The following is a 115343-nucleotide window of genomic DNA, read 5'->3' on the forward strand; positions in this document are numbered from 1 at the left end:
CGCCTGCCAGCCCTGGGTCTTCAGGGAATGCCCGGCATAGCTGGCGTAACTCCGCCGGCCAGCCCGAAGATCCCGGTGAGGTGCCGCCCGTCACAGATCTGCAGGCTGGCCGCGCGCGTATCAAATTCGGTGCCATCGACAGGCGTAATCTCACCGATCGGGATCGGGGCGGCATTGACAGCCAGCCAGTGATCCGCCGCCACACTAAACCGGTGATCGCGGCGTGCTGGAGGCGCCGCATCACTTCGGGCCTCAGGATCAAAGCTCAGCGCATCGTCCGCGACCGGGATTTCGGCGCGGATCGAGAGCCGTCCCGGGAAGCCCGTAGGCTCTTCGACGAGATCCAGAGGGACTACCACATTTTCCGCATTCGGGTCATCGATATCCCGTATATGGTGGTGAATGCCGTCATTGCCGCCGTGCAGGAAATAGCCGCCTTTATTGGCGTCAACCCGGATCTCATACGCGTCAGGCGTGAACCGCGCTCCGCCAGACAAAGGCGCCGACGCAAAGCCTTTTGCCAGGATAAAGGGCCAGTGTCGGGAAGCCCGGCACCAGAGGATGTGCGACGCGCTCCATCTGCAGATCCTGCACCGTCGCCCCCATGGTCAGGAGCGTCGCCGAGAGCTTTGCCCCGCGCAGCCGCGCCGCTTTGACCGGACGGCCATCGGGAAGGTGGTCGAAAATCTCCGAACTCAATTCAGGACCACTCCCGGCACAGCCAGGTCTCTCACACCGGGGTGGACCAGCCAGGGCAGTCGCTGATGACCCAGGCGGTGGGCTTGGCGCGTCGATCCGGGTCGAGGCGGTGACGGGGTCGTCTTTGCTCTATCTGGATGCGGCCCTGGGTGAGCTGAAAGAGACCTCGCCCAGGGCCAATATCACCTTGGATGCGCTGCCATCCCGTGATCGCCCGATCCATCTGGCCGCAGGCGAGACGGGTTTCGTGCTGGCATGGATTCTGCCGGAATGCGACAGCCGCGATTGCGACATCCAGCCCTTGCAGCATGAGAAAGTGGTGTTGAAGGTGCGGCGCGGGCATCAACTTTCCCACGCGCTGCGCCGCTTTTGGCCTGTCAGAGCCCGTGAATGGGGTGAACAGCCCCTCGACACTGCTGACGCTGGCCTGTCTGGCGCAAAGCGATGCCATCGCGCCTTTGTCGGATGAGGTCGGCGGAACTGTTGATCCACCCGCCGCTCAATTCCGGTTTCCTTGTGCTGCCAACCGCCAGTGATATCCGCGTCTCGCGCTGTTATCTGCCTGAGCTCAGACGCCGCCCGCTGTCGCCACTCGCGCTGCATCTGCGCGAAAGTGTGCTGGCCGGCGGCGTCGCCGGAACGTTTCAGCCCTTGCCGGGCGGCAGGTAATCAAGACCCGGATCGATCTGCGCCGGGCGACCGGGCAGCGACAATGACGGCAAGCGCGGCGCGGTGCGGCTGATCACGCGACCCTCGCGCAGCACATAAAGCCGGGTCGGTTTCAGCCGGATCGCTTCGGTTACATCCGCCGCCTGAAGGATCACGAGATTGGCCTTGCATCCGGGGGCCAGCCCGTAGCCGTCAAGCCCCATCGTTTTCGCCGAATTGACCGTGACCGCGTCAAAGATCTGATGTTTCTCGGCAATCCCGCCCATCTGGCCGACATGCACCGCCATATGCGCGACCTCGAGCATGTCACCCGAGCCCATCGAATACCAGGGATCCATGCAGCAATCCTGACCCAGCGAGACATTGACACCTGCCGCCATCAGCTCGCGCACCCGCGTCATGCCGCGCCGTTTCGGGTAGCTGTCATGCCGGCCCTGGAGCATGATATTGATCAGCGGGTTCGGCGTCGCGGTCATCTGCGCCTCGGCGATCAGCGGGATCAGTTTCGAGACGTAGTAATTGTCCATCGAATGCATCGAGGTCAGATGCGAGCCATTCACCCGGCCCTGCAACCCAAAGCGGATGGTCAGGGCGGCCATGGTTTCGACATGGCGCGAAAGGGGGTCATCGGTCTCGTCGCAATGCACATCGACCGGCAGGCCGCGATCAGCCGCAATACGGAACTGGGCCTCGAGCGAGAGCCGCCCTTCCTCCATCGTGCGTTCGAAATGCGGGATGCCGCCGACGATGCCCACGCCCATATCCAGCGCGCGCTCCAGCGCTTTCACCCCTTCGGGAATGCGGTAATAGCCGTCCTGCGGGAAGGCCACGAGCTGAAGATCGATGTAATCCTTCACCCGATCCTGCACCTCAAGCATCGCCTCGGCGGTCACCAGGCGGGGGTCAGAGGTGTCGACATGGGTGCGGATGTGCAAAAGCCCCTGGGAAACCGCCAGATCGCAATAGCGCAGCGCACGTTCGATCAGCGCCTCGCGGGTCAGCGTCGGCCGGAGCTCGCCCCAGAGCGCGATCCCTTCAAGAAGCGTGCCAGAGGCATTCATCCGTGGCAGCCCCAGCGACAGCGTCGCATCCATATGGAAATGCGGGTCGCAAAAGGCGGGCGTGACCAGACGGCCGGCGGCGTCGATCACTTCTCCCGCCTCCCCGGCCCCGGCGGGAAGCTGCTTTTCCACCGCCGCGATCTTGCCGTTGCGGATGCCGATATCATAGCCGTCGCGGCCGTCGGGCAGATTGGCGCCCCGGATGATGGTGTCGAACATGGTCACTCCTTAACGCTCGCCGCGCCGATAGGGTTGCATCAATGCCTGTGGCACCCGCGCACGACGCGCCATCACCGCAAGCGCGAGGATCGACAGCACGAAGGGGACCATCAGGAAAAGCTGATAGGGCAGCGCGCCGCCCATAACGGTTTGCAGCCGCAGCTGGAAGGCGTCGAAAAACGCGAATAAGAGCGCGCCCGCCAGGGCCCTCCCTGGCCGCCAGGAGGCAAAGACCACCAGCGCGATGCAGATCCAGCCACGGCCCTGAACCATGGTCGGGATGAAACTGTCAAAGGCGGAAAGTGTGAGGAACGCGCCGCCCATCGCCATCAGTGCCGATCCGGCGATCACCGCGCCGTAGCGGATCACCATCGGGTTTATGCCCTGAGCCTCGGCGGCATGCGGGTTCTCGCCGGTCATGCGGATCGCAAGGCCGAGCGGCGTGCGGAAAAGGGTGAAGGCCAGGGCCAGCGCCAGGGCAATCGCGAGCCAGGTCGGCGCGGTCTGGGTAAAGACCGCCTGGCCGAAGAAGGGCAGATCAGACAGAACCGGAATATGCAGCGGCTGGAACGGGATGATCTTTGGCGGCGTGCCCTCGACCGGAACCAGCAGGCGAAAGAGGTAATAGCTGAAGGACGAGGCGAAGAGTGTGACGCCAAGCCCCGAGACATGCTGCGACAGCCCCAGCGTCACCGTCAGCGCGGCATGCAGCACCCCGAACACCATCCCCGACAAAGCCGCGACGAACAGCCCCGTCCAGAGATCGGCACCATTCCAGACGGCAAACCATCCGATCATCGCGCCGAAGGTCATGATCCCTTCGATACCGAGGTTCAGAACGCCGGCCCGTTCGCATAGCAGCGCGCCAAGCGTGGCGAAAATCAGCGGCGTGGCGATCCTGAGGACCGCCGCCCAAAGCCCCGCCGAGGCGAGGATATCGATAATATCGCTCATCTGCGGATCCTGTATTGGGTGAAGAAAATCGCAACCAGCATGGTCAGCAAGGACAGCGCCACCGTCACATCCGCGATGTAAGACGGCACCGCGAGCGAGCGGCTCATCGCATCGGCGCCGACAAACATCACTGCAGTGAACAAGGCGGCCAGCACCACGCCCAGCGGGTGCAGCCCTGCAAGCATCGCGACGACGATGCCGGAATAGCCATAGCCCGGCGACAGCTCGGTCGTGACATAAGAGGTGATGCCCATCACCTCAACTGCACCGGCAAGCCCGGCAAGCCCCCCAGACAGCATCGCGACCAGCACCAGTGTCCGCCCCAGCGGCACGCCCGCGAAAGCTGCGCCCGAGGGGTTCAGCCCCGCCGCCCTGGATTGCAGCCCGAAAGCGGTGCGTGACTGGAGGAAATGCACAATAAAGGCCAGCACCACCGCCACGAGAAGCCCAATATGGAGACGCGAGCGCGGGATGATCCGGGGCAGTTCTGCCTCAGGAGCGACCGGCACCGATTGCGGCCAGCCAAAGGCAAGCGGGTCTTTCAGCACCGTGTCGATCAGCATCGAGACAAACAGCACCGCGACGAAGTTCAGAAGCAGCGTCGTCACCACCTCATCCACCTGGAACCGCAGCCGGAGCCAGAGCGGGATCAGCAGGAGGATCATCCCCGCCAGCGCGCCGGTGATGAACAGAAGCGGGATCTGCACGACGCCCGGCAATCCGCCGAACAGATACGCGCTGGCAGCGGCCACGGCAATCGCACCGAGGTAAAGCTGCCCCTCTGCCCCGATATTCCACAGCCGGGCGCGAAAGGCGACGGCGGCGGCAAGCCCGGTCAGGATCAGCGGCGCCGTGCGCGCCAGCGTCTCTGTCACCGCCAGTTTCGAGCCGAATGCCCCGGTGATGATCTTGCCAAACGCGGTCAGAACCGGCGCCCCGGCAAGCGCAATCAGCCCGCCCGCTAGCGTCAGCGAGATCGCCACCGCGATCAGGGGCGTCAGCACCGCCAGCGCCGGCGGGATTTGTTCGCGCCGTTCAAACCGCATGTTCTGCCGCTCCCCATTCGCCGGCCATCATCAGCCCCAGTTGCCGCGCCGTGATCCCCTCGGGGCGGACCGGCGGCGACAGGCGGCCGCCGGTAATCGCCTGAATGCGGTCGGCAAGCGCCATGACCTCATCAAGATCTTCCGAAATCAAAAGCACCGCCGCCCCCGCTTTGCGCGCGGCAAGGATGCGCTCATGCACCGCCGCGACCGCGCCCTCGTCAAGGCCCCGTGCCGGTTGCGCGGCGATCAGGATTTTGGGGTGTTCGATCAGGTTCCGCCCGAGGATCAGCTTTTGCACATTGCCCCCCGACAGGAGGCGGATCCGGCTTGCAGGTGTGCCCCCGCGCACGTCAAAGCCTTCGATGATCCGGCGGGCGAAATCCATCCCCGCCTTGCGGTCCACAAGGCCGCGCCGGGTGAATTCCGGCAGCCGTTCCAGCACCGCATTTTCCCAGATCGCCATTTCGCCGATGACGCCATCATGATTGCGGTCTTCGGGAATGCGGCCGATCCCGGCCCCGACCACATCGCGCACCGAGAGATCGCCGACCGGCTGACCAAACAGCGTGATCTCACCGGCACTGCGCCGCGCAAGCCCGCCGATCAGCCGCGCCAGTGCCGCCTGGCCATTGCCCGAGACCCCGATGATCCCCAGCACCTCGCCTGCGCGCAGATGGAAATCGACCGATTTCAGCCGCGCGACGCCGCCCTCAAGCAGGGAGACCGCTTTTGCCTCCAGGACCATCGCGCCGGGATCGGCCGCCTCGCGCAGAGGCCGCTTCACCTCACGCCCGACCATCAGCCCGGCAAGTTCCGCCTTCGAGGTCTCGACCGCACGGCGCCCGGCCACCACACGCCCGCCGCGCAGCACCACGATCCGGTCAGCCGTCGCCATCACCTCGTCAAGCTTATGCGAGATGAAGATGATCGAAAGCCCCTTCCGCGCCATATCCTTGAGGTTTGCAAACATATGCTCGGCCTCGACATTGGTCAGAACCGCGGTCGGCTCATCCAGCACCAGGATCTTCGCATCATTGTAAAGCGCCTTGAGAATCTCGACCCGCTGCTGCTCGCCCACCGACAGATCGCCAAGCCGCGCATCGGGGTTGACCTTCAGCCCGAAACGCGCGGAGATCTCCATCAGCCGGGCCCGGCCCTTTGCCCTGTCCGACCAGGGGCGCCAGAGGCTCTCGGTGCCGGTCATCACATTTTCCAGCACGGAAAGGTTTGGGGCCAGCGAGAAATGCTGATGCACCATGCCGATGCCGGCGCGGATTGCAGCCCTGGGCCGCCCCGGCGGCAGCACCCGTCCCATCACCGAAATATGCCCGGAATCTGGGGTGTAATGGCCAAAGAGCATCGACATCAGTGTGGTCTTGCCCGCGCCATTCTCGCCCAGAAGCGCGATGATCTCGCCGCGCGCAAGGCTAAGAGAAATATTGTCATTCGCCAGTGTCGTGCCGAACCTTTTGCTGACCTGGGAAATGTCGAGAACGGTTTCACTCATGTCAGCCCCGCTACGGCAAAGGGATGGGTCCAGCGCTCTTCGACCTCAAGCCGGGCAGCGATGGACAAAAGCAGCCGCTCCTGCCCCATCGGCGCAATCAGCTGTACCGGCAGCGGCAGTCCTGCCGCATCGGCGCCGAAGGGCAGTGTGATCGCGGGCGCGCCAGAGATGTTCGCAAGGCTGGCCAGCGGTGCGAAACGCGCCATCCGGTCGAAATGCAGATCGGTGTCAGAATGATCGGTCGGAAAGGATCCGATGGGCCGCGGCGGCCCGGACAGCATCGGCGTCAGAAGCAGATCCACCCCGTCAAAGATCCGCCACAGGTCGCGCGCGACATAGACCATCTCGTTGAGGCTCGCCCAGAGTGTGCTTGCCGTCATTGCAAGCCCCCGCGCCACCACCGCCCGGGTCATCTGTTCGGCCTGGCTGAAATCCAGTCGCGCCGAGAGTTCCGCGAGATTGATCGAGACGATATCCGCAAAGATACGCCCGCTGCGGACGGCGAGGTCCATCACCGTCTCGCCCTCCAGCGGGCGGATGCGGTGGCCGTTGCGGGCCAGAACCCGCGCCGCCGCTTCGACCGCCTCTGCCCTCGCCTCATCGATGGGCCAGTCCGGGCCCATATCGGTGACAAGGCCGATGGTCAGCGGGCCTGATTTCGCCTCTTCCAGCAAGGGGCCGGCGAAAGGCCCATGGGCGCCGCCGATGGTCGCGGCGGCAAAGATCGCCTCCGCATCGCGGACCGAACGGCAGATCGCCAGCTCGCTTGCGATGCCGCCCAGATGATTGCCGAAACCCGGCCCTCCCGGCACCGATCCGCGCCCCGGTTTCAGCCCGACAAGACCGCAAGCCGCCGCGGGCACCCGGATCGAGCCGCCTGCATCAGTCGCATGTGCAATCGCCGCGATCCCGGCTGCAACCGCCGCCGCCGCCCCGCCCGATGACCCCCCAGGCGACAGGCCCGGGTCCAGCGGGTTCTTCGCCACAGGCCCGGCCGCCGGCTCTGACGCCAGCGAAAGGCCGAATTCCGGCACAGTTGTCAGGGCGAAAGGGCAAAGCCCCGCCGCCCGGAACCTTGCGGCCAGCTCGCTGTGCTCTCCCGGGCCCTCCCGCGAAAACATCGCCGATCCGGCACAGACCGGAAAGCCCGGAAACGGCGCGCCGAGATCCTTGACCACCAGCGGCACACCGCCAAAGGCCGCATAGCGCTGCGGCGCATTGCCGGGAAGCGCGTCAAACTCGCTCGCCAGCGCCCGCCCGCGCAGCTTGTTCAGATGCGCCAGCGCGCCAAGATCCGCGCATGCCTCTGCGCGCGCGAAAGAGGCTTCCATCGCCTCCGCCGCCGTCAGATGACCCCGGCGGATCGCCGAGGCCAAAGCTATCGCATCTGATCCCATCCGGGCTTACTTCGGCTCGTCAAAGTTTTGTGGCACGGTGAAACTGCCGGCTTTGATCTCGGCCCGAACCGCTTCCATCGCAGCCTCTGCCTCGGGGGATGCCACGCCGGTCACATAGGAGATATCGCTGCCGCCCTCTTTCATCAGGCCGAAGGCGGTATAATCCTTGCCGGTCGGATTGCCCGCCGCCACATCGGCCACAATCGCGTTCAGGATCGGACGGAAGCCCCAGAGCGCGTTGGCGAAAACTGTGTCGGGATACATCGGCGTATAGTCGATCAGCGAGCCGATGGCCTTGACGCCGCGTTCTTTGGCGGCATCCGCCGTGCCGATCCGTTCGCCAAAAAGGATGTCTGCGCCGGCATCGATCATCGCAAGCCCGGCCTCGCGGGCTTTCGGCGGGTCAAAGAAGGTGCCGATCCAGGCGACAAGATGTTTCGCCTCGGGGTTCACCGCCTTGACGCCTTCGGCGAAGGCATTGATCAGAAGGTTGATTTCCGGGATCGGGATGGCGCCGACAGACCCCACCACATTCGTCTGTGTCATCTTGCCTGCGAGCATGCCCGCGAGATAGGCGCCGTCATAATTCCAGGTGCCGAATGTGCCGAAATTATCCCCCTCCGGCCCGCCGGACGAGCCCATGGCAAAGGCGGTATCCGGGTAATCGGCAGCGACTTCGCGGCCCTGACGTTCCACCGGGAAGGTCTCGCCGATGATCAGCTGATTGCCGGCTTCGGCATATTCCCGCATCGCGCGCGGGTAGTCGGTGGCGGAAATCCCTTCCGAGAAAGTGTATTCGATGGTGCCATCAGCCGCCGCCTCCAGAAGCGCCTTATGCAGGACCGAATTCCAGGCGTTTTCCACCGGCGAGCCATGCACGCCCGCGACCCTGACCGGCGTTGCAGCATAGGCTGGCCGCAGCAAAGGCAGCGAGGACGCGCCGAGGATTACCCCAGATTGCAGAAGAAAGCGGCGTGAAAGACGAAGATCCCTGGTCATGATGGCCCCCTGTGGCTGATCCTGTTGCTTTGTCCAGTGGTGAGAGCCCCAGGCCCGCAAGTCAACGGTTTCGTCTATTGCCATGCGTCTCGTGCAAGAGACAGCCCCTCTGCCGCATAAATTTTTACCGCCCGGTCAGATTAGCTGTGTGTGCAGTCGCCCCCTCTTCATCGGGGCCCCGCCATTGGGACAGGCGGGAAACGGTACCGGGGTGAAGGCATGTGGTCCTGGATTGCCATATTGACGGGGGAAGGCGCTTACGCCCTCACCACCCCGGTTCGCGCCCGAAGGCCAAAGCCTTGCAGACACCAGATGGGCCGCGTAGCAATGTCGATCATCGTTTTTTCGGCCCGAACCATGCAGGCCCCAAGCCGTTCGGGGATCCTGAAAGCGCCCCCAGTGCGTCGGGCAATCGCCAGGGCGGCCGCATAGGCGATGAGAGACGCGGCCATGGGATTCTCAGGCGAGGTTGCGTGCGAGAGAGCTTGGCTGATCGGAGCGATGTCCGGCGCATCGCGCTCTATGGGCTCTGGCGTCAGACCGCCTGATGGAAGGGGAATGCGCCGCCCTCCTGTTCTATGGTCTCGCAATGCCGCCGCCCGAGCAGGAGCTTTTTGCTTCGTCAGGTTCAAAATCCGCCATATTCAACGATGCCAAAGAGGCTTTCTGCCCCCTGCGAGCTCTGCTGTCAGGCTTGCACCAGTTTGATATCCTGCCTGGAGCTGAGGTTCCCGGGCCTGCGGGCCGGGGGCCTGCGCGGCGCCGCAATCAGGTCTTCCAGCGACATTCCGGTCTTTGCCTCGGCCCGCAGGACAACCATTGCCGCAGCCTTTGCATCCTCGCCGGCATCATGATGGGCAAAATCAAGCGTCAGCGCCTTTTTCAGATGGCCAAGGCCATGTCCGCCATTGCCACAGAATTCCGGCCAGGCCCGGCGGGCGATCGTCACACTGTTCGCCCATCGCCAGCCAGGATCAGGAAGCCCCCCGGCGCGGCATGCGCCACTGATGGCCCTGCTGTCAAAAGTGCTGTGCTGAATGATGAGATGCGCCTGAAGAAGCGGTGAAATCAGCGGCAACACCTCGGGAAATCGCGGGGCGCCCATCACGTGGTCGGGTCCGATCCCGTGCAGTTGCACGTTGAACCCCGAAAACCGCTGCACCGGATCGACCAGAGTGCTGAACACGTTCACCGAGCCGTCATGTCCGACACAGGCGATGCCGATCTGGCAAATGCTCGCAGGATCCGAATTGGCCGTTTCGACATCCAGTGCGACAAACCGAAACGGGCCGGCCGGGACGATGATGGTGTGGTCAAGCATCAGAACTATCTCCATCCCCGTTCGAAATGAACGCCGCAATCCGGCTGTGTCGCGCTTTCGTTTCCGGGCTATGCGGTTTCTAAGGATGATCCCTGCGCCGTACCAGCCCCCCGCTCCGGTTCAGGACAGGGCGCGCTGCATCTGCCCCCCGAAAGCAGTCGCCGAAAGCGGCGTGACCCATAACCGGCGCAGGGTGCAGTTCCGCATCTTTCATGTTGCCTTCCATAAAGCCGGACCAGCCCGTGACGGCGCGCGCGAAGATGCAGCTTTCGCACCGGGATATGTCAAAACCAATAGCCATTGCGGGCCTGGAGCGCTAGGAATGGCCGTGATATGTAAACCGACATTTGCCCGGTCCTGGCTGTGCAGGACGGTGCAAATGGCCGCAGATCTCCGGAGCCCGAGATGAGCTATATCCCCGCCGCCGATCGCTATGACAACAACCGTGCGAAATACCGCTATACCGGCAAAAGCGGGCTGCAATTGCCGGCGCTTTCGCTGGGGCTCTGGCATAATTTTGGCGATACCACCCCGCTTGAGACACAGCGCGAAATCGTCTTCAGCGCCTTTGATCACGGCATCACCCATTTCGACCTCGCCAACAATTACGGCCCTCCCTATGGCGCGGCCGAGGTCAATTTCGGCCGTATCCTGCGCGAGGATCTTACCGCGCATCGCGATGAGCTGATCATCTCGACCAAGGCCGGCTGGGATATGTGGCCGGGGCCTTACGGTCAGGGCGGCGGCTCACGTAAATATGTGCTGTCCAGCCTGGATCAGAGCCTGAAACGGCTGGGCGTTGATTATGTCGACATCTTCTATTCGCACCGCTTTGACGCCAGAACGCCGCTGGAAGAAACGGCGGATGCGCTGGCGACGGCGGTGAAACAGGGTAAGGCGCTTTATGTCGGCGTCTCGTCTTATTCCGGTGCTAAAACCCGCGAGATGGCGGCGCTTCTGCGCGACCGCCAGGTGCCGCTTCTGATCAATCAGCCCTCTTACAACCTGTTCAACCGCTGGATTGAAAAGGATCTTCTCGACACCGTTGAAGAGACCGGCACCGGGATCATCGCCTTCACCGCGCTGGCGCAGGGGCTTTTGACCGGCAAGTATCTGAATGGCATTCCCGAAGACGCGCGGGTGAACCGGGCGGGCGGCGGCTCGCTGCGTCCCGAGCATCTGAGCGACGAAAACCTCGCCCGCGCCCGCGCGTTGAATGAAATCGCGAAACGGCGTGGCCAGAGCCTTGCGCAGCTGGCGCTGGCCTGGGTCCTGCGCGATCCGCGTGTGACCTCGACCCTGATCGGGGCCTCGACGGCGGCACAGGTTGCGGAAAATGTCGCGGCGCTGGACAACCTGGATTTCAGCCCGGAAGAGCTGGCGGAAATCGACCTCCATGCGGTCGATGGCGGCGTCAATCTCTGGGATAAGCCATCCCATGACCAGGAGATCTGAGCCCGCGCGCGCAGACTGATTCACCATTGGACGCTGCGAGGGAAACAACTCTCTCGCAGCGGGCCGGAGCAAAGAAGAAACCGCCCGCGCAGGCGCGCGGAAGAGAACGGGCCTGGCTTGCCCGACACCCGGATTACGGGCAAATTTTATCAGCAAATTATTGATATATCAATGTCTTGGCCATTTGCCCTTATCTGGCATCGGGTCCGGACCCTGCTGTGAAAAGGAACCGCCATGGGCTCTCTGACCGGTAACCAGATCGACTATACCCTGCATCCGCGTGTCAATTCCGATGACCCGGTGCCCGCCCGCCCGCGCCCGTCCGAGCCGGCATATGTGCTGAAAGACGAGGCCGATGCGATCCGCGTCGCGACAGAGCTGGCGGCAGAGCTGGCGAAGGATGCTGCGCTTCGCGACCGTGAGGGGCTTTTGCCGCTGCGCGAGCTGGATCTCTATTCGCAAAGTGGCATCTGGTCGATCATCGTGCCGAAGGAATATGGCGGACCAGGCCTGTCCTATGCCACGCTTGCGAAGGTGATCGCGATTGTCGCCTCGGGTGATCCGTCGGTGGCGCAGATTGCGCAGAACCATATCGCCATTCTCGGGCTGATCGACATTGACGCAACCGATGCCGAAAAACGCGAGATCTTTGGCTGGGCGTTGCAGGGGCTGCGCTTTGGCAATGCCTTCTCGGAATTCGGCGGCAAGACCGTGGTCGATTTCAAGACCCGCGTTACCTTCGAGGGCGATGAGGCCGTGGTGAATGGCGAGAAATTCTACACAACCGGCGCGCTCCTGTCGCATATCGTGCCAATTGTCTCGATCGGGGATGACGGCGCTTATCTCGTCTTTGCCGACCGCGGGACCGAAGGGCTGACGATCACCAATAACTGGTCAAGCTTTGGCCAGCGCACCACCGGCTCCGGTTCGGTCCGGCTGGAGAATGTGCGGGTCCCGAAGGCGCGCGCGGTCAAACTCCAGGATGTTTCGGTGGTGCCGACCGTGCAGGGGCCGATCTCGCAGATCATCCAGGCTGCGATTGATGCCGGTATCGCGCGCAATGCGATTGACGAGACGATCCGCTTTGTGACGACCCAAAGCCGGCCCTGGATCGACAGCGGTAAAGAGACTGCGGGCGAGGATCCCTATACGATTCAGGCCATTGGCACGCTGAAGATCCACCTTCACGCCGCCGATGCGCTGCTTGAGATTGCCGGGCGCGCCATCGACCGGGGCCTTGCCGATCCGTCTGAGGCCAATGTGACCGACGCGACCATCAAGACCGCCGAGGCCAAGGTGCTGACCACCCAGGTCGCAATTGACGCGACCAACAAGCTGTTTGAATTGGGCGGCACCCGCTCGACACTGGCGCAGCATGCGCTGGACCGGCATTGGCGCAATGCCCGTACCCATACGCTGCATGATCCGGTGCGCTGGAAATTCTACCATGTCGGCAACTACTACCTGAATGGCGTCAACCCGCCGCGCCATCCCTGGAACTGACCCATAAAACGCAAAGCGCCCCGGAATTCCGGGGCGCTTGCAGATCTCAGCTGCATTCAGGCAGGGACCGTAATCAGGCCGAAACCGGCGCCTGTGCCAGCTTTGCCGCAAGCCTTTCGGCCCAGGCGGTAACCTCGGGGACCCCCATAAGTTCGCCGACAGCGGCGCGGGCCAGCGGTCCGGCGATCAGAAGATCGCTTTGCGGCTGGCCTTTTCCATCAATCGCCTCCCCCTCCGTTGTCGCCGAAAGGCCAAGCCCAAGCGGATCGGTCGCAATCAGCCCCTGATGCGCAAGATCGGCGTAAAGCGGGTTGGTTGCCGTCACCGCCCCATGTGCCGGTCCCGTGGCAAGGATCACCCGATCCGCTGTGAAGCGCAGCGCGCCGCCCCGGCGCAGCCGCAGGCTGATACGCAGCCGCGCGCCGTCACGTTCGAGCCCGGTCACCCGGCCGGCCAGCGCGATCAGCTGGTTTGACTGCTCGGCCGCGAGCAGGCTTGCATGGGTCTGCGGCGCGATGCGGAAGCGGTGGATGTCCCATAGCCCGCGCAGATGGCGCAGGAGCCGGCGGCGCTCGGGCAAGGGCAGCGCGGCCCATATCTGCGGGCCCTGGCTCCGCAGACGGTCAAAGACCGGATGCCAGGTCAGCCCGGCCTCTGCCGCAATCGCCAGTTCGGCCCGGATACGGCGCAAGAGCGCCAGTGCCGTGCCCGGCGGATCAAGGGTGAAATCTGCGCTGCTCTCGTCCTGGACCGGCCCATGCGGCTGCGAACGGCGCCCCGAGCGCGATAAAAGCCGGATCCGCCCTTTGTGGTTGTGCCGCATCAGGCTTGCAACAATATCGGCGCCGGTCAGGCCCGAGCCGATGATCAGCAGCTCTTCCTCCGGGTCAATCCCGTCCAGCGCAGCGGGCAGATAGGGGTCGGCGATCAGCGCGGGCGTCCCGGCGAGGGCTTCAAGCCCGCGCGGCAGGCCGGGGCCGGGATGGGTTGCCGCGAGCACCAGCTCATCGGCCCGGATCACGCGGCCGTCCTCAAGCCCGATCTGCCAGAGACCAGCGGCGCGCGTTGCGCTGACGGCCCGGCTTTGCAGATGCACGATCCGGCCGGCATCGAGGAAGGGTTGCAGATGCGCCAGCACATAGGCACCAAACACCGCGCGCGGTGTGAAAATCGCCCCGTCCGGGCGCAGCGCATCCGCCGCGAAGGCAGGCGCCGCCCCCGATTGCAGCCAATGCGCATAGTGATCCGGCTCGGATGTGTCGAGCGTCATCCGGGTATGCGGCACGTTCAGCCGATGATCGGGGTCTGGTGTGGAATAGGCGAGCCCCCTGCCCGGCTCTGGCCTCGGATCGATCAGACTGATGCGCAGGGTCTTGTCACCGCTCAGCCGGGCGAGATGCCAGGCCAGCGCCGATCCGGAAAGCCCGGCCCCCACAATGGCAATATGCCGCCCGCCGGAGGGGATGATCGGGCGCTGTTCGGTCATATCGGGCCTCCTCTCAGCTGGCCGATGCACGCGTGCGGATGTCAAAGGCCCCGCCGGTCTGGGCGCTGCGTTCGGTCACGGCGCTCTTGCCCAGAAGCGGGAAAACCAGTTCGGCAAAGCGGATGGATTCCTCAAGATGGGGATAGCCAGAAAGCACAAATGTATCGACCCCAAGCGCCTGATATTCGCGCAGCCGGTCGACAATCTGCTGCGGGTTGCCGACCAGCGCAGTGCCAGCCCCGCCCCGCACAAGGCCAACCCCGGCCCAGAGGTTCGGCCCCACCACCAGCCGGTCGCGCCGCCCGCCATGCAGCGCCTGCATCCGGGCCTGGCCGTGGCTGTCCATCTTCGCCATATTGGCCTGGGACGCTGCGATATCGTCATCCGAGAGATGCGAGATCAGCCGGTCAGCATCCGCCCAGGCTTCCTCTTCCGTCTCGCGCGCGATCACATGCAGGCGCACGCCAAACCGGACCTGACGCCCGTGCTTTGCGGCCCGTGCCCGCACATCGGCGATCTTTTCCGCAACGGCTTCGGGTGGTTCGCCCCAGGTCAGATAAGCATCGACATGTTTCCCCGCGAGATCATGCGCCGCCGGCGAGGACCCTCCGAAATACAAAGGCGGATAGGGCCGCTGCACCGGAGGGTGGAAATTCCGGGCATTCTCGACGCTCAGATGCTTTCCCTTGAACGAGACCGGCGCATCGGTCGCAAGGATACGGCGCCAGACGGTCAGAAATTCATCCGCCGCCTCGTAACGCTCGTCATGTTTCAGAAAGACGCCATCCGCCGCGAGTTCGGTCGCATCGCCGCCGGGCACCACATTGAGCAAAAGCCGGCCACCAAGCGCCTGATCCAGCGTCGCCGCCTGCCGCGCCGAGGCCGTCGGCCCCATGATCGAGGTGCGCAAAGCGACCAGCAGTTTGATCTGCTTTGTCTCGGCAATCAGGCTTGCCGCGGTCACCCAGGGGTCCTGGCAGCTCGCGCCCGTGGGGATCAGCAGCCCGTCATAGCCCAGCCGGTCCGCCGTGATCGCGATCTGGCGGATATAGCCATTTTCGGGTGGGCGGCTGAAATCTGACGTGCCCAGATAGCGGGTATCGCCCGAGGTTGGCAGGAACCAGAAGATCTCAGGGCTGGCGGGAGGGTTGGCCTGACTGGGCGGGGTATCCTGGATCGGCTGGCTCATGTCGCGACTTCCTGGGCGATGTGGGGGCGGTGTGGGTATGGCCTGAGGGGGGCAACCCGTCAGATCTGAGGCTGATTTATAAGGGGGGCTGCGCCCCTCCGGCCATTCCAAAGGCCTTTTCTGCGCAGAAGGCAGCCCCTGTTGCCGCCCTCCGCCGGGGAAAACTATTCTCCTTCCGGGGAATGCCCTTCCCCTTTGCGGGGCAAAACCGGGGGCGAAGCCGCCTGGTGCCGCGAAAATCCGGCCCTGAGTCTCTGACCCGCCGTTTCATCGCAACCTTTTGAAAAGCATAAAACATCGCAAAAATAGACCCTTGTGGCAAAGAAAATCCACGCTGCATAAGGCGGCCCTGCCAGGAGATCCTTCTCTTTGAGGGGCGGGCTTTGGAATCGCCTCGGGCGGCCCTGACGCGGTAATCACGGCACAACATGTCGTGTTTAACCGGCAGCCCGGCATCCCCCCTGCCGAACCGACCGCCGATCAGATGAGAGACTGCAAGATGACCCGCCAGATCCGCTTCAACGCCTTTGACATGAACTGCGTCGGCCATCAGTCGCCTGGTCTCTGGGCGCATCCCACCGACCGGTCGGTGAAATACAAGGATCTCGACTACTGGCAGGATCTGGCCCGCACGCTGGAACGCGGCGTGTTCGACGGCATCTTCATCGCCGATGTGATTGGCTATTATGATGTCTATAAAGGGAATAATGAGGGTGCGATCCGGAATGGCGCCCAGATCCCGGTGAATGACCCGATCCAGCTTGCCGCGCCGATTGCGCTTGCGACCGAACATCTGGGGATCGGGATCACGGCCTCCACCTCCTTCGAGCACCCCTATACTTTTGCCCGCCGTATCGCGACGGCAGATCATCACTCAAAGGGCCGTGTCGGCTGGAACATCGTGACCTCCTATCTGGAGAGCGGCGCGAAAAACATCGGCCAGGGCGGGCTGAAAAAGCACGACAACCGCTATGAGGTGGCCTCGGAATATCTCGAGGTGATCTACAAGCTGCTGGAAGGCAGCTGGGAGGAAGGTGCGGTCGTCAAAGACGCCGAGGGCCGCGTTTTCGCCGATCCGGCAAAGGTTCATGAGATCGGCCATAAGGGCAAATATTTCGAAGTGCCGGGCTACGGCCTGACCGAGCCTTCGCCGCAACGCACGCCGCTGATCTACCAGGCCGGGGCCTCGGGGCCGGGCAAGGCCTTCGCGGCGGCCCATGCGGAATGCGTTTTCGTGGGCGCGCCGTCAAAGGCGCTTCTGAAGGCCTATGTCGCCGACATCCGCGCCCGCGCGGCAGCAGAGGGGCGCGACCCGAAGCAGATCTATGTCTATACGCTGATCACCATCATCACCGATGAGACTGAGGAAAAGGCCCGCGCCAAATTCGAGGATTACAGCAAATATATCTCATATGAGGGCTCGCTGGTGTTCATGTCGGGCTGGAGCGGCGTCGATTTCGGCGCCTATCAGCCCGGCGAAGTGATCCGCAAGGTGGAGACCAATGCGATCCATTCCATGCTCGATTCCTTTGGCGGCAAGGACAAGGTCTGGACCGTGGATGAGCTGGCGAAATATGGCGGCATCGGTGGCCAGGGGCCGGTCTTTGTCGGCTCTCCGGCGCAGATCGCGGATATCCTGCAGGACTGGGTGGCCGAGACGGATGTCGATGGTTTCAATATTGCCTATGCGGTAACGCCCGGCTCGTTTGAAGATGTCGTGGATCTGGTGGTGCCCGAGCTGCAAAAGCGCGGCGCTTATCCGACCGAATACAGGCCCGGAACCCTGCGCGAAAAGCTGTTCGGCGCCGGCCCCTATCTGCCGGTCAACCACCCGGCCGAACGCTACCGCGATATCGAGGCGGTGAAACTGGCCGAGGCCGCAGCCCGCAGTGCTGCAGAATGATACATCTCGAGGCAGTCACCAAGAGCTTTGCCTCAAAGCGCGGCGCGGCACCTGCGCTGCACGGTATCGACCTGTCGGTCGGTCGGGGCGAGATTTACGGCATCATCGGGGCATCAGGCGCCGGGAAATCGACGCTGGTGCGGCTGATCAACCTGCTTGAACGCCCTTCCTCGGGCGAGGTGGTGATCGATGGCGCACGGGTCACCGATGCAAAAGGAGGGGCGCTCCATGAGCTGCGCCGCTCAATCGGCATGGTGTTCCAGCATTTCAACCTGCTCAGCGGACGGACGGTGGCAAGGAATGTCGCTTATCCGCTGGAGCTGGCCGGGCGGCTGAGCCGGGCCGAGATCACGGCAAAGGTCGCGGCTCTGCTGGAGCGGGTCGGCCTGACAGATCACGCGCAGAAATACCCGCGCGAGCTTTCGGGGGGCCAGAAACAGCGCGTCGGCATTGCCCGCGCGCTGGCGAATGACCCGAAGGTGCTGCTCTGTGACGAGGCAACCAGTGCACTTGACCCGCAGACCACCGGCCAGGTGCTGGATCTGTTGCAGGAAATCAACCGCGAGCTTGGCGTCACCATCGTGATGATCACCCATGAGATGGAGGTGATCCGCCGCGCCTGTGATCGTGTGGCGGTGCTGGAAAAGGGCCGCGTGGTCGAAGAGGGCCCGGTCGCGGGTGTTTTCCTCCATCCTTCGCATCCCGTGACCCGCGCATTGGTGCGCGAGGCAGAAGGTGACAATGCCCTGCCCGCCACACAGGCGACGGGCCAGCTTTTGCGGCTGACCCTGACCGGGGCCACGGCGCATCAGCCAATCCTCGGGCGCATCGCCCGCGATTTCGGCAGCGATTTCGCCATTCTCGGCGGCCGTGTCGGCCATATCCGTGCGACGCCCTATGCGCAGTTCTCAGTGGCTTTGTCGGGCGGCAACGGCGTGGCGGCGGTGGCGGCACTGCGCGCCTCGGGCGTTACGGTCGAGCTGATCGGCGGCGGCCCGACGGCCGCGGAACGTGGCGGGGAACGTGAAAGGCATCTCCATGTGGTTTGACCGGATCAACTGGGCCGATATCGGCACCGCACTCAGCCAGACACTGACCATGGTCAGCATCTCGCTCTTGCTGACGATACTGATCGGGCTGCCGCTGGGTATCCTTCTGTTCGTCACCGGCAAGGGCCAGCCTTACGCCCGCCCCCTGGGCTATGGTGCGCTGTCTTTCATACTCAATATCATCCGCTCGGTGCCGTTCATCATCCTCCTGATCGTGCTGATGCCGGTCACCGTGCTGATCACCGGCACCTCGCTGGGCATTCGGGGCGTGATCTTTCCGCTGGTGGTCGGCACCTCGCCCTTCTTCGCACGCCTTGTGGAGACCGCGCTTCGTGAGGTGGATCGCGGCGTGATCGAGGCAAGCCTTGCGATGGGCGCCTCGCCTGCCCAGACCATCTTTCGCGCCGTCCTCCCCGAGGCCCTGCCCGGCCTGATCGCCGCCGTCACCGTCACCGCGATTGTGCTTGTCGACTACACCGCGATGTCGGGCGCCATCGGTGGCGGTGGGCTTGGTGATCTGGCGATCCGCTACGGCTATCACCGCTTCCAGACCGAGATCATGCTGGTCTGCGTCGTGGTCCTCATCTTGCTGGTGCAGTTGATCCAGGCCTCGGGGAACAGCCTCGTCACCCGTTTCACGCGCCGCTGAACCGCTTCATTCCAAAGGATAATTCTATGTCAAAACTGAAAACCCTGGCCTTTGCCGCCGCCGCTGCCTTCGGCCTTGCCGGCGCGGCCCAGGCGCAGGAAAAGCTGGTGATCGGTGCCACCGCCATTCCCCATGCCGAGATCCTCGAATTCGTGAAGCCCATCGTCGCGAAGGAGGGCATCGATCTCGATATCCGCGTCTTCACCGATTACATCCAGCCCAATGCGCAGCTGGTCTCGGGCGAGCTGGACGGCAATTATTACCAATATCGCCCCTTCCTCAACGAATGGAACCGCGAGCGCGGCGACAATCTGACAGTGATCGTGCCGGTCCATATCGAGCCTTACGTCGCCTATTCGACGAAGATCTCTTCGCTTGACGAGCTGAAAGACGGCGCAAAAGTTGCGATCCCGAATGACCCGGTGAATGGCGGGCGCGGGCTCTTGCTCCTGCAACAGCTGGGGCTGATCAAACTGGGGGAATTCAAGTCGCTGACCTCGCCGGAAGACCCGCTGCCGGGGCTGAAGGACATCACGGAAAACCCGAAAAACCTCGATATCGTCGAGCTGGAATCCGCGCTTTTGCCGCGCGCGCTCAACGAGGTCGATCTGGGGGCGCTGAACGGGAACTATGTTTTCGAAGCCGGTCTCGATATCGATAAGGCGCTGTTCATCGACAATGGCCAGGATGGTCATAACGTCTGGAGCGAATATCTCGTGACCCGCCCCGGTGATACCGAAGATCCGCGCATCAAAATCCTCGCCAAAGCGCTGAACAGCGACGAGACCCGCCAGTTCATCCTCGACCGCTACAAGGGCCAGATCTTCCCCGCCTTCTGATCTCTTCGCGTGTAAACCGACCCGAAAAGACGGGGCGCGTGACCTCCTCATCCCTGCGCGCCGTCCGTCTCCTGCCGGGTTTATCCTCTGGCAGGAGACACCTTCTCAGGCCTCCCCTTCCGGAGCCCCCGCTCAATCACCCCGCCGGAGCCTCACATGACCAACCCGCAAAAACCGCTGGATTTCCTGTGGTTCATCCCTTCCTCCGGCGATGGTGCCTATCTGGGCAGCGACCTGCGGGCGCGGCCCGGAGACCCGGATTACTTCCGCCAGATCGCGCGGGCGGCGGATGGCTTAGGCTATTCCGGCGTGCTGATCCCGACCTCGGTCGCCTGCGAGGAAAGCTTCATCCTTGCAGCCGATCTTGCCGCCCATACTGAACGGCTGAAATTCCTGGTCGCCGTGCGCCCGGGCACCGCCTCGCCCGCCTATTACGCGCGGCTCGCCTCAACGCTGGACCGGCTGTCGCGCGGGCGGCTTTTGCTCAACATTGTGGTTGGCGGCGCGCCGGCAGAGCTGGCAGGGGACGGCATCTTCCTGCCGCATGACGAACGCTACGGCCATGCGCGCGAGTTTTTCGACGTCTTCAACAGCCTGCTCGAAACCGGCGAGGCCCATCTCGACGGCAAACATATCAAAGCCCATCACGCGAAGCTGGGCCTGCCGCCCTTCCAGGAACCGCGCCCGCCTTTGTATTTCGGTGGGTCGTCAGATGCGGCGCATGATTTCGCCGGTGATTATGTCGAGAAATACCTGACCTGGGGCGAGCCCCCGGCCCAGGTGGCCGAGAAAGTCAAAGCGGTGCGCGCGGCGGCGGAGGAAAAGGGGCGCGAGGTCAGCTTTGGTATCCGTCTGCATTTCATCGTGCGTGAAACCGATGAGGAGGCCTGGGCCGCGGCCGACCGCCTGATCTCGCATCTCTCGGATGAAACCATCGCCAATGCCCAGGCCGTGCAGAAAAACCAGTCGGATTCTGTGGGTCAGGAACGGATGCGCCGCCTGCATGAGGGCCGCCGCGACCGGCTTGAGGTCTCACCGAACCTCTGGGCGGGTGTTGGTCTGGTGCGCTCGGGCGCAGGCACGGCGCTGGTCGGTTCGCCCGCCACGGTTGCCGCACGGCTGAGAGAGTATCAGGAAATCGGCATCGATACCGTGATCGCCTCGGGCTACCCGCATCTGGAAGAGGCCTATACGGTCGCGGAACTTCTGTTCCCGGAACTTGGCATCAGACCGGCAACCCCGCCGCTGCGCCCGTCTTTCGGCGCGCCCGCCGTCTTTGGCGGCGGTGGCCATGGCGGCAATGTGAAGGCAACCAAAGCATGACCCTTTCCGCCAGCTATCAGATCAACCCGCCCGCCGCCCATGTGATCCGGGACGATGCCGAAGCGATCCGGATCGCGCATGAGGTCGCGGCCTTCCTGCGCCCCGGCGCGGCAGAGCGCGACGCGACCCGCCATGTGCCGGCAGAAGTGGTCGACCATTTCTCGAATTCCGGCCTCTGGGGCATCCAGGTGCCCAGGGCCTATGGCGGGGCCGAAGTCTCTTACGCGACGCTGGCAGAAGTTATCGCGATCATTTCGGCGGCCGACCCCTCGCTGGGGCAGATCCCGCAAAACCATTACTGCCTGCTCGAAGACCTTCGACTGCAAGGGACCGAAGAGCAGAAGCGGCATTACTTCGGCCTGGTGCTGCAAGGTCACCGCTTCGCCAATGCGCTCTCCGAGACCGGCGGCAAAAACGTGGCCGATCTGCAGACCCGCCTTACCCGCGATGGTGAGGGCTATGTGATCGAGGGTCGCAAGGGCTATTGCACCGGCTCGCTTTACGCCCATTACCTCGGTGCGCTGGCACTGGATGATCAGGATCGCGCCCAGCTGGCCTTTGTTCCGCGCGAGACACCGGGCCTTGTGGTGGTCGATGACTGGGACAGTATCGGCCAGCGCACGACGTCCAGCGGCACGGTGCTGCTGGAACGGCTCCGGGTGCAGGATTTCAACCTGATCCCAAGTTACAAATCCTATGAGACCCCGACCCTTGCCGGCCCTTTCGCGCAGATCACCACTGCGGCGATTGATGCGGGCATTGCGCGCGCCGCGCTGGAGGACACCATCGCCTTTGTGCGCGAGCACGCCCGGCCCTGGATCGATGCCGGGGTCGGACAGGCCTCGGAAGACCCGCTGACCATCCTCAGGATTGGTGAGCTCGAGATCCGTCAATCCGCCGCCGAGGCATTGCTGGAACGCGCCGGAAGGGTGCTCGATGCCGCGAAACCGGCTCCGGATGAGGAGAATGTGGCCCTCGCCTCGGTCGCAGTGGCCAAAGCCAAGGTGCTGACCACCGAGGTAGCGATTGAGGCCACCAACCGGCTGTTCGAGCTGGGCGGCACCAGGTCGTCGCTGAGAAAACACGCCTTTGACCGTCACTGGCGCAATGCACGCGTCCATACGCTGCATGATCCGGTGCGCTGGAAATACCACCTCGTGGGCAACTGGGCACTGAATGGCGTGAAACCGCCGCGCCACGACTGGAACTGAGGCCGCAGAAAACAGCGGAATGGCAAAGGGGCGCGGGGAAAGGTGATTCTCCCGCGCCCCTGCCATTTGCGCGCGCCCCTCACGCGGCGGGGGCGAATTTCCCCCCCAGGCCCGCCCTGGCCGCGTGCTTCTTCTCCGCCCGCCCGAAATAAACACGTCTTATTTTATCGTGTTTATGCGAAGCTGTCTTCAGACCCGCCTGTTCCCGGATGCGAGAGGAAGAACTATGTCCCGCCACGAACCCTTGCTGCATCGGCCAACCCTTGCCGAACGTATGGCGGCGGTGCCGCCGGGCAGCCCGATCCTGCGCGCATTGCGCAACCGGCCAGAACTGCTGGCAGGGCTTGAAGCGGGGTATCAGGATCTCTTGCGTCACAGCGGCGCCACGCGGACCGAGGCACTGGCGATTGCCTCTTTCACCGCGCATCTGCATGGCGAAGAGGCGGTCAGCACCCATCTTCACGCGCTGCTTCAGGCGGCGGACAGCGACCTTGCGCTCCTGATTGCGGACGAGGCGGAGAACGCGGCCCTGCCCGGGCCTTACGGCACCTGGCCCCCAGGCCCGCTTTCGGCCGAGGATCTGGATGGGCCGGCCTGGCGCGCCGATCCGCCTCTGCGGCTGCGCCTTGGGGCGCGCCTGTCGGCGGCGCTGGAACACGCGCATCTGGTGACGCTGCACCCGCGCGACATCACGTCGGCGGCAGATGAGGCGCTGGAACGGGCCGGCTGGCTTCCCGGCGAGACGCTGGATCTGAACCGGCTGATCGCCTGGATCGGGGCGCTGAGCCCGGTGGTCAGCGGCCTCAGGGCCTATGCTCATGCGCGCCATCTGCAGCGCACAATCACGACCGCCCATGACCGGCCGGCCGGGTTTGCCTATGGCTGACCCCCTGCTGCCCGAACCGGGACTGAGCGGCCAGGGAATGGCGGCCCCCAGGAAGCCAGAGGCCGGTATTTCAGACCCCGGGACACTGGCCCCTGAGACGCCCGCCTCCCGACTGCCGGACCGTTTTACCAGCCGTCGCCTCGAATGGCGGCCCCGCAAACCTGCGCAGACGGCAATCCCTGGGCCCGTCTCTGTGCCAGCGGTCGAGACCGATCCGGTTGCCTTTCTGCCTGCTGTGCTGGCCGGGGATGCGGGCCCCGTCCTTGCCGCGTCAGCGGGGTTTCTTGCCCGCCGCCGTGGTGCCGGGCTTGCCCAGGGGGAGCGCGACCTCGCGGCCACCGCCGTCGCACGCCGCATCGGCTGTTTCTTCACCACCGCCGCCCATGCCCGTCGCGCCGCTGCGGGCCTGAGGCGCAAGCGCGAGGTCGAGGTTCTGCTGGAAGAGGGGCTGCCAAGCCCGCTCGGGGGCCGCTCCGGCGGCGTGATCGCGGCGGCTTCGGCACTGGCGGCGATCCCGGTCAGAGCCAGCCGCCAGGTCTTCTGGACACTGGAGGAGGAAAAGCTCGACGATCAGGAAATCACCGATCTGATCCTGGTTGCAGGCTTTGCGGCCTGGAATGCCCGCCTCGCACTGGCCGCCGGCGAGAGCCTTCGCCTTGATCCCGAAGACCGCCGGAGCGTCTCGCCATGAGTAAACCCTGGCGCCTGATCGCCCCGGCAGATCATGTCCTGGCCGATGCGGTGCAGCTTGTGCTGCGGGCGCGGCAGCTGCCTGTCCTGCGCGATGAATGCGGCCCGCTGCCGGCGCTCTTTGCGCCCGATGCGGATCCGGTGCCCCTGCATGATGGCGCTGCGTTGCTCGCCGCGCTGCCCGATATGCCCGGGACTGCCCTGCCAGTGCTCGGGGCCGTGCAATCCGCCCAGGCGCGGCTGGCGGCGATCGACCCTGCGGCCTTTCCGGCCGATCTGGACCTGACCATCTACGCCCTGCGCCAGGAGTTGCGCGCACTCGAACCCCTCGCCCCGCAAACGGCGCCGGAAAGCGCTGCCGGGCTGATCATGGCGCCGCTTTTGTGGCGGGTCGGGCTCTATGATTTCCATTTCGGGCTGTTCCTGCTCTCGGGTCTGCCGGGACTGACGGCATTGCGCGCGCAACAGCGGGTCAACCCACGAATTGCGGGCCTCCTGAACGCGGGCGGCGCGCTGCGGGTCCTGCAGCGTCCCGGGCAGCTGACCGGGGCAACCGCCCCGCCAACCGACTGGTCCCGTGCGCTCGGCCCGGAAGGACGGGAGAAATCTCTTCTCCCAAAGGCGCAAAGAAGAAAAGATCCTTCCATTGGCAGCGGGGGGCACATTCGTTAGCCATCCGTCGCGGCGCGCGTGGTGCCAGTGACGGAGAGTTCGATGGACGGAGCCCCGGGGGAAACCATCGGTGACCAGGCGGCGGATGATGCCGCGCTGATCGCCGGCCTGACCGAACGCCTGCGCCTTTTGCGCATCGTTTCGCAGCAAAGGCGGTATCACGGACGCCCGACGCCGCGCCTGCCCTCGAAACGCGCCATCATCGAATTGCTGAACGACATCGTCGCGACCCTTTATCCGCGCCATTTCGGCCCCCAGGACCTCGCGCCCGAGGCCACGGATACCTTCATTGCGCAGATGCTGGCCTCGATCCGTCTGCGCCTTGCCGATCTTGTCATCACCGAGCTGATGCTGGCCCCTGATGCCGACGCGACAGCATCACATGCCCGGGGCGAGGCGCTGTCCCGCGCCTTCCTTGAACGGCTGGTGATCATCCGCGATCTGCATGACACCGATATTCTGGCGGCCTGGCAGGGCGACCCTTCCGCGATGAGCCTTGACGAGGTCGCCTTTTGCTTTCCCGGCGTGGCCGCGATCCTGCATCACCGTATCGCGCATGAGCTGAGCCGCGCCGGCATTCGTATGATCGCCCGCATCATGGCCGAGCATTCGCATTCCGTGACCGGGATTGACATCCACCCCGGCGCAAAAATCGGACCGGCCTTTTTCATCGACCACGGCACCGGCGTGGTGATCGGCGAGACGGCGGTGATCGGACGCAATGTGCGGCTTTATCAACAGGTGACTCTGGGCGCCAAGAGCTTCCAGGACGATGGCACCGGGGCGCTGGTCAAAGGTCAGCCCCGCCATCCGCAGATCGGGGACGATGTGGTGATCTATGCCGGGGCGACGATCCTTGGCCGGATCACGGTGGGCCAGGGCGCGGTAATCGGCGGTGGCGTCTGGCTTTTGGAAGATGTGGCACCTGGTGCAATGGTCACCCAGGCGCGCCCGATGCTGCGCTTCGCTCCGGGCTGAGCGCGCCCGACGGGCCCCTGCCGACGATTTTTACCGCAGATTCGCGGCGATTTCCGGCGCTGACGCCTGCCGGCTCCAGGCTGGCGCAGATCGCCCCTTCCCCAAAAGGCGCGCGCGGAAGAGAAACTTTATCTCTTCCGCAAGCGCTGCAATCGGCCCGTTCCAAGTTTAGCAGCCCCGGGCAAAACGGGTCGAAAACCTGTTCCTGACCGGGGATTTCCAGCGCTATCCTGACTTCATTGCGGGCCCGGCCCGGTGGTTTGCGTAACCCGCAGCCAGGGCCAAAAGTGGGAGTGTGATGATGAACCTTCGTGCCGATACCGGCTTTTACGCGGTTCCCGTGGCGCAGGATGGCTTTGCCGGGGTCATAGCGCCCGGCACCGCCTGGGATCTTGTCTCGCGCGGCGAGGCGGTGATCCTTGATGTGCGCACTGTGGAAGAGCGCGCCTATGTCGGGCGCGTTCCCGGCTCACTGCATGTCGCCTGGGCGACCGGAACCGCGATGAACCGCAACCCGCATTTCGTTCGCCAGGTGGCGGCGCAGGTGCCGGATAAAACGGCACGGCTCCTGCTGATCTGTCGCAGCGGCAAACGGTCGGCGCTGGCGGCCGAAGCATTGACCAAAGCCGGCTGGACCCGGGCCTTCAGCGTGGCCGAGGGTTTTGAGGGCGAGCTCGATGCTGCCGGCCAGCGCGGCACCGCCGACGGCTGGCGCTTTCACGGCCTGCCCTGGCACCAGGATTAAAACGCCGCCCTTCTGGCCCCCGGGCCACGCCATCCCTGGTTTTACGGAGACAGCAATGCCCATCCCTGCCCGCGGCCATGACGGTTTCGCGGAAGATATTTCGGCGACCGTCGCCGGCCTCGCCGAAGCCCGCCATGACTGGCGTGTCTCACATCTGCGCCTTGAAGAGGCAGGGCCGCGCGAATTGCCCTCACCCGAGCGTGTCGCGGCGATTGTCACCGACCTGCGGGCGGTTCTGTTCCCGATGCGGCTTGGTCCTGCCGATCTGCGCCAGGAGAACGAGAATGAGTTCATTGCAACCACGCTGACCCGCGCCGCACAGGACCTGACCCGCGAAACCGCGCGCGAACTTGACTGGGCGCACCGATATCTTGGCCCCGGGGCAGCGCCTGCGCCCGATGCTGCCCCGGTCATTGTCGCCGCATTCATCCAGAGCCTGGCCGGGATCCGCCGGATCCTCGACACCGATGTCGTCGCCGCCTTCCGCGCCGATCCGGCCGCACGTGGCGTCGATGAGGTGCTTTTGTGCTATCCGGGTCTGCGCGCTCTGATCAACCATCGGCTCGCGCATCGGCTGTTTACCCTTGGCCTGCCGCTGATTGCGCGGCTGATCGCCGAGATGGCCCATGGCGAGACCGGCATCGACATTCATCCCGGCGCCCGTATCGGTGAGAGCTTTTTCATCGACCATGGCACCGGCACCGTGATCGGCGCCACCGCCATTATCGGCGACCGGGTGCAGCTGTTTCAGGGCGTGACGCTGGGCGCCAAAAGCTTCCCGACCGACATCCAGGGCAATGTGGTCAAGGGCCTGCCCCGCCATCCGATCATCGAAGATGATGTGGTGATCTATTCCGGCGCCACGGTGCTGGGCCGCGTGACCATTGGTCAGGGATCAGTCCTTGGCGACAATGTCTGGGTCACCGGCGATGTCCCCCCCAGAAGCATGGTGTCGCAGGCCAGATCGCAATCGCAGGGACAGCCAGAGAATGGACATGTCAAAATTGCCTGACACTTCCCCCATATTTGGCAAATTATGCTAAGAAAATTGATTGATTTGGAACAATATTCCACCAAGAATTAACAAAACAGAACATAGTTTCAGACTGCCTCTTCCCTCAACCTTCCTTAACCGGAGCGCCTTATGGCCGATCTCTCCCCGCAATCCGCGCTTGGCGACAATGCCGCCCGCCAGCTTGCCAATGCCACTAAAACCGTTCCTATCCTTGCGACGATCAGCCCGCGCTGGCTTGTCCACCTCTTGCAATGGCTGCCGGTCGAGGCCGGGATCTACCGGCTGAACACGGTGAAAAACCCGCAGGATGTGCATGTCGCCTGTACCGCGCGCGAAGATGAATCTGAACTCCCGCAGACCTTTGTCGATTACGATGAGACCCCGCGCGAATATTTCCTGAACGGCGTTTCAACCATCGTCGATGTTCACACCCGTATCTCGGATCTCTATTCCAGTCCGTTCGACCAGGTCAAAGAGCAGCTGCGTCTCGCCATCGAGACCATCAAGGAAACCCAGGAAGGCCAGCTGATCAACAACCCGGATTACGGGTTGCTGGCCAATGTCCATCCCGATCAGATCAACTACCCGCTGACCGGCGCGCCGACACCGGATGATCTGGACCTGCTGATCGCGAAAGTCTGGAAAGAGCCCGCGTTTTTCCTGACCCATCCCGATGCCATCGCCGCCTTTGGCCGCGAATGCACCCGGCGCGGTGTACCGCCGCCCACGGTCTCGCTGTTCGGCTCGCAATTCCTGACCTGGCGCGGCATTCCGATCATCCCGTCCGACAAGGTGCCGGTGGTCGATGGCAAGACCAAGATCCTGCTGATCCGGGTTGGCGACAAGCGCCAGGGCGTGGTCGGCCTTTACCAGCCGGGGCTGGCTGGCGAGCAGGCGCCGGGCTTGTCCGTGCGCTTCATGGGGATCAACCGCTCGGCGATCGCGTCATACCTGATCAGCCTTTACTGCAGCCTCGTCGTGCAATCGCCGGATGCCCTGGCCGTGCTGGATGATGTGGAGATCGGCAAGTTCCATGACTATCCCGACACCTATAAGTAACCCGCTTCCCGCGCCGGATGCGGTGCCCCAGGGGCTGCCCGATGTGGCGGCCCTGACGAGCCTCGCCTCGCAATTCTTCGCAGCGCTTCCGGGCGCTGCGGGGAACAGCGCTGGTCACCTGCCGTCAAACCCGGTGCCGGCCAATCCGCAGCCCGCGGGCTTTTCGCCCGGGCCACTGGCGAATGGCCCCGCCTTGCCCGGGACCTTTGCGCCCGGGGCAAATGCCGCGCCAGCCAACCCGCAGGACGGGGCGGCGGTGCTGGCCTCGACACCCTCGCTGGCGCCCAAAGCGGCGGCGACAAACGGCCTGCCCGATCACGCCGCCATCGTGCCGCCTGCATTGAACGGCCGGTTCGGCGGCCATTCGCTGGGCGTGCCGCAGGTTTCTCCGCGTACAGCACCCACAACAGATAGCGCATCGCCCTTCTATTTCCTCGCAGATGCCACGCCTTACGCGCCGCAGTCCAAAGCGCAGGACGTCCCGCGCGAGGATCTGGTTTCTGCCCGGAGCTTTGGCCTCCCCGGCGCGGATGATCTGCGCGCACTGCTGGCAGACAACCGGGCGCCCGCGCGCGCGACCCCGGCAAGCCAGCCGCAGCGTGGGGCCTTTGATGTCCATGCCGTGCGCCGCGATTTCCCGATCCTGCAGGAGCGGGTGAACGGGCGGCAACTCGTCTGGTTCGACAATGCCGCGACCACGCAGAAACCGCGCCAGGTGATCGAACGGGTCTCGTATTTCTACGAGCACGAGAATTCGAACATCCACCGCGCCGCGCATGAGCTCGCCGCCCGCGCCACCGATGCCTATGAAAATGCCCGGGAATCCGTGCGGCGGTTTATCAATGCTCCTTCCGTCAATGAGGTGATCTTTACCCGGGGCACCACCGAGGCGATCAACCTGATCGCCAAGTCCTGGGGCGCGCGAAATATCGGCGAGGGCGATGAGATCATCGTCTCTAACCTTGAACATCACGCCAATATCGTGCCCTGGCAGCAGCTCGCCTGGGCGGTCGGCGCGAAGATCAGGGTGATCCCGGTGGACGATGACGGCCAGGTGATCCTGTCCGAGTATCAGCGTCTCCTGGGGCCGAAGGTGAAGCTTGTCGCGGTCACACAGGTCTCGAACGCGCTAGGCACCGTGGTGCCGGTGAAAGAGATCGTCGATCTGGCGCATCGCAACGGATCAAAAGCGCTGGTCGATGGCGCGCAGTCGATCAGCCATATGCGGGTTGATGTCCAGGATATCGGGGCGGATTTCTTTGTCTTTTCGGGGCATAAGATTTTCGGCCCGACCGGCATCGGCGCGGTCTGGGCCAGGGCCGAGATCCTTGACGACATGCCGCCCTGGCAGGGCGGCGGCAATATGATTGAGGATGTCACCTTCGAGCGCACCCGCTTTCAGCCCGCCCCGAACAAGTTCGAGGCCGGGACCGGCAATATCGCCGATGCGGTCGGCCTTGGTGCCGCGCTGGAATATGTCGAGGGCTGGGGGATCGAGAATATCGGCCGCTATGAGCATGAGCTGCTCGATTACGCCACCCAACTGCTGCGGCCCATCAAAGGTGTGCGGCTGGTCGGCACGGCGCGCGACAAGGCCTCGGTTCTGTCCTTCACGCTGGAAGGTTATACCACGCATGAGGTCGGCGTGGCGTTGAATGAGGAAGGTATCTCGGTGCGCACCGGCCATCACTGCGCTCAGCCGATCCTGCGGCGCTTTGGGCTGGAGACAACGGTGCGCCCCTCATTGGCCTTCTACAATACGCGCGATGAGGTCGACCGCTTCATCGCTGTGGTGCAGCGCCTGTCGAAAGCGCCGCATTGAAACAGACCCGCCCCGAAGGCACGGGGCGGGTTACCTGTTGCTGAGGATCTGCTCAGTGGTCGCGAGCCGGATCTGATCTTCGCAACGCGGGTAGATCAGGCGCAGGGCCGCCTCATGCGCCTCGCGCGCGGAACTGCCGACGGCATCAATGGCGATGGTCACGTCAAAGCCAAGATCCATCGCATCCATCACTGCCGCCAGCACACAGACATCCGTTTCCACCCCGGAAAACACGATATGCCGCACCCCAGCGGCAAGGAGCCTCTCGGTCACGCCAGCCACTTTGAACGGCGAATAGATCAGCTTGTCGATCACCAGAGATTTCGCCGCAAAGGGCTGCAATTCCGCCACCAGATCCAGCAGCGCGCGATCGATCCTTTCGCCGGTCAGCATATCCCAGCGTTGGTAATAGCGCGCCCAGGTGCCGGTTGCCGCCTCGGCCGTCTCGGGCACCACGAAGCGCGCAAAGGCGTTCTGGCCGCGAAACCCCTCGCAGAGCCGCAACACATTCGGCAGCACCTCGCGCAGCATCGGCGTGTGCCAGACGGTTTCCTCATCAAACAGCCGCTGCATGTCGATGACCATATGAAGCATATCGCGCATCTCAGCCCTCCACAGGGATTGTATGCGCGGCGGGCCAGCTGAGCGTGACCTCCGCGCCATTGGGCAGGATCACCCCGTCGCTGTTTTGCGCAAAGACCTTCAGCCGCTGCCCGCCCGGCCCTTCCATCAGATAGGTCAGGTTCGCGCCGGCGTAGATCGCGTTCAGCACTTTCGCGCGCAGCTGGTTTTCATATGCGGCATCAAGGCTGATTTTTTCGGGCCTGACCGCCAGTGTCACGTCGCGGCCCTCGGCCAGGCCCGGCGCGGTGATGCGGTGTCCGGCGACCGTGATCGCGCCGCCCTCGACACGACCGGTGAAGAAATTGGCATCGCCAAGGAATTCGGCGGCAAAGCGGGTGGCCGGCCGTTCATAGATCGCGGCCGGCGCGCCCATCTGCACGATGCGTCCACGGTCGAGGATCGCCACCTGATCCGACAGCGTCAGCGCCTCTTCCTGATCATGGGTGACAAAGATCGTTGTCACGCCGATCTCGCGTTGCAGGCTCAGAAGCTCGACCTGCATCTCCTGTCTGAGCCGCCGGTCCAGCGCAGAAAGCGGCTCGTCAAGCAAAAGAACCCTCGGCCCGGTCACAATTGCCCGGGCCATCGCGACGCGCTGCTGCTGACCACCGGAAAGCTGTTTCGGCAGGCGCTCGGCAAAGCCCGGCAGCCGCACCATCTCCAGCGCCTCATCAATGCGGCGCTTTGCCTCGGCACCTTTGACCCCGCGCTGGCCAAGGCCGAAGGCGACGTTGTCCCTGACACTCATATGCGGGAACAGCGCGTAGGACTGGAACACCATGCCGATATTGCGGGCCCAGACCGGGATGCGGGTGACGTCTTCGCCGCCGATGGTCACCTGACCCGCCTCGGGCGTGATAAAGCCCGCGATGATCCTCAGAAGCGTCGTCTTCCCCGAGCCGGACGGGCCGAGAAGGCTGGTGAAGCTCCCCGATGGGAAATCGACTGTGATATCGGTCAGAACGGGGCTGCCGCCATAGGATTTGGCGATGCCCGTCAGCTTAACGTCGGACATCTTTCGCTCCGAACTTCGAGAAGATGAAATAGATCAGCACCAGCGCCATTGATGCGAGCAACAGCACCGTCGAGATGATGTTGATATCGGGGGTGAAGCCTTTGCGGATCGCGGAATAGATTTTCACGGGCAGCGTCGTATAGCCGGGCGTGGCCAGGAAATACGAGATCACGAACTGATCAAGCGAGACCGCGAAGGCAAACAGCGCAGCGCCGATGATCGAGGGGGTCAACAACGGCAGGGTCACCCGGAAAAAGGCGAAAAGCGGCGTCGCCCCAAGGCTCATCGCGGCCTCTTCGAGATCCTGGCGAATGGTTTGCAGGCCGGTGGAGACCACGAGCACCACGTAAGGAATGGCCAGTGCGACATGGCCGATCAGCATGGCATGGAAGCCGCGACCGATGCCGCTCCAGTAAAACATCACCAGCATCGCGGTGCCGGTGATCAGCCAGGGGATCGCGATGGGCGGAAGCAGCATGACGCGCAGAAAATTCCGCCCCGGAAATTCACGCCGATGCAGCGCCACGGCGGCGGCAGTGCCGACCGGGGTGGCGATCAGCGTTACGATCACGGCGACGATAACCGAATTCTTGCCGGCCTCGATCAGCTCCTGGTTCTGCCAAAGCTCATGCCACCAGCGGGTCGAGAACTCGAAGGGCAGCTGGTAATAGGGCGAGGCGTTGAAGCCCATCGCGATCATCACGCCAATGGGCAGGTAGAGAAAAAAGATCAGAAGGCAGAGATACAGGCGACCAAAGGCTTTCATCCGCTCACAACTCCGCATTGCGGCTCAGCACGCCGGAGAAGGTCGCGAAGATCGCCAGCACCACCGCAAGCAGCATGAAGGAAAGCGCGGCCCCCTGCGGCCAGTTGAAGCCTTGGGTAAAACTGTCCTCGATCACGGTGCCAAGCGTCACTCCCTGCGGCCCGCCAAGGATCCGCGGCTCCATAAACGCGCCGACGACCGGCACGAAGATCAGCACCGATCCGGCGATCAGCCCGGGTGCAGCCATCGGGATCAGGATGCGTCCAAGGATCGTCCACCAGCGGGCGCCAAGGCTTTCTGCCGCCTCGACAATCGCATCGTCAATGGTCGAGATCGCGATATAGCAGGTCAGGACCATATAGGGCAGATAGCCATGCACCAGGCCCAGCACGATTGCCGGGCGGGAATAGAGAAAGCCGACCGATGCGGCCTCGGGCAGGATGAACTGCACCACGGCATCAAGGAACCCGCCCTCCCGGATCACCATGGTCCAGGAGAAGATCCGCACCAGCCCATTGGTCCAGAACGGCAGAAGGATCAGGATCAGGAAGATCCATTGCGACCGCCCAAGGCCCGACCGCGCCAGCGCCAGCGCGGCCAGAAATCCGGTCACGGCACAGATCAGCGTGGTCGCGAAAGCGATCTGGAAGGTCCAGGAGGCCACCTGCCACATATAGGGCTGGGTGAAGAATATTTTATACTGATCAAGCGTGTAGCCGATTTCCTTATTGCCAATGGGTGTGGCTGTCATGAAGGAAAACAGGAACATCGCGCCCAAGGGCAGGAATATCGCAATCAACAGCCAGCCATAGGCCGGCAACAAAAGCGCCGTGGTCGCAACCCAGGGCGGCAGGCGCCTCCCGCCCATTTTCAGGGCGGGGGCTGCTGAGATGGGGCCTGCGCTCATTTCGCGGCGTAATAGGCTTTCATTTCCTGCCAGAGCGCGTTGAACCCATCGCGCCGCGCATCCGGCAGGGCAGACATGATCGACATCGTGTCGATATATTCCGCTTTGTGGACCTGTTTCATCAGGTCATCCTCGGGCAGCTTTGCCATCGCATCGACATTGGCCGAAGCCGGCGCGCCCACCTCGGTCGCCCAGCGGAAATAGAAATCCGGGTCGATCATGTAATTGATGAACGCATGGGCTGCATCGACATCCGGAGCGGTCGAGGGCACGGCGAGTCCGTCGAGCCAGCCGATCGCACCCTCTTTCGGCACCACGAAATGCACCGGCAGACCGCCATTGCGGAACGAGCGCACCACGCCGCCCGACCAGGCGACCGACAGATCGAACTCATTCGCTGCGAAAGCCTTGTTCCACTGGTCTTCCGAGGTCCAGAGATTGTGCAGGTTCGGACGCACCGATTGCAGGAAGCCCTTCACCGCCTCCAGGTCTTTCGGGTCATTCATGTCCTGACCGGTGGCCAGCGCGCCAAGGCCCACAGCGGTCACCGCATCGTCGAACAGCGCGACCTTGCCCGCCCAGGCCGGGTCTGCGAGCGCGGCGTAGCTGTCGGGATCGGTCTTGCCATCCCTGACGCCCAGCCCGTTCATCCCCCAGACCCAGGCGCAGCCGAAGGTCTCGCCCTCATATTGCATATTGTCATGGTCTTTGAGCTTCGGCGCGAGGCCCGCCGCATTCGGGATCTTTGCGAAATCGACCGGCTGGATCAGCCCCTGCCCCGCTGCCTGCGCGATCCGGGCCGAGTTGATCAGCACCACATCATAGGCGCCGGGATTGGTCGCCAGTTTGGTGATCATCTCGGCTTCGGAATTGAAATAGTCGTGCACGACCTCGATACCGGTCGCGGCCTTAAAGGCCTCAAGCGCCCATTTCTCGTCGGTGCCGTAGCCCTGCCAGTTCAACACGGTGATCTTCGTCGCCGCCAGCGCGCGGCGCGGCCCCATCAGCGTCGTTGCCAGCACCGTGCCGCCCATCAGTTGCACCATTGCGCGTCTGCTGAGTTTCATTTCCCGTCTCCCTCCCTGAAGGCCATGCGGGCGCGAATGGCGCCGGGCCTCTGATCTTCCTGCGATCTTGTCCCGCAAGGGACAGCGCAACACCGTCACTGTCAAGCACCATGCCGGATGTTGCGAAACCAGATCGAAAGCCGGGCCGGTCTGGCCGTCGACAACCGCAGCTGCAGGGGGCCATCGCCGGGATCCTGCAGCTGTGGCGCGCCATCCAGCTCAATCGCCAGCACATCTGACATCCGGACCTGCGGCAGGCTCAGACTGCCCGCCACGCAGGCGGGGATTTCACAGCTGAAACAGCCCTCGCCAAAACGGATATGCCTGAGCGGACCCGCGATATCGCTGACCAGCCGCGCCTGGCCCGTCGGGTCTGACAGTGTCAGCACCCCCCCTGCCCGGCTCACCACCACCGACCCGAGCGGGCTTTCCAGCGGGCCCATACGGCAATCGGGCCCGTTTTGCAGGCTCCACCCGGTCCAGGGTGAGAATCCGCAGATCTCTTCGACCGCCATCAGTGGCAGCAGCCCCGCCCAGATGTAAAATCCATCGGCATCGCCCTGATCGAGCACTTCGCCGGTTTCGGGGTTGTAATTCTCGCCCGCGATCCGCGCCTCGTCCCAGTTCCTGCGGAAAAGTGCCAGGCTTTCCGCTGCGAGACGCGCGGCGCGCGTGGTCTCGCCGGCGCGGTGCAGGCCCAGCCAGACAAGGTAATTCACATTGGGCCAGATCCGTCCGCGCCAATAGACATTGTCCTGATAGGCCGGATCGTCGCGGGTGGCATTGGGCAGGGGCCAGGGGCTGCGGAAGGTCTCCGCATCCTCCATATGCCGCATCAGTGCCGCTTGCTGGCCGGCATCCGCCGCGCCGCATAAAAGCGGGTAAAAGCTGGTTGGAGACAGCGATTTCACAAATGCCCCGCCGCGCTGGCGGTTGGCAAAGATCTGGCGGCTTTCGTCCCAGAGCTGTTCGCGGATCAGCCGGCGATGCTTCCCGGCCATTTCGCGCATCTCGGTCGCGGTGGCGGTATCGCCCAGCTCTGCCGCGATCAGCGAAAGCATCTCGGCATCCAGCGCAACCACGCAATTCAGCCCCAGATCCCAGGTCGATAGGCTGCGGCTCTCCGCCTGCCAGACGGCCTCATCATGGGTGGCGCTGTTATCCATGCCCGTCTCATTCCGGGCGCCGAAATGGGTGCCCTGATAGAGCGCCGCGCCGACATCCGACGATCCGCAAGAGATCAGGCCGCTCGAATCCGGGTCGCGTTCCCGCCGCCACCAGCGATGGTTTCTCAGCAAAATCTCATACTGCGCCGACAGAAGCGAACGTTCGCCCAGGCGCAGGAACAGGGACCAGGCCACCAGCGCGCCAAGCGGCGGCTGGCTGCGATCCACCCAGGCGTCGTTCGACGTCACGATACAGGCGATATTCCCCTGCGGCGTAGCGCCTCCATGCGCCACTGCCATATTCTGCCGCGCAAGATCCGGGTCCAGCACACCCGCCAGCAGCGCGGCATAGCATTGGTCATTATACCAGACCGCATAGCGCCCGAGATTCCAGATCCGCGTCACTTTGGTATAGGGGCGATGGTTTTCCGTGTCCCAGACCGTGTTCCAGCCGGTGATGTCGCGAATGGCCTCCAGCGCACCGGCGGCAGCCCCCTCATGCAGTGATCCGGGCACAGGCGCGGGTGCGGCCAGTGCCGCTTTTGCCCCTGCCACAGCCAGAAGTTCGTTGTCAGCCACCGCAGCCGCCCAGGCGCCGTCTCGCATCATGTCGAGATTGAAACGCAATGCCAGCAAAGGGGCGGCCTCCGCCCGGCTCTCCAGGCTGAAATAGCCGTTTTCTTCCAGATCGTCACGCAAAGCGCCCAGATCCGGGTGGCCGGATACGACGATCGCCGGATCGCGGCTGACAATCGCGGCCCAGCGATGGCCCATGCGGATCAGCACCGCCTCCGCCGCCTTGTCGAACCGCGCTTCCGCCCCATCGGCGGCTATCGCCAGCACCACCCAGAACCTCGCCCCCCATTCGCCGGTCTCGCGCGCCTCCCAGGCACCACGGATCGCAAAAGGATCAACGGCTCCCGCCTGAAACCCGATCCTTGTGCCGGCGAAATCTGTCTCGAGCCCCGCGAAGCCGCCATCCGCCCGATGCGCCCCCAGCCGCACCACATCCGCCCGTGGCTCGATCAGCGAGGTCTTGCGCGCCCTTGTCGAATAAAGGACCGGCGTCACCCTGAGCCCCAGCGGCTGAAAGATCATCTCGGCGGGCCGCTCGCCCCAGGTGAACCAGAGCCGCGAAAGCGGCAGGGTCGTGGTCATCGACATCGGGGCCTCACGAAACGGGCGTCAGCAGCACAGGCGGTGCGGTCAGCCCGGACGCATCAGGCCAGAGCGCGCCCTGCCAGGGGGTGCCGGCATAAAAGCGGTTCGCGGCGGTATTGGCAATCTCAAGCCTGAGGTGATGCACGCCCGCATCCAGCATGCCGAGAGCAAGCCGGCAGGGCGGGTGCCAGATCCGGCCGACATAGCGCCCGTCAAGAAAGACCTGCGCCGCGCAGGCGAGACCTGGCAGTTCCAGCAGCGGCGCGGCAGGCTTTGCCAGGGGGAAGCGGGTCTCATAGATCCCGATACCCGAAAAATCCGCGTCGCCCTGTTCCTGCCAGCCCCGGCAGACGCTGATTGGACGCGCCTCGCCCCTGGTTTGCAGCGTCCAGCCGCTGTCGAGCATATGGCGATGCCAGCGCGGCACAGGCTCGGTCAGTGTCCTGACCTGACCTGCGGGCAAACCAGCCTCGCGCAGCCGCAGACAGCGCAATTCCTGCGGTTCGAGGTAAAGATCAAGCCCGGCGAGTGCCTCCGGCGCATCATTATGGTAAAATCCGCCGCCGAGGCTGATCTGCGCCCTGAGCGGCGCGGCACTGTCGTTGAACAGAACCAGCCGCCAGGCGCCTGTCGCATCGCGCCCGGCCAGATGGGAAACCAGATCGCGGGCCCGAGCGGGGTCAGACGTGACCACCGGCCCTTCGTCAGCGAGGAAGCGGTGCAGCCCGGGCAGATCCGGCGCGCCGCGCCAGACCGGCAGTGGCAGCGCATCGATACGGGCCTGGCTCGCCGGATCGGCAAAGCCCGTGACCGCCGGCAACACAAGCGCCGCGAGGCGGCTGCCATAAAGCTCCGGCCCTTTGGCGCCCCGGGTGATGCGCTGAAGACCCGCCTCATCAAGGATCAGCGGTGGCTGACCAAGCTGCCAGAGCGCCTCTGCCCAGGCGCCGAACAGCCGGGCATGATCATGGCGCGGCCCTTCGGTCAGGGCAGTTTCGTAAGGGTAGAAAAGCGCGACCTGGGCCTGCGGCACCGCGCCTGCCAGAAAGCCCGCGAGTGCGGTGATCTCGTCATTCAGCGCCCGCATCACCCCCCACCAGGGTTGCAGGTTATAGCCCGGCGCAAAATCAAATCGCATATTGGCCAGCGGCTCAGTCCGCCCGTCACCGGCATCGGCATCGGCATAAAGCGCATGCAGAATCACCTGGCCCGCACCCAGGAGATGCAGCCGGATCATCTGCGCGCGCAGGGCGGCGGGCGTGATCTCCCACTGACCGGCGGCACGGGTCTCGCTGCGTTCCGCGGTCAGATAAAGCTCGGTCAGGCAGCCGCGCCGGCCTGAGGCGCGGGCGATACTGTCCCCCAGCACCGGCGCCAATTGCGGGCCGAGGTTGTTGACATCAACCGCCGTGATATCGCGCCAGGCGTCCAGCCCGAAGAAATCCGCCGCCAGCGCCACACGCGGATCAATCGAGGAGAACCCGCCATTCAGCGCGAAAGAGGCAACATGCGGCAAGATCTCATGCCCGGTCAGCGCGAGGCCGTTGCGGTCACAAAACGCGCGGACCGGCGCGAAAAACGCCTCGCCGATCAGCCGCGTATAGAGACGCCAGATATGGCTGCGCGCGGCAGAAGTCCCGGGCCCGGTGTCAAAAAGCAGCGCGGCCAGTTGCGGACCGACAGGCCCCCGCGCCGCAATGCCGGCTGCAAGGTCTTCGGACCACAGGAAGCTGTTCAGCAAGTTCCCCTCCGCCTCGGTCCAGCGGTAAAGAACCGGCGCGGGCTGGTCGAAAAACAGCTGATCCACCACGCCGGGGATCAGCCCTGCCAGAACGGTCGCAAAGGGCTCCAGCCCGCGCTCGACAAAGCGCTGGCCGGCCTCGGGCAGCAGGTAATTGATCACCCGCGAGCTGGCGATGCGGGTCGCGGCAAAAAGGATCCAGCGCGCGCCTTCGGGAAGGTCGTCGATCCGCGCCGTGACGCCGGTCTCGCTTGTCGAGGTGAGCCGCGCCACCCCCTCCTCGATACGGCCATCGGGGTGGAGGATCACCGCCGCGACCAGATCCCAGTCGGTGCAGACCGGGCGGCCGCCCTCATGGATCCAGTCGCGCACAGCCGGGCCGAGGCTTGCGCCAAGCGTCGCTGTTATCCCGGAAACATGCGCCTCGGCCTGGCCGCTGACGGCCCAGAAAAGATGACGTTCGCGCAGGTGATCCGCGCCATCGACCACACGCCCCCCCGCCTGACCGCTGGTCCAGGCATAGTCATCATAAAGCCCCGCCTTCAGCCCGAGCCTGCCCATGATTTCCACCGCCTCGCGATAGGCCGCGAGAAATCCGTCCGACAGGTAGAGCGGCAGAGGCATTGAAGGCCGCGCCTGGATATAGATACGGCTGAACCCGGCATCACGGAACTCTGTCAGCTGTGAAAGCATGGCCTCCCGCCCGGGCAGGCCGGACCAGAACCAATAGGCGGCGGGGCGGCCCGGTTCAAGCGTCTCGGTCATCTCTGGCTGGTTCTGCACTGCCTGTCTCCTCCCGCCGCCAGGCGGGATGCGGAGTATCTTCCTTCATCCGCCAGGCATAGGCGCGCAATATGCTGTAATAACTGGGGAAAACATAGCCGCCATTCAGCCGCTGCCAGTCATCCCGTGCGGCATTATAGGCCCTGGGCAGCCGATACCACGGCACGCGCGGCAGTTTGTGATGCACGAAATGCAGGTTATTGAACAAAAACAGCGGCGCGAGGAGCGAGCGTTCGACGATGATCGTCCGCCCATTCGGGTCTTCGGCCCATTGATGTTCGCAATAGCTGCGGATCGCGATCAGCCCGAGCCCGATCCAGCCCGGCCCCAGGAGATAGAGCCAGACCGGAATGCCCATTCCGAACTGAACAAGCGGCAGAACCACCGCCAGCCCCGCCAGATGATGCGCCCAGGCATTGCGGGTCCTGGCGTCACCCGCCAGAATCCGGCGCGCCTCTGCCAGGGTGAAACCGAAGACCGCAACCCATGGGCCAAGCACCACCCGCCCGAGCAGCGTATTGTTGACCCGCAGCACCAGCCGCAACAATCCCGGCATCCGCGTCCAGGTGAAAAGCGCGACATAGTAACTTTCGGGATCGTCATAGGGGTCGGTCAGCCGCTCGTCATTATGGTGCTGAAGATGGGTCAGCTTATAGCTGCGATAGGCGTAGAAAATGCCGATCGGCAGCCAGACCAGGGCCTCATTCAACCCTGCGTTCCGGGTCGGATGGCCGTGCAGCACCTCATGCGCAAGCGAGGATTGCAGTGCCACCGCAACGCCCATCACGATCAGCGCAAGCCAGGGCTGGGCCGGCCAGAGCCAGAACCCGGCCAGCAGCCAGCCGCCGTAACACAGCACGACCAGCCCCCAGGTCGGCGTCTCGAACCTGGGAGGCAGCAGCATATCACGCGGCAACACCGGCAGGCGCTGCGGCTCATTGGCCCCGCTCATGGCAGCCGCACCGTGTCAGACACGCCTGAGCGCCCAGATCGCCAGCAAAGGTGCCTCGCCGGACCGCATCGCGTGCCGGACCGAGGGCTGGTTGTAAAAGGTGCCGCCGGTTCCGGGCGTGAACCAGCCAGAGGTTTCGCGCCAGAAATCGCCCTCGGACAGCGCCAGATAGACCTCTTCCGGCGCATGGTTGTGATCTGGGTAGCGCACATGTGGCGCCAGCAGCGAAAGGCCCAGCCAGACATCGCGCCGCTCTTCATGCCCGCCCGGGCCCAGAAGCGTGATTTCGGCATAGCTCCCGGATGCAAGGCCATTGCGCTCTTCGCCCGTCCATTCGAGATGCGGCTCGGCCGCCTCCAGCGCCGCGCAAAGCGGGGCGAGCTGCGGGGTTTGCGCGGCATGGGCAAGCGCAGCCCCGAGATGCGCGCAGGCAGGTTGCCTTCCGGGGCTGCGCGGGGTTTGCGGATCGACCCGCTTCACGCCGTCGCGGATACCCGCGAGCGCCGCTTTTGCCTCGGGGGTCGCAGCCAGCTCCGCCATCAGTGCCAGCGTCACCTCGATGAAATTCTGAACCTCGGGGGGGCGGTTGTACAATGTCACAGTCGCGCCTTTCATCGGCTGGCCGCAGCGCAGAGTGCAGCTGCTCTGTCACACGAAATGATAGGAGGGCAAAAGGCCTGCGGCAATGGTTCTGTGAGGCTGGCGCGCATAGCTTGTCACGATGCGAGAAGCAGACTAAGTTTAACAGACTAAGTCAGACCGGGTGCTGTGATGAAAACCGTCAATATGCATGAAGCCAAGACACATCTCTCGCGCCTCGTCGAAGAGGCGGTGCAGGGGGAGCCCTTTATCATTGCCCGCGCCGGCAAGCCGCTGGTCAAAGTGGTGATGATCGAGACGGATATGCCACGCCGCACCGGCTTTCTCGCCGGGCAGATCGACGTGCCCGATGATTTCGATCACCGCGATGCCGATCTGATCCGTGGCCTCTTTGAGGATGACACGGGGTCTCAGCCGTGAATCTGCTGCTCGATACCCATTACCTTTTATGGGTGGCGGCGCGACCGGATCTGATCCCGGCCCGGGCGCTGGCACTGATTGAGGATCCGGCGAACCGGCTCTGGTTCAGCGTCGCCAGTCTGTGGGAGGTGGCGATCAAGCGCGGCCTCGATCGCCCGGATTTCCGCACCGATCCGGGGGTGCTCAGGGCCGGCCTGCTGTCAGCGGGCTATGAGGAGCTGACCGTCGAAGGGCGTCATATCCTTGCGCTTGCGACCCTGCCGCCATTGCATCGTGACCCGTTCGACCGGCTGCTGGTCGCCCAGGCAGCGGCAGAGGGGATGCGCCTTTTGTCTCAGGATCGCTATGTGCTCGCCTATGGCGGGCCGGTGCTGGAAATTTAAGCGGCGTCAGATCGCAAGGGCGGTCTCGGCATGGGCCAGCAGATCTTCTGCGGCCTCACCGGGCGCATAATGCACCCGCTGGCTGCGGTCGCGGCGCAGGATCGTCACCAGCCGCGTCTCAATCTCCATCGCCACCAGCTCGCGCAGGACAAGTGCATGTTCGACCCCGAAAATCCGCGCGAAACTGCGGCTGTCGGAACAGATCCCCATATGTGCCGTGACCAGCAACATCGCCGCCATCATTGGCGGCCCCCGTTCAGCAACCGCCTCGCTGAGCGCGATGAAGCGCTCTTCCCGGGGATCGGAACCGGTGCTCATTGCGGGTGCAGCGTCACGAGGATCGACTTGGAAACCGGCGTGAAACTGCCCTCGCCCCAGGCGTCATGCGGCACCAGAAGGTTCAGTTCGGGGTAATAGCCGGCGATGCAGCCCTGCGGGATGTCATAGGGCACAAGGCGGAACCCACTGGCCCTCCGGACCGCACCATCCGCCGCCTCGCTGGTCAGATCGACCAGATCACCCGCGCCATGGCCCAGCCGGGCAAGGTCGTCACGATTGATAAAGATCACCCGCCGTTCGCCATAAACCCCGCGATACCGGTCATCCATACCGTAGATGGTGGTGTTGTACTGGTCATGCGAGCGGAATGTCTGAAGGACAAGCCGCCCCGGCCCCGCCTGCTGCCATTCGGTCTGATCGGGCAGCCGGTCGGGAAAGAAATTCGCGCGCCCGGTGGCGGTGTTGAACTCGCGCTCCGATGCCGGGTTCCTCAGCCAGAAGCCGCGCTTTTGCCGCACCGCAGTGTTGTAATCGCCAAAGGCAGGCAACACGCGGGCGATCAGGTCGCGGATCCGGTCATTCTCATCGGCAAGGCCCGCCCAGTCGACATGTTCCGACCCCACCGTCGCCGCTGCGATCCCTGCGACAATCGCCACTTCGGATTTCAGCTCTTTCGAGGCAGGCATGTTGATCCCGCCCGAGCCATGCACCATGCTCATCGAATCCTCGACAGTGACGATCTGACGGATGCCTTTGGAATTCTTGTCAATTTCTGTGCGCCCAAGGCAGGGAAGGATGTAAGAGACCCGCCCCGGAAGCAGATGCGAATGGTTCAGCTTGGTCGCAACATGCACGGTCAGATCCAGGCTTTGCAGGATCTTCGCCACCAGATCACTGTCAGGCGTGGCGCGCGCAAAATTGCCGCCAAGCCCGATGAAAGCCTTTGCCCGGCCCGAAATCATGGCGCCAATGGCTTCGACCACGTTATGTCCGCGATTGCGCGGCATTTTCACGCCGATCTCCCGCTCCAGCGCGTCGATCAGCGCTTTCGGGGCTTTCTCATTGATCCCGACCGTCCGGTCGCCCTGGACGTTGGAATGACCGCGCACCGGGCAAAGCCCCGTGCCGGGCCGCCCGATATTGCCGCGCAGGAACATCAGACTGGCGATCTCGCGGATCGTCGCGACCGAATGGCGGTGCTGCGTGACCCCCATCGCCCAGGTGCAGATCACCTTATCTGCGGCCAGATAGACTCCGGCCGCGCGGGTGATTTCCTCCAGCGTCAGGCCGGACTGTTCGAGAATCTGATCCCAGTCGGTGGCATCGACCTCGACCTTCCAGGCGTCAAATCCGTGGCAATGCTCCCGGATAAAGGCGTGATCAATCACCGAAGGGCGGCCATCGGCCAGCGCCTGGTCTTCGGCCGCGAAAACCAGTTTGGCGATGCCTCTGACCGCCGCCATATCGCCGCCAAGCCGTGGCTGATAGTAATCGGTCGAGGTCGGCTCTGATCCGCCAAAGATCATTTCCAGCTTGTTCTGCGGATCGGCGAAACGCTGAAGTCCCTTTTCTTTCAGCGGGTTGAACACCACCACTTTCGCGCCCCGCGCAGTCGCTTTGCGCAGATCGGCCAGCATACGCGGGTGATTGGTGCCTGGGTTTTGCCCGATCACGAAAATCGCATCCGCCGCTTCGAAATCCTCGAGCAGCACCGTGCCCTTGCCGATGCCGATCGCTTCGGTCAGCGCCACGCCCGAGGCCTCGTGGCACATGTTCGAACAGTCGGGGAAGTTGTTGGTGCCGTAAAGCCGCACGAAAAGCTGGTAGAGGAACGCCGCCTCGTTTGACGCCCGCCCCGAGGTGTAGAATTCGGCCCGGTCCGGATCATCCAGCGCATTCAGCGCGGCGCCGATGGCGGCAAAGGCTTCCTCCCAGCTGGTCTGGCGATAACGGTCGCTGGCCGTATCATAGACCATCGGATGGGTGAGCCTGCCCTGATGTTCAAGATCGAAATCCGACCAGCCGCGCAGTTCGGTGACGGTATGGGCGGCAAAGAAATCGGGCGTGACACGTTTTTGGGTCGCCTCCCAGGCCACCGCCTTGACGCCGTTTTCGCAAAATTCGAACGAAGAGCCATGTTCCGGGTCGCCCCAGGCGCAGCCCGGGCAGTCAAATCCGTCGGGCTGGTTCGCCCTGAGCATGGTCCGTGCGCCGGCCAGGGGGTTGCCGGTCGCAAGCAGCCGCTTGCCACAGCTTTTCAGCGCGCCCCAGCCGCCAGCCGCTGCCGAAGACTTGCCGATAAACTCGTTCTTGCCCATGACGGCCCCTTTTTCGCGCGCAAAGCCCCCTCGCCCGTCGCGGGACGGTGGAGAATGAGGCCGGATTTCTGGCTGACAGCTGCCGGAGGCCGCCTGTCCTCGGCGGTCAGAGACCGGCGGGCGAGGCAAAAGCGCAAGGGTTGCCCCGGTGAAATAGCGCAGGGGGCAGGAATTCCAAGTGTCAGATGCGCCTTTTCAGGCAGTCATACGACATTTGCTTATTTTCCCATCAGGAATGTGTCTTTCTTGCCAGTGGTTGTGACGCCATGTTCCGGCACAGCCCCCGGGCCGAGGTTGACAAATGCCGGCATTCCCGCCGGACTGCGGCACATGGCGACCGTTATAGACACCAAGATTCACCCCCCGCTCTTACGGTCGACGCTCTTGCGGCGCGAGGCGGCCCTTGCGCTGATGGATCAGGCGCTGGCGCATCCGCTGACGGTCCTGCGCGCGCCGGCTGGGTTTGGAAAAACGACATTGGTGGCACAATGGGGCGCCGGGCTTGAGGAAACGGGTTTCGCCTGGCTTTCGCTGGATCCAATGGCCGACAGCGGCAGATCGTTCATCCTGCATCTGATCCGCGCGGTCGGGCGCGCCTTGCCCGCGCCTGACATGGCGCTGCAGAACCTGATCACCTCGGAATCCCTGTCTGCGACCGGCGCGCTTGCGGCACTTGTCGCAGCGGTTCTGGCAGCCGGGCGGCCCCTGGTCCTCGTGCTTGATGACCTTCACCGCCTGACCTCTGCAGAAGCCCTCGCCTTCCTGCAATCGCTGATTGATCACGCGCCCTCCCGGCTCCATATCGTGCTGATCTCGCGCAGCGATCCGCCTTTGCATCTGGCGCATCTCCGGGCGCGCGGGCAGCTGGTCCGTATCCCCGACAGCGCGCTGCGCTTCTCGCGGGCCGAGACGGCGGATTTCCTGCATGAAAGCCTCGGGCTCACGATGGAACCCGCAGAGCTGACGACGCTCCATACCCGGACCGAGGGCTGGATCGCGGCGCTGCAACTCGCCGGTCTCGCGATGAATGAGGAAGGCGACCGGCCGGGCTTTCTTGCACGGTTTTCCGGCGCAGATGGTGATATTGCCGCCTTTCTGGGCCAGGAGGTTCTGTCGCGGCTGCCCGGCGATATGATGGATTTCCTCAGCCGCAGCGCGGTACTGGAATGGTTCGATGCCGATCTGGCGGCGCAGGTGACCGGGCATCAGGATGCAGCGGCGATGATCCGGCGCATCGACCAGGCGAACCTGTTCCTTGTGGCGCTGACGCCCTCGCGCACGACCTTCCGCTACCATCACCTTTTTGCCGATCTCTTGCGCAGCCTGCCCCGCACCGCCGAACTGGCCCCGGCGCTGAACCGCGCCGCCGCCGATTGCCTTTCCGCACGCGGGCTGGAAATCGACGCGGTGCATTATGCCCTGGCGGCGGGTGATACGCTGCGCGCGGCCGAACTGGTCGAGACCTGCTGCATGGCGGCAGTCAAGCTCGGCCAGATCACCCGGCTGCGCGCCTGGCTTGAACGGCTGCCGCCGGGCGTGAATGACAGCCGGCCGCGTTTGCTGCTGGCCCAGGCCTGGGTCTATTTCCATTCCAGCGCGCCGCGCCGGGCGCTGACCTGCGTGCGTGCCGCCCGCGATCTCCTGCGCCAGACGCAGTCTGACGCAGCTTTGCCGCGCGAGACCCATGCCGCGCTCTGGGCCGAGATGCAGGTGCTGGGGGTAGGCGCGCTTTCGGCCGGGGAACGCTCTGCCCGGGCGCGGCGGATGGCGCTGACCCTGTTGCCCGGCCTGCCGCATCAGGAACATTTCCTGCGCGGCACGCTGAACAATGTGCTCGGGTTTTGCGAGTATCCGCTGGGCAGCCTTGGCCCCGCGCGCCTTGCCTGTAGCCGGGGCCGCGCGGCGCATGAACAGGCCGGATCGGTCTTTGGCATGGCCTATTCCGAGCTGATCCTCGGGCTGATCGAGAAATCCGCCGGCAATCTGCAAATCGCGCGTCAGCATTTCGCCTCTGGCGCCGATATGGCGCGCGAGGCGCTTGGCGCGGGATCTTATGCCGAGGCGATGGCTGCGGTCTTCCAGGCCGAGCTTGCCTATGAAAGCGACGATCTCGACGCCGCCGCGCGACACCTGGCCGACCATCGCGGTGAGATGGAGGCTTTTGGCCTTGTGGTCCATGAGATGACGGTGCGCCTGTCAGCTGCGCGGCTGTCGGCGGCGCGGGGCGAGACGGCAGCCGCCATCGCGATCCTCTCCGAGGCCGAGGTTTCCGGCGCCCGCAACCATTACCGCCGGCTGGTCGCTTCAGCGCTGAACGATCATGTCCGGCTCTTGCTGGCCGGGGGCAATGCGGCGCTGGCGCGGGGTGTGCTGATGGCGCGCGGCGTCAGCGAAGACAGCAGTGAGAGCCCCGGCGCGCCTTCGACCGCGCATGAGATGGAACAGATCGCGCTTTCACGGGTGCTGATCGCCGAAGGCACTGCCGCCGCCGCGCATGAGCGTCTGACCCGCATCGTCGGGCGGCTGCGCTATTCGGGGCGGCTCAGACGGCTGGTGCAGGTTCAGGCGGTGAACGCCATCGCCGCGCTGAACGCCGGCGAGCGCATGGCCGCCCTGAATGCGATTTCCGAAGCTGTCGAGACCGCTTTTCGTCAGGGCGCGCTGCGCAGCCTGCTGGATGAGGGCGCAGCCCTTGCGCGGGTGATCGACTGGGCAAGGCCGCGCATCCCGTCCTGGTCGCGTGACGTGGCGCTTTCCGCCTTTGTCACGGGCCTCCATTCCCGGCTGGCTCCCTCAGCACCTGCTGCCGGGCCACAGACCCAGGCCCCGCCACCGCTCCTGTCGCCAAAAGAGGCCGAGGTCGCGGCGGCCTTGCAGGCCGGAGCTTCGAACCGCGAGATTTCCGAACAGCTTGCGATTTCGATGGATACGGTGAAATGGCATCTGAAGAATATTTTCTCCAAGCTTGGTGTCTCCAGCCGCATTCAGGCGGTGCTGGCCTTGTCGGCCAGGGGAGACCGCCCGGACCCCCACCCGAAAGGGTGGTGAAGATTTTTCGCCACCCCCACCCCTAAGGGAGGCGCGTCCCCTTTAACCCTCGCCTAGCCTCCTCCCCGTAAGACCTGAGAATCTCTGGGCGGGAGAAACGCGCGATGACCACCGGCCTCGTGTCGCATGAGCTGTATCACTGGCATAATACCCAGAACTGGAACCTGGTTTTCCCGCCGGGCCTGACGGTGCAGCCGGGCGAACATGTCGAAAACCACGAGACCAAGCGGCGGATCCGCAATCTGCTCGAGGTCTCCGGCCTGCTGGATTACCTCGCACCGATCAGACCGCGCCCCGCGACGGAGGATGAGATCGCGCGTTTTCACACCCGCGAGCATATCGCGAAGATCAGGGCGATCAGCGAGGCGGGCTGGGGCGATGCCTCATACCTCACGCCACTTGGCGCCGGGAGTTTCGACATCGCGCTGCTGGCGGCGGGCGGCACGATTGCCGCGATGGATGCGGTGCTGACCGGCCAGGTGCAGAATGCCTATGCCCTGGTGCGCCCGCCGGGACATCATGCCGAGCGCAATATCGGCATGGGGTTCTGCCTTTTCGGCAATGTGCCGGTGGCGATCATGCATGCCCAGGCGACGCATGGCCTGGGCCGTGTCGCGACAGTGGACTGGGATGTCCACCACGGCAACGGCACCCAGGACGCGTTTTATGACAGCGGCGATGTGCTGACGATCTCGCTGCATCAGGATCGGCTTTACCCGACCCATTCCGGCCTGCATTCCGAGCGCGGCACCGGCAAAGGCGAGGGCTACAATCTCAATATCCCGCTGCCGCCGGGCTGCGGCAATGGCGCCTATATCGAGGCGTTCCGCCGTGTCGTCCTGCCCGCGCTCGAGCGTTACAAGCCCGATCTGATCGTGGTGCCCTCAGGGTTCGACGCCTGCGCGGTCGACCCGATGGGGCGGATGATGGTGACCTCGGAAGGCTATCGCCAGATGACCGCCATGCTGATGGAGGCCGCCGACCGGCTGTGCGGCGGGCGTCTCATGATGTCACATGAGGGCGGATATTCGGCGATGTATGCCCCCTATTGCGGCCTTGCCGTGCTGGAAGAAATGAGCGGGATCCGCACCCATGTCAGCGACCCCTGGGCCGAACATGCAGGCTGGGGCCAGCAGGAATTGCAGCCACATCAGGCCGCGATGATTGCCGATTCGGCGGCGCTTCTCGACGCGATCAGATAAAAAACACATATAAAACAATAGGGAAATGGTCATGAAAACGCTGAAACTGGCAGCCCCAAATGTGATCCCCGGGCGGCGGACATTCCTCAAGGGCGTCGCCGGCTTCGGCGGTGCAGCGGGCGCGATGCTTGCGGGTATGAATGACGGCGCCCGCGCGCAGGGCAGCGCCATCCCGGTCGGCCAGGCGGCCCCCCTTACCGATTTCGCCGCCGCTGACGGGGTCGAGTTTCGCAACGGTCTGATCATGGCCTGTGACGAGATCAACGCGCTTGGCGGCATTCTCGGCCGCCCGCTGGAGCCTCAGTTCGAGGATACCAAGCAGATGGGCGATGCCACCAACGTCCAGGCCGTGCAGCGTCTGATCGACCGCCACGGCGTCCATGCGGTGATAAACGGCTATAATGTCGGCTCCGGCTCGGCGATCCCCGATGTCATCGCCGACAGCGGCATCATCTATGTCCATTATGACGCAACTTTGGGTCATACGAGCCTCATTGAATCCGACCCCGAGCGCTATTTCGGCTCCTTCCAGGGCTGTGCTGCGGAATACTGGTACGGGCCGGGTTTCCTCGATTTCCTGAAATCGCTGGAGGCGAATAAGGAATTTACCCGTCCGAACAACAAGATGGCGGTGATCCTTTCGGCGGGCGTCTATGCCGCGAATATCGCCAATGGCGTCAAAGAACGTGCCGCGGAATATGGCTGGGAGATTTCCATGTTCGAGACGGTTTCCGTGCCGATCTCGGAATGGGGTCCGACACTGGCGAAACTGCGTGAAGATCCGCCGGCAGTGATCTGCATCACCCATTTCTTCCCCGCCGATCTGGCGCAGTTCATGGTGCAATTCGCGCCCAACCCCACGAATTCGCTGATCTATATGCAATATGGCCCGATGGTCCCCGCCTTCCGCGAGATTGCCGGCAAGGCATCGGAAGGGGTGATCTATGCAACCCTGGTGGGCGATCTTCAGGATGAGATCGGGCTGGATTTCGAGAAACGTTTCAAAGAGCGGTTCGGCGAGGCTGCGGGCCATAATTCCGGGGCGCAACCTTATGATGGCGCCTATCTCTGGGCCGTGGGCGCGGCGCTCGCAGGGGGCAGCGGCGAGCCGGATAATGCCGACCAGAACCGCCTGGTCGCCGACCGGATGCGGAACCTGATCTATCGCGGCGTCTGTGGCACCACGCGGATGAACCCGGCAAACAACGCCGCGCGCGCCTTCCCGACCGAAGTGAACGACCCCTCGCTCGGCATGCCGCATCAGTTCCTGCAGATTCAGGATGCGGCCGTGGGCGGTAAGCTGATCGCGCCCTGGCCCTATGCGACCGGCCCCTATGTGAAACCGTCCTGGCTGAAATGACGGAGCCCGCGACGATCCTCGCCTGCGAGGGGGTGACCAAACAATATGGCGCGCTGAAAGCCGTCAACGCGCTGGACTTCACGGTCCGGCGCGGCGAGGTGCTGGGGATCGGCGGGCCGAATGGTGCGGGAAAGACCACGCTTTTCGACGTGCTCTCCGGCCTCTCGCCCGCGACCGCCGGTCGGGTGCTGCTGGCTGGCAAAGAGATCACCGCTGACGCCCCCGACCGCATCTGTCATCAGGGCCTTGCACGAACCTTCCAGCTGAATGCGGCCTTTGATTCCATGTCATTGCGCGACAATGTGCGGCTGGCGGCGCAATTCGGGCGCCGCGCGCGGGCGATGCCCGGGCTGCGGCTTTCACGCGCGACGCAGGAGGCCGCCGATCAGGCGCTGGACTTCGTGGGGCTGACCCCGCGCGGGGCGACACTCGCGGGCCAGGCGCCGGTGATCGACCGTAAACTGCTGATGATCGCCTCGGCTTTGGCGACCGATCCGAAGATCCTGCTGATGGATGAACCGGTCGGCGGCCTGACCCATGCCGAGACCGATGTGATCATGGATTGCGTCCAGAGGCTGAAGGCGCGCGGCGTGACAATCATCCTGATCGAGCATGTGATGCGCTTTCTCGTAGGCCTGTCCGAACGCGTGATGATCCTCCATCACGGTGAGAAGATTTTCGAAGGCCCGCCCGGCGGACTGGTCGAAGATGCCACTGTGGTTGATGTCTATCTCGGGGCCGGCGCCTCTGAACGCTTGCGCGGCCATCTCAATGGAGGTGCCGCATGAGCCTGTTGGAAATCAGCGGTCTCGAGGTCACTTATGGTGTGCAGCGGGTGATAAGCGGCATTTCGCTGACGGTCAAAGAGGGCGAATTCGCGGCGCTGGTCGGCCCGAACGGGCATGGGAAAACCACGGTTCTGCGCGCGATTTCAGGCCTTGCCCGCGCACGCGCCGGTGAGATCCGCCTTGACGGCCAGTCGCTGACCCGCGCGCGGCCCGACCGCATCGTCGCGGCGGGCGTCATCCATGTGCCGCAGGGCGATCTCTTGTTTCCGGGCATGTCGGTGCTCGACAATCTCAGGATGGGCGCCTACCTCCCCGAGGCTGCGCGCGATGAGGCACGCCGTCTTGATGAGGTCTTTACGCTGCTGCCGAAACTGCGCGACCGGCAGGCTCAGACTGCCTCGACCCTTTCAGGTGGCGAGCGGCGCATGGTCGGGATCGGGCGCGGGCTGATGGCGGGCGGGCGGATCCTGATGCTCGATGAACCCTCTCTCGGGCTCGCCCCCATCGTGATTGACCAGATCTATGAGCTGGTGCAGGCGCTGGCGAAATCGGGGCGCACTATTCTGGTGGTCGAGGAAAATGCCATTCGCATCGCGGATATGGCTGACCGGATGCATCTTCTCGACAATGGCGCCATCGCCTGGTCGGGAACGGGGCAGGAGTTCCTGTCTTCTCCGGAAATTTTCGCCACATATCTGGGGGGCTGAGCCATGGATATCGCAACCCAGATCCTGATTTCCGGGCTGACCCTCGGCGCGGTCTATGCCGTTTCAACGATCGGCCTTGCGCTGATTTACGGCGCACTGAACATGCTGAACATGGCGCAAGGCGGTCTGCTGGCGCTTGGCGGCTATATCGCCATGTGGGGGATGCAGGCGATGGGCTGGCCCGCACCGCTGGCCGCACTGGCCGCAATGGCGGCGGGAGCGGTGGCGGGCGGTCTGATCTTTGTCGCGGCCGCGCGGCCGATCCTTGGTGGCGAAGGCTTCGAGACCCGCATCTTCATCGCCACCATCGGCATCGGGCTGATGCTGGAAAGCGTGATCCTCAAGACCTTTGGCCCACAACCCCAGGCGCAGAGCCTTAAGCTTGAAGGCGGCATCATGATCGGCCAGGTCAACCTGCCCTGGCAAAATGTGCTGATCTTTGTCACAGCTCTGTTGATGCTGGTGCTGGTGGCGGGAATGCTGAACCGCTCGCGCCTCGGGCGGGCGATCCGGGCGACCTCGATGAACCGTGATGCAGCGCAGCTGATGGGTGTGCCGATCCGCCGGATCTACCTGACGATCCTGATGCTCTCGGGCGCACTGGCGGCGCTGTCGGGGATCATGATCTCGTCAATGTCGGGGCTGTTGCCGAATATGGGGGCGGACCCGATGCTGAAAGCCTTCATCATCTGTGTCGTGGCGGGGTTGGGGAATGTGCCGGGCGCCGCGCTGACCGCCTTTGCCATCGGTATGCTTGAGGCGGTCATCCAATACATCTTCGGCGTACAATATGCCTTCGCGATCCTGCTTTGTCTTGTGATCGCAGTGCTGATCTGGAGACCCCAGGGCGTCTTTGGCCAGAAAGAAGTGGTGCGGCTATGATCCGGTCTCCTGTCAGACGCGATGTCGTGATTGCGCTGGTGCTGTTTCTTCTGATGCTGGCGGTGCCATTGCTGACCGGCACCCGCTATGTGCTGACGCAGCTGACGGTTTTCTTCATCTGGGCGGTGGTGGCGAGCCAGTGGAACCTGGTTCTGGGCGTCGCGGGGATCTTTTCACTGGCGCAGATGGCGCTGTTCGCGGTCGGTGCCTATGCGACCGCGATGCTGGCCTATTATATCGGGCTGATGCTGCCCGCCGCGATGCTGCTGGCCGCCCTGGTGACGGTAGGTGTCTCGCTGGTGATCGGCTTTGCCTGCCTGAGGCTGAAAGGCCCCTATGTGGCGCTGCTGACGCTGGCGATTGGCCAGGTCATGTATCTTCTGGTCGTGAACGACACCGCCTGTTTCACCACGCCCGCCTCGGGCTGTCTGCCTTTGTTCGGCGGCGCGCGCGGCTTTTCGCGGTTCGGAGATCTGGGCTTTCGCGATCTTCTCGGCTCGAAATGGTATATCGGGCATTACTATACCGGGCTGGTGCTGCTGCTTGCCGCGCAGCTGTTCTGCATCGCGATCATCCATGGCCCGCTGGGACTGGCCTTTCGGGGCCTGCGCGACAATCCCGGCCTTGCACTGGCACGCGGCGTGTCGCGGATGCGCTATCAGCTCTGGGTCTTTGGCCTTTCCGCCTTTTTCACCGGCCTTGCCGGCGCCTTTCATGCCGCGCATTTCGGCGTGGTCGGGCCGACTGCTTTTGCATTCGCGATGCTTCTCTTCATCCTTGCGATGATCGTGGTCGGCGGGCTTGGCACCACATGGGGGCCCCTGATCGGCGCCGCGCTTCTGATGTGGGCCGATGAGGGGCTGCGCGAAGTGTCGGACTGGCGCGAGATCGGCATCGGGCTTGTGCTGGCGGGCTGCGTGATCCTTTTTCCCAAAGGGCTTGCCGGAATCCGGTTCAGGTTCGGCCAGGGGCGCGGTCAGAGACCGGATGCACCACCTGCGCCCCCGCCTCATACCAGGCCGGTCTGACCGTCCGGAGCCGGGAAAATCACCGCCCCCCATCGGCGGGCGATCCAGTGCGGGCAGCGGGGGCCGGTAAGGCACAGGCCCCCGCCATGGGTCGGGCAAAGGGAGCAGCCCGGCCGGGGAAAGAAGCGCCCGGATCCCGGGCAGTCAGATCGCCTGAGGCCGGAAATCCGCATCGCGCGCGGGCATCACATTGCGCAAAAGCGTGATGGATTTCTCGAGACCTTCGCGCGAATTCAGCAGCACATCCTCATGCTCGATTGAGAGCCAGCCATCATACCCCGCCATCTTCAGCCGATAGCAGAACTGCCGCCACCATTCCTCGCCATGGCCGAAGCCGAGCGTGATGTAAGACCAGCTGCGGGCCGGAATATCCATCAGACCGCCGTTTTCCAGCAGGCTGGTGGTTGCCTGTTTCGGCGCATTGAGGAAGGTATCCTTGGCATGGACATGAAAGATCGCCTCGCCAAGCGCCCCGGCTGCGGCCAGAGGGTCGGCCCCCATCCAGAACAGATGGCTCGGGTCGAGATTGGCGCCGATCACCGGCCCGACCGCATCCCGCAGCTTCAGAAGCGAGGGCACGTTATAGACGCATTGATTGCCATGCATTTCGAGTGCGATCTGCGACACGCCCGAGGCCGTCGCCAGATCAGACATCTCGCTCCAGAACGGGATCAGCTTTTCATGCCATTGCCATTCGAGGATCTTTTGCGTCTCGGGCGGCCAGCTTGCCACGACCCAGTTCGGCATCAGATCCCCCTCGCGCCCGGCCGGCAGACCCGACATGGTCACGATCTTCGTGATCCCCATATCGCCCGCGATGCGGATGGTATCGCGCAGGCATTCCGCCTGATGCGGTTCGGTCGGATGCAGCGGATTGCCGTTTGCATTCAGGCAGATCAGCTCCAGTCCGCGATCTGCAAAGGCCTTCATGAAGGCTTTGCGCGCGCCGGCATCGCGCGTCATCAGCGCAAGGTCGAAATGCGGCGCGGTCGACCAGCCGCCGGTATTGACCTCAAGCCCCGCGACGCCAAGACGGGCAGCCGTCTCCAGCACGCCTTCAAAGCTGTCTCCGCCGAGACTGTCTGTTACAAAACCAAGCTTCATGGTCAGTCTGTCCTTTTGCGGTAGAAATCCGGCTGCGCGATCATTTCAACGACAACCCGCCGCCCCTCTTTCAGCGAGGTCACCCCGGCCTCGGCAATCACCGATGCGGCGTAACCATCCCAGGCATTGGCCCCATCCGCCGGAAAGACCCCGCTGCGGACAAAGTCGATGAAAGCGCGGTTCTGGCGGCGATAGGCCTCGGCAAAGCGCGGGCGCCAGTCGGCGGCATAGGTGGTGACCTGTTGCAGGCCGCGGTCGATGCGCGAATGCAGCGGGGCGGAAAGCGAAACCGCACCGGTTTCCCCGACCAGCTCGCCGCGCACGTCATAGCCATAGGCGGCGTTGTTATTCACCTCGATGGTGACGACCTGGCCCTGGTCCGTTTCCAGCACCATCACCACGGGCCCGACCCTGCCACTGGCGAGTTGCGGCGAGAAGGCCGTCACGGCGACATAATCCGTTCCCAATACGAAACGGGTCGCGTCGAATTCATGCGGCGCGGAATTGGTGATCGCCATATCGGCGGTGAAATCGGCGGCGGGGTTTTCGACATTGCGGTGGAAGTTGTGCATCATCACCGCGCGCCCGATCAGCCCGTCGCGCAGTGCGCCGCGCATCTCCTGGTAGGACTGGTCATAGCGGCGCATGAAGCCAAGCTGCACTGACTGACGGCCGCTGGCCTCTTCCGCCGCCATGACCTCAAGGCATTCCGATGAAAGCGGCGAGAGCGGCTTTTCGCAAAGCACCGGCTTTCCCGCCGCAAGGCAGGCTTTGGTCAGCGGCGCATGGGTGAAATCGGGGCTGGCGATCAGCACGGCGTCGATATCGGCACGCGCAATCAGCGCGTCCGCATCGGTGCCGGCCCCGGCGCCATAAGCGCGGGCGAGCGTCTCTGCACGATCTGCCGAAGCATCGACCACAAGGCGCAGTTCTGCCCCCGGCAGGTCTTCGGCGAAGATCTTCGCGTGATCGGCCCCCATAATCCCGGCGCCGATAATTCCAATTCTGACAGTCATTTATGTCATTCCTACCGTTTCACAGCCCATTGCCGCAGCACCCGATCGCCAAGCGCCGCCACGACCACGATCACCCCCAGCGTGAGGATGAACCATTGCGGCCTGACCCCCATCACCACCAGATAGGACTGGATCGACGAGAGCACGAAAGCCCCCGTAAGCGCGCCCGGCAGCGACACCCGCCCGCCCGCCAGCAGACAGCCGCCCAGAACGCATGAGGCAATCGCCTGCAACTCCATCAGCCGCCCCATCGAGCCATCGGCAAAGCCCAGCTTGCCGGCTTCGAGCCCTCCGGCGAGGCCCGCAAGCAGGCCGCAGATCACGAAGGCCGAGAATTTGATACGGTCGACGCGGACGCCGCGCGAATGGGCGCTTGCGGCCGAGCCGCCGACCGCCAGCAGACGATTGCCGAAAGGCGTGGCGCGCAGAAGGATCATCAGAACGACGAGGCTTACCCCCAGCCAGATCAGTCCGGTGTTGAAGCCGAGAATATCGCCGCCGCCAAAGAGCCAGTAGGTAAAGCCCCCGCGCGCCGCATAGGGGATCGAGAAGGAAAATCCGTCGGTCAGTGCAATCGCGATGCCGCGAAATATCATCAGCGATCCGAGCGTGATGATCAGCGAAGGTGTGCCGGTTTTCGTGATCAGCCAGCCATTGAAAGCCCCGATCAGCCCGCCCACCGTCACCGCCGCCAGCATCGCAATCGCCGGGTCGATCCTGAGCGCCAGCCAGAGGTAGACCAGCGCGCCCATTCCGAAGGTCGATCCGACCGAGATGTCGATCTCGCCGGTGCCGATCACCAGCGCCACGCCCAGGGTCATCAGACCGAGCGTCGCCGTGACCTGCAAAATAGTCGCGAAATTATAGAGATTGGCCCAGCGACCATCGGAACTGGTGGCGAAGAACACCACCAGAAGGCCCGCGATCAGAAAGATGCCGATCTCGGAATGGCGCCGTACCAGGCGTTTGAACCCTTGCGCCGCCATCAGACGGTCTCCCGCTTTTCGACCTTGCGGCCACCCTGGCGGATGACCTCCTCCAGTTCGTCGGCGGTCATGGCACTGGTGGCGGCGTCTTCGATCTTTTCGCCGTTTTCCATAATGATGATCCGGTCGGCGAGCTTATGGACCTGGAAGATGTCATGGGTGATATAGATCACCAGCAACCCCTGTTCCTTCAGCGCCAGGGCGAGTTCATTGACATGTTCACGCTCGCGCACGGAAAGGTGGTTCGTGGGCTCATCCATGATGACAACGCGGTTCCTGAACGCAACCGCGCGGCCGATTTTCACCGACTGGCGTTCACCGCCGGAAAGCCGCTCGACCTCGTCATCGGCCGAGACATTGTCGCGCAATCCGAATTCACGGATCACCTTTGTCGACATCTCGCGCATCTTTTTGAAATCGAGAATCGGGATGCCAAAGATCCGGCGCACCGGTTCGCGGCCAAGGTAGAAATTGCGCGCGATGGAGAGATTGTCGCACAGGCCCACCGATTGCTGAATGGTCTCGATCCCCTGATCGATGGCGAGTTTGGGATGGAATTTTTCGACCCGGGTTCCATTGAACCAGACCTCGCCCGAGGTGGGTTTATGGATGCCGCAAAGCACGCGGATCAGGGTGGTCTTGCCGGCACCATTGTCACCGACAAGGCCGATCAGCTCGCCCGCATTGAAGTCGACCGAGACATTTTTCAGCGCGTGAAAGGCCCCGAAGTAAAGCTGCAGATTTTTGACCTGGATCAGGGGGGTGCCGGACATGGGAGGATCCTTTCGGGTCAGACAGAATGCCCTGCCCGGCGGGCAAGGGACTGGTTGAAGATGACGGCGACGATCAGGACCACACCGACAAAGGTGATGAACCAGGAAGACGGCGCGCCAAGTGCGATCAGCTCATAGCGAAAGCTCGTGATGATGAAGGCGCCAAGCACCGCGCCCAGCAGCGAGCCACGGCCCCCCGTCAACAGGCAGCCGCCGATCACGGCTGCCGCAATCGCCTCCAGCTCCATCAGATCGCCCAGGGTCACATGGGTCTGCGGCTTGTCTGCGAGCGTCACGATCCCTGCGAAGCCGGCAAGCAGCGCGCAAAGGGTGAAGGTGGCGATCTTGACGTGATCCGATCTGACGCCGCGCGATTCCGCAGAATCCTGCGCGCCGCCGGTCGCCAGCAGGCGGTTGCCGAACCGCGTGCCCCAGAGCATCACATTCAGCATAATGCAAAGCCCGATCATCCAGAAAATCGCCGCCTCAAGCCCAAAGAGCTCGCCGCCGAACAGCCGGGTCAGCGGGTTGTTGCGCGCCGCTTCCGAGAAATTGTTCACCGAGCCGCCGGTCCAGACATAGATCAGGCCGCGCGCGGCAAAGAGGCCGCCCAGGGTCACGATCATCGAAGGGAGCTTCCCCTTCACCACCAGAACGCCCTGGACCGCCCCCACCAGCGCCGCGATCAGCAGCGCCAGCAGAATGGCGCCTCCGACCCCATATTGCGGCTCAAAGGTGATGAAGGCGACGCCCGTAAGCCCATAGACCGACCCGACAGAGAGGTCGATTTCCTTAGTAATGATCACCAGTGCCTGGCCCATCGCAACAAGACCCAGAATGGCCGAGAAATGCGCCACATTTGCCAGCGTCTGGCTGCGCCACCAGCCGGAGAAGTCAATGAGGCTGAAGACGGCAAGCATCAGTACGACGCCGATCACGGCGCCGAAACTCTGGCTTCGGACGAGAGCTTGCAGGGGGGTTCGCATGAGGATCTTCCTCTGGCAAGCGGGCATATGCGACGCGTTGGCAGGATTGGCCGGGAGGTGTCCCCCGGCCGGCAGAATACGCAGGCTTACCAGGTGTTTTGCTGATTATAGGCCTCTTCGCCAAAGACGCTGCGGACCAGATCAGACCATTTGTCAGCGTTTTCTTTGGTGATGATGATCGGGCCGGTCAGAATGTCCTGCTGCGGCGCATAGCCATGTTTTACATTCCAGTAGAGCCATTCCAGCGGCGCATAACCCTGCAGCCAGAAGCCCTGACTGTTGGTGGCAAGGACATGGCCCTGACGGACGCCTTCAATCGAGACCGGGCCTTCATCGACGGTCAGAACGGTCACGCCCTCCATATCGACATCGGGCGAAAGCCCCATCTCATTGGCGACACCCCAGGCCCAGGGTGCCGACCAGCCGGCCACGGTGAAGATGTAATTGGTGTCGGTATTGGCCGAGAGATAGGATTGCAGCGTGTTGCGCGCGGTCGCGGGTTCGGCGCCGATGAACAGCTCGTCGAATTTCGCGCCCGCAGCCTCCATCACTTCACGCATCCCCGCGCAACGCTTTTTCAGCCCTTCATGGGCGCTGTCATGGCTGGCGCAGACCACCCGGGTCGGGGCCGGCACCACACCCGCCTCGACCTGGGAGAGAGCATATTCGCCCAACTTCCTGCCGGTCAGCAGCTCGTCGCCGCCGACATAGGTGACGTAGGGAATGCGCTCAGCCTCGGGGCGGCCATCGGCGATGTTGAAGGCGACGACCGGAATGCCGGAGTCGATGGCGCGCCGCAGCGGGCCTTCGAACGCATCCGGGCTGACCACCGGCACCGCGATCCCGTCAGGGCGGGTGGCAATCGCCTGTTCCAGCAGACGAACATGTTCCTGGATCGAGTAATTGTTGGTCGAGATATATTCGGCTTCGACATCGGGGTATTTCTTGCCGAATTCCTCCATCGCCATGGTCAGCCAGTTCATATTCGGATCGTTGGACCCGATATGCGAGACCACGACGAAGCGCAGTTTTTCGCCATCTTGCGCCATGGCGGCGTCTGGAAGGGTCGCTGTGAGGGCGGTGGTCGCAAGCGCGGTCGCGGCCAGAATCCAGCCTTTGAACGTCATCATCTTTTCTCCTCCTCCAAGGGTGCAATGAATATTGCAATCATGGCAAAGTTGCGAAAGATGATTGAACGGCTGTTTCTGATGTAAATCACATCATTTGTCGCGGCAGCCGTTTTCGGGTGTATCCGGGCTGCGGAGGGGAAAGAGATGGCGGAAAATTCCCGCATGCAGGGCTGGAAAGGCCCGACGGTAAAAGAGGTTGCGCGGCTTTCCGGGCTTGGTCCCGCAACGGTAGACCGCGTGCTGAACAACCGGCCTGGGGTGCGGGAAAAGACCCGCAACCGGGTTGTGGCGGCACTGGACAAGCTCAGCCAGGAAAACCAGGGACGCGAAGAGGCGCTGGATCTGAGGCTGTTTTGCGAATCCGGCACAAGCTTCAACGCCGCGATGGATGCGGCCGCCGATGCGGTGAACCGCTCGCTTCCCGGTGTGCGGATCAGCGGCTTTTATCTGACCACCCGCGAGGCCGATCCGGCGCTTTTCGCCCGCCAGATCGAACAGGGCGGCTGCGACAGCAATGGGGTGATAGTAGTCGCCCGCGAACATCCCGCGATTAATGCGGCGCTGCGCAAACTGGGCGGCCAGGGCGTGCCGGTGGTCTGCCTGACCAGCGATCTGCCCAGTTCGCGCCGCGCCGCCTATGTGGGCAATGACCAATATGCCGCCGGCAGCGTGGCGGCTTTTCTGATCGGAAGCCGCCTCTCGCAAAGCCGCGCCAGTATCCTCATCGTCTCAAGCGTGCCGTTTCGCTGTCAGAAAGAACGCGTGATGGGGTTTCGTCGCGTGTTGCGCAGCGAATTCCCGCATCTGCGCGTGCAGGAACAGGTGATCGCCAATGATGACCCCGAGACCACGCATCAGCAGCTGATCAGCCATTTCCACGATCATGGTGTGCCATTGGCGATCTATAATGTCGCCGGCGCCAATCGCGGCATCGCCTGGGCGCTGGAGGCGCTTGGCCGCGACCGTGATCCGGTTTTTGTCGGTCATGAGCTGACGCCGCATTCCCGCGACCTGCTCGGCAGCGGCGTGATGGATTTCGTGATCTCGCATGATTTCACCGCCGAGCTTTCCCAGGCCGCGCTCTGGATCCGCGATGCGGCGCGCGGCGTCACGGTGCAGCCAGCGGCCTCGCAGATCCTGCTGCACACGAAGTATAATTGTGCGCTATAGCGCCGCTTTGCGCTCTGGTCGCCACAGCATGAACAGGCCAAACGCCCATATCCCCGCCAGCGCGAACCAGGTCGCTGCATAGCCGAGATGGCTGTTTCGGAACTGTACCACCGTCAGCCCCGGCACCGGCAGCGTGCCCGGCGCCACCGCCTCGCCCGGCTGCCCCAGATCGAGGAACCAGGGCGCCACCTGCGGCAGCCCCAAAGAGGCCGCAATGGCCCCGACATCGCGCGAGAACCAACGCCCCGCCGCCGGGTCGTTTGACCGCAGGAAAGCGCCATCAGGCTGGCTCAGCCGCAAAAGCCCGGTGAGGCGCTGTTCGCCCCGGGGTGGGGCGGGCAGCATGTCGCGGGCGGCTTCGGGAATAAAGCCGCGATTGATCAGGATGAACTGGCCGTCATAGCTGATGAAAGGGCTCATGACCCAAAAGCCGCGCCCCTGTACCGTGAGCGCCTGTACGAGGGTCGAGGGCACTTCGAGATACTGGCCCGTCAGCGCGAGGCGCATATATTCCGGCGCCCCGATCGCCGCGAAATCCGCGGCCCTGGGCGGCGCCACCGGCTTTGCCATCAGCCGTGCTTCGGTCCGGGCAATCAGGTCGGTCTTCCAGGCCAGGCGCTGGACCTGCCAGACGCCCAGCCCGATCAGCCCGGCAAAGACCAGCGCAGCCAGCACCAGCGCAACGATACCCGCCGCGCCGCTGCGCCGGACCGTCACGACCCGAAACCCTGCAAGGCCTCGTGGTTCATCTGCGGCATCATATTGGTGTTCATATGATACATGACCCAGATCGAGCCCGCGAGCATGATCACCACCACAATCAGCGTGAAGATGGTGGACATCATGGTCCATCCTTCCTCGTGCTTTGTGGTCATATGCAGGAAATAGATCATATGGACGATGATCTGGACCACCGCGAAGCCCACGATCAGCGCGATGGTCGCAAGCCGGCTCTCAAAGCCACCGGTCATGACCACCGCAAAAGGGATCGCAGTCAGGATGACCGACAGGATAAAGCCCTTGATATAGCTGGCATGGCTGCCATGCCCGTGATCCTGGCCACCGCCCTGACCATGCGTGTCGTGATGCGCGCCCATCAGATCATCCCCAGCAGATAGACAAAGGTGAAAACGCCGATCCAGATGACGTCAAGGAAGTGCCAGAACATCGACAGGCAGCTCATCCGACGGATGTTCGGCCCGGTGATGCCTTTGACCGACAGCTGCACCATCATGGTCACCAGCCAGATTGATCCGAAGGTGACGTGCAGCCCATGGGTACCAACCAGTGCAAAGAACGACGACAGGAAAGCAGAGCGGCCGGGACCGGCGCCCTCATGGAGCAGGTGGTAAAACTCGTAAATCTCGATCCCGAGGAAGGCGAGGCCGAAAAGCAGCGTGACAAAAAGCCAGCCCAGCATCCGCCCCTTCTGCCCGGCATACATCGCAAGCATCGCAAAGCCGAAGGTGATCGACGAAAAGAGTAGCATCGCCGTGTTGATCGCGACAAGGTTCAGATCAAACAGCGCCTTCGGCCCCGGGCCTGCGGCATAAGAGGTGCCAAGCACCCCATAAACCGCGAAAAGCACCGCGAACATCAGACAGTCGGACATCAGATAGACCCAGAATCCGAGCGGGGTCGATGCCCCCTCTTCCGGGTGATGCTCGGACTGGTCCCAGTATTTCGCGACCGCCTCAGGGTTGTTCTGCGCATAAATCGCGGCGGGGTTGGCGGGTGAAAAGACGCTCATCGCTCAGACCCCCGCCGCTGCTTGCAGCTGTTTGGTGCGCGCGGCCTCTTTCGCCTCGATCTCAGAGACCGGGATATAGAAGTCGCGGTTGTAGTTGAAGGTATGCCAGATCGCGACCGCGATCAGGCCTGCGAAAGACAGCACCGCGAGCCACCAGATATACCAGATCATCGCCATGCCGAAGACGGTCGCAATCGCAGACAGGATCACCCCCATGCCGGTATTTTTCGGCATGTGAATTGCGTGATACTTGCCGGTCGGGCGCGCCGCGCCTTCGCGTTTCATATCCCACCAGGTGTCGAGACCATGGCTTATCGGCGTATAGGCGAAGTTGTAATCCGGGGGCGGCGAAGAGGTCGCCCATTCCAGCGTCCGCCCGTCCCAGGGATCGCCGGTCTCGTCGCGCATCGCAGGGTCGTTGCGCTTCCAGATCGAGACGCCCATCTGCACGAACATCGCCGCGATCCCGATGGCAATCAGCACCGCGCCAAAGGCCGCAACGCCGAACCAGATCTGATAGCCTGGATCATCGAACACGCGCAGACGGCGGGTGACACCCATCAGCCCCAGCACATAAAGCGGCATGAAGGCCATCCAGAAGCCCACAACCCAGAACCAGAACGAGACCTTGCCCCAGAAGACGTTCAGCTTGTAGCCAAAGGCCTTGGGCCACCAGAAGTTGATCGCGGCAAACAGGCCGAACAGCACGCCGCCGATGATCACATTGTGGAAATGCGCCACCAGGAAAAGCGAGTTGTGCAGCACGAAATCCGCCGGCGGCACGGCAAGCAGCACGCCGGTCATGCCCCCCACCGTGAAGGTCAGCATGAAGGCGATGGTCCACATCATCGGAAGCTCATACCGGATGCGGCCCTTATACATGGTGAAGAGCCAGTTGAAGAGCTTGGCCCCGGTCGGGATCGAGATGATCATCGTGGTGATCCCGAAGAAGGAGTTGACGCTCGCCCCGGACCCCATCGTGAAGAAGTGGTGCAGCCAGACAAGGTAGGACAGGATCGTGATACAGATCGTGGCATAGACCATCGAGCTGTAGCCGAAGAGCCGCTTTCCGGAGAAGGTCGAGGTGACTTCCGAGAACACACCGAACAGCGGCAGGATCAGGATATAGACCTCGGGATGGCCCCAGATCCAGATCAGGTTGACATACATCATCGCATTGCCGCCCGCTTCATTGGTGAAGAAGGCAGTGCCGAGATAGCGGTCCAGCGTCAAAAGGATCAGCGTCATGGTCAGGATCGGGAAAGAGGCCACGATCAGGATATTGGCGCAAAGCGAGGTCCAGGTGAAAATCGGCATCCGCATCAGCGTCATGCCGGGCGCGCGCATTTTCAGGATCGTGATCAGAAGGTTGATACCCGACAGCGTGGTCCCCACGCCCGCGACCTGCAGACCCCAGATGTAATAATCAACGCCGACATAGGGGCTTGATTGCAACCCCGACAGTGGCGGGAAGGCAAGCCAGCCGGTCTGTGCAAATTCCCCGATGAACAGGGATGCCATAGTGATCACCGCGCCGCCCACCGTCATCCAGAACGAGAAATTGTTCAGGAAGGGGAAGGATACGTCCCTCGCCCCGATCTGCAGCGGCACAAGGTAGTTCATCAGCCCGGTGATGAAGGGCATCGCTACGAAGAAGATCATGATCACGCCATGGGCGGTGAAGACCTGATCATAATGGTGCGAGTTCAGATAGCCCTCGGAACCGCCAAAGGCCCAGACCTGTTGCAGCCGCATCATCAGTGCATCGGCAAAGCCGCGCACGAACATGATCAGCGCGAGAATGATATACATGATGCCGATCTTTTTGTGATCGACGCTCGTGAACCACTCTTTCCAGAGATAGCCCCAGAGCCTGAACTTTGTCAGCGCGGCCAGCATGACCAGGCCACCCAGAACGACACCGGCAAAGGTGACCCAGATGATCGGGTCTTTCGGAATGGCCTCCCAGTTCAGGCGACCCAAAAGAAAGGTTGTGGGCTGAGCGCCCGGCGCATCTGCCATTTCTCAGCGTCCTTTCAGAAATCTTCGCCCGCAGCCGATTCCGGCGCGATCTGGCTGAACTGGGTGTTGGCCCGGCCGAAAAGGCCTGACGGCGGGGTCAGACCGGCACCGCGCATCGGGCCGGGTGCGGTGACTTCGCGCGGCGCGATAACGACGCGCTGGCTCAGCATCCTGGCTTCTTCATCCGGGCCACAGAAACCCTGGATCATGTTCGCATTGCCGCCGAGCACCGGGATCACGAGGCTGCGGCCATCGGCGCTGGCATATCGCGGCATCAGATTCAGGATGCCGGCACGCCCCGCACCGCCTGCCGCGTCGATTTGCATCATCTCGGCGACGCAGATCTTGCCCTCTTCGACACAGATATTGACCACACGCGCGAACAGCACCGGATCGACCCCGGCATAGCCACGCGGCGGCTCGTTCTGGCTTGGGGCCGCAAGCTGAAGATAGGTGTCGCGGTCAAGCATTCCGCCCGCTGCCTTCGTTTCTGCTACAAACCCGTCAAACCCGGCCTGATCCGTCACCGTGGTCACGAAATGCATCCCCGAGAACCCGGCGCCGGAGTAATGCGAGGCGATCCCTTTGTATTCGCCTTGCTCGTTCAGCACGCCATGGAGCTTGGTCTCCATCCCCGGCATCGCATAGATCATCCCGGCCATGGCGGGGATGTAGAAGGCATTCATCACCGTGGAAGAGGTCAGGCTGAACTCGACCGGCGTATCTTCGGGCACCACAAGGCGGTTCACCGTGGCGATCCCCTGGTCGGGATAGATGAACAGCCATTTCCAGTCGAGCGCGACCACTTCGACCTTCAGGGTCTCGTGTTCCTCGGTGACGGGGGTGTTCACATCTACGCGATCAAGCGGCCGATACGGGTCCAGAAGGTGGGTCCCCACCCAGGTCAGCGCGCCCAGACAGATGATAAGCAAAAGCGGCACAGCCCAGATCACCAGTTCGAGTTTGGTCGAATGATCCCAGTCGGGCTGATAGTCTGCCTCTTTGTTTTTGCTGCGATATTTCCATGCGAAAAACAGCGTGAGCAACATCACCGGCACGATGATGATAAGCATCAGAAGCGTTGTCTGCACCAGCAGATCGCGCTGCCGTGCGGCGACGTCACCTGCCGGGGCCAGCACTTCTGCCTTGCATCCCGCCAGCGCCAGAACCGCGACCATCAGAAGAATCGCCGGGGATTTTATAAATGATTTCATATGACTGCCTTCATCTGCCGAAGTGGTCACGCTGGGCGGGCCTGACTGCCAGGCCCCCTCGCCTCTATCGCCTAACGTCATGCGGCGGCGCAGAACATGCGGCGTTTTGCCATATGCCGGATATACCGTATTCAGGGGCAAGTGAGTACAGGCGCCCCACCGCGACCCCTGCAAAAGGGGGCCGGGGCAGATCCGGCGCTTCCGATCCTGCCCAATTCCTGAACCAGCCGGGACCCCATTCAGATGTCGAACCCTTCCGCCACTGGCCGCAGCGATAAAAGCAACGAGGCGATCCATTCGGTGTCGCCCTCTGACATCGCTGTCGGCGTCATCATCGGCCGCGCTTCAGAGTTTTTTGATTTCTTCGTCTTTGCCATCGCCGCAGTGATCGTTTTCCCGAAACTGGTGTTTTCTTTCACCGATCCGCTTTCGGGCACGCTGATGTCCTTTGGTCTGCTGGCGCTGGCCTTTGTCGCGCGGCCCATCGGCTCGCTTTTGTTCATGTGGCTCGACCGGCAGATCGGGCGGGTGGCAAAGCTGACCATCGCGCTTTTCATGATGGGAACTGCCACGGTGGCGATGGGGCTTCTGCCCTCTTATGAGACGGTCGGGATCTGGGCGGTGGTCATTCTGGCCGTGCTGCGGATCTGTCAGGGCCTGGCGCTGGCCGGCGCCTGGGACGGAATGCCATCGCTGCTGGCGATGAACGCGCCGGAACATCAGCGCGGACTTTACGCGATGGTGCCGCAGCTGGGGGCGCCGATCGGGCTGATCGTGGCGACATTGCTGTTCGCCTATCTGCTCCACAGCCTCAGCCTGCAGGATTTCATGGAATTTGGCTGGCGCTATCCGTTCTTCGTGGCTTTCGCGGTCAATGTGGTGGCGCTGTTCGCGCGGCTGCGCATCGTCGCCTCGCATGAATTCCAGGAGCTCTATACCTCGCGCGAATTGCAACCGACGCCGGTCGGGCAGACGCTGCGCGAAGATGGCAGCACCGTGATCCTCGGCATTTTCGTGCCGCTGGCGACATTCGCGATGTTCCATATGGTGACGGTGTTCCCGCTGTCCTGGATCAACCTTTACACCGATGAAACCATTGGAGAATATCTGCTGCTTGATGCCGGGGCGGCCGCGAACGGGATCCTTGCGGTGATCCTTTCGGGCTGGCTTGCCGATACATTCGGGCGCCGCCGGCTTTTGCAGGCCACCGCCATTCTGATCGGGCTTTTCGCCATCGCGGCGCCGGTGCTTTTGTCGGGCGGGCGTACCGGTGAGGTGGTCTATCTGCTGCTGGGCTGGACCATTCTGGGGCTGAGCTTCGGGCAAAGCTCGGGCGCTGTCGGCGCGCTGTTCGGGGCGAAGAACCGCTATACAGGCTCGGCCATCGTCTCGGATCTGGCATGGATGTTTGGCGCCGGTTTCGCGCCCATCACGGCGCTCTTCCTTGCCTCCTGGCTTGGATTGCCCGCCGCCGGTCTTTACCTGCTGTCCGGGGCGGTCTGTTCGATCATCGCGATCTGGATCGCCGGCCGGCTGGAATTCCGCGCCGCCGGCTGAGCCAGGCCCGTTTCAGGCACTGCGCGGCATCTCGGGGCAGTGCCTGAGATCTGATCACAGGCACAAGCCAGTGCCACTACAGAGCATGTCGTATCCCGTGGCGCCATTGAGCCTGTCGGCAGGGATTCTGCCCGTAAGGGTGTCATTGCCGCCGAACCAGTACATGTCGGCAGATGGGGCTTCCACCACATGGGGCAGGCCACCAGAGAACACGGCAGCTGATAACCGCAGCCCCTCCCCGGTGATGACGATCCGACGCAACTTCGGCGGAGGGCCGACGCGGCGGCAGGCGCCGCGCCGGGTCTTTCGGTCAGGCATGCGGGCGGATCTCTTCGCCCTTTTCTGCTGCAGCATGGTCGCGGGTCTTGTGGCGGATCACCAGCCCCGCAAGGATCAGGGCAAGAATGGCCGCCAGGGTGACCCCGGTGAAGGCCTGTTCAAAGGCCGCGCGGGCCAGGGTGACCACCTGATCGGCCTCACGCTCCGGCAGGCTGGCCGCGAGGATCAGCGCCTCGTCGAGACTGTCGCGCGCCTCGTTTGCGATGGAGATGCCTTCGGGCAGAACGAGGCCGCGGGTGTAAAGTGCCGACATCAGGCTGCCCAGCAGCGCCACACCAAGGGCGCCGCCCAGTTCATAAGACACTTCCTCGACCGAGGCCGCCATGCCCGCCCGCTCTTCCGGTGCCGAAAGCATAATTGCGACCGACGCGCCGGTCATCGCCGCGCCGATGCCGAAGCCCATCAACGTCAGGGCCGCAAGCCAGGCCCAGGCCGGCCCCTGATGCAGCGCCAGATAGGCCGCCAACGCGAAGCCCGACAAGAGAAGCGACCCCCAGAGCACCTTTGACGCGCCCAGACGCGGCAGCGCCAGCCCGGTCAGCGGCCCTGACAGGAACGAGGCCAGCGGGATCGGCAGGATCAGCAGCCCGGCCTCCAGCGGCGAGAGCCCGTCGACCAGCTGCAGACGCTGGCTGAACACCAGTTCGAACCCGATCAGCGCCGCCGAAGCGGTCAGCGCCGTCACCACACCGGCCGAAAACCGGGCATTGCGGAACAGGCTGAAATCGATCAGCGGTCGGGTCGCGCGCAGCTGGCGACGCAGGAAGATCCACATGGCCAGCGCCCCGATCCCCGCTGAAAGCGCCAGCGCCAGAAGATCCGGCTCGCGTTTGGCAAGTTCCTTGATGGCAAAGACGAGACCAACCAGCCCGACCATCACCTGAACCGAACCGGCCAGATCCCAGGGGCTGTCCGGATTACCCGGGCGCCGCTTCAGCAGAATAGAGCCAGCAATCAGCGCCAGGACCACCACCGGCACATTGATCAGAAAGACCGAGCCCCACCAGAACCATTCGAGCAGCACGCCGCCCACCACCGGGCCAAGTGCTGCCCCCCCCGAGGCGACCGCCGCCCAGATGCCGATGGCGAACGCGCGCTCTTTCTCATCGGTGAAAGTAAGCCGGATCAGAGACAGCGTGGCCGGCATCATCATCGCGGCCCCGATCGCCAGCAGCACCCTTGCGAAGATCAGCATCGAGGGCGCAGGCGAGAAAGCGGCGACCACCGAGGCGAGGCCGAACACGCAGAGCCCCGCAAGGAACATCTGCTTATGACCCAGCCGGTCGCCGAGCGTCCCCAGCCCCGGCAAAAGCCCGGCAACAACCAGCGGATAGGCATTGACGATCCAGAGTTTCTCGGTTGCCGTAGCACCGAGGTCATGGGTCAGGCGCGGCAATGCGGTATAGAGAACCGTCATATCAATGACGATCAGGAACAGAGCACTTGAGATAATGGCAAGAACAAGCCAGCGATTGGCGGCAGACATCGGAAGGATCCGTTACTCGGTGAGGGCGTCATGCGCCCCGGCCGCAATATAAATACAACTGCATTGAAACGAAAGAGCCAAGATGTCGGGACGCCCGCGCAGCATAGACCGCGAGAAACTGCTTGATGCGGCCGAAGCAATTGTCGCGGCTGAAGGCGCGGCTGGGCTGAGCTTTGGCGCTCTGGCCAAAGCCGCCGGGGTGACGCGCGGCGGCGTACAATATGCCTTTGGCACCAAGGAGAACCTGATCCGCGCCATGGTCGACCGCTGGTCGGACAGTTTCGAGACCGATGTGCTGGGCGGCCTCGGCCCTGATCCGACGCCACAGGCTGTGGTTCAAAGCCATGTTCGCGCCAATGTTGCCACCGCCGATGCCGATTTCGCCCGCTCGGCCATGATGATGACCGCGATTTTCCAAAGCCCGGATCAGGTGGCTGAAACCCGGGCCTGGTATGACAGGCGGCTGGGCGGGCTTGATGTCAGCCGCCCCGAAGACCGCGACGCCGCCATTGCCTTTCTCGCCAGCGAGGGGGTGTTTTTCCTAAAGAGCTTTGGGCTGATCGGGCTGGATGACGCCGCCTGGCAACAGATCTTTGACGGCATTTCACGCCTTGCGGGCGGTCAGGGGGATAAGGAGCCCTGAAAGGGGCGCATCCGCAGCGGATCATTCCACAAGGGCATCACCCCAGTTCAATCCGGCACATGTTCCGGACACGCGCTTTGGCTAAGCTGCTGGCGCCCCTTTTTGCGGTATATGCAGCGGATCTGCCCATGACCATCCTGCGCCTCTTTCCAGCCTCCGGCCCGGCTCGACATGGTGCTGCGGGTGATTGCCTTTGGCGCGATGGGCACCGTCGGGCGTGCATGACAGCATCCCAGCGGCCTTGCTTCCGGGATCGCGCAGGGCCCGGACGCCTGGAAGGACTATAAGCGGCGCCAGGCCGATATGATCGGTCGCCCGAACAGCCTGCCGCTGACACGGGGCGTGGTGTTCGACATTGGCCGATCTCCCCGCACACCGCTCATCGAGATTTGCACTGCTGTTCGGACTGCATTGGGGTAAACTTGACCGCAAGGCAGATCGCGGGGGGCAGATGTCAGGGAACAGGCGGTGCGCCATGACCATTGGGCTATGACGAAACAGGGTATCACTGCGCCCCAGAGGGCATTGCTTTCCGAGGCGCAAACCGCGCCGGACGGGATCCTGTCGCTGAAAGACGATCCGCGTGGCGAAGAGGTGATCGCCCTGGCCGAGCGGCTGACCGATCTTGGCCTCTTGCATATCGTCACCGCGCGGCGCTACCGGCTGAGCGATGCTGGCCGGGCCGCGCTTGAGGTGAAAGCAGGCCAGGGCCGCGCCGCGCGCAGCCAGCCTGCCGCAACGGCGGCGGATGCCGAAGCCGGGAAACCACCGGGATTCTGGGCCCGCCTTTTTGGGGGTAAAAGCTGATTACCGTTCCGCGAAGGGCTCAGCCCGCCAGACCGGGCTGGACCGGGCCTGAGGGCAGCTGCAATTCCACCTCCAGGCCGCCGCCTGCCCGGTTCCTCAGAACCATCGTGCCACCATGCGCCGCGACGATCTTGCGGGTGATCGCGAGGCCAAGTCCAATGCCGCCGGTCTCGCGTGAACGGCTTTCCTCGCCGCGGACAAAGGGCTGCAGCACATCGGCAAGCCGGTTCTCCGGGATCCCCGGGCCACGGTCGCTGACCGTGATCACCGCTGCGCCCCGGATCCGGTCGAGGCTTACCCGGGCTGAACCGGCATAGCGCAGCGCATTGTCGATCAGATTGCCGACCGCGCGGCGGATCGCCACCACCTGCACCGGAGCAAGTACCGGCTCATGCGCTGCGAGATGCACCCCCGCCCCCGCGCAAAGATCGGCCAGCACCTCGCGCAGATCGGTCTCGCGGCGCTCTTCTTCCGGCCCGGATCCGGTGGTGTAGCGCAGGATATCATCGGTCATCACCGTCATATCTTCGAGGATCCGGATCATCGGCAAGCGCAGCGCATCCTCATCAACCCCTTCGACGCGCAACCGCAGGCTGGTGATCGGCGTGCGCAGGTCATGGCCGACTGACGCCAGCATCCGGCGCCGGTCCTCTTCGAATGCGGCGATCTGGCTTTGCATCGTGTTGAACGACGCCGCCGCATCGCGGATCTCGCGCGGGCCGGTTTCGGTCAGGCGCACCGAATGATCGCCCCGCCCTGCCGCCAGCGAAGCCCCGGCAAGCTTTTTCAGGGGCTGCGTCATCTGGTGCAGGAAGAAAAGCCCGATCGCCAGGGCCACCGAAAGCGAGGCAATCAGCGGGATGAAAAACGTCGACTTCTGCCGCCAGACAGCCGAGAGGCCCAACGGATAGACCAGCGAATTGAGCCATTCCCCATCGCGCACGCCTTTGGCCAGCTGGACCGAAATGATCAGAAGCGCCGGGCTGCGCAGGTCGGCGCTTTGCCGGGCGACGGGCCGGGTCACGCGGATCACATGGTTAGGCAGTGCACGGCGGATCTCATCGGCGATATCACCCAGCTCGTCCCCCGCATTGCGGGTCAAGGGCTCAGACTCGATGGAAAAACGGGTGTAGCCGGTCATCGACCGGGTGACGATCGCTTCGCCAGTCTCGCGGTCGGTCTCTTCAATCGTGTCGATCAGCGCGACCAGACGGCCCATATCATGCTGCACCCGGATCGCCTGATCAAAGGCAGACCCCTCCTGCGCCAGAAGCCAGGCGGCGGCGAGATTGCAAAACAGCAGCGAGGCAATCAGCAAAAGCGCGAAACGGCCATGAATACTGTCGGGGAGACGAAGCCACATGCCTCAGCCGTCCGGCCGGACATCGTCAACGATCCGGTAGCCGCCACCCCAGTCGGTCAGCAGGATCTTCGGCGCCCGGGCATTGTCCCCAAGCTTGCGCCGCAGCCGGAAAATGCAGTTATCGGCGGCACGCATCGTCGTCGTATCCCCCTTGCGGCTGATCAGCTTTGCGATGTCCTCGCGGCTCAGGACGCCACCCGGATGATCAAGCAGCGCCTCAAGAAGCCGGTTCTCGCCCGAGGTCAGCCCGACCTCGGCCCCATCGGGCAGCAGCAACGCCTGTACCTGCGGGTCATGCACGATCCCGGCAAAACGTCGCCTTTCCCGCGCCGGACCGGGTTTTGCGAGGCTGCCCCGCCGCAAAACGGCATGAATACGGGACAAAAGCTCGCGCGGATTGAAGGGCTTGGTCACATAGTCGTCAGCACCCAGATCGAGGCCCCGGATCTTATTGGCGTCACTGTGCAGCGCCGTCAGCATGATTACCGGAATGCGCCCGCCGGTACTGCTGTTCATCAGTGCTCGGTAAAAACTCAGCCCGTCCTCGCCCGGCATCATCAGATCAAGGATGATGAGGCTGATCGTTTCATCGTGCAAAACCGCCCGCGCCTCATCCGCCGATGCGGCGCCGACCGCCTCGAACCCGTTCTTCGCGAGATAGTGGCAAAGCGGATCGCGGATATCGGCGGCGTCATCGACCACCAGCAGTTTCGGTATGGATGTCTTCTGCATTCGCCCTGGGCCCCCGGAGCCTCGGCTTCCGGAATGATGTCCTGGAGATTCCCCCGACCGGAGCCAGGGCCATAGTAAACCCGGCCACCGGCCCGGACAACGTGGCGAGGTTGTCACATTCCTGAGTGAATTTCCAGGACAATTCCGGCTAAACCCGTCAGCCAGAGACAGTTCGCGACAGTTCTGTCGCAAACGGCTTGCCCCGCCCGGGTGTCGCGGCATGAACCGGGCCAAAGCCCGCATTCAGCCAGCCAGAAACCCCGATTCCACGGAGTCTTGTGATGCAGACCCATTCATCGCGCCTTGCATCCTGCACGGCGCTGTTACTGGTACTTTCCACCGGCTTTTCGGTGACCCCGGCCCTTGCCCAGTCGGGCACGGAAGAAGACGAGGCGGTCGAACTCGGCACTATCGTTCTCTCGGCCGAAGACCAGATCAAACAGGCGCTCGGCGTTTCGACCATCACCGCCGGAGATCTGGCAAAGACCCCGGTGATGAATGACATCTCGGAAGTCGTGCGCAAGATGCCGGGCGTCAACCTGACCGGGGCCTCGGCTTCGGGTCAGCGCGGCAACCAGCGCCAGATCGACCTGCGCGGCATGGGGCCGGAAAACACCCTGATCCTGATCGACGGCAAGCCGGTCAATTCGCGCAATGCGGTCAAGATGGGCCGCAATGGCGAGCGCGACACCCGGGGCGATTCCAACTGGGTTCCGGCAGAGCTGATCGAGCGGATCGAAGTCATTCGCGGCCCGGCGGCGGCGCGCTACGGTTCGGGCGCCTCGGGCGGTGTGGTCAATATCGTGACCAAACGCCCTGACAGTTTTACCGGTCAGGTCGGGCTGCATTACACCGCGCCCGATAACAGCAAGGAAGGCGACAGCTATCGCGGGTCCTTCATGCTGGCGGGCCCGGTGGGCGAAAGGCTCAGCCTGCGGATCTTCGGCGGCTATAACAAGACCAATGGCGATGCGGCCGATCTCAACCCTCCGACCGCGACCGGTGCCACGCCCCTGGCCGGCAAAGAAGGTGTTTCGAACAAAGACATCGGCGCTCTGGCCACCTGGAAGGTCGCCGAGAACCACGAGCTGGATTTCGAGATGAACTTCTCGCGCCAGGGCAATAAATTCGCCGGCGACTCGCAGCTTGGCAGCTGGCCGGCGAACTCGGCCACCCAGCCCCATATCGTCGAGGATTACCTGGGGCTTATCGGCACCGAAACCAATAAGATGTACCGCCGCACCTTCGCAATCACCCATCGCGGCGACTATGATTTCGGCACATCGAACAGCTTTATCCAGCTGGAAAACACCACCAATACGCGGCTTTGTGAAGGCGTCGCGGGGGCAGGCGAGGGCCGGATCAGCTATTGCGCCGATGCCGATGGTGATGGCGTCAATGACAGCTTCGCCTTCCGCACCATCAAGCTGGAGAACATCACCGCCAAGTCGGAATGGATCCTGCCGATGCATCTTTTCGGCCGCGGCGCGACGGTGACGCTGGGTGGTGAATTCCGCCGCGAGAAGATCGACGATCCGGTTTCGATCGTCACCAGCCTGCCCGGCTCCATCACCGACCCGACGCTGATCAACAATGCCGCCAGCCGCGACCCGGTTCTCGCGATGAACCGCGTCGGGCTTTATGCGGAAGCCAATATCGAATGGTCGGACAATCTGATCATCACCCCAGGCCTGCGCTACGACTATTCCAGCGATTTTGGCGGCAATGCCTCGCCCAGCCTGAACGCTGAATATCGCTTCAGCGATGAATGGAAGATGAAGCTCGGCATCGCCCGCGCCTTCAAGACCCCGAACGTGTTCCAGCTGAACCCGGGCTATGTCTATACGACCAACGGCAATGGCTGTCCCTGGGTCAATGGTGTGCGCCTGACCGGCCCCTGCTTTGTGGTCGGCAATCCCGATCTTGATCCCGAGATCAGCGTCAACAAGGAAATCGGGTTCGCCTATGAGGGCGATAACGGCATCAATGCCAGCCTGACATATTTCCACAATGACTATAAGAACAAGATCCAGTCGGGCCAGATCCAGGAAAACCCCGGCGCCACCACCAACCGCCTGTTCCGCTGGGAAAACACCGGGCCGGCTGTGGTCGAGGGGATCGAGGGCAATTTTGCCACCCGGCTCAGCGACACGATCTCGCTGAACACCAATGTCACCTATATGATCGACTCGAAGATCAAATCGACCGGCCAGCCGCTTTCGCTGGTTCCCGATTACACGATAAATGCCTCGCTTGACTGGCAGGCCCGCGACGATCTGGGCTTCACGCTCGGCGCCACCCATTACGGCCCGATTCAGCCTTCGGCGATCAGCTCGGTGTCCGGTGCGGTCACCACCGACCCCAATGAGCGCGGCGGCTATACCCTGTTCAACATTGGCATGAACTGGGATGTCACCGAGACCGCCCGCATGACCGCCGGTGTGACCAACCTCCTGGACAAGAAGATCTACCGCACCGAGACCAGCGGTGGCTCCAATACCTTCAACGAGCCCGGCCGCGCCTTCTATGTCGGCCTGACCAAATCCTTCTGAGCGATGCAAATGTCCCGGCCGGACGATCCGGCCGGGCACCCTCTTGTCAGAAAGAAACATCATGTTTTCCAAAGTATTCCGCCCGCTTCTCAGCGCCTCGACCCTTGCGATCCTGCTGGCTGGCCCGGTCTCGGCCGAGACCGTCTTTACCCCGGTCCGGGATTTCCAGGGCCGCGTCAGCGCCGCCAGTTCTGAACGCGGCGCGCCGGTCTATATTGGCAGCAAGGTCACCATTTCGGGCGAAGGGCTGATCCCTGATCAGGAAATCACCCTGATGCGCGGCCCCAATGTCCTGAACGCCAACGGCCCGCTGCTGGTCGATGCCGAGGGCAAATTCAGCTTTGACCTTGAAGTCGATGCCGATGCAGCAACCGGGCTGCAGCCGATCCTGGTGATTGCCGAGAAGCCCGCCGCCGCCGAGGTGGTGACGCTGAAAATCTCGCCCGAAGTGCCGCTTTCGGGCGCAGATAAATTCACCATCGCCAATGGTCCGGTGACGCGTGGCCTCTATCAGGTGGCTTATTCGAAAGCCTCGGATGCGGTGTTCGTGACCTCGGCCGTCGGCCGCCCGCCGGTCAAACAATCGGCGCTGACCAAGCTTGATGCCAATACGCTGGAACAGCTGGCCCAGGTCACACCCGAGGCCGCACCCGCGCGCGAGAATGGCGAGGAAGCCGGGCTTTTCGCGGTTTACGGTGTGGGCGTTGATGATGTGAATGGCAATGTCTGGGTGACGAACACCCGGCAGGACACCATTTCGGTCTATAAGCAATCCGACCTTTCGCTGGTCCGGCAATTCGCGCCGGGCTCGGTCAACCATGCCCGCGATGTGGTGATCGACGAGGCGAATGGCCGCGCCTATGCCTCGGCCACCCGCACCGGCAATATCGAAGTGTTCGACACTGCGACGCTGGAGCAGCTGGCACCGATCACCATCACCTCGGGCGAGCGCGGCGGCGCATGGTCGGCGATGGCGCTGGATATCGATCCGGCCTCGGGCATCCTGGTCAATGTTTCGATGAGCACCAATGAGCTTGCCGTGATCGACCTGAAATCGGGCGATGTCAGAGTTATCGCGCTGCCCGGTGCCAAAGGTGCCGCCGGTGTGGCCTATGATGCGGCCCAGGGCCTTGCTTTTGTCGTCTCGCAGCAATCGGACAATGTGCTGGTGGTCGATGTCGCGAAAGGCGAAGTGATCCATGATGTGGCGGTCGGCGCGCAGCCGCTGAACGTCACCTATGACGCAGCCTCGAATGCCGCCTATATCGCCAATCGCGGCGCGGGCACGATCACGGTGGTCAATGGTCAGGGCGAAATCCTGGCCAATCTGGACGCCGGGAATTCGACCAACCAGCTCCGCGCTGATGGCCAGGGCCGGATCTGGGCGGTGAACAAGGCGCGCGGCGAAGACGATCCGACCGGCGACAATCTCTGGCGCCTGACGCCGGCACAATAATATCGCAAGAACAACAGGGTCCCGGCTGTGGTCGGGGCCCCACATCGCGGCGCCCGGATCTGCAATGGCTCTTGGATTTTTGCAAAACCTGTTGCAAAATACTGGCGGGAGACCTCCGCATGACCGATATGATGCCGCCGAAAGACTATGAAGAGCTGATCCGCCTCATCCATGAGCGCCATGATCAGATGAGCAAGACCTATCAGCGGATCTCGGTTTTCCTGACCCAGAACCCCAATGAGGTCGCGGTGCAATCGGTCAATGCGATTGCCGAGCGCTGTGGCATCCATGCGTCGAGCTTTGTGCGCTTTGCCCAGGCCCTGGGATATAAGGGTTTCAAAGAGTTACAGGCGCTGTTCCAGCGCCGCCTAGCAACCGCTGCGCCGGGGTTCGAGGCCCGGGTCAAACTGCTGGAAACCGAGCTGCATACTTCGGGCGGGCGCTCTGAGCTGAGCTTCCTCAGCGATCTGGTGGTGCGCGATATCGCCTCGCTGCAGGAAATGCTGAACGATATCCGCCAGGAAGATCTGGTCCATGCCGCGACCCTCTTCCAGGAGGCCGAGACGGTTTACCTTGTGGGTCAGATGCGCTCTCTCCCGGTGGTGGAGCTGATGCGCTACCAGCTGACCATGATCGGAAAACGCTGCATCCTTCTGGATTCGGCGGGCGGGCTGTCGACCTATGTCGCGCGGACCATGGGGCCCAGGGATGTGCTGATGGCGGTCTCGTTCCGGTTTTACGCGAAAGAGGTCGTGTCCATCGTCGAAGAGGCCGGCGCGCGCGGCGTGGGGATCGTGGCGATCTCGGACAGCACCCTGTCACCGCTGGCGAAATCGGCGACCGTGCTCTTTCCGGTGCCGGAACATGATTATACTTTCTCACGCTCGCTGGCGGCACCGATGTGTCTGGCGCAGGCGCTGACCGTCGCCGTGGCGGCGCGGGTGCAACAAAATGTCGAGGCGCCCCGTATCCCGACCGTAACGGGCACTTAAAGCCCCCTGATCTATAGCCCCGCCAGCCCGTCCCGGATCAGCTTGACCGCGACCAGGGCGACCGAGACATAGGTCAGCAGATAAAAGATATCAGCCCGCATCCGCCGGACCGACCAGGCCCCCACCCAGGTCGAGACAACCGCAAGCGGCAAAAGCAGCGCCGAGGCCATGAGGTTTTCGGCGCCGAACTGGCCCAGTGCGAGATAGGGGATCAGTTTCAGCGCATTGGTGATCGCGAAGAACATCACCAGCGTGCCGGTGTAAAGTTTCGGATCCAGCTTCAGCGGCATCATATAGATCTGCAAAGGCGGCGCGCCGGCATGAGCGACAAAGCTGGTATAGCCCGCGATTCCGGCCCAGAACTGCGCCTGGACCGGACGCTGTCCGCGCGGTTGCACCTCGCGCTGCATCAGATGCTGGCCAAGGACACGCAGCACGAAAGCGGCAGACACCAGACCCACGATCAGCCGCACCACGGCATCCGAGACCATCTCGGCGGTGAACCAGCCAATGCCGATCCCCGCCAGTGCCCCGGGCATGAACAGAGCAATCAGCCGCCAGTCGACCCATTTGCGCCAGTTCGCAACGCTGACCATATCCATCACCACCAGCACCGGAAGCAGGATCGCGGCCGCCGTCACCGGCGACATCACCATCGCCATGACCGGGACCCCCAGCAGGCTCATGCCGCCCAGCCCCCCCTTTGACAGCCCGACAAGGATCACCGCGACCAGAGTGGCGATCAGCGCGGCAGGCGTCTCAAGGATCGGCATTTCGTCACCATATCAAAAGCCTGGCCCGGCGCGGGGGAACGCCGGGCCATCACGTGACCGGGGAGCAGGCCACATGAAAGCGGCGGATCAGTCGCGATCCGCCATTTGGGTCCAGATGCCGCCTGCCTCGTGGCTGTCGGCGCAGGCCTCGACAAAATCCATGCCTCTGAGCCCGTCTTCGACCCCAGGAAGCCGCGTCAGGGCCTGGCCCAGATCGCGCCCCGAGCGGCGGGCGGCAATCATAATCCCGGCCTCGGCGTAAAGATTGGCCCAGGCATCGGTCAGGGTCTCGCCATGACCGCGCGGCAGATGGATCAGCGCTTCGGCCTGTGCACGAATGCCCTGGGCCGCGCCCCGGCGGAAAATGCGTTCCTCGGCCTCCGCAGGCGTGAAGCGCAGCTCTTCGGGTTTTTCCTGATCCCAGTCCAGCGCGCCCTTGTCGCCCCAGACCCGGATCCGCAGCGCGCAATATTGTCCGACCGCCGCATTGGAAAGCTGCATCGTCGCCGGCGCGCCATTGCTGAGTTTCAGCCCGATATGGGCAGTGTCCGGCTGCGGTTTCGCGCCGCCACAGACGAACATATCCGCGCGCAGGCGGGCGACATCCAGCCCAGTCACGCTGTGCAGCAGATGATAGGCATGGGTGCCGATATCCCCCACGATCGAGCTTCGGCCCACCCGTTTCGGATCCTGCCGCCAGGGCGCGCCATCCAGGGCTTGCGCCGCCAGGTTCCAGTCCTGGAGATATTCGACATGCACCTGCGTGATCCGTCCGAGCGCCCCTTCATCGACCAAAGCGCGGGCCTGCCGCACCATTGCGTGATGCGAGAAAGGATAGGTCATGGTCAGGCTGACGCCAGTGCGCTTTTGCACCGCGACAAGAGCCTCGGCTTCCGTCAGCATCGCCGTCATTGGCTTATCAAGGATCACATCGATCCCGGCCTCGAGAAAGGCAATCGCCACCGCCGCATGGCTGTCATTCGGGGTGCAGATCGCCACCGCGTCGATGCCATCCGGGCGCGCGGCCTCGGCCCGGGCCATTTCGCGGTAATCGGTATAGCTGCGATCCGCAGGGATCACCCAATCCGCCGCCGAGAGCGCTGCATTTTCGGGGCGCGACGACAGCGCCCCTGCCACAACGTCAAAATGGTTGGACAGGCGGGCGCCCGAGAAATGCCAGCTGCCCACAAGCCCGCCGCGCCCGCCGCCCACAAAGCCAAGGCGAAGGCGCCGCCCCAGAGGGGGCTGACGCAGATTGCTTCTGTCCGTAAAGCTCATCGCTTTTCCTTAAATCGTGCCGCCAAGCGAGGATTCCAGCTCGGCCAGTTCCTGCCCGCCTGCCATCATATCCTGCAGCCGCGCGGCATCGACATCGCCCTTGGTCGCGGTGCCCAAAGTCTGGCCCCGGTTCAGCACGGTGAAACGATCCCCCACCGCCATGGCATGGCGTACGTTATGGGTGATGAAGACAACGCCGATGCCCTGCTTTCTGACCCGGTCAATGGTGCCAAGCACATTCGCGGTCTGGCGCACGCCCAGAGCCGAGGTCGGCTCGTCCAGGATCAGCACCTTCGCGCCAAAATAGACGGCGCGGGCAATGGCGACGGTCTGACGTTCCCCCCCGGACAGGGTGCCCACCGCCTGATCGGGGCCGCGCAGGTTGATCCCCATCTTCTTCATCTCGGACATGGTGACCTCTTCGGCCTTTTTCATATCGAGATTTCGGAAGGGCCAGATGCCTTTCTCCGGCTCGCGCCCCATCCAGAAGTTGCGCACGACCGACATCAGCGGGATCATCGCGAGGTCCTGGTAGACGGTGGCGATCCCGGCACCCATCGCGTCACGCGGGGATTCAAACGTAATGGGTTTCCCTTCGATCACCATCGTGCCCGAGGATGGACGGTGCACGCCCGACATCGTCTTGATGAAGGTCGATTTCCCCGCGCCGTTATCGCCCAGCAGGCAATGGCATTCGCCCGCCGTGACGTCAAAGGACACCCCGTTCAGCGCGATCACATGGCCGAAATGCTTCTTGATATTGCGCATTTCCACGATTGGAGTCGTCATCAGCGTTCTCCCGTGATGATGCGGCGGATATAGGTGTTCATGATCACGGCGACCAAAAGGATCGCCCCGAGGAAGACGCGGAAGAGCGAGCTTTCGGCATTGGCGAAGAACAGACCCTGTTGCACGACCCCGAAGATCACCGCCCCAAGTGCTGCGCCGATCACCGATCCGTAACCGCCGGTCAGAAGCGCGCCCCCGATCACCACACAGATGATTGCCTCAAACTCTTTCAGCATGCCGCGATCCGCAGCGGCCGAGCCGAATTCCATCACCTGGCAGGTGGCGAAAACACAGGCGCAAAAGGCCGAGAACATGAACATCGAGATCTTGACCCGGTTCACCGGAACGCCGACATAACGCGCGGCCTGGGCATCACCGCCGGCAGCAAAGATCCAGTTGCCGAATTTGGTGCGGGTCAGCAGCAGATGGCCAAGGATGACCAGCGCCAGCGCCCAGACGATCAGCATCGGAATTCCGTCAACCACCGGCTGCCCGGCACGCGAGCCGCGGGTAAAAGTTGCAATCCAGCCCGCCTCGCCCATCCAGCTGAAAAACCCGGTCAGGATCTTGCCGCCAAAGACCGGCGCCAGCCAGTCGCCCTGGGCTTTTTCGGCTACGCCACCAATGATGGTCTGGCGGGTGAAATAGACCGAGCCCCAGATGGTCAGGCCCCGCAGGATGAACAGAAATGCGAGCGTCACGATAAACGAAGGCAGCCCGGTCTTGACCACGAGCCAGCCATTCAGCGCGCCGATCAGCATGCAAAAGGCAAAAGTGAACAGGATCGCCGCCCAAAGCGGCCAGCCCATATGCACCGACAGGATCGCCATGACCGTGCCGGAAAAGCCGATCATCGAGCCGGTCGAGAGGTCGAATTCGCCCGCGATCATCAACAGGCAGGCGCCGACTGCAATGATCATGAACTGCGCGGAAACCACGGTCCAGTTCATGATACCTTCGGCCCGGAACATGCCGGAATCGCCGGCAATGGCCCCGAAAAGCAGGAAGACAAGGACGGTGCCGCAGATGCCGCCCAGTTCAGGCCGGATCAGCGCGCGGCGCCAGGGCGAGACGGTTTTGACGCGCTCGTCTTTATGAGCCTGGACGGCTTCTGTCATTTGGATAATCCCCACAGGTAAAACGGGCCGGGTGCGTTTTCTGCCCCGGCCCTTGCACCAGATCAGCGATATTCGCCGGCGAGCGACTCGACGAAATCGATATTCTCTTTGGTGACGAAGCCCGGACCCGTGAAGACCGAGTTCGACGGTGCCACGCCGTAGCGGACATAGGCCGTCAGCACCTGAATCGGCACCGAGCCTTGCAGGAAAGGCTGCTGGTCGATGGCGAAGTTGATGGTTCCGTCTTTGATCCCGGCCGAGATTTCCGATGACAGGTCAAACGTGCCGAAATAGATCTCGCCATCAAGGCCGAGTTCTTTCACCGCGCGGATCGACGGCTCGGCCGAGTTCGGGCCAAGGGTCAGGATCGCGCCGGTATCGGGGTTCGCGGTCAGATAGGCTTTGACCTTATTGGCGACTTCCGACGGGTCCATGCCGGAATCGATCATCTGGCTGCCCAGTTCCTGGCCGATCCCGTCAGCAAAGCCACGGCAGCGTTCGACCGATTGCGGGTTGGTGATATAGTGGTTGACGCAAAGGAAGGTGGTGATCCCCGCCTCTTTCGCGCGCTCGCCTGCGCCGAGACCCGCCTCATATTCCGGCTGACCAACATGGAGCAGCGCGCCAAGCTTCTTGCTTTCCTCGACGGTGCCCGAATTCACGGTGACGACCGGAATCCCCTTGGCGACGGCGTCTTTGATCGGGCCTTCCAGCACATTGTAATCGGCGATGGTGACGATGATGCCGTCGACATCGGCGGCGGCGGCCTGCTGCACGATCCGCGCCATATCGGCGAGGTCGCCGGTCGCGGGGTTACGGTATTCGGTGTTCACACCCATCTGTTCATTGGTGACCTTGATCGCATTCTTGATCACGTTGAACCAGCTGTCGCTGTCCGGGCCATGGCTGATCCAGACGAATTGCTCGCCCTCTGCCTTTGCAGAGCTGACCATAGCGGTCACCGCAAGAACCGCCCCGATGGCGACCGATCTCAGCATTGATTTCATTATGGTAGTCCTCCCTTTGCGGCTTCCCTCTGTGACCGCCGGAAGCCATGGCGGATTCTGGTTTGTCGGGTGCTAGGGTCGGCGTTTTGCCTCCTGCGCGTCCAGCGCTGCGTCGAGCTTTGCCGCATCCCACGCCTCGGCCACAGCCTGGGCCAGCAGATCCTGCTGCGTCGGCGGCGCGAGACCGCCAATCGGCGGATCGGTGTCGAGATTGGTCGGGAAGGGATAACCATCCGCCGTGGCCGCGATCACCGCATGCCGCCCCTCGGGCGAAAGCGCTGCGAGATGTGGGAAAACGGCGCGGCACATCGCGGTGCGGTCAATTGCCTCCATATGGCGGGCAAAGGCGCTGGCGGTCTGGATCAGGTTGACCATCCGCACGACGTCAGAGGTCTTGTTTTCGCCCGCTGCATGGAACAGAGCCGGGCTGAAAAAGATAGCATCACCCTTTTCCAGCGGCAGCTGAACGTGATGCTCTTCGAAATACTCACGGAACGCGGGCCGGGTGGCGGCAATATAGCCCTGCAGGAAACGCTGCGAATGCGGCAGCAGCTTCGTGGTGCCGCTTTCCACCGGCATATCGCAATGCGCGACACCGCCTTGCAGGATCAGCGTCGGGCCTGTGGCATGGATATGATCGGGATAGTCCGCCATCTGCTCCGGCGACATGAAACCGAGGTGATAATCGCGATGCGGTGCCTGTGCCTTGCCGCCGGGGCGGACCTGGTTCACCTGGGTCGCGATCTGATAGCCCGGCCCAAGCCAGGCGCGGCAGGCAATATCAATCACCGGATTGGCCATATAGCGCGCATAAACCGCCGGATCATGCAGGCAGAGCTTTTGCAGGCTGTTCCAGATCCGGTCATTGGCGCCGGCTTTGGCGAAATGGTCACCCGCCGCGACGCCGGCCGCACGTTCGTGCGCGATGATGGCGCGGAACGCGTCCGAGGCCGCATCAATCGCACCTTTGTCGGCAAAGGCGTTTTTAACCACGAAAACGCCGGCACCTTCGCCGATCACCCGCGCCCATTCGCGCGAGATCCCGGCGCTGACACGCGCGCCATCATAGATCGGAATGTTCTTTTCAATCGTAATGGCCGAGGGGCAATGCGCAATGGTGGTCACCGTCTCCACCTGAGCGCGAAACTCTTCAAGACTGATCTCGGGGACCAAATCCTTCACGATGCTCTCCCTTCATCGTCGACCTGTCGGATCAGGTGGCAGGACATCAGCCGACCATGCCGGCCCCGCGCCCTGACGCGATGCCGGTTGTCTGCTTTTGTAAAATTGCAACCTGAATACTTTGGCAATATTGATTGCAGAAATTTGAGTGTGTCAACCTATAATTCAGAAATCTGCCCTGATCCCGACAGATCTATCTGCCGCGCGGGCGGGGTTTTGACCTGAAAAATTTACTTATCTATTTGTATTATTTATACTATATTGAAAAATCCGGAGCACCCTGCCCCCGGGGCAGTAGTGGCGGCTCCGATTGCGGACTTGCAATTTTCCTTGCAGAAAATTGCCACCGCCAGGCCCCGATCTTTGATTCGATCCGCCGCAAAGCTCTCTCAGACCTGCATCCTGACAGCGGGCGCAGGGCCCATTGCAGCCTGCAACTGTCAGATACTCTCGGGCAGGATCAGCCGCATCGGCAGGAAAACCTGTGCCTGCCCCTCCGCTGCCGCCTCGCCTTTGACCGCCTGACGGGCAAGAGTGACCAGCGTGGTGCAGATCTCGCGCAATGGCGTGTCGATCACGAGCGAGACAATCCCCTCGGCCATCGCGCGCCTGGTGGTCTCGGTCAGTTCATTGGCAATCACGTCGATCTCGCCATGGCGGCGCTCTTCCCGTACGGCGCGGATCACGCCATTGCGCCCGCCGCCGCAGCAATAGATGCCACAGAGCGATTTATGCCGCGCCATCAGCGCAATTGCCGCTTCATAGGTCAGATCATCGGTGTCGAGATTGACCTGGGTGTCGAGCAGGACCAGATCCGGCCTTTCGCGTCGGATATAGCTGCGAAACCCGGTCTCGCGCAGCTCATGCCCATGCCAGAGCTGGCCGCCGACAAACAGCGCGAGCGCGCCCCCTGCCCCTTTGGGCACGCCCCGCGCCAGCATCGCCGCTGCCACCCGCCCGACCTTGAGATTATTGACCCCCAGATAGGCATGACGCACCCCCTGGGCGAGGTCGGATAAAAGCGCGATCACCGGGATGCCTGCGGCACGCAGATCGGCCACCGCCTCGGTTACGCGCGGATGATCCACGGCGACGAGCCCAATCGCCTGGACCTTTGGGGCAAGCCGTTCCAGCGCGGCAATGGTGGCGGCAGGGCTGGAATTGGCGGCATATTCGGTCACGATACGCAGCCGCAGCCCGGTTTCAGCAAGGGCTGCCGCTTCAGCCTCGGCCTGGAACTGGCGATAGAAGTCCGGCTCGGTCGGCAAAAGTACCAGGCCGATGGTCAGGCTCTCCTGCGCGCCGATCAGGCGTTTCTCCAGCAACGGCGCGGCATGAAATCCCATCTCGCGGGCGATTTCGAGCACATGCACCGCCGTCGCCCGCCTCACCGCACTGCGACCGTTCAGCACCCGGTCGATCGTGGCGGTGGACACCCCCGCAGCCTGGGCGAGATCGGTAATCGTCACACGTTTGTGCATCGATAAAATCCATCAAAAACCATCATTACCCATCACCATTCTGATGTGAATTGCAATAAACGAATCTGAAAACCGGCAATTTTCGTTGCAATACCATCGGGAGAGGCCACAGGTCTGAGATCAGAGACCGTCGCTGTACCGGAGGGGAATCACGTTATGAGCCATACCAACCGCGATTACGCGCTGCTCGGGCGCGATGCCAGGCTGGCCGAGGAAATCGGCCTCGTCTCCGCCCAGTGGTATCATACCGACCTGCCACGCAAGGTGATGAAAGAGCTGATGACACGGTCGGATCAGCCCGCGATCCGCGACACGATCATCCTGTTTGGCGTGATGATCGCCTCGGCGGCAATGGGCATCTGGCTCTGGCCCTCCTGGTGGTCCGCACCCTTCTGGCTGATTTACGGCGTGCTCTATGCCTCGGCCATGGACAGTCGCTGGCATGAATGCGGCCATGGCACAGCGTTCAGGACGCGCTGGATGAATGATGCGGTTTATCAGGTCGCCTGCTTTTGTATGATGCGCAATCCGGTGACCTGGCGATGGAGCCATACCCGCCACCACACCGACACGATCATCGTCGGCCATGACCCCGAGATCATCGCGATGCGCCCGGCGGTCGTCGCCCGGCTGATCCTGAATTTCTTCGGAATATTCGAGTTTTGGGGCAATGCAAAAACCACGCTGCAGCTGATCGCCGGCTATATGCCGGAAACCACGAAATCCTTCGTGCCGGAACCCGAACGCAAACGCGCCTTCCTGATCGCCCGCATCTGGGCAGTCATCTATCTGGGCGTCGCGGCGCTGGCCTGGTGGATGCAGTCGATCCTGCCCTTCATGGTCGTAGGTCTGCCGATCCTTTTTGGCAGCTGGCATATGGTGATGACCGGCTACATGCAGCATCTGGGGCTGGCGGAAAATGTGCTCGACCACCGGCTGAATTCGCGCACCGTCTATGTGAACCCCATCTCGCGCTTCATTTACTGGAACATGAATTTCCATGTCGAACATCACATGTTCCCGATGGTGCCCTATCACGCCCTGCCCCGGATGCATGAGCTGGTGAAACATGACATGCCGCCCGCGCATCCCTCGATCCTTTCGGCCTATCGCGAGATCATCCCGACCCTGATCCGCCAGTTCAAAAACCCGGACTGGTTCGTCAAGCGCGAGCTTCCGGCCAGCGCCCAGCCCTACCGCGCCGAATATCACGGCGATCTGGAACCTGGCGCCCCCACCCCCGGCATCGCAGGCTATGACGCGCAGGCGCGCCCGATTGCCGCCGAATAGCCCTGCCGGACACCTGCTCCCATCCCGCCCGATTGCCAGATATCTCCGGAGGAGAAGACATGCCCTGGATTGCCGCCTGTTCTGCCGATGACATCGACAACGAAGATCTGATCCGCTGGGATCACGCCGGTCGCAGCTATGCGATCTATCGCAGCCCCGATGATGATTATTTCTGCACTGACGGCTTTTGCACCCATGAGGCGATCCATCTCGCCGATGGGCTGGTGATGGATTACATCGTCGAATGCCCCAAACATAACGGCCAGTTCGACTATCGGAGTGGCGAGGCGGTGCGGCTGCCGGCCTGCAAAAACCTCAACACCTGGCAGACCCGGGTTGAAAACGGTCAGGTCGAAATCCTGATCGACTGAGATCACGCACAGAAATCCCCGGGGGACATCATGGTTCAGAAAAGCACAAGACCGACGGTTGCCGATATCCGCGCGATGAAGGCGCAGGGTCGCAAGCTCTCGATGCTGTTCGTCACCACGCCGGATGAGGCAGCGGCGGCAGCGGCGGCGGGGGTCGACCTCCTGTCGATCGAGGGGCAGTATTTCACGCCCGGGATGCGTGAGGCGGCAGGCGACTGCTTTGTGCAGATCGGCCTGCCCTATGGCCCCGCCGGAGACCTGGTGACCGCCGAGGATTACCTGCGCACCGCTTTTCATTTCACGAAAATCGGCGGCGATTGCTTTTATTGCGCGGCGTCTTTGCAGATCCAGAAAGCGCTTTGTGACAACCGCGTGCCGGTCGTCGGCCATGTCGGGCTGATCCCGTCGCAAGCGACCTGGACCGGGGGCTTCCGCGCGGTCGGTAAAACTGCTGCCAGCGCCCGTGCGGTCTGGGATCACGTCAAACGGCTGGAAGAGATCGGCTGTTTCGGTGCCGAACTTGAGGTGGTTCCGGTCGAGGTGGCCCGGATCATCACCCGGCATTCCCCGCTGGTCATGCTCGGGATGGGGGCCGGCCCCTATGCCGATGCGCAATATCTCTTTGCCGAAGATGTGCTGGGCTATACCCAGGGCCATAAGCCGCGCCATGCCAAAAGCTACCGCAATTTCGCCGCCGAATTCGCGCGGCTGCAAGAGGAACGCATTGCGGCCTTCCGCGAATTTGTCGCGGATGTGAACAAGGGCGCCTATCCCGCCCCACATCACAATGTCATCGATAACGAGGCCGAACTTGCCGCCTTCCGTGCGGCGGTCGGGCTGTGACATCTTGCAGCCCTGACCTGCCCGCGCCAGCACCGCAATTCCGGATTGCCAACATATGTCATTGGCAATCCGTATTGCATTTCCCGCAGATCTTGCTATGCCGGTGCTGTCAGAGACGGCTGTGTGCCGGGAAGCCACCGCCGTTCTGACATCCGGGGGGGATTGCATCAAAGACCTGATCTCAGCGCGAAAGGCTCTGCCTCTTGCGCCGGTGAAAGCTGCCCGCTGAGCCGCGGCGGCAGGTTGGCGGCGCGTCTTTGCGGGTCGGGCCCCGGCTTGGGCTCCGGTCCGGGAGAAAGGGGAGGATATGAAGCGATCTGCGACGGGCGGCGGGCTTGAAATCCGCAATGTTACACATTTCTACGGGCCGAACCGGGTGCTTGCGGGCATCGATCTCACCGTGCGACCGGGTGAGGTCGTGGCGCTGGCAGGCGAGAATGGCGCCGGAAAATCGACCCTCATGCGGATCATCGGCGGCTATCAGGTGCCGGGTTCGGGAACGGTCCACTGGCAGGGCAATCCGGTTCCCGCCGATCTGCACCGCGCGGAAACGATGGGCATCACGCTTGTCCACCAGGAATTCGCGCTGATCCCTGATATGAATGTCGCCGAAAATATCCATCTCGGGCGCGAGCCTGGCCGGTTCGGCGTGGTCAATCGCCGCAAGATGCGCGACCAGACCGCCGCCGCGCTGAAGCTTTTGCGCGCGAATATCCACCCCGAGGCCGCGATGCGCGATCTGCCGGTGGCAAGCTGGCAGGTGGTTGAACTCGCAAAGGCCTTTGGCGCAGGCCCCGCATTGTTGCTGATGGATGAACCCACCGCCGTTCTGGGCCGCGAGGAGACGGCCGCGCTCTTTGACCGCATCCGCGCCTTCCGCGCGGCTGGGGGCGCGGTGATCTTCACCTCGCACCGGCTGGACGAGGTCCGCGAGATCGCCGACCGGGTCACGGTTCTGCGCGATGGCACCATTACGATGGACCGCCCCACTGCCGACGTCTCGGAACATGACATCGCGACCGCCATGGTCGGGCGCGAGATCTCTGACCTCTTCCTACCCCGCAGCCCGGCGCCTGTCGCCGCACCGGTGCTGGAGGTCGAAGGGCTGGAAGTTCCGCGCGAGATCGGTGCCCCGATACGGGATGCGGGTTTTGCCCTGCATCCGGGCGAGATCCTCGGCGTGGCCGGCCTCGTCGGATCGGGCCGCACCGAGATGTTCGAGGGCCTTGTTGGCCTGCGCCCCGCCCGGGCGCGCCGTTTCACCCTGCGCGGCGAAACGCGTGCGCTGCCGAAAAGCCGCGAGGCCTGGGCGAAGGGCATCGCCTATCTGACCGAAGATCGCAAAAGCCGGGGCCTCTTGCTTGAGGCGAGCCAGATCGTCAATGCCGATCTGACGCTGGGTGCCCTGTCAGGCGGGCCGCTGCTTGATCCCGCGGGCGAACGCGCGCGCTATGCGAAGGCGCGCGAGACATTTGACATCCGCTCGGCCAATCCGCTGATCCCGGCGGGGCGGCTCTCGGGGGGCAACCAGCAGAAACTGCTGCTGGCGAAAACGCTGGCAAGCCAGCCGGGCATCGTCATCCTCGACGAGCCGACCCGCGGGGTCGATATCGGTGCGAAAGCCCAGATCTACCGGCTGATTGCCGGGCTCGCCGCCGAAGGCCGCGCCGTCGTCGTGATCTCATCAGAACTCCCCGAGCTGATCGGCCTGGCCCATCGCATCCTCGTCATGGATCGCGGCCGCATCGCAGGCACGATCCGCCAGCCCGAGGGCGGCCAGGTGAGCGAGGCCGATATCCTGCGCCTCGGCCTTGGCCTTTCCACCGTTTCAGAAAAGGAAATCCCCGCATGAGCGACGCAACCCTCGATCCCGCCGCTACGCCGCTGCGCCAGAGGATTGGCCAGCTCGGGCCGCTGATCGCGCTGATCCTGCTGGTGATCCTCGGCGCCGTGTCCAGCGAGACCTTTCTGACGACCGAGAATGCCCTCAATGTGCTGACCCGGTCCTCGATCATCGGGATCATCGCGATCGGCGCGACTTTTGTGATCACCGCGCGCGGGCTTGACCTGTCGGTCGGGGCGATGGCCGCGCTGGTCGCGGGGCTGGGCATCATGGGGATGAACTGGTTTCTCGCCCATATGTCGCCGATGGCGGCGCTGGTCACCGGCATGACACTCGCGCTGGTGATCGGGATGCTGGCGGGGCTTCTGAACGGCTCGCTGGTGGTGTTTGCCCGGATCGAAGCCTTCATCGTGACCCTTGGCACCATGGGCATCATGCGCTCGCTGGTGACCTGGATGTCGGATGGCGGCTCGATCTCGCTCGATTTCGCACTGCGCGATGCCGGGCGCGGGTTGTACTATGGCGCCGTGCTGGGGATCCCGGTGCCGGTGATCATCTTCGCGGTGCTGGCGGCACTGGGCGAATTCGTCATGACCCGGATGCGCTTTGGCCGCCATGTCACCGCCATCGGCTCGAACCCCGATGTCTCGCGCTATTCCGCGATCCCGGTGAATGGGGTGCGGCTCGCGACCTATGTGCTGCAGGGCGCCTGCGTCGGGCTGGCGACACTGATCTATGTGCCGCGCCTTGGCGCCGTCACGCCCTCGACCGGCATGTTGTGGGAACTGGAGGCGATTGCGGCCGTCATCATCGGCGGCACTGCGCTGGCAGGCGGTTTTGGCCGCGTCTGGGGCACGGTGGTCGGCGTGCTGATCCTTGGCCTCGTGGCCAATATCCTCAACCTCACCTCGTATTTCAGCCCGCATCTGAATGGCGCCTTCCAGGGCACCATCATCGTCATCGCCGTCCTGCTGCAACGCAGGCGCAGCGGCACCTGAGTTTTTCAACCGGAGGAGACCCCAATGAAAGCCCATCTTTCCCGCCGCAATATGCTGGTGGCATCGGCTGCGGGCATGGCGCTGCCGCTGGCCGCCATGCCCGCCCGCGCACAAGAGAAAGTCGCGAAAATCGGCATCGCGATTCCGGCCGCCACCCATGGCTGGACCGGCGGCCTGAACTACCATACCGAGCGCACAGTCAAATCGCTGCAGACCGCCTTCCCGCAGCTTGATTTCGTGGTGACCACCGCCGGCGACGTCCAGGCCCAGGTGAATAACGTTGAAGACCTGATCGCCCAGGGCATCAATGCGCTGGTGATCCTGCCGATGGAAAGCGATCCGCTGACCGAGCCGGTCAAGGCCGCCAAGGCCCGTGGCATCTTCATCACCGCCGTTGACCGTGGCCTGTCAGAGCCGGGCGTCGAAGATCTCTATGTCGGCGGCAACAATCCGCAATATGGCAAAATCGCTGCCGATTACTTCAGAGGCAAGCTGCCCAATGGCGGCAAGATCGTCGTCATGCGCGGCATTCCGACCGCCATCGACAATATCCGCATCGAGGCCTTCAATGCCGCGCTTGAAGGGTCGGGGATCGAAGTTCTCGACATGCAATACGCCAACTGGAACCCCGATAAGGGGTTCGAAGTGATGCAGGACTTCCTCACCCGTTTCCCCGAAATCGACGGGGTCTGGGCCGGTGACGATGATGCAGCGCTTGGCGCCAAGGCGGCTATCGAACAGGCCGGCCGCGCAGAAGGCATGAAGCTCCTTGGCGGATCGGGGATGAACCGGGTGATCAAACAGATCATGGATGGCGACGCGCTGATCGACGCAGATATCTTCTACCCGCCGACCCTGATCATCCCGGCAATCTCGGTCACTGCCGCGCGCTACGCGGTGCAATCGCCGGTGCATGGCATCTATACTCTCGACAGCCCGCTGATCACCGCTGAGAACGCGGCGGAATATTACTTCCCCGACAGCCCCTACTGAACCTGTCCGAAACGCAAAGGGCGCGGGATCTTTCCCGCGCCCTTTTTCGTTGCCATCGCATCACTTCATGAGGAATTCGACAGCCGGATCCGCCACGAAGCGCCAATTGCGGCGCGGGCCTGCCATGACGTTGAGGTAGTAAAGCTCGAACCCATGGGGCGCGCCGCAGGGGTGATGGCCGCGCGGGACCAGCACCACATCGCCATCCTTCACGGCCATCACCTCATCAAACTGCCCGTCATCGGTATAGACACGCTGAAAGGCGAACCCATCACCAGGGTTCAGACGGTGGTAATAGGTCTCTTCCAGATAGGTGATGCGGGGGAAATCATCCTCGTCATGGCGATGGCTGGGATAGGACGACCAGTTGCCGGCCGGGGTATAGACCTCGGTCACCAGCAGGCTGTCACAGACGTCATGCATCTCCATCGCGATATTGTTCACAAGCCGCAGATTGCAGCCCGATCCGCGCTCGGTCAGGGTGATGCCATCGGGGCCAAGCCGGCGCGCCGGATAATTGCCCTTGCCGGGTGCGGCACAGACCGCGATGGTACAGGCGGTCTCGGCCACCGCGCGCCAGTCATGCCCCGGCGGCACATAAAGGCTGTGCGGCGGCGTCTTTTCAAAGACATTCATCCGGTCGCCAAGCACACCCCAGTCCTGGCCCGCAGCGGTGAAAGCGGCCTTGCCCTCGACCATGACCAGGATCACCTCATCCGTGCCGGTCGCTTCCGCCGCCGTCTCGCCCGGACGCAGCCGATAGAGCGAAAAGCCGACATAGCGCCAGCCGGCCGAGGCGGGAGTGACCTGATGCACCTTGCCCGTGGTGCCGAAGGGTTTCAGTTGCAATTGGCTCATGGATACGATTCCTGTCACTGGCGCAGGCGCGGGCATCAGCCGGCGCTGTCGCGCCTTGCCTGATCCCAGATGTCACACAGCCGGCTGTAGCGCGCCGTCATGTCGGCAACCGCCCCGGCGTCATCTGTTTTACCTTCCATCCAGGACCGCGCCACATCGCCGAATATCGACCGTCCGACAGCAAAGCCCCGGACCAGTGGCTGCGCCGCCGCGACGCGGAAGCTCGCGGCCAGTTCGTCCTCGGGCGCATCTAGACCGAGGATCACGATGCCGCGCGTATTGGGGTCGTTTTCGCCGATGGCGGCGACGGCATTGGCCCAGGCCCCGGCCGTCTTCATCGGTTCAAGCTTCCACCAGTCGGGGAAGACGCCCAGATCATAGAAGCGGCGGATGATCGTGGCCGTGGTCATGTCATCCACCGGCGCCACTTTGGAGGGGATCACCTCCAGCAGGAATTCCAGCCGGTTGCGTCGCGCCGCTGCGAAAAGACGCTTCACGACATCCTCCTGCCGGGCCCAGGTCGCAGCATCGTCATCGGGGTGGCAGAAACACAGAACCTTGACGACATGGTCCAGCGGCCATTCCGACAGACCGCCGTAATCCGCCCCGATCTCGGGCTCGAGGCTCAGGGGGCGCGAACCCGGCCATTCCACCGGCCGCCCGACCCAGAGGCCAGTGCCCGCCGAGGCATGCAGCGCTGCTTTGCCAAGCCGGTTGTCGCAGAGAATGCCATAGCCCGGCCGATCCGCCTGGACCCCGCGCGCGGCCTCAAGGCACAGCTCTTTGAAGGCGCCTATTTTCGCGGGTGTCGCGCCCTGCATCTGTTCCAGCTGCATCCGGTGATCAAAGGCAAAGACGCGGATGTCTTTCCAGGGGTTGCCCCGCCTCTCACCCAGCAGGGAGCGGCGGTTGGTCGACCAGTGGATCTGTTCCAGTTCCGGGTCGTTTCTCAGATCCGGCCGGATCACGCCACGACCCAGGAAAAATTCCAGCTCCGCGAGCGAGGGATAGGCCGGCGCACAGCCATGGCGCGACACCGCGAAAGCCCCGCAGGCATTGGCATATTCCAGCGCGCGCGGCCATTTCTCATCATCCAGCCAGCCTTTCAGCAGGCCCGACATGAACCCGTCACCCGCGCCCAGCACGTTGAACACCTCGATCGGGAAGCCAGGCCCGGTCTCGCCCGCATCAAGGCTGTCCGGCACCGGGCCGGTGAACGCCACCGCCCCCGCCGCACCCCGTTTGCACACCAGCGTGGCAGTGCTCAGCGCCCTGACCGCGCGCAAAGCGGTGATGGTATCGGTCGATCCGCCCGCGATGTGGAATTCTTCCTCGGTCCCGACGATCAGATCGAAGAGATGCAGCGTGGTTTGCAGTTTCGCCGTCACCTCGGCGCTTTCGACGAAGCGGCTTTCGCCGTCACCATGGCCCGCAACACCCCAGAGATTCGGGCGGTAATCGATATCCAGCGCCGTCCGCGCGCCATGCTGGCGGGCCAGTGCCAGCGCCTTCAGCACCGCCGCCTTGGTGCGCGGATGCGAAAGATGGGTGCCGGTCGCAACCACCGCGCGGGTATCCGCAATCAGCGCCTCGTCAATATCATCCTCGCACAGCGCCATATCGGCGCAGTTTTCGCGGTAGAAGATCAGCGGGAACTGATGTTCATCGCGGATCCCCAGCAGAACCAGCGCCGTCAGCCGTTCCGGGTCGGTCACCACGCCGCGCGTATCGACGCCTTCGCGCGCCAGCTCTTCGCGCAGGAACCGGCCCATATGTTCAGCGCCGACCCGGGTGATCAGCGCAGATTTCAGCCCCAGCCGCGCCGTCCCCACCGCCATATTGGTGGGGGATCCGCCGACATATTTCTGAAACGAGCCCATATCTTCCAGCCGTCCCCCCACCTGACCGCCATAAAGGTCGATGGAGGACCGGCCAATGGTCACGAGGTCCAGCTTTTTCGTCATCTCACAAACCCCCTCCCCCGGGGTGAACTCCTGGTCTCAAACGGCAACAGGCGTGATCCAGGGCTGATCGTCCGCCTCATGGCTGTCGACAACCGCCTCGACAAAGGCGACACCCTTCACCCCGTCCCGGATCAGCGGAAGGTCCTGGCCGATGGGCGCAGGCACGCGGCCTTCTGCCCGGGCGCGGATCGCTTCGGCAAAGCCAAGATAAAGATTGGCGAAGGCCTCGAGATAGCCTTCGGGATGGCCCGGAGGCGTGCGGGTACGCGCCTTCGCCGCCGGTGACAGATCACCCGCTCCGCGTTTGAGCGTCTGCACGCGGCCCTCAAGCGGGGTCAGGATCAGCTCATTGGGCTGTTCCTGATACCACGCAAGCGAGCCTTTCCCGCCAAAGACCCGGATGCGGACACCGTTGGAATTGCCAATGGCGACCTGGCTCGACCACAAAAGCCCGCGTGCGCCGCCCTCATAGCGCAGCATCACATGCGCGTTGTCATCAAGCGAACGACCGTTCACAAATGTCGCCAGATCCGCCGTCAGCGATTGTAGCCGCAGCCCGGTGACAAAGCCCGCGAGGTGATAGGCATGGGTGCCGATATCGCCGATGGAACCACCGCGCCCGTTCTTCTTCGGGTCGGTCCGCCAGGCGGCTTGGGCATTGCCCTCGGCCTCAATCGCCGTCGCCATCCATTCCAGCGGATATTCGACCTGCACTGTCCTGACCGCGCCGATCTCACCGGCCGCGACCCGCGCACGGGCCTCATGCACCATCGGATAGCCGGAATAGGTATAGGTGACGCCGATGAAGATACCACGCACCCGGGCGAGTTCCTCCAGCGCCAGCGCCTCTTCCAGCGTGGCGGTCAGCGGCTTTTCGCAGATCACCGCGATGCCCGCCTCGATCAGCGCCTTCGCCATAGGGTAATGGGTGAAATTGGGTGTACAGATCGCCACCGCATCGACGCGGTCCTCGCGGGCAATTTCCCCCGCGATCAGCTCCTGATATGTCCCGTAGCTGCGATCTTCAGCGATGCCCTGGCTTTGCGCGAAAGCCCTGCCCTTTGCGGGATCTGCATCAAACGCCCCCGCCACCAGCACCCAGGCGCCATCCAACCGCGCCGCAAGGCGGTGGATATTGCCGATATAGGCCCCTTCCCCACCGCCGATCATCCCAAGCCGCAATTGCCGCGTCATGCTTCCCCCAGCCCGAGCATCGCCCGGTTGGCTGCCCGGTCTGCGCCGGATTTCACGAAATCATCAAAGGCCCGGTCCGAGACGCGGATGATATGGTCTTTGATGAACTGAGCCCCCTCGCGCGCGCCGTCTTCGGGGTTTTTGATGAAACATTCCCATTCCAGAACCGCCCAGCCGTCAAAGCCGTAAGTGGACAGCTTCGTGAAGATGGCCCCAAAATCGACCTGACCATCGCCGGGGCTGCGGAAGCGGCCCGCGCGTTTCGCCCAGGGCATATAGCCGCCGTAAGCGCCGGATTTGCCATCCGGGCGGAACTCGGCATCCTTCACATGGAAGGTGCGGATACGCTCATGGTAATGGTCAATGAACGCGAGATAATCCATGCCCTGCAGCACCAGATGGCTCGGGTCATACATCAGATTGGCGCGGGGGTGGCCCTTCACCTTGCCAAGAAAATATTCCCAGGAATGACCGTCATGCAGGTCTTCCATCGGGTGGATTTCATAGCAGACATCCACGCCATGGGCGTCGAAATCATTCAGGATCGGCGTCCAGCGGCGGGCAAGTTCGTCAAAACCCTCTTCCACCAGCCCCTCGGGCCATTGCGGATAGGGGTAGAGGTAGGGCCAGAGCAGAGCGCCGGAGAATGTCACATGCCGGTCGATCCCGAACCGCTGCGAGGCCCGCGCCGCGAAGCGAAGCTGTTCTTCCGCCCAGGCGCGCCGCCGCGCCGGGTTGCCGCGCACATGTGCGGGCGCAAAGGCATCCAGCACCCCGTCATGACAGGGATGCGCCGCCACCAGCTGCCCGGTGATATGCGAGGCAAACTCGGTGATTTCCAGCCCGTGATCCGCCAGAAGGCCTCTGATCTCATCACAGTAAGCGTCTGAGGTCGCGGCCTTTTCCATATCGATCAGCCGCGTCTCCCAGGTTGGGATCTGCACGCCCTTGAAACCCTTCTCCGCCGCCCAGGCCGCGAGGCCCGGCAGCGAGTTATAGGGCGCCGCATCCGCAGCAAACTGCGCAAGAAAGACCCCTGGTCCTTTGATCGTGCGCATCGCTCAACCCTCCAGCGCGACCGCAGGTACGGGTGCGTCGTCATAGCCGCCATAGACCGACTGGTCGAAGGGGATCACCGCGCCTGTCATCATGCCGCCATCGTCCGAGGCCATCCACAAAACCGCGCGCGCCACCTCTTTCGGGTCGAGGATCCGGCCAAAGGGTTTCGCGGCCGCCGCCCGGTCGATGAAATCCGGATCACCGGTTTCTGACAGCACCAGCGCCCGTTCATGGTCCGAATTCATCCAGCCGATATCGAGCTGGTTGATATGGATCTTGTGCCGCATCAGCGCGAAACCGGCATGGCGGGTCAGGGTCGAAAGCGCACCCTTCGAAGTCGAATAGGGCGCGAGGAAGGGCTGTCCTGCAAGGCCCGACATCGAACCGATATTGACCACACGGCCCTCGATCCCCTCGCGGATCATCACCTTTGCCGCGTCCTGGATCAGGAAAAACGGCGCGCGGGTATTGACCGCGATCATGCGGTCAAAGAGCTCCGGCGAGGTGTTGAGCATATTGCCGCGATCCGTCAGACCCGCCGCATTGACGAGGATGTCGACCCGGCCGAAACGCTTGTCAGCCGCAGGGACAATCTTCGCCACATCCTCGATATTGCCGAGGTCGGCGAGCACCAGCTCCACCGGCACACCGGTCGCCTCAAAAATCGACTTCGCAACTGCGCGGCCTTTTTCTTCGCCGCGCCCGACGATGACGATCCCCGCTGCACCGGCCTCGGCAAAGAGCCGGGCAATCGCCGCGCCAAGGCCCTGGGTGCCGCCGGTGACAATCGCGACTTTCCCGTCGATCCGGTTCATTTCGCCACCTCATAGCCGGCGGCGGCCATGACGCGCATCAGCTCTTTATGGCCCTTCACTGCCATTTCCAGCGGCGGCGAGATTTTCGGATCCTGCTCTGCCTCGACCACGAACCAGCCTTCATAGCCCTTCCGGGCCAGCGCTTTCACAATCGCCTCAAAGTCCAGCGAGCCATCGCCCGGCACGGTAAAGGCACCCTTGATCACCGCATCAAGGAAGCTCTCTTTCGTACGGTCCAGGCCGTCAATCACCGATTTCCGGATGTCCTTGGTGTGGACATGGGTGAAGCGCGCATGGTGGTTGTCGATCACCCGCATCAGATCGCCGCCCGCGAAGGCGAGGTGTCCGGCATCAAACAAAAGCGGCACAGAAGAATGCTTCAGGAAGAGATCAATCTCCGGCTCGGTCTCGACCACCGCCGCCATATGGTGGTGATAGGAGATCGGCATCCCCTGTTTCGCGCACCAGTCGGCGAAGTCGCTGATCTTGCGACCGTAAGCCGCCATCTCGGTTTCAGTCAGCTTCGCCTTTGTCGCAAGCGGCGCCGAGCGCACACCCTGGATCGAGCGCGCGGTCTCGCCATAGACAATGCAGGGCGCTTTGGCGGCGATGAAAAAGGCCATCTGTTCCGCGATGCGGTCCTTCTCGACCTCGATATCACCATCGACCAGCAGGCCCGAGAACCAGCCGCCACAGACCGAGATGCCAAAACGGTCCAGGATAGGCCCAAGCTCTGCCATATCCATCGGGAAGCGGCGGCCGGTCTCCATGCCGGTAAAGCCCGCGACCGAGGTCTGGCGCAGACATTCCTCAAGGCTCACATCATCCGACAGTTCCGCGAGGTCGTCATTCCACCAGGCAATCGGGGCAATTCCAAGTTTCGCTTTCATGGTATCAGACCCCGATACGCTGCTGTTTGCGAATTTTTTCCTGGTTCGCACGGGCGGTGCGGACCGATTCAAAGGTTGAGACCTCGGGCACGCCGACATCCCAGTCGGCATCACCCGGCGTCCAGGTCCAGGCATCGGTGACAATCGACAGCACCGTCACGCCGTCCTGATCATAGGCCCATTCCAGAGCCGCCGGCAGGTCGGCCAGGCTTTCGACATGTTTCGCCGCCGCACCCATCGATTTGGCATGGGCCACGAAATCAACATGCAGCGGGTTGTTGCGGTCGCGGATGCGGCAGTCTTTCAACAGGTTATTGAAACCCGGAACGCCCTTGGCCTGTTGCAGCCGGTTGATCACGGCATAGCCGCCATTGTCGCAGACGATCACGATCATCTTATGGCCGGTCAGCGCCGCCGAATAGATATCGGAGTTCCCCATCATATAGGTGCCGTCACCCAGCATCACGATGGGCGTGCCGCCGGTGCCACCCGGGCCTTCTTGCGCCATCGCGGCACCCCAGCCCGCCGGGATCTCATATCCCATGCAGGAGAAGCCGAATTCGCAATCAAAAGTATGCGGGTCTTTGACGCGCCAACCCTTGACGACCTCGCCCGGCAGACCGCCGGCGGCGGTGACGAGCGTATCACCCGGACGCGCCGCCTGATTCACCACGTTGACGACCTGCTGATAGGAGGGTACCGCCGCATCGGTGGGAGCCTGCAGGCTGTCGAGGAGCCTGTTCCATTCCGCAAAGAGCTTCTTGCCGCGCGGCAACAGACCCGCGTCAGCCTTCCAGCTGCCAAGTGCCGCGTCGAGCTCCAGAATACCTTCCTTCGCATCGCCCACGACCGAGAGCGCCCGGTGCTTGATCGCATCGAACCGCGCCGCGTTCAGCGAGATGAACTGCGCTGATTTCGAGAATACCGTCCAGGAGCCGGTGGTGAAATCCTGCAGCCGGGTGCCGATGGCAAGGATCACATCCGCCTCGCGCGCCAGCTCATTCGCCGAGGTCGAGCCGAGGATGCCCACGGGGCCAATATGCACCGGATGGTCATGGGTGAAGGCGCCCTTGCCGGCCACGGTTTCCACAACCGGGATACCGCGTTTGGCGGCGAAATCGGCCAGCGCCTGTTCGGCACGGCTATAGCGCACGCCACCGCCCGAGATGATCAGCGGCAGTTTCGCGCCTTTCAGCACTTCGGCAGCCTGCGCCACCGAATCGCGGTCGGGGCGCGGACGCGGGATCTTCCAGACTTTGGGTTCAAAGAAGACTTCCGGGTAATCATAGGCCACTTCCTGGGTGTCCTGGGCCAGACCGATGAAAGCCGGGCCGCAATCGGCAGGGTCCAGCATCACGGCCACGGCCTGGGGCAGCGACTGGATGATCTGTTCGGGCAAAACAATGCGGTCCCAGTAGCGCACCACCGGCTTGAACGCGTCATTCACGGTGATCGAGGGGTTGTTGTAATGCTCCACCTGCTGCAGCACCGGGTCAGGGACGCGGTTCGCGAATGTATCCCCCGCGATCAGAAGAACCGGCAGCCGGTTCGCCATAGCCACACCCGCCGCCGTGATCATATTGGCCGCACCCGGGCCGATCGAGGTCGCCGCAACCATCAGCTGACGGCGCTGTTTCGCTTTCGCGAATCCAATCGCGGCGAGCGCCATCGACTGCTCATTCTGGCCGCGCCAGGTCGGAAGCTGATCCTGCACCACCTCAAGCGCCTCGGAGAGGCAGGTCACATTGCCATGGCCGAAGATGCCGAAAACACCTGCGAAAAGCGGAACACGTTGCCCGTCAATCTCGGTGAACTGGTTGCAAAGGTAACGAACAAGGGCCTGCGCCATAGTCAGGCGCACAGTAGATCCGGTCATCTCGCCTCCTCCTGCGGATGTATCTTTTCTCAATGCTTACGGAATGCATATTGACAATGCAACGTCATAGCAATGATTATTGCAACAAAGTTGGGGAGGAGACTCAATGCTCAGGATTGCAGTAATCGGCACGGGCCGCATTGGCCGCATGCATGCCGAAAACATCGCAGCACACCCGCGTGCGGCGCTCGCCGGTGTCTATGATATTCATACCCCATCTGCCGCCGAAATGGCCGAAAAACTGGGCGTGACCCGGTTCGACAGCGCCGAAGCGCTGATCGCCTCGAAAGATGTCGATGCAATTCTTATTGCCTCCTCGACCGCCACCCATGCCGATCTGATCGAGGCCGCGGTCGCTGCCGGCAAACCCGCTTTGTGCGAAAAGCCGATTGATCTGTCGCTTGCCCGCGTCAATGCCTGCGCTGCAAAGATCAAAGGCACAAGCGTTCCGATCATGCTCGGCTTCGTGCGCCGGATGGATAAAGGCCATGCGGGCGTGCAGGCGGCGATTGCCTCGGGCCAGATCGGTGATCTGCACCAGGTCATCATCACCTCGCGCGACCCCGACATGGCCCCCGATGCCTATATGGAGGTTTCGGGCGGTATCTTCCGCGACATGACCATCCATGATTTCGACATGGCGCGTTTCATGCTGGGCGAGGATGTGACCGAGGTTTCCGCCACCGGCTCGCGGCTGGTGAAGCCCGGCCTGATGGAAAAACTCGGCGATTACGACACCGTTACCGTGGTCCTGAAAACCGCGTCCGGCAAGCAGGCGATCATCAACAATTCACGCCGCGCGGTCTATGGCTATGACCAGCGGGTCGAGGCCTTCGGGTCAAAAGGCATGGCGATCTCGGAAAACCACGCCATGACCAAAGTGCGGCTCTTCGGGGCCGAGTTCACTGAACAAGCGCCGCCGCTCCTGAACTTCTTCATCGAGCGTTATGACGATGCTTTTGCCGCCGAGATCGGCGCCTTTGTCGATGCGGTCGAAAACGGCACCACGCCACCAATGACCTTTGAAGACGGTCGCCAGGCGCTGATCCTCGCCGAGGCTGCGATCAGGTCGGTGGCCGAAGGCCGCACCATCCTCACGAAAGACATCGGTTAAGCCCCATGTACGACAATTTCGGCCTGTTCACAGGTGGCGCCTGGATCCCCGGCGCCACAACGGGAGAGGTGTACTCTCCGGTCACCGGCGCCTCCCTCGGGGCTGTTGCCTTCGCCTCGGTCGCGCAGACCCGTGCGGCGCTGGATAAAGCCGCCGCCGCGCAAGACCTCTTGCGCGCCATGGGCGGTTTTGGCCGCGCCGACGCACTGCACCGGGCCGCCGATGAGATGATCCGCCGCACGGAGGAAGGCGCGCGGATGATCTCGCTCGAGACCGGAAAGCCCATCGCCCAGGCAGGCCGGGAATGGGTGCTCGCCTGTGATCAGTTCCGCTGGTATGCCGAAGAGGCGCGGCGGATCTATGGCCGGATCGTCGACAGCCGGGTGCCAGGCGGACGGTTCGAAATCAGCCATGAACCGGTCGGCATCGTGGGCGCTTTCACCGCCTGGAACTTTCCCGCAGCTTTGCCCGCACGCAAACTTGCACCGGCGCTTGCCGCCGGGTGCCCGGTGGTGCTGCGCCCGTCTTCGCAGACGCCGGGCGTTGCCATGGTGATGGTCGACTGCCTGCGCGCGGCTGGTCTGCCGGATGGGGCCGTGGGTCTGGTGGTGGGGTCCACCGCCGACACCTATGCGCCGATCATGGCGGATAAACGGGTGCGCAAGGTCTCGCTTACCGGGTCAACCCGCGTCGGCCAGCAGATGATCCGCGACGCGGCGCAGACGGTGAAAAAGGTCTCGATGGAGCTCGGCGGCAATGCGCCGCTGATCATCTTTGATGATGCCGATCTCGAGGCCGCGCTCGATCTTTCCGTCGCGACGAAATACGCCAATGCGGGTCAGGTCTGTGTGACTGCCGACCGTTTCTTCGTGCATGAAAGCCTGCATGATGCCTTTGTCGAGGGCTTCACCGCGCGCGCGGCAAAGATCAGAGTGGGTGACGGGCTTGACCCCGAAACCGGCATGGGCCCGCTGATCAATGCCGGGCGTCTCACCGAGATCGAAGCCATCGTTGCCGATGCGCTCAAGGCAGGGGCGACCCTGAAACATGGCGGCCGCCGCCCCGCGCATCTGAACAAAGGCCATTTCTACGAGCCGACCGTCCTCACCGAGGTCACCGACGATATGCGGGTCTTTGCTGAAGAAAACTTTGGCCCCATAGCCGCGATCTCGCGCTTCTCGACCGAGGAAGAGGTCATCTCCCGGGCCAATGCCTCTGATATGGGGCTTTCGGCCTATGCCTTCACCCGCTCGGCTGATCGCGCCCGGCGTGTCACGGCTGCGCTGAAATCCGGCATGGTCGGGATCAACAGCTTTGCCCTTGCGGCCTCCGAAGCGCCTTTCGGCGGCACCAACCAGTCCGGCATGGGCCGCGAAGGCGGGTCCGAAGGGATCCGGGACTATCTCGACACCAAACTCGCCCAAATCCTGTTCTGACCAGATCGCGCTCATAAAGGAACCGGCATGTTCACCAACCGGCTGAAACAACAGTGGTCCGAGGGGCGCGCCGCCATCAATGGCTGGCTTTCCATCGGAAACCCCTTCACCGCCGAGATCATGGCGGCGCAGGGCTATGACAGCATCACCATCGACGCCCAGCATGGCGCGCTGGATTACACGGCGGTGCTGCCAATGCTCCAGGCGATGCGCGCCTCGGGGGTGACGCCGATGGTGCGTGTGCCCTGGCGCGAGCCGGGGGCGATCATGAAAGCGCTGGATGCCGGTGCCCAGGGCATCATCTGCCCGATGGTGAATTCCGCCGCCGAGGCCGCCGAATTCGTCAGCTACACCCGCTACCCCCCGCAGGGGCAGCGCAGCTATGGCCCGACCCGCGCGGCGGTGGCCTATGGGGGCTATGGTTCGGCCGCGAATGACCAGGTGCTGGCGCTCGCGATGATCGAGACCCAGGGCGGTGTCGACAATATAGAATCCATCGCCGCCACGCCCGGCCTTGACGGCATCTATATCGGCCCCGCCGATCTGACGCTTGGCACCACCGGCACAAAGCATCCCATCGGGTTTGATCGCGAAGAGCCGGAGCTGATTGCACTGATCCGGCACATCCTCGCGGTCTGCAAGGCAAACAATATCCGTGCCTGCCTGCATTGCGGCACCGCCGATTACGCCGCCCGCGCGATTGGCTGGGGCTTTGATCTGACCACCGTTGGCGGCGACTCGCGGCTGCTGGCGGCGGCGGCCTCGGCCTCTGTCACGAGATGGCGCGATCTGACCGGTGCCGCCCCTGCACCCATTGCCGCGAAAGGGGGCTATTGATGCCGCATCTCCTGATCGCCGGCAAGCTGCATCCTTCAGGCACCGCGCTGCTCGACGTGCTGAAGACGAAGGGTTTCACCATCGACTATGTCGAAGAGGTATCCGAACCCTCCTGCGCCGCGCTGATCCATAAGGCGGATGCGCTGGTGATCCGCACCCAGCCGCTTACGGCGGCAACCATCGCAAAGGCCGGGCGGCTGAAAGTGGTCTCGCGCCATGGGGTTGGTTACGATTCCGTGGATCTTGCGGCACTGAATGCGCGCGGGATCGCACTGACAATTGTCGGCGATGTCAATTCGGTCTCGGTTGCGGAACATGCGATGATGCAGTTGCTGGCGGGCGCGAAACGCGTGCTGCTCGCGGACCGTGCCGTGCGCGAGCCGTCAGAATGGAACTGGCGCAACCGGCTGGAAGCACATGAGATTTCCGACAAGAACCTGCTGATCATCGGCTATGGCCGCACCGGTCAGCGGCTGGCAAAGATGGCAGCAGGGTTCGATATGAAGATCCGCGCCTATGATCCCTGGCTCTCGCGCAGCGGCTGGCCAAAGGGCCAGGTGGGTGAGGTCACCGACCTCACCGAAGCGCTGGCCTGGGCCGATTGCATCTCGGTCCATGTGCCGAAAGCCGAGCACCCGACCATCGGCGCCGCAGAGATCGCGCTGATGAAGCCTGGTGTTGTCCTCGCCAATACGGCGCGCGGCGGCGTGGTCGATGAAGATGCGCTGACAGCAGCGCTGATCTCGGGCCAGGTTGGTGCGGCGGGGCTGGATGTTTTTGCCGAGGAACCGCCCGGCCGGCATATTCCGCTCTTTGATCTGCCGAATGCTGTGCTGTCGCCGCATATTGCCGGCCTTACCGCCGAATGTGCGGCGCGGATGGCGGTTTCCTCCATCGAGAATGCGGTCAATTTCCTTGCGGGCAGCATCGACCCGCAGCTCATCGTCAACCGGGATGTCGCCAATGCCAGCTGATCAGATCACGCATAAACCCAAACTCCGGATCGGCCTGATCGGCACCGGCTTCATGGGTAAGGCCCATGTCTTCGGCTTCACTTCGGCTCCGAAAGTTTTCGAACTGCCTTATGATCTCGAACTGCACACTGTCGCCGATGTGACGGTTGAGACCGCCACCCGCGCCGCGCGGGAACTGGGCTTCGCGCATTGGACCACCGACTGGCGCGATCTGATCAGCAATCCGGAGATCGACCTGATCTCGATCACCGCGCCGAACGCGCTCCATAAGGAAATGTCACTGGCGGCGATTGCGGCCGGAAAACACGTCTATTGCGAGAAACCGCTGGCGCCGCTTGCCACCGACGCGCTTGAGATGACCCTCGCGGCAGAACTGGCCGGGGTGAAAACACAGGTCGGTTTCAACTATCTTTGCAACCCGATGCTGCGGCTGGCGCGCGACATGATCGCGGGCGGCGAGCTGGGCGAGATCCGGGGCTATCGCGGTCTTCATGCCGAGGATTACATGGCCGACCCGAACGGCCCCTGGACCTTCCGCCATGATCCGGCGGGCGGCGGCGCGCTTGCCGATATCGGCAGCCATGCCCTGGCAACGGCAGAATTCCTGCTTGGACCGATCACCGATGTCATGGGTGACTGCATGACGCTGATCCCGTCCCGCCCCGATGGCAAAGGCGGCACACGCCGTGTCGAGGTCGATGATGTCGGCCGCGCCTTCCTGCGTTTCGCCAATGGCGCGCAGGGTTCGGTCGAGGGCAACTGGATCGCCACGGGCCGCAAGATGCAGCATGATTTCGAGGTTTACGGCACCAGAGGCGCGCTGTCCTTCAGCCAGGAACGCTTCAGCGAGCTGCATTTTTATTCGACCGAAGACGCCCCCGGCCGCCGTGGTTTTCGTCGGATCGAGGCCGCCCCCGATCACGCACCTTACGGTCGTTTCTGCGTGGCGCCGGGCCATCAGCTCGGGTTCAACGATCTGAAAGCCATCGAGGTGGAAGGCTATATACGCGCCATCGCGGGCCAGACGCCCGAGCCCTTCAACTTCCGCGCGGGGCTCAGGATCCAGACCCTGGTCGAGACCATCCAGCGCTCTTCTGCGGCGCGTGAATGGCTGAAAGTGCCGGGCTGAACATCTGCCGCGCTCGTGATTACGGGCGCGCGCCTCCGCCGTCGCGGATCCAGCCGAAGTAATCCTCGCTGCCCATCTGACCGCCTTTCAGCGCAATCTCCAGCCCGTCGAAATCGCCGGCCGCATAGGCACGCGACAACGAGGCGCCCGGAATGGTCGGCGCCAGGGCCTCCAGCGCGAAAATCCCCATCTGCCGCATGGCGTGGCCGGATGTATCGCCGCCCGAGATCACCATCCGCTTCAGCCCGGCCTCCCGCGTAAGACCCGCGAGCAGTGCACCCAGCGTCTCGCCGATCCGCTGGTTGAACACCGCCGGATCGGTGCCGGTTTCCTTCAGGGCCTGAGCCAGAGCAGCGACGCAAGGATCTTCCGGTCCTTCCGCCGTGTGGACCAGCACGTCTTGGCCAGCCTGCAATGCGGCCAGCGCCGCAGCGCGCAGAGGTGTCACGACATCCTCACCCCGGCACAAAGCCGCCGCATCCAGCACGAAAGTGGTGAAACCATTCGCCCGCGCCCATTGGATCTGAGCCGCTGTAATCGGCGAAACCGAACCGGAGACCACCATCACCGGCGTCAAAACCCTGCCCCGGCTTGTCGGCATCGGCGGTAAAACATGCTGCCCCGAGGCAACCAGATGCCGGATCACCGCATATTCCACGCCTTGCGAGCCGATTGCGAACAGGGGTTTCCCTTCCGATGCCGCCCAGATCAGCCGCCCGGCCTCGGCCTCGGATCCCGCATCCAGTTCATCTAAAGTCACCGCCCTGACGCCTTTGGCCATAAGCCCGGCCAGCGCCGCATCCGCGCCGCTTGCGTAATCTTCCAGTGTCAGGCAGCCAATCGCCACATCGGTCTGGCGCGACAGATGCAGCGCGACATCGGCCTCATCCATCGGGGTGACCGGGTGGCGCGCCATCACCGGATGCCGGTCGAGACGGTGTATCCCGGCGCCCACCCCGGCAAAGAGATGGCCAAACGCCTGATAGCGCCGCATCTGCGGCGCAGCGATCACCACCGGCACGAAAGCATTGTCAAAAAGCTCCAGCCCGATCTCAAGCGCGCATCCGATATTGCCGATATGCGGCGCGGAATCGAGGGTGGAGCAGACCTTGTAATGGATCACCCGCGCGCCAAGATCCGCCAGCGCCTGAAAGGCCATGGGCAGGTTCGCCCGCATCCAGTCAGGGCTTTGTGTGCGCGAGGTAGAGGCTATCCCTACCCCCCGCAGCCCGGGAAAGCGCGCGAGCTGTTCTGCCGTCGGCATTTCCAGAAACAGCACCGCCGGCAAGCCGCCAAAGGCCAGCGCCTCCATCGTCGCCGCAGCGCCGGTGAAATCGTCGCCATACCAGGCGAAATCGAGCGCATAATCAGCTGTCATCATTTCTTCCCGAATTTCACGAGCGAAGCCGCAAGTTCCGGATGGTTCTGTGCATGGGTCGCAAGCGCGATGCCCGAAGACGCCGCCTCCCAGGCCTGGCGGATCGCACGTACGCCGCCCGCCGCCCCCATCGGATGGCCATGAATACCGCCGCCGCCGAGATACATCAGATCCAGCGCGCCGCCGGTGCCCTGATATGTGGCCACCGCCTGACCGCCCCATTGCCCGGATCCGCAAACCGGCAGCGCGCGGTCCGAAGGTGAAAAAATCGGCTCTGCCATATCTGCAAATGATTGCAGGAAGCTCTCATCCGGCTCCCAGTATTTCGCGGCGATGCCGTTGATCTGGAACTGGTCAACGCCCAGCAGTCGCCAGATTTTCTGATAGGGGCGGAAGGCCATGCCGATGGCCGGATGCCGGGTCATCAGGTCCCAGCCATTCCGATGCGCATGCAGCGCCAATGCCGAACGGCGGCGCAGAAAGGTCATGCCGCCATAGCCGATGGAGTTGATATTAACGACCGCCGCCTGGCCGCCATGTTTCACCACCACATCATGGCGGCGCAGCATCTCTTCCGGATCAGCCGAAGACAGACCAAAGGCATAGACCACCTTTTTGCCGGTCTTCTGCGCGTGATCGTCAATCACCCGCATGATCGCGGCCACCCGGTCGTCAAAGGGCGAATAGGCCGGCGAGGTCAGCTTTTCATCATCCTTGATGAAATCGACCCCCGCCTCGCAGAGCTCGCGCACGATGCCTGCAACCTCTTCGGGCAAGAGGCCCAAAGATGGCTTGATGATCGAGGCAATGATCGGCGCCTTGGCCGGATAATCGAGACCACAGAGCCGGTAAGATCCTTCGACCCCGAATTGCGGGCCGGGATGCGACGCATAGGCACTGGGCAATTCGATATCCAGAAGCCGCGCCCCCGTCAGACCACGTGTCGCATAAAACGCATTTATGCCAATGGTTTGCAGCGACGCAAAATCCGTGCCGATGCTTTCCAGCGGAAAGTCGATCACCACCCCGGCACGGCGGAACGGCCCGGGCGCATCTGTCGGCCAGGCCGGCACCGCTGCCGGTTCCAGTTCCGTCACCGAAACCACCCGTGCGGCGCAGCGCGCCTTCACATCCGCGGTCTCTCCCGGCAGATCGGTAAACGTTCCGGTCGACTGATCGGTCGCGATCTTCACCGCCATCCGCCCGGGGTCATCCGGCGTCTCGATCAGATAGTGAAAGCGGATCTGGTCCTGGGCCATGGTCTACCTCGCCCCTCCCCGGTCACGAGGTCCACCCGCCGCGCCGGGGGGAGGGGGAGGAGAGGCGCGGCGCGGCGGGTGGTCTTTCACCTTTTCAGGTGATGCGGATGATCGAGGCCTTGATCTCTTCGAAATCAAAAACACGCTTCCAGTCGTCGCGCATCAGCACCGGCTTGCCGAATTCGATCGCCTTGTTGCAGGCATCCGAGAACTGGCCGCCTTTGACCTCGTCAAAGATCACCGCGCCGAGAATGTTCATATGGCCAAGCAGGAAGTCGCGGGCGCAGTCATAGGTGACGCCGGTCTTGATGACCTCATCCATCGCTTCGCGCATCACAACGAGCAGCGAGGCGCAGACGGTTTCCGACAGGCCCGGCTCGAGATAGGCCATCTGCTCGACCGTGACGCGATGGCTGCGGGCTACCGGCGCGTAGATGGTTTTCGCGACTTTCTCGCCGAGCGCATAATGCTCTTCCGGCCCCTGCATCAGCGCATTCACCACGCCCTGCTGCGCCGCGATGCCGCCGAAATGGTCCCTGCGGCCTTCCGGAGTGGCTTCGTCATTGAAGATCGGCGGGTGGCAGGGATGGGTCACGAAATAGGTGATATCGGCGCGCTCGGGCAGGTGATCGGCAAAGGGTGCAGCAGCGTCCAGGCAAACCACCATCGTGCCGGGGCTCAGCTTCGGCACGATATCGCGTGTGACCGCGCCAATGGCTGTATCAGGCACTGCAAGCACCACGACTTCGGCGTTTCTGACCGCCTCGTCCGGGCCGACGCATTCGACACCATGCGCGTCTTTCGCGCGCTGGCGACCGGCTTCCGAGACCTCGACATAGGTCACATCGAAATCGCTGGTCAGCAGATTGCGCGTCAGGCGCATCCCCATTTTTCCACCGGCGCCGAAAAGGGCCAATCTGGTCATCTTCACTCTCCCCATGCTCAACTGGTATGATGAGTGCGCCAGTCAGCGCAAAAGTGCAAGAGGCCATGCGCAACGCATGACGCGATGTAAGAAATTGTGAACCAGATCCTGACGGGCTCCCTCAGCCGGGGAAACAACCGGCTGCAGGCCCTCACAATGGCATTCGATCCGGCGCGCCTGCCCCCGGTGCCGCGCCACCACCTCCTCGGTCGTCATCGCGGCCCGCCCGCCCCGGTCCCGGATATAGCGGATGTCGTAGCGGTCCAGAAACTCCATCGCGACCTTGCAGCCAAAGGCATTCAGAAAGGGGCCCCCGAATTCCCGCACTGCAGTGGAGCGGTAAGCCGCGGATCATTGCTGGGAATTACAGCAAAGAATCGGGTGCAATCGACGGACTCTGCGCAACAGATCACCCTTGAGTTTACGGATGCTAAAGGGCGTGGAGCGGCCCGGCCCGGGCAATCGGCGATGCGCTGCATGGCTTTGGTCCAGTGCGAGAGCGGCGGGCGACTCAGTCCGTCTCTTCACCGGCGACCGGCAGATCCAGCGCCACATCGTTGCGCGGTTTTAGCAGCCCCGCATCCTCCAGGGCCACAAGATCGGGCAGATCGCGCAGCGTCTCCAGCCCGAATTGCGCCAGAAAGCCCGGCGTCGTGACATAGGTATAAGGTGCGCCGGGTTCCGGGCTGCGCGGTCCTCGCGCGATCAAAGCCTGGCGATGCAGCCGGGCGATCAGATCGCGGCTGACCTCGCGCCCGGTCAGGCGCGCGATCCCGCCGCGTGTCACCGGCTGCATATAGGCGATGATGGTCAGGACCAGTGCCTCATTGCGGGTCATGTCGCGGCTGGTCTCTTCCCCGCCACATGCCACCCGGATCGCCGCCGCGTATTGCGACCGCGTGCGGAACTGCCAGCCGCCGGCAATACGGGCGATCTCATAGGGGCGGCCGCTCAGTTCGGCCGCAAGATCCCCGATCAGAAGATCAAGCGGACAGTCCCGCCCGACCACCCGCAAAAGCACCTCGCGTGTCACCGGCCCGGATGCAGCAAAAAGCACCGCCTCGACCCGCGCCATCCATTCCCGCCACCGCAGCGCCTGGGGCAAAGCCGCCAGTTCGGTATCCAGCCTCTCCTGCGCGTCCGCCATCTCAGAGCCCATACAGCCGGAAGCTAGACCGCCCGGTCAGCTCGCGCACCAGGCCCAGCGAGATGAGCCTGTCAAACAGCCGCCGCGCCGCGCGGTCGCTGGCCTCGGCCCCCGCCCGGGCGATCAGCGCATCCTCGCTCAAAAGCGCAGCGATGATCTGGCCGGTATCCTTTCCCGGGCGCCGCAAAGGCGCCAAGCGCAATGCATTCCCGCGCTGCAAAAGCCCGGCCCAGAGATCATATGCCGCGACTGCTGCTTTCGCCCAGGCTTCGGCACAGGCGGCCAGCCAGGCCTCCCCCTCGAGCCGAAACGCCGCACGCGGCAGCTGGGTCGCCAGCAGCGGCACAGGACGCTCCCAGCCAAGCGCCCGCGCAAGAAGCGCATCTGCCAGCCAGAGCGCAAGGCCGCGACAGGCCGGCCCCAGCGTCAGAACCTCCCGCGCGGCAGTCGCGGCAAAGCGTAAGGGCGGTGTGCGGCCAATAAACCGGGTGCCGGCGTCTTGCAGTGGCCCCGCGACCAGCGCAGGCGACAGATCGAAAAACCCTGGCAGGCGCGCCGGCCATTCTGCCGACCGCAAGGCCCGCGCCTCGCCAAGGGCGCGCCAGCCCAGCAGCATCCGCCCCGCCGGGCCAGGATCATCGCCCGCACGCCGCAGGACGAAAGCATCGCGCAACTGGGCCTCGCCCTCGCGCCGCCCCTCAAACCCCGAAACTGCAGTCGCAGCCCCAAGGGCCAGCCGCTTGCGCCACAGCCCTCCGACCGGGTCGTCCGAGCGCGCCGCCACATCCAGCGCGGCAAGCGCCGCGCCGGCAGAAAACATTGCCGCTTCAATATCATCGCGGCCCACGCCCTGCCGGATCCAGCGCGGCAGCGCAGCTGGGCCTGGCATAGGGATAAAGGAGGGTTTCGGAGCACGTGACATGCCACAGCCTCGCATATCTCGGCGGTTTCCGCCAGTTCCCTGAAAACTAACCGCCGCAGCTGTCGCATGGCAGCACCGGATGGAAATTGCGCGCATTTTGCCCCGGAGAGGCTTATTTTTGAATCTCCCTGCAGCTCGGCCAGGCGATGCCTCTGCCGATGCGTGCGTCTCACCACTGAAAAACCGCCTTTGCCAAAGCCGTTTCTTCGCGCCTTCGCGCAAGGGTGACACTATGCCCACCACGAAAGCAAATACCTGTCGGCCTCCTGCAACCACTGGTATCTTTGCAAACTGCGCCGGAGGAGGCGCATTTTGTCAGATCCGCAGCGGCAAAAGCAGCGAGGGGCGCCCCTGACAACCTGTGCCACCGCCCAATGGCCTTGAACTCCCGGCCCGAATGCCCCCAGATAGGACAAAGCCATTCTGAGCCCGGCAAACAGCCCGAAATCCGCCCGCTGTCAGGCGAGACGGACCCCATCAGCGCCCTGAGGACCCCACGTGACGGACGAGGCCCCCTCCCCCGCCTTGCGCGACCACCAGCCGCTCGCACTCCGCGATCTGGCAGAGCGGGCGCGCGGCTATGCCGAGGCCGCGAGCTCTGCCAATACCCGCAAAGCCTACGCCGCGGACTGGAAGCATTTTGCGGATTGGTGCCGGCGCGAAGGCCTTGATCCGATCGCACCCGATCCGCAGATGGTCGGCCTTTACATTACTGCCTGCGCCAGTGGCACGAAATCTGTCGGCGGCCGAAAAAACGCGGTTTCAACCATCGAGCGGAGGCTTTCGGCCTTGGTCTGGGCCTATACGCAGCGCGGACTGATGCTTGACCGGCGCGACCGCCATATCGCCACCGTTCTCGCCGGCATCCGCAACAGCCATGCCGAACCACCGCGCCAGAAAGAAGCGATCCTGCCCGAGGATCTGCTCGCCATGCTGGAAACCTGCAATCGGGCCACGCTTCGCGGGCTGCGCGACCGCGCCATGCTGCTGATCGGTTTTGCCGGTGGCCTCAGGCGGTCTGAAATCACCGGGCTCGATATGGGCCGTGATCAGACCAGCGACGGGCGGGGCTGGATCGAGGTACTGCCTGGCGGCCTCCTCCTCAGGCTGCGCGGCAAGACCGGCTGGCGCGAGGTCGAGATAGGGCGCGGCTCCTCGCCCCTCACCTGCCCGGTCGAGGCGCTGGAACTGTGGCTCCGCCTTGCGCGGATTTCGCGGGGCCCGCTTTTCCGCCGCATCACGGGCCAGGGCAAGGAACCAGGGCCGCTCCGGCTGAATGACCGGGAAATCGCCCGCCTTGTCAAACGCGCGGCCCAGGCTGCAGGATTGCGCGGGGACCTGCCCGAGGCCGAGCGACCCGCCCTCTTTTCCGGCCATAGCCTGCGCGCCGGCCTCGCCTCTTCTGCCGAGGTCGACGAACGCCATGTGCAAAAGCAGCTCGGCCATGCCAGCGCCGAAATGACCCGCCGCTACCAGCGCCGGCGCGACAGGTTCAGGGTCAATCTGACCCAGGCTGCAGGGCTGTGACAGCTGCAGAATCGCCCCCCGGGGCGAAGACGCCAACCGGCGTTTCCGCCTGCCAGTTTCAGACCACCAGCTGAAAGCGCCGTAGTTTATCAGGGCCTGGAGCAGTCCTGCCTGTACCCGGGCCTGGAAACTCTCCTCACCCGTGTTGAATTTTATGCCTGCCGATGACCGCAGGAATGCAAACAGGGCTTGAAGCCAGTGAGCTCCTGCGTATAGACACCCCGAGATGGACAGTTGGCCGAGTGGTCGAAGGCGCACGCCTGGAAAGTGTGTAGGCGGGGAACCGTCTCGAGGGTTCGAATCCCTCACTGTCCGCCATTATCCCAAGCTTATAGATCTTATAATCACGTGATATTAAAGGAAATATTGAGACTTCCGTGCGATTTAACGCTAGTTCGCTCTGAATTTGCTGCACACTTTGCTACACAAACTGCTGCACTTTCTCTTGCTCGCACGCGGGGGCGTTGGTAGCCTCTCCGCATGAAACCTATCCTGCGCGGCACCACCTATCATCTTCGTAAACGTGTCCCGCAGCGATATCGGCCCGTGGAGCCGCGAGACACGGTCTGGATCAGCCTGCATACCGATTCCGAGAAAGTGGCCAAAGCGAAGGCTCCGGCGGCATGGTCCGAGCTTGTAGAGGCTTGGGAAGCCAAGTTGTTTGGCAAAGAAGCCGATGCCGAACAATTCTTTGAGGCCGCGAAGTGAGCTACTCCCCGATGCTTGGACAGTTTTCGAGGATGTTTAAGCTACTGCCTGTGCCTGCCGGTCGGTTTCGATGCTGTTGAAGTAGACCACGGCGGGGGGCAACCCGCCATGGGCAGTGTGTGGCCGCCGATGGTTATAGAAGCTGACCCAGGATCCGATTGCGGCCTTTGCCTGAGACCCGGTCTCCCAGGCATGCAGATAGACGCATTCGTATTTCAGGGACCGCCACAGGCGCTCGATGAAGACATTGTCGATGCACCGCCCCTTGCCGTCCATCGAGATGCGGGTTCCGACGCGTTTCAGCCGATCTGTCCAAGCGAAGGACGTGAACTGGCTGCCTTGGTCAGTGTTCATGATTGTGGGCGCGCCGAACCGGTGGATGGCCTCGTTCAACGCCTCGACGCAGAAGTCCGCTTCCAGGGTGTTCGATATGCGCCAGGCCAGAACTTTGCGCGTGAACCAGTCCATGATGGCGACCAGATACAGAAACCCCCGCCGCATCGGGAGATAGGTAATGTCGGCGCACCAGACCTGACCGGGGCGATCGACCCGCAGCCCGCCCAGCAGGTAGGGATAGGTCTTGTGGCCCTTTCTCGGCTTGCTGGTGTTGGGCTTCTGGTAAATCGGCATCAAACGCATGAGCCGCATCAGCCGCCGGATGCGCTTCTGGTTCACGCCGTGCCCCTCGTTTTGCAGATGCCAGGTCATCTGCCGGACGCCGTAGAAGGGCGTATCCATGAACTGCCGGTCGATCAGCTGCATCAGGCCGAGGTTCTGATCAGTCTCTCCAGCCGGCTCGTGGCAGAACGACGAGCGCGAGATCGACAGCAGGCGGCACTGCGCCCCGATCGACAGTGCAGGGTGGTCCCGTTCGATCATCCCACGCCTCACTTTCCGCTCCACGGCTTGAGCTTTCGTGACAAAAAATCGTTGGCGACAGCCAGCTCCCCGATCTTGGCGTGCAATGACCGGACCGTCTCTTCATCCACCTCCGTCGCGGGCTTCTTGCCGCCGCGCTCGAAGATGTCCGCAGCCCCGTCGAGCAGCGATTTCTTCCATTGATGGATCATCGTCGGATGCACGCCGTATTCGGCCGCCAACTCCGACACAGTGCGCTCGCCCTTGATGGCCTCAAGTGCCACGCGCGCCTTGAAGCCCGCGTCATGGTTCCTGCGTTTTCGCATGCCTGATCTCCTCGTCCGTGGAGACCAGCAAACGTCAGATCGTAGCTTCCGTCACTGTCCGATTTCCAGGGAGTAGCTCACTCTCGCGCCAGCTCGATGATGTCCTCGGTCAGCCGCTCTTCATCGGCCAGGCCGCAGGGCACTTTGCGCTGCGTAGATCGGTGCTGACCCAGCGTGCGACAGGCCCGGCGTTCGGAAATCCGCAGGGGCTGCCGCACATGGTCGATGCATTGGCGGCGGCGCGAAGGGCTCAAAAGTTTCCCCGGGCAGCCTCAGCCAAAATCATCTTGTCCGGGGTCAGATCCGAAACCGCTCGCCTGAGCCGCTGGTTCTCCGCCTCAAGATCCTTCAGCCGCTTGAGCTGATCGCGGTTCATACCGCCGTATTCCTTGCGCCATCGATAATAGGTCTGCACCGTCACTCCGATCTGTCGCACAGCATCAGAGACCGACTTGCCCTGGCCGTGCAGCACTTCAACTTGCCGCAGCTTCAGAACGATAGCTTCGGGCTTCTCTCGCTTGCCAGCCATAATCTGGTCCTCCTGAAAACGGGATAAGCAT

The 115343-nt window shown here is 63.3% G+C and carries 102 protein-coding genes, 1 tRNA gene and 2 pseudogenes; 48 read left to right on the forward strand and 57 right to left on the reverse strand.

What is annotated here, in order from left to right:
* Window positions 1–20 precede the first annotated feature (20 nt).
* Window positions 21–497, reverse strand: a complete 477-nt coding sequence (locus BLW25_RS17595) for an aldose epimerase family protein (RefSeq protein ID WP_171909628.1) — start codon at window positions 495–497, stop codon at window positions 21–23.
* Window positions 469–699: a hypothetical protein gene (locus tag BLW25_RS24500; protein WP_171909629.1), complete on the reverse strand. Its 231-nt coding sequence runs from the start codon at window positions 697–699 to the stop codon at window positions 469–471. The genes BLW25_RS17595 and BLW25_RS24500 overlap by 29 nt, the downstream gene beginning before the upstream one ends.
* A gap of 109 nt (window positions 700–808) precedes the next feature.
* On the opposite strand from BLW25_RS24500, the gene BLW25_RS17600 reads away from it, so the two are divergent.
* Together BLW25_RS17600 and BLW25_RS24745 are read left to right on the forward strand one after the other, a co-directional pair.
* A complete protein-coding gene (locus BLW25_RS17600) occupies window positions 809–1168 on the forward strand; it encodes a hypothetical protein (RefSeq protein WP_143040552.1) in 360 nt (119 codons plus the stop codon).
* Window positions 1169–1182: 14 nt separating this feature from the next.
* Complete coding sequence (locus tag BLW25_RS24745) at window positions 1183–1368, forward strand: hypothetical protein (protein ID WP_216279410.1); 186 nt, start codon at window positions 1183–1185, stop codon at window positions 1366–1368.
* On the opposite strand, the gene BLW25_RS17610 is transcribed toward BLW25_RS24745, so the two are convergent.
* The 7 genes from BLW25_RS17610 to BLW25_RS17645 all read right to left on the reverse strand — a co-directional run bounded on the left by BLW25_RS17610 (window position 1344) and on the right by BLW25_RS17645 (window position 9872).
* Entirely contained in the window at window positions 1344–2648 is a 1305-nt protein-coding gene (locus BLW25_RS17610; protein ID WP_092902574.1) for an amidohydrolase family protein, read from the reverse strand. The two genes, BLW25_RS24745 and BLW25_RS17610, sit on opposite strands and share 25 nt — an antisense overlap.
* A gap of 9 nt (window positions 2649–2657) precedes the next feature.
* On the reverse strand, window positions 2658–3602 hold the full coding sequence (locus tag BLW25_RS17615) for an ABC transporter permease (RefSeq protein ID WP_092902576.1): 945 nt from the start codon (window positions 3600–3602) through the stop codon (window positions 2658–2660).
* Window positions 3599–4648 carry an ABC transporter permease gene (locus tag BLW25_RS17620; RefSeq protein ID WP_092902578.1) on the reverse strand — a complete coding sequence of 350 codons (1050 nt, stop codon included), beginning with the start codon at window positions 4646–4648 and terminating at the stop codon, window positions 3599–3601. Before BLW25_RS17620 ends, BLW25_RS17615 begins: the two co-directional genes overlap by 4 nt.
* Window positions 4638–6155 (reverse strand): ABC transporter ATP-binding protein, encoded by a 1518-nt coding sequence (locus tag BLW25_RS17625; protein WP_092902580.1) that lies wholly within the window; start codon window positions 6153–6155, stop codon window positions 4638–4640. The genes BLW25_RS17620 and BLW25_RS17625 overlap by 11 nt, the downstream gene beginning before the upstream one ends.
* Window positions 6152–7552 (reverse strand): amidase, encoded by a 1401-nt coding sequence (locus tag BLW25_RS17630; RefSeq protein WP_092902582.1) that lies wholly within the window; start codon window positions 7550–7552, stop codon window positions 6152–6154. The genes BLW25_RS17625 and BLW25_RS17630 overlap by 4 nt, the downstream gene beginning before the upstream one ends.
* 6 nt (window positions 7553–7558) lie before the next feature.
* A complete protein-coding gene (locus tag BLW25_RS17635; RefSeq protein ID WP_092902584.1) occupies window positions 7559–8551 on the reverse strand; it encodes a BMP family protein in 993 nt (330 codons plus the stop codon).
* Between the two features lie 688 nt (window positions 8552–9239).
* Complete coding sequence (locus BLW25_RS17645; RefSeq protein WP_092903085.1) at window positions 9240–9872, reverse strand: 3'-5' exonuclease; 633 nt, start codon at window positions 9870–9872, stop codon at window positions 9240–9242.
* Window positions 9873–10277: 405 nt separating this feature from the next.
* Between BLW25_RS17645 and mgrA the strand changes: the two genes are divergently transcribed.
* Both mgrA and BLW25_RS17655 read left to right on the forward strand, forming a co-directional pair.
* Complete coding sequence (gene mgrA, locus BLW25_RS17650) at window positions 10278–11327, forward strand: L-glyceraldehyde 3-phosphate reductase (protein ID WP_092902588.1); 1050 nt, start codon at window positions 10278–10280, stop codon at window positions 11325–11327.
* Between the two features lie 234 nt (window positions 11328–11561).
* A complete protein-coding gene (locus BLW25_RS17655) occupies window positions 11562–12830 on the forward strand; it encodes an SfnB family sulfur acquisition oxidoreductase (protein ID WP_092902590.1) in 1269 nt (422 codons plus the stop codon).
* A gap of 73 nt (window positions 12831–12903) precedes the next feature.
* On the opposite strand, the gene BLW25_RS17660 is transcribed toward BLW25_RS17655, so the two are convergent.
* Both BLW25_RS17660 and ssuD (BLW25_RS17665) read right to left on the reverse strand, forming a co-directional pair.
* Window positions 12904–14316: an FAD/NAD(P)-binding protein gene (locus BLW25_RS17660; RefSeq protein ID WP_092902592.1), complete on the reverse strand. Its 1413-nt coding sequence runs from the start codon at window positions 14314–14316 to the stop codon at window positions 12904–12906.
* Between the two features lie 13 nt (window positions 14317–14329).
* Entirely contained in the window at window positions 14330–15505 is a 1176-nt protein-coding gene (ssuD, locus tag BLW25_RS17665) for an FMNH2-dependent alkanesulfonate monooxygenase (RefSeq protein WP_092902594.1), read from the reverse strand.
* A gap of 499 nt (window positions 15506–16004) precedes the next feature.
* On the opposite strand from ssuD (BLW25_RS17665), the gene BLW25_RS17670 reads away from it, so the two are divergent.
* From BLW25_RS17670 to BLW25_RS17735, 14 genes are all read left to right on the forward strand, one after another.
* A complete protein-coding gene (locus BLW25_RS17670) occupies window positions 16005–17408 on the forward strand; it encodes an LLM class flavin-dependent oxidoreductase (RefSeq protein ID WP_092903087.1) in 1404 nt (467 codons plus the stop codon).
* Window positions 17405–18457, forward strand: coding sequence for a methionine ABC transporter ATP-binding protein (locus BLW25_RS17675; protein ID WP_092902596.1), 1053 nt, complete (start codon window positions 17405–17407; stop codon window positions 18455–18457). Before BLW25_RS17670 ends, BLW25_RS17675 begins: the two co-directional genes overlap by 4 nt.
* Window positions 18432–19106 carry a methionine ABC transporter permease gene (locus BLW25_RS17680; protein WP_366268371.1) on the forward strand — a complete coding sequence of 225 codons (675 nt, stop codon included), beginning with the start codon at window positions 18432–18434 and terminating at the stop codon, window positions 19104–19106. Before BLW25_RS17675 ends, BLW25_RS17680 begins: the two co-directional genes overlap by 26 nt.
* A 26-nt stretch (window positions 19107–19132) precedes the next feature.
* The gene (locus tag BLW25_RS17685) at window positions 19133–19945 is read left to right on the forward strand and encodes a MetQ/NlpA family ABC transporter substrate-binding protein (protein ID WP_092902600.1); all 813 of its coding nucleotides are present in this window, start codon (window positions 19133–19135) and stop codon (window positions 19943–19945) included.
* A gap of 156 nt (window positions 19946–20101) precedes the next feature.
* Complete coding sequence (gene ssuD, locus BLW25_RS17690; protein ID WP_092902602.1) at window positions 20102–21268, forward strand: FMNH2-dependent alkanesulfonate monooxygenase; 1167 nt, start codon at window positions 20102–20104, stop codon at window positions 21266–21268.
* Window positions 21265–22479: an SfnB family sulfur acquisition oxidoreductase gene (locus tag BLW25_RS17695; RefSeq protein WP_092902604.1), complete on the forward strand. Its 1215-nt coding sequence runs from the start codon at window positions 21265–21267 to the stop codon at window positions 22477–22479. Before ssuD (BLW25_RS17690) ends, BLW25_RS17695 begins: the two co-directional genes overlap by 4 nt.
* A gap of 226 nt (window positions 22480–22705) precedes the next feature.
* Window positions 22706–23365: a carboxymuconolactone decarboxylase family protein gene (locus tag BLW25_RS17700; protein WP_092902606.1), complete on the forward strand. Its 660-nt coding sequence runs from the start codon at window positions 22706–22708 to the stop codon at window positions 23363–23365.
* Complete coding sequence (locus BLW25_RS17705; protein WP_092902608.1) at window positions 23358–24056, forward strand: carboxymuconolactone decarboxylase family protein; 699 nt, start codon at window positions 23358–23360, stop codon at window positions 24054–24056. The genes BLW25_RS17700 and BLW25_RS17705 overlap by 8 nt, the downstream gene beginning before the upstream one ends.
* Window positions 24053–24727 carry a hypothetical protein gene (locus tag BLW25_RS17710; RefSeq protein ID WP_092902610.1) on the forward strand — a complete coding sequence of 225 codons (675 nt, stop codon included), beginning with the start codon at window positions 24053–24055 and terminating at the stop codon, window positions 24725–24727. Before BLW25_RS17705 ends, BLW25_RS17710 begins: the two co-directional genes overlap by 4 nt.
* Window positions 24728–24769: 42 nt before the next feature.
* Window positions 24770–25705, forward strand: a complete 936-nt coding sequence (locus tag BLW25_RS17715; RefSeq protein WP_092902612.1) for a serine O-acetyltransferase — start codon at window positions 24770–24772, stop codon at window positions 25703–25705.
* Between the two features lie 301 nt (window positions 25706–26006).
* Entirely contained in the window at window positions 26007–26450 is a 444-nt protein-coding gene (locus tag BLW25_RS17720) for a rhodanese-like domain-containing protein (RefSeq protein WP_253188573.1), read from the forward strand.
* A 55-nt stretch (window positions 26451–26505) separates the two neighbouring features.
* Window positions 26506–27462: a serine O-acetyltransferase EpsC gene (gene epsC, locus BLW25_RS17725; protein ID WP_216279411.1), complete on the forward strand. Its 957-nt coding sequence runs from the start codon at window positions 26506–26508 to the stop codon at window positions 27460–27462.
* Window positions 27463–27594: 132 nt separating this feature from the next.
* A complete protein-coding gene (locus BLW25_RS17730) occupies window positions 27595–28524 on the forward strand; it encodes a family 2A encapsulin nanocompartment shell protein (RefSeq protein WP_092902618.1) in 930 nt (309 codons plus the stop codon).
* Window positions 28499–30346: a family 2A encapsulin nanocompartment cargo protein cysteine desulfurase gene (locus BLW25_RS17735; RefSeq protein ID WP_092902620.1), complete on the forward strand. Its 1848-nt coding sequence runs from the start codon at window positions 28499–28501 to the stop codon at window positions 30344–30346. Before BLW25_RS17730 ends, BLW25_RS17735 begins: the two co-directional genes overlap by 26 nt.
* A 30-nt stretch (window positions 30347–30376) precedes the next feature.
* Here the strand turns inward: BLW25_RS17735 and BLW25_RS17740 are convergent, their stop codons facing one another.
* From BLW25_RS17740 to BLW25_RS17780, 9 genes are all read right to left on the reverse strand, one after another.
* Window positions 30377–30949, reverse strand: coding sequence for a cysteine hydrolase family protein (locus tag BLW25_RS17740; RefSeq protein WP_171909630.1), 573 nt, complete (start codon window positions 30947–30949; stop codon window positions 30377–30379).
* Window position 30950: 1 nt separating this feature from the next.
* The gene (locus BLW25_RS17745; RefSeq protein WP_092902624.1) at window positions 30951–31985 is read right to left on the reverse strand and encodes an ABC transporter ATP-binding protein; all 1035 of its coding nucleotides are present in this window, start codon (window positions 31983–31985) and stop codon (window positions 30951–30953) included.
* Window positions 31972–32751 carry an ABC transporter permease gene (locus BLW25_RS17750; protein WP_092902625.1) on the reverse strand — a complete coding sequence of 260 codons (780 nt, stop codon included), beginning with the start codon at window positions 32749–32751 and terminating at the stop codon, window positions 31972–31974. Before BLW25_RS17750 ends, BLW25_RS17745 begins: the two co-directional genes overlap by 14 nt.
* A 4-nt stretch (window positions 32752–32755) precedes the next feature.
* The gene (locus BLW25_RS17755; protein ID WP_216279413.1) at window positions 32756–33619 is read right to left on the reverse strand and encodes an ABC transporter permease; all 864 of its coding nucleotides are present in this window, start codon (window positions 33617–33619) and stop codon (window positions 32756–32758) included.
* A 35-nt stretch (window positions 33620–33654) separates the two neighbouring features.
* Complete coding sequence (locus tag BLW25_RS17760; protein ID WP_253188574.1) at window positions 33655–34725, reverse strand: ABC transporter substrate-binding protein; 1071 nt, start codon at window positions 34723–34725, stop codon at window positions 33655–33657.
* 101 nt (window positions 34726–34826) lie between these two features.
* Complete coding sequence (locus tag BLW25_RS17765; RefSeq protein WP_092902629.1) at window positions 34827–37055, reverse strand: MGH1-like glycoside hydrolase domain-containing protein; 2229 nt, start codon at window positions 37053–37055, stop codon at window positions 34827–34829.
* Window positions 37056–37062: 7 nt separating this feature from the next.
* Window positions 37063–39576 carry a carbohydrate-binding protein gene (locus BLW25_RS17770; protein WP_143040553.1) on the reverse strand — a complete coding sequence of 838 codons (2514 nt, stop codon included), beginning with the start codon at window positions 39574–39576 and terminating at the stop codon, window positions 37063–37065.
* Window positions 39542–40528: a fatty acid desaturase gene (locus tag BLW25_RS17775; RefSeq protein ID WP_092902633.1), complete on the reverse strand. Its 987-nt coding sequence runs from the start codon at window positions 40526–40528 to the stop codon at window positions 39542–39544. The genes BLW25_RS17770 and BLW25_RS17775 overlap by 35 nt, the downstream gene beginning before the upstream one ends.
* A 15-nt stretch (window positions 40529–40543) precedes the next feature.
* Entirely contained in the window at window positions 40544–41143 is a 600-nt protein-coding gene (locus BLW25_RS17780) for a dimethylsulfonioproprionate lyase family protein (protein ID WP_253188575.1), read from the reverse strand.
* Window positions 41144–41299: 156 nt separating this feature from the next.
* On the opposite strand from BLW25_RS17780, the gene BLW25_RS17785 reads away from it, so the two are divergent.
* Both BLW25_RS17785 and BLW25_RS17790 read left to right on the forward strand, forming a co-directional pair.
* Complete coding sequence (locus BLW25_RS17785) at window positions 41300–41548, forward strand: type II toxin-antitoxin system Phd/YefM family antitoxin (protein ID WP_092902635.1); 249 nt, start codon at window positions 41300–41302, stop codon at window positions 41546–41548.
* Complete coding sequence (locus BLW25_RS17790; RefSeq protein ID WP_092902637.1) at window positions 41545–41931, forward strand: type II toxin-antitoxin system VapC family toxin; 387 nt, start codon at window positions 41545–41547, stop codon at window positions 41929–41931. The genes BLW25_RS17785 and BLW25_RS17790 overlap by 4 nt, the downstream gene beginning before the upstream one ends.
* Window positions 41932–41937: 6 nt before the next feature.
* Here the strand turns inward: BLW25_RS17790 and BLW25_RS17795 are convergent, their stop codons facing one another.
* Window positions 41938–42249 carry a hypothetical protein gene (locus BLW25_RS17795; RefSeq protein ID WP_092902639.1) on the reverse strand — a complete coding sequence of 104 codons (312 nt, stop codon included), beginning with the start codon at window positions 42247–42249 and terminating at the stop codon, window positions 41938–41940.
* Window positions 42246–44528, reverse strand: coding sequence for an FdhF/YdeP family oxidoreductase (locus tag BLW25_RS17800; protein ID WP_092902641.1), 2283 nt, complete (start codon window positions 44526–44528; stop codon window positions 42246–42248). The genes BLW25_RS17795 and BLW25_RS17800 overlap by 4 nt, the downstream gene beginning before the upstream one ends.
* A 330-nt stretch (window positions 44529–44858) precedes the next feature.
* Between BLW25_RS17800 and BLW25_RS17805 the strand changes: the two genes are divergently transcribed.
* The 7 genes from BLW25_RS17805 (at window position 44859) to BLW25_RS17835 (ending at window position 53543) form a co-directional block, all read left to right on the forward strand.
* Window positions 44859–47576 (forward strand): winged helix-turn-helix domain-containing protein, encoded by a 2718-nt coding sequence (locus tag BLW25_RS17805; RefSeq protein WP_171909631.1) that lies wholly within the window; start codon window positions 44859–44861, stop codon window positions 47574–47576.
* A gap of 104 nt (window positions 47577–47680) precedes the next feature.
* Window positions 47681–48778 carry a class II histone deacetylase gene (locus tag BLW25_RS17810; RefSeq protein ID WP_092902645.1) on the forward strand — a complete coding sequence of 366 codons (1098 nt, stop codon included), beginning with the start codon at window positions 47681–47683 and terminating at the stop codon, window positions 48776–48778.
* A 31-nt stretch (window positions 48779–48809) separates the two neighbouring features.
* On the forward strand, window positions 48810–50138 hold the full coding sequence (locus BLW25_RS17815; RefSeq protein WP_092903093.1) for an ABC transporter substrate-binding protein: 1329 nt from the start codon (window positions 48810–48812) through the stop codon (window positions 50136–50138).
* Window positions 50135–50926 (forward strand): ABC transporter ATP-binding protein, encoded by a 792-nt coding sequence (locus BLW25_RS17820; RefSeq protein ID WP_092902647.1) that lies wholly within the window; start codon window positions 50135–50137, stop codon window positions 50924–50926. The genes BLW25_RS17815 and BLW25_RS17820 overlap by 4 nt, the downstream gene beginning before the upstream one ends.
* Window positions 50923–51633, forward strand: coding sequence for an ABC transporter ATP-binding protein (locus tag BLW25_RS17825; protein WP_092902649.1), 711 nt, complete (start codon window positions 50923–50925; stop codon window positions 51631–51633). The genes BLW25_RS17820 and BLW25_RS17825 overlap by 4 nt, the downstream gene beginning before the upstream one ends.
* Before the next feature lie 3 nt (window positions 51634–51636).
* A complete protein-coding gene (locus tag BLW25_RS17830) occupies window positions 51637–52515 on the forward strand; it encodes a branched-chain amino acid ABC transporter permease (RefSeq protein ID WP_092902651.1) in 879 nt (292 codons plus the stop codon).
* A complete protein-coding gene (locus tag BLW25_RS17835; RefSeq protein WP_092902653.1) occupies window positions 52512–53543 on the forward strand; it encodes a branched-chain amino acid ABC transporter permease in 1032 nt (343 codons plus the stop codon). The genes BLW25_RS17830 and BLW25_RS17835 overlap by 4 nt, the downstream gene beginning before the upstream one ends.
* A gap of 144 nt (window positions 53544–53687) precedes the next feature.
* Here BLW25_RS17835 and BLW25_RS17840 read toward each other — a convergent pair whose 3' ends face one another.
* From BLW25_RS17840 to BLW25_RS17865, 6 genes are all read right to left on the reverse strand, one after another.
* Window positions 53688–54647, reverse strand: coding sequence for a sugar phosphate isomerase/epimerase family protein (locus BLW25_RS17840; RefSeq protein ID WP_092902655.1), 960 nt, complete (start codon window positions 54645–54647; stop codon window positions 53688–53690).
* Between the two features lie 2 nt (window positions 54648–54649).
* Window positions 54650–55663, reverse strand: a complete 1014-nt coding sequence (locus BLW25_RS17845) for a Gfo/Idh/MocA family oxidoreductase (protein ID WP_092902657.1) — start codon at window positions 55661–55663, stop codon at window positions 54650–54652.
* An 11-nt stretch (window positions 55664–55674) separates the two neighbouring features.
* On the reverse strand, window positions 55675–56649 hold the full coding sequence (locus tag BLW25_RS17850; RefSeq protein ID WP_092902659.1) for an ABC transporter permease: 975 nt from the start codon (window positions 56647–56649) through the stop codon (window positions 55675–55677).
* On the reverse strand, window positions 56649–57422 hold the full coding sequence (locus BLW25_RS17855; protein ID WP_092902660.1) for an ATP-binding cassette domain-containing protein: 774 nt from the start codon (window positions 57420–57422) through the stop codon (window positions 56649–56651). Before BLW25_RS17855 ends, BLW25_RS17850 begins: the two co-directional genes overlap by 1 nt.
* Window positions 57423–57439: 17 nt before the next feature.
* A complete protein-coding gene (locus tag BLW25_RS17860) occupies window positions 57440–58408 on the reverse strand; it encodes an ABC transporter permease (protein WP_253188576.1) in 969 nt (322 codons plus the stop codon).
* Window positions 58409–58494: 86 nt separating this feature from the next.
* Window positions 58495–59538, reverse strand: a complete 1044-nt coding sequence (locus BLW25_RS17865; RefSeq protein WP_253188577.1) for a sugar ABC transporter substrate-binding protein — start codon at window positions 59536–59538, stop codon at window positions 58495–58497.
* Window positions 59539–59682: 144 nt separating this feature from the next.
* Here BLW25_RS17865 and BLW25_RS17870 point away from each other — a divergent pair, with 144 nt between their 5' ends.
* Entirely contained in the window at window positions 59683–60708 is a 1026-nt protein-coding gene (locus BLW25_RS17870; protein ID WP_092902662.1) for a LacI family DNA-binding transcriptional regulator, read from the forward strand.
* Here BLW25_RS17870 and BLW25_RS17875 read toward each other — a convergent pair.
* Genes BLW25_RS17875 through cyoA form a run of 5 tightly spaced genes read right to left on the reverse strand, consistent with a single transcriptional unit; the run spans window position 60703 to window position 65694 of the window.
* Window positions 60703–61425, reverse strand: a complete 723-nt coding sequence (locus BLW25_RS17875) for an SURF1 family protein (protein WP_092902664.1) — start codon at window positions 61423–61425, stop codon at window positions 60703–60705. The two genes, BLW25_RS17870 and BLW25_RS17875, sit on opposite strands and share 6 nt — an antisense overlap.
* On the reverse strand, window positions 61422–61805 hold the full coding sequence (cyoD, locus tag BLW25_RS17880) for a cytochrome o ubiquinol oxidase subunit IV (protein ID WP_092902666.1): 384 nt from the start codon (window positions 61803–61805) through the stop codon (window positions 61422–61424). The genes BLW25_RS17875 and cyoD overlap by 4 nt, the downstream gene beginning before the upstream one ends.
* Complete coding sequence (gene cyoC, locus BLW25_RS17885; protein ID WP_092902668.1) at window positions 61805–62458, reverse strand: cytochrome o ubiquinol oxidase subunit III; 654 nt, start codon at window positions 62456–62458, stop codon at window positions 61805–61807. Before cyoC ends, cyoD begins: the two co-directional genes overlap by 1 nt.
* 3 nt (window positions 62459–62461) lie before the next feature.
* Window positions 62462–64480: a cytochrome o ubiquinol oxidase subunit I gene (gene cyoB, locus BLW25_RS17890; protein WP_092902670.1), complete on the reverse strand. Its 2019-nt coding sequence runs from the start codon at window positions 64478–64480 to the stop codon at window positions 62462–62464.
* A gap of 14 nt (window positions 64481–64494) precedes the next feature.
* Window positions 64495–65694 (reverse strand): ubiquinol oxidase subunit II, encoded by a 1200-nt coding sequence (gene cyoA / locus BLW25_RS17895; protein ID WP_092902672.1) that lies wholly within the window; start codon window positions 65692–65694, stop codon window positions 64495–64497.
* A 243-nt stretch (window positions 65695–65937) separates the two neighbouring features.
* Here cyoA and BLW25_RS17900 point away from each other — a divergent pair, with 243 nt between their 5' ends.
* Window positions 65938–67251, forward strand: a complete 1314-nt coding sequence (locus BLW25_RS17900) for an MFS transporter (protein WP_092902674.1) — start codon at window positions 65938–65940, stop codon at window positions 67249–67251.
* Window positions 67252–67561: 310 nt separating this feature from the next.
* Here the strand turns inward: BLW25_RS17900 and BLW25_RS17910 are convergent, their stop codons facing one another.
* Window positions 67562–69076, reverse strand: a complete 1515-nt coding sequence (locus tag BLW25_RS17910) for an MFS transporter (RefSeq protein WP_092902678.1) — start codon at window positions 69074–69076, stop codon at window positions 67562–67564.
* 82 nt (window positions 69077–69158) lie between these two features.
* Between BLW25_RS17910 and BLW25_RS17915 the strand changes: the two genes are divergently transcribed.
* Both BLW25_RS17915 and BLW25_RS17920 read left to right on the forward strand, forming a co-directional pair.
* Entirely contained in the window at window positions 69159–69719 is a 561-nt protein-coding gene (locus BLW25_RS17915) for a TetR/AcrR family transcriptional regulator (RefSeq protein ID WP_092902680.1), read from the forward strand.
* Between the two features lie 489 nt (window positions 69720–70208).
* The gene (locus BLW25_RS17920; protein WP_092902682.1) at window positions 70209–70526 is read left to right on the forward strand and encodes a hypothetical protein; all 318 of its coding nucleotides are present in this window, start codon (window positions 70209–70211) and stop codon (window positions 70524–70526) included.
* Between the two features lie 19 nt (window positions 70527–70545).
* Here the strand turns inward: BLW25_RS17920 and BLW25_RS17925 are convergent, their stop codons facing one another.
* On the reverse strand, window positions 70546–71889 hold the full coding sequence (locus tag BLW25_RS17925; RefSeq protein ID WP_092902684.1) for an ATP-binding protein: 1344 nt from the start codon (window positions 71887–71889) through the stop codon (window positions 70546–70548).
* Window positions 71890–71892: 3 nt separating this feature from the next.
* Window positions 71893–72621, reverse strand: a complete 729-nt coding sequence (locus BLW25_RS17930) for a response regulator transcription factor (protein WP_092902686.1) — start codon at window positions 72619–72621, stop codon at window positions 71893–71895.
* A gap of 281 nt (window positions 72622–72902) precedes the next feature.
* On the opposite strand from BLW25_RS17930, the gene BLW25_RS17935 reads away from it, so the two are divergent.
* The 3 genes from BLW25_RS17935 to BLW25_RS17945 all read left to right on the forward strand — a co-directional run bounded on the left by BLW25_RS17935 (window position 72903) and on the right by BLW25_RS17945 (window position 77621).
* Window positions 72903–75173 (forward strand): FepA family TonB-dependent siderophore receptor, encoded by a 2271-nt coding sequence (locus BLW25_RS17935; protein WP_092902689.1) that lies wholly within the window; start codon window positions 72903–72905, stop codon window positions 75171–75173.
* Window positions 75174–75234: 61 nt separating this feature from the next.
* Window positions 75235–76629 carry a YncE family protein gene (locus BLW25_RS17940; RefSeq protein ID WP_092902691.1) on the forward strand — a complete coding sequence of 465 codons (1395 nt, stop codon included), beginning with the start codon at window positions 75235–75237 and terminating at the stop codon, window positions 76627–76629.
* 119 nt (window positions 76630–76748) lie between these two features.
* Window positions 76749–77621: a MurR/RpiR family transcriptional regulator gene (locus BLW25_RS17945; RefSeq protein ID WP_092902693.1), complete on the forward strand. Its 873-nt coding sequence runs from the start codon at window positions 76749–76751 to the stop codon at window positions 77619–77621.
* A gap of 11 nt (window positions 77622–77632) precedes the next feature.
* Here the strand turns inward: BLW25_RS17945 and BLW25_RS17950 are convergent, their stop codons facing one another.
* From BLW25_RS17950 to BLW25_RS17980, 7 genes are all read right to left on the reverse strand, one after another.
* A complete protein-coding gene (locus BLW25_RS17950) occupies window positions 77633–78394 on the reverse strand; it encodes a sulfite exporter TauE/SafE family protein (protein ID WP_092902695.1) in 762 nt (253 codons plus the stop codon).
* 87 nt (window positions 78395–78481) lie between these two features.
* On the reverse strand, window positions 78482–79672 hold the full coding sequence (locus BLW25_RS17955; RefSeq protein ID WP_092902697.1) for a Gfo/Idh/MocA family protein: 1191 nt from the start codon (window positions 79670–79672) through the stop codon (window positions 78482–78484).
* A gap of 9 nt (window positions 79673–79681) precedes the next feature.
* Window positions 79682–80461 carry an ATP-binding cassette domain-containing protein gene (locus BLW25_RS17960; RefSeq protein WP_092902699.1) on the reverse strand — a complete coding sequence of 260 codons (780 nt, stop codon included), beginning with the start codon at window positions 80459–80461 and terminating at the stop codon, window positions 79682–79684.
* Window positions 80461–81579, reverse strand: coding sequence for an ABC transporter permease (locus tag BLW25_RS17965; protein WP_092903099.1), 1119 nt, complete (start codon window positions 81577–81579; stop codon window positions 80461–80463). Before BLW25_RS17965 ends, BLW25_RS17960 begins: the two co-directional genes overlap by 1 nt.
* Before the next feature lie 62 nt (window positions 81580–81641).
* Entirely contained in the window at window positions 81642–82586 is a 945-nt protein-coding gene (locus BLW25_RS17970; RefSeq protein ID WP_092902701.1) for a sugar ABC transporter substrate-binding protein, read from the reverse strand.
* A 72-nt stretch (window positions 82587–82658) separates the two neighbouring features.
* On the reverse strand, window positions 82659–83768 hold the full coding sequence (locus BLW25_RS17975; protein ID WP_253188578.1) for a phytanoyl-CoA dioxygenase family protein: 1110 nt from the start codon (window positions 83766–83768) through the stop codon (window positions 82659–82661).
* A gap of 440 nt (window positions 83769–84208) precedes the next feature.
* Window positions 84209–85249 carry a LacI family DNA-binding transcriptional regulator gene (locus BLW25_RS17980; RefSeq protein ID WP_092902705.1) on the reverse strand — a complete coding sequence of 347 codons (1041 nt, stop codon included), beginning with the start codon at window positions 85247–85249 and terminating at the stop codon, window positions 84209–84211.
* 156 nt (window positions 85250–85405) lie between these two features.
* Between BLW25_RS17980 and BLW25_RS17985 the strand changes: the two genes are divergently transcribed.
* The 6 genes from BLW25_RS17985 to BLW25_RS18010 all read left to right on the forward strand — a co-directional run bounded on the left by BLW25_RS17985 (window position 85406) and on the right by BLW25_RS18010 (window position 91587).
* Window positions 85406–86539 (forward strand): fatty acid desaturase family protein, encoded by a 1134-nt coding sequence (locus tag BLW25_RS17985; RefSeq protein WP_092902707.1) that lies wholly within the window; start codon window positions 85406–85408, stop codon window positions 86537–86539.
* A 59-nt stretch (window positions 86540–86598) separates the two neighbouring features.
* On the forward strand, window positions 86599–86910 hold the full coding sequence (locus BLW25_RS17990; RefSeq protein WP_092902709.1) for a MocE family 2Fe-2S type ferredoxin: 312 nt from the start codon (window positions 86599–86601) through the stop codon (window positions 86908–86910).
* Between the two features lie 30 nt (window positions 86911–86940).
* Entirely contained in the window at window positions 86941–87753 is an 813-nt protein-coding gene (locus BLW25_RS17995; protein ID WP_092902711.1) for a 3-methyl-2-oxobutanoate hydroxymethyltransferase, read from the forward strand.
* Between the two features lie 307 nt (window positions 87754–88060).
* Window positions 88061–89605, forward strand: coding sequence for a sugar ABC transporter ATP-binding protein (locus BLW25_RS18000; protein WP_092902713.1), 1545 nt, complete (start codon window positions 88061–88063; stop codon window positions 89603–89605).
* Complete coding sequence (locus tag BLW25_RS18005) at window positions 89602–90594, forward strand: ABC transporter permease (protein WP_092902715.1); 993 nt, start codon at window positions 89602–89604, stop codon at window positions 90592–90594. Before BLW25_RS18000 ends, BLW25_RS18005 begins: the two co-directional genes overlap by 4 nt.
* 24 nt (window positions 90595–90618) lie before the next feature.
* The gene (locus tag BLW25_RS18010; RefSeq protein ID WP_092902717.1) at window positions 90619–91587 is read left to right on the forward strand and encodes a substrate-binding domain-containing protein; all 969 of its coding nucleotides are present in this window, start codon (window positions 90619–90621) and stop codon (window positions 91585–91587) included.
* 60 nt (window positions 91588–91647) lie between these two features.
* On the opposite strand, the gene iolB is transcribed toward BLW25_RS18010, so the two are convergent.
* The 7 genes from iolB to iolD are packed head-to-tail and all read right to left on the reverse strand — an operon-like array spanning window position 91648 to window position 100243.
* Window positions 91648–92445: a 5-deoxy-glucuronate isomerase gene (iolB, locus tag BLW25_RS18015; RefSeq protein ID WP_092902719.1), complete on the reverse strand. Its 798-nt coding sequence runs from the start codon at window positions 92443–92445 to the stop codon at window positions 91648–91650.
* A 35-nt stretch (window positions 92446–92480) separates the two neighbouring features.
* Window positions 92481–94409 (reverse strand): bifunctional 5-dehydro-2-deoxygluconokinase/5-dehydro-2-deoxyphosphogluconate aldolase, encoded by a 1929-nt coding sequence (gene iolC / locus BLW25_RS18020; RefSeq protein ID WP_092902721.1) that lies wholly within the window; start codon window positions 94407–94409, stop codon window positions 92481–92483.
* A gap of 36 nt (window positions 94410–94445) precedes the next feature.
* Entirely contained in the window at window positions 94446–95579 is a 1134-nt protein-coding gene (locus BLW25_RS18025; RefSeq protein WP_092903101.1) for a Gfo/Idh/MocA family protein, read from the reverse strand.
* A 20-nt stretch (window positions 95580–95599) separates the two neighbouring features.
* Window positions 95600–96661 carry a sugar phosphate isomerase/epimerase family protein gene (locus tag BLW25_RS18030; protein ID WP_092902723.1) on the reverse strand — a complete coding sequence of 354 codons (1062 nt, stop codon included), beginning with the start codon at window positions 96659–96661 and terminating at the stop codon, window positions 95600–95602.
* 3 nt (window positions 96662–96664) lie between these two features.
* Window positions 96665–97477 carry an SDR family oxidoreductase gene (locus BLW25_RS18035; RefSeq protein WP_092902725.1) on the reverse strand — a complete coding sequence of 271 codons (813 nt, stop codon included), beginning with the start codon at window positions 97475–97477 and terminating at the stop codon, window positions 96665–96667.
* Window positions 97474–98367, reverse strand: coding sequence for a myo-inosose-2 dehydratase (gene iolE, locus BLW25_RS18040; protein WP_092902727.1), 894 nt, complete (start codon window positions 98365–98367; stop codon window positions 97474–97476). Before iolE ends, BLW25_RS18035 begins: the two co-directional genes overlap by 4 nt.
* A 4-nt stretch (window positions 98368–98371) precedes the next feature.
* Window positions 98372–100243, reverse strand: a complete 1872-nt coding sequence (gene iolD / locus BLW25_RS18045) for a 3D-(3,5/4)-trihydroxycyclohexane-1,2-dione acylhydrolase (decyclizing) (protein WP_092902729.1) — start codon at window positions 100241–100243, stop codon at window positions 98372–98374.
* A gap of 106 nt (window positions 100244–100349) precedes the next feature.
* Here iolD and iolG point away from each other — a divergent pair, with 106 nt between their 5' ends.
* The 5 genes from iolG to BLW25_RS18070 are packed head-to-tail and all read left to right on the forward strand — an operon-like array spanning window position 100350 to window position 105733.
* Window positions 100350–101357, forward strand: a complete 1008-nt coding sequence (gene iolG / locus BLW25_RS18050; RefSeq protein ID WP_092902731.1) for an inositol 2-dehydrogenase — start codon at window positions 100350–100352, stop codon at window positions 101355–101357.
* Window positions 101358–101362: 5 nt separating this feature from the next.
* Entirely contained in the window at window positions 101363–102793 is a 1431-nt protein-coding gene (locus BLW25_RS18055; protein ID WP_092902733.1) for an NAD-dependent succinate-semialdehyde dehydrogenase, read from the forward strand.
* Window positions 102794–102820: 27 nt separating this feature from the next.
* Window positions 102821–103630, forward strand: a complete 810-nt coding sequence (locus BLW25_RS18060) for an HpcH/HpaI aldolase family protein (RefSeq protein WP_092902735.1) — start codon at window positions 102821–102823, stop codon at window positions 103628–103630.
* Window positions 103630–104604: a hydroxyacid dehydrogenase gene (locus tag BLW25_RS18065; protein WP_092902737.1), complete on the forward strand. Its 975-nt coding sequence runs from the start codon at window positions 103630–103632 to the stop codon at window positions 104602–104604. Before BLW25_RS18060 ends, BLW25_RS18065 begins: the two co-directional genes overlap by 1 nt.
* Window positions 104594–105733, forward strand: a complete 1140-nt coding sequence (locus tag BLW25_RS18070; RefSeq protein ID WP_171909632.1) for a Gfo/Idh/MocA family protein — start codon at window positions 104594–104596, stop codon at window positions 105731–105733. Before BLW25_RS18065 ends, BLW25_RS18070 begins: the two co-directional genes overlap by 11 nt.
* Before the next feature lie 19 nt (window positions 105734–105752).
* On the opposite strand, the gene BLW25_RS18075 is transcribed toward BLW25_RS18070, so the two are convergent.
* The 5 genes from BLW25_RS18075 to BLW25_RS18100 all read right to left on the reverse strand — a co-directional run bounded on the left by BLW25_RS18075 (window position 105753) and on the right by BLW25_RS18100 (window position 111331).
* The gene (locus BLW25_RS18075) at window positions 105753–107111 is read right to left on the reverse strand and encodes a four-carbon acid sugar kinase family protein (protein ID WP_092903104.1); all 1359 of its coding nucleotides are present in this window, start codon (window positions 107109–107111) and stop codon (window positions 105753–105755) included.
* Window positions 107111–108370, reverse strand: coding sequence for a RuBisCO large subunit C-terminal-like domain-containing protein (locus BLW25_RS18080; RefSeq protein WP_092902739.1), 1260 nt, complete (start codon window positions 108368–108370; stop codon window positions 107111–107113). The genes BLW25_RS18075 and BLW25_RS18080 overlap by 1 nt, the downstream gene beginning before the upstream one ends.
* A 94-nt stretch (window positions 108371–108464) precedes the next feature.
* Window positions 108465–109295 carry a phosphogluconate dehydrogenase C-terminal domain-containing protein gene (locus tag BLW25_RS18085; RefSeq protein WP_092902741.1) on the reverse strand — a complete coding sequence of 277 codons (831 nt, stop codon included), beginning with the start codon at window positions 109293–109295 and terminating at the stop codon, window positions 108465–108467.
* 511 nt (window positions 109296–109806) lie between these two features.
* Window positions 109807–110442, reverse strand: a complete 636-nt coding sequence (locus tag BLW25_RS18095; RefSeq protein WP_253188579.1) for an SMC-Scp complex subunit ScpB — start codon at window positions 110440–110442, stop codon at window positions 109807–109809.
* Between the two features lies 1 nt (window position 110443).
* Entirely contained in the window at window positions 110444–111331 is an 888-nt protein-coding gene (locus BLW25_RS18100) for a DUF1403 family protein (protein WP_216279414.1), read from the reverse strand.
* A 531-nt stretch (window positions 111332–111862) separates the two neighbouring features.
* On the opposite strand from BLW25_RS18100, the gene BLW25_RS18105 reads away from it, so the two are divergent.
* The 3 genes from BLW25_RS18105 to BLW25_RS25035 all read left to right on the forward strand — a co-directional run bounded on the left by BLW25_RS18105 (window position 111863) and on the right by BLW25_RS25035 (window position 113599).
* On the forward strand, window positions 111863–112891 hold the full coding sequence (locus BLW25_RS18105; protein WP_092902749.1) for a tyrosine-type recombinase/integrase: 1029 nt from the start codon (window positions 111863–111865) through the stop codon (window positions 112889–112891).
* 228 nt (window positions 112892–113119) lie between these two features.
* A tRNA-Ser gene (locus BLW25_RS18110) sits at window positions 113120–113209 on the forward strand.
* Window positions 113210–113371: 162 nt separating this feature from the next.
* Window positions 113372–113599 carry a DUF6538 domain-containing protein gene (locus BLW25_RS25035; RefSeq protein ID WP_092902750.1) on the forward strand — a complete coding sequence of 76 codons (228 nt, stop codon included), beginning with the start codon at window positions 113372–113374 and terminating at the stop codon, window positions 113597–113599.
* A 36-nt stretch (window positions 113600–113635) separates the two neighbouring features.
* Here BLW25_RS25035 and BLW25_RS18120 read toward each other — a convergent pair.
* Window positions 113636–114783, reverse strand: a pseudogene (locus BLW25_RS18120) (IS3 family transposase).
* Window positions 114784–114863: 80 nt separating this feature from the next.
* A pseudogene (locus BLW25_RS18125) lies at window positions 114864–115312 on the reverse strand (transposase); the annotation flags it as partial.
* Window positions 115313–115343: the final 31 nt, after the last annotated feature.

The organism is Rhodobacter sp. 24-YEA-8 (genome assembly GCF_900105075.1).
Lineage (GTDB): Bacteria > Pseudomonadota > Alphaproteobacteria > Rhodobacterales > Rhodobacteraceae > Pseudogemmobacter.

Bases quoted from the DNA above. Each gene is read 5' to 3' on its own strand.
- BLW25_RS17620 (WP_092902578.1), bottom strand. From the start codon at position 4,648: ATGCGGTTTGAACGGCGCGAACAAATCCCGCCGGCGCTGGCGGTGCTG.
- epsC (WP_216279411.1), top strand. From the start codon at position 26,506: ATGCCCATCCCTGCCCGCGGCCATGACGGTTTCGCGGAAGATATTTCG.
- BLW25_RS17940 (WP_092902691.1), top strand. From the start codon at position 75,235: ATGTTTTCCAAAGTATTCCGCCCGCTTCTCAGCGCCTCGACCCTTGCG.
- BLW25_RS17685 (WP_092902600.1), top strand. From the start codon at position 19,133: ATGTCAAAACTGAAAACCCTGGCCTTTGCCGCCGCCGCTGCCTTCGGC.
- BLW25_RS17820 (WP_092902647.1), top strand. From the start codon at position 50,135: ATGACGGAGCCCGCGACGATCCTCGCCTGCGAGGGGGTGACCAAACAA.
- BLW25_RS18035 (WP_092902725.1), bottom strand. From the start codon at position 97,477: ATGAACCGGATCGACGGGAAAGTCGCGATTGTCACCGGCGGCACCCAG.
- BLW25_RS18065 (WP_092902737.1), top strand. From the start codon at position 103,630: ATGCCGCATCTCCTGATCGCCGGCAAGCTGCATCCTTCAGGCACCGCG.
- BLW25_RS17965 (WP_092903099.1), bottom strand. From the start codon at position 81,579: ATGACAGAAGCCGTCCAGGCTCATAAAGACGAGCGCGTCAAAACCGTC.
- ssuD (WP_092902594.1), bottom strand. From the start codon at position 15,505: ATGAGCCAGCCGATCCAGGATACCCCGCCCAGTCAGGCCAACCCTCCC.
- BLW25_RS17715 (WP_092902612.1), top strand. From the start codon at position 24,770: ATGGACGGAGCCCCGGGGGAAACCATCGGTGACCAGGCGGCGGATGAT.
- BLW25_RS17735 (WP_092902620.1), top strand. From the start codon at position 28,499: ATGACTATCCCGACACCTATAAGTAACCCGCTTCCCGCGCCGGATGCG.
- BLW25_RS17675 (WP_092902596.1), top strand. From the start codon at position 17,405: ATGATACATCTCGAGGCAGTCACCAAGAGCTTTGCCTCAAAGCGCGGC.
- iolD (WP_092902729.1), bottom strand. From the start codon at position 100,243: ATGACCGGATCTACTGTGCGCCTGACTATGGCGCAGGCCCTTGTTCGT.
- BLW25_RS18085 (WP_092902741.1), bottom strand. From the start codon at position 109,295: ATGACCAGATTGGCCCTTTTCGGCGCCGGTGGAAAAATGGGGATGCGC.
- BLW25_RS17865 (WP_253188577.1), bottom strand. From the start codon at position 59,538: ATGATGACGTTCAAAGGCTGGATTCTGGCCGCGACCGCGCTTGCGACC.
- BLW25_RS17710 (WP_092902610.1), top strand. From the start codon at position 24,053: ATGAGTAAACCCTGGCGCCTGATCGCCCCGGCAGATCATGTCCTGGCC.
- BLW25_RS17920 (WP_092902682.1), top strand. From the start codon at position 70,209: ATGACGAAACAGGGTATCACTGCGCCCCAGAGGGCATTGCTTTCCGAG.
- BLW25_RS17870 (WP_092902662.1), top strand. From the start codon at position 59,683: ATGGCGGAAAATTCCCGCATGCAGGGCTGGAAAGGCCCGACGGTAAAA.
- BLW25_RS18060 (WP_092902735.1), top strand. From the start codon at position 102,821: ATGTTCACCAACCGGCTGAAACAACAGTGGTCCGAGGGGCGCGCCGCC.
- BLW25_RS17990 (WP_092902709.1), top strand. From the start codon at position 86,599: ATGCCCTGGATTGCCGCCTGTTCTGCCGATGACATCGACAACGAAGAT.
- BLW25_RS17910 (WP_092902678.1), bottom strand. From the start codon at position 69,076: ATGTCTGCCGCCAATCGCTGGCTTGTTCTTGCCATTATCTCAAGTGCT.
- BLW25_RS17930 (WP_092902686.1), bottom strand. From the start codon at position 72,621: ATGCAGAAGACATCCATACCGAAACTGCTGGTGGTCGATGACGCCGCC.
- iolG (WP_092902731.1), top strand. From the start codon at position 100,350: ATGCTCAGGATTGCAGTAATCGGCACGGGCCGCATTGGCCGCATGCAT.
- BLW25_RS17815 (WP_092903093.1), top strand. From the start codon at position 48,810: ATGAAAACGCTGAAACTGGCAGCCCCAAATGTGATCCCCGGGCGGCGG.
- BLW25_RS18095 (WP_253188579.1), bottom strand. From the start codon at position 110,442: ATGGCGGACGCGCAGGAGAGGCTGGATACCGAACTGGCGGCTTTGCCC.
- BLW25_RS17805 (WP_171909631.1), top strand. From the start codon at position 44,859: ATGGCGACCGTTATAGACACCAAGATTCACCCCCCGCTCTTACGGTCG.
- BLW25_RS17915 (WP_092902680.1), top strand. From the start codon at position 69,159: ATGTCGGGACGCCCGCGCAGCATAGACCGCGAGAAACTGCTTGATGCG.
- BLW25_RS17720 (WP_253188573.1), top strand. From the start codon at position 26,007: ATGAACCTTCGTGCCGATACCGGCTTTTACGCGGTTCCCGTGGCGCAG.
- BLW25_RS18100 (WP_216279414.1), bottom strand. From the start codon at position 111,331: ATGCCAGGCCCAGCTGCGCTGCCGCGCTGGATCCGGCAGGGCGTGGGC.
- BLW25_RS17730 (WP_092902618.1), top strand. From the start codon at position 27,595: ATGGCCGATCTCTCCCCGCAATCCGCGCTTGGCGACAATGCCGCCCGC.
- iolC (WP_092902721.1), bottom strand. From the start codon at position 94,409: ATGACGAAAAAGCTGGACCTCGTGACCATTGGCCGGTCCTCCATCGAC.
- BLW25_RS17765 (WP_092902629.1), bottom strand. From the start codon at position 37,055: ATGTCGATGACCACGACCCTGCCGCTTTCGCGGCTCTGGTTCACCTGG.
- BLW25_RS17615 (WP_092902576.1), bottom strand. From the start codon at position 3,602: ATGAGCGATATTATCGATATCCTCGCCTCGGCGGGGCTTTGGGCGGCG.
- BLW25_RS17960 (WP_092902699.1), bottom strand. From the start codon at position 80,461: ATGACGACTCCAATCGTGGAAATGCGCAATATCAAGAAGCATTTCGGC.
- BLW25_RS18005 (WP_092902715.1), top strand. From the start codon at position 89,602: ATGAGCGACGCAACCCTCGATCCCGCCGCTACGCCGCTGCGCCAGAGG.
- BLW25_RS17740 (WP_171909630.1), bottom strand. From the start codon at position 30,949: ATGCGCGATATGCTTCATATGGTCATCGACATGCAGCGGCTGTTTGAT.
- BLW25_RS17950 (WP_092902695.1), bottom strand. From the start codon at position 78,394: ATGCCGATCCTTGAGACGCCTGCCGCGCTGATCGCCACTCTGGTCGCG.
- BLW25_RS17610 (WP_092902574.1), bottom strand. From the start codon at position 2,648: ATGTTCGACACCATCATCCGGGGCGCCAATCTGCCCGACGGCCGCGAC.
- BLW25_RS17705 (WP_092902608.1), top strand. From the start codon at position 23,358: ATGGCTGACCCCCTGCTGCCCGAACCGGGACTGAGCGGCCAGGGAATG.
- BLW25_RS18055 (WP_092902733.1), top strand. From the start codon at position 101,363: ATGTACGACAATTTCGGCCTGTTCACAGGTGGCGCCTGGATCCCCGGC.
- BLW25_RS17635 (WP_092902584.1), bottom strand. From the start codon at position 8,551: ATGACCAGGGATCTTCGTCTTTCACGCCGCTTTCTTCTGCAATCTGGG.
- cyoB (WP_092902670.1), bottom strand. From the start codon at position 64,480: ATGGCAGATGCGCCGGGCGCTCAGCCCACAACCTTTCTTTTGGGTCGC.
- BLW25_RS17670 (WP_092903087.1), top strand. From the start codon at position 16,005: ATGACCCGCCAGATCCGCTTCAACGCCTTTGACATGAACTGCGTCGGC.
- BLW25_RS17830 (WP_092902651.1), top strand. From the start codon at position 51,637: ATGGATATCGCAACCCAGATCCTGATTTCCGGGCTGACCCTCGGCGCG.
- BLW25_RS18080 (WP_092902739.1), bottom strand. From the start codon at position 108,370: ATGGCCCAGGACCAGATCCGCTTTCACTATCTGATCGAGACGCCGGAT.
- BLW25_RS17750 (WP_092902625.1), bottom strand. From the start codon at position 32,751: ATGAAAGCCTTTGGTCGCCTGTATCTCTGCCTTCTGATCTTTTTTCTC.
- BLW25_RS17660 (WP_092902592.1), bottom strand. From the start codon at position 14,316: ATGACCGAACAGCGCCCGATCATCCCCTCCGGCGGGCGGCATATTGCC.
- BLW25_RS17795 (WP_092902639.1), bottom strand. From the start codon at position 42,249: ATGAGCACCGGTTCCGATCCCCGGGAAGAGCGCTTCATCGCGCTCAGC.
- iolE (WP_092902727.1), bottom strand. From the start codon at position 98,367: ATGAAAGCGAAACTTGGAATTGCCCCGATTGCCTGGTGGAATGACGAC.
- BLW25_RS17835 (WP_092902653.1), top strand. From the start codon at position 52,512: ATGATCCGGTCTCCTGTCAGACGCGATGTCGTGATTGCGCTGGTGCTG.
- BLW25_RS17845 (WP_092902657.1), bottom strand. From the start codon at position 55,663: ATGACTGTCAGAATTGGAATTATCGGCGCCGGGATTATGGGGGCCGAT.
- BLW25_RS17785 (WP_092902635.1), top strand. From the start codon at position 41,300: ATGAAAACCGTCAATATGCATGAAGCCAAGACACATCTCTCGCGCCTC.
- BLW25_RS18010 (WP_092902717.1), top strand. From the start codon at position 90,619: ATGAAAGCCCATCTTTCCCGCCGCAATATGCTGGTGGCATCGGCTGCG.
- BLW25_RS17760 (WP_253188574.1), bottom strand. From the start codon at position 34,725: ATGAAACTCAGCAGACGCGCAATGGTGCAACTGATGGGCGGCACGGTG.
- BLW25_RS25035 (WP_092902750.1), top strand. From the start codon at position 113,372: ATGAAACCTATCCTGCGCGGCACCACCTATCATCTTCGTAAACGTGTC.
- BLW25_RS17840 (WP_092902655.1), bottom strand. From the start codon at position 54,647: ATGAAGCTTGGTTTTGTAACAGACAGTCTCGGCGGAGACAGCTTTGAA.
- BLW25_RS17945 (WP_092902693.1), top strand. From the start codon at position 76,749: ATGACCGATATGATGCCGCCGAAAGACTATGAAGAGCTGATCCGCCTC.
- BLW25_RS17900 (WP_092902674.1), top strand. From the start codon at position 65,938: ATGTCGAACCCTTCCGCCACTGGCCGCAGCGATAAAAGCAACGAGGCG.
- BLW25_RS17850 (WP_092902659.1), bottom strand. From the start codon at position 56,649: ATGGCGGCGCAAGGGTTCAAACGCCTGGTACGGCGCCATTCCGAGATC.
- BLW25_RS18070 (WP_171909632.1), top strand. From the start codon at position 104,594: ATGCCAGCTGATCAGATCACGCATAAACCCAAACTCCGGATCGGCCTG.
- BLW25_RS18030 (WP_092902723.1), bottom strand. From the start codon at position 96,661: ATGCGCACGATCAAAGGACCAGGGGTCTTTCTTGCGCAGTTTGCTGCG.
- BLW25_RS17860 (WP_253188576.1), bottom strand. From the start codon at position 58,408: ATGCGAACCCCCCTGCAAGCTCTCGTCCGAAGCCAGAGTTTCGGCGCC.
- BLW25_RS18025 (WP_092903101.1), bottom strand. From the start codon at position 95,579: ATGATCGGCGGTGGGGAAGGGGCCTATATCGGCAATATCCACCGCCTT.
- BLW25_RS17985 (WP_092902707.1), top strand. From the start codon at position 85,406: ATGAGCCATACCAACCGCGATTACGCGCTGCTCGGGCGCGATGCCAGG.
- BLW25_RS17695 (WP_092902604.1), top strand. From the start codon at position 21,265: ATGACCCTTTCCGCCAGCTATCAGATCAACCCGCCCGCCGCCCATGTG.
- BLW25_RS17855 (WP_092902660.1), bottom strand. From the start codon at position 57,422: ATGTCCGGCACCCCCCTGATCCAGGTCAAAAATCTGCAGCTTTACTTC.
- BLW25_RS17980 (WP_092902705.1), bottom strand. From the start codon at position 85,249: ATGCACAAACGTGTGACGATTACCGATCTCGCCCAGGCTGCGGGGGTG.
- BLW25_RS18075 (WP_092903104.1), bottom strand. From the start codon at position 107,111: ATGACAGCTGATTATGCGCTCGATTTCGCCTGGTATGGCGACGATTTC.
- BLW25_RS17700 (WP_092902606.1), top strand. From the start codon at position 22,706: ATGTCCCGCCACGAACCCTTGCTGCATCGGCCAACCCTTGCCGAACGT.
- BLW25_RS17800 (WP_092902641.1), bottom strand. From the start codon at position 44,528: ATGGGCAAGAACGAGTTTATCGGCAAGTCTTCGGCAGCGGCTGGCGGC.
- BLW25_RS17780 (WP_253188575.1), bottom strand. From the start codon at position 41,143: ATGAAAGGCGCGACTGTGACATTGTACAACCGCCCCCCCGAGGTTCAG.
- BLW25_RS17655 (WP_092902590.1), top strand. From the start codon at position 11,562: ATGGGCTCTCTGACCGGTAACCAGATCGACTATACCCTGCATCCGCGT.
- BLW25_RS18000 (WP_092902713.1), top strand. From the start codon at position 88,061: ATGAAGCGATCTGCGACGGGCGGCGGGCTTGAAATCCGCAATGTTACA.
- cyoD (WP_092902666.1), bottom strand. From the start codon at position 61,805: ATGGGCGCGCATCACGACACGCATGGTCAGGGCGGTGGCCAGGATCAC.
- BLW25_RS17995 (WP_092902711.1), top strand. From the start codon at position 86,941: ATGGTTCAGAAAAGCACAAGACCGACGGTTGCCGATATCCGCGCGATG.
- mgrA (WP_092902588.1), top strand. From the start codon at position 10,278: ATGAGCTATATCCCCGCCGCCGATCGCTATGACAACAACCGTGCGAAA.
- BLW25_RS17970 (WP_092902701.1), bottom strand. From the start codon at position 82,586: ATGAAATCAATGCTGAGATCGGTCGCCATCGGGGCGGTTCTTGCGGTG.
- cyoC (WP_092902668.1), bottom strand. From the start codon at position 62,458: ATGAGCGTCTTTTCACCCGCCAACCCCGCCGCGATTTATGCGCAGAAC.
- BLW25_RS17745 (WP_092902624.1), bottom strand. From the start codon at position 31,985: ATGTCCGACGTTAAGCTGACGGGCATCGCCAAATCCTATGGCGGCAGC.
- BLW25_RS17925 (WP_092902684.1), bottom strand. From the start codon at position 71,889: ATGTGGCTTCGTCTCCCCGACAGTATTCATGGCCGTTTCGCGCTTTTG.
- BLW25_RS17625 (WP_092902580.1), bottom strand. From the start codon at position 6,155: ATGAGTGAAACCGTTCTCGACATTTCCCAGGTCAGCAAAAGGTTCGGC.
- BLW25_RS17825 (WP_092902649.1), top strand. From the start codon at position 50,923: ATGAGCCTGTTGGAAATCAGCGGTCTCGAGGTCACTTATGGTGTGCAG.
- ssuD (WP_092902602.1), top strand. From the start codon at position 20,102: ATGACCAACCCGCAAAAACCGCTGGATTTCCTGTGGTTCATCCCTTCC.
- BLW25_RS17775 (WP_092902633.1), bottom strand. From the start codon at position 40,528: ATGAGCGGGGCCAATGAGCCGCAGCGCCTGCCGGTGTTGCCGCGTGAT.
- BLW25_RS17935 (WP_092902689.1), top strand. From the start codon at position 72,903: ATGCAGACCCATTCATCGCGCCTTGCATCCTGCACGGCGCTGTTACTG.
- BLW25_RS17645 (WP_092903085.1), bottom strand. From the start codon at position 9,872: ATGCTTGACCACACCATCATCGTCCCGGCCGGCCCGTTTCGGTTTGTC.
- cyoA (WP_092902672.1), bottom strand. From the start codon at position 65,694: ATGAAATCATTTATAAAATCCCCGGCGATTCTTCTGATGGTCGCGGTT.
- BLW25_RS17955 (WP_092902697.1), bottom strand. From the start codon at position 79,672: ATGAGCTTTACGGACAGAAGCAATCTGCGTCAGCCCCCTCTGGGGCGG.
- iolB (WP_092902719.1), bottom strand. From the start codon at position 92,445: ATGAGCCAATTGCAACTGAAACCCTTCGGCACCACGGGCAAGGTGCAT.
- BLW25_RS17630 (WP_092902582.1), bottom strand. From the start codon at position 7,552: ATGGGATCAGATGCGATAGCTTTGGCCTCGGCGATCCGCCGGGGTCAT.
- BLW25_RS17755 (WP_216279413.1), bottom strand. From the start codon at position 33,619: ATGGGCGGGAGGCGCCTGCCGCCCTGGGTTGCGACCACGGCGCTTTTG.
- BLW25_RS17810 (WP_092902645.1), top strand. From the start codon at position 47,681: ATGACCACCGGCCTCGTGTCGCATGAGCTGTATCACTGGCATAATACC.